This is a genomic window from Glutamicibacter sp. NPDC090743, assembly GCF_044769125.1.
Taxonomy (GTDB): Bacteria; Actinomycetota; Actinomycetes; order Actinomycetales; family Micrococcaceae; genus Glutamicibacter.
The window spans coordinates 1-110,717 of sequence record NZ_JBIVXE010000008.1; the positions used below are offsets into that span (position 1 = coordinate 1).

At 59.0% G+C, this 110,717-nt stretch carries 102 protein-coding genes, 3 tRNA genes, 1 rRNA gene and 3 riboswitches; of the genes, 65 read left to right on the plus strand and 41 right to left on the minus strand.

What is annotated here, in order from left to right:
* Window positions 1–323 precede the first annotated feature (323 nt).
* Window positions 324–1,106 carry an SDR family oxidoreductase gene (locus tag ACIQTS_RS16130; RefSeq protein ID WP_400291515.1) on the plus strand — a complete coding sequence of 261 codons (783 nt, stop codon included), beginning with the start codon at window positions 324–326 and terminating at the stop codon, window positions 1,104–1,106.
* Between the two features lie 144 nt (window positions 1,107–1,250).
* Window positions 1,251–1,367, plus strand: a 5S ribosomal RNA gene (rrf, locus tag ACIQTS_RS16135).
* 128 nt (window positions 1,368–1,495) lie between these two features.
* Here rrf and ACIQTS_RS16140 read toward each other — a convergent pair.
* The 3 genes from ACIQTS_RS16140 to ACIQTS_RS16150 all read right to left on the minus strand — a co-directional run bounded on the left by ACIQTS_RS16140 (window position 1,496) and on the right by ACIQTS_RS16150 (window position 4,913).
* Complete coding sequence (locus tag ACIQTS_RS16140) at window positions 1,496–2,563, minus strand: ABC transporter ATP-binding protein (protein ID WP_105659109.1); 1,068 nt, start codon at window positions 2,561–2,563, stop codon at window positions 1,496–1,498.
* Between the two features lie 65 nt (window positions 2,564–2,628).
* On the minus strand, window positions 2,629–3,408 hold the full coding sequence (gene otsB, locus ACIQTS_RS16145) for a trehalose-phosphatase (protein WP_400291513.1): 780 nt from the start codon (window positions 3,406–3,408) through the stop codon (window positions 2,629–2,631).
* A 41-nt stretch (window positions 3,409–3,449) separates the two neighbouring features.
* The gene (locus tag ACIQTS_RS16150) at window positions 3,450–4,913 is read right to left on the minus strand and encodes a trehalose-6-phosphate synthase (protein ID WP_332503258.1); all 1,464 of its coding nucleotides are present in this window, start codon (window positions 4,911–4,913) and stop codon (window positions 3,450–3,452) included.
* Between the two features lie 400 nt (window positions 4,914–5,313).
* Between ACIQTS_RS16150 and ACIQTS_RS16155 the strand changes: the two genes are divergently transcribed.
* The 5 genes from ACIQTS_RS16155 to ACIQTS_RS16175 all read left to right on the plus strand — a co-directional run bounded on the left by ACIQTS_RS16155 (window position 5,314) and on the right by ACIQTS_RS16175 (window position 10,226).
* Window positions 5,314–6,180: a thioredoxin domain-containing protein gene (locus tag ACIQTS_RS16155; protein ID WP_332728156.1), complete on the plus strand. Its 867-nt coding sequence runs from the start codon at window positions 5,314–5,316 to the stop codon at window positions 6,178–6,180.
* 171 nt (window positions 6,181–6,351) lie between these two features.
* Window positions 6,352–6,425: transfer RNA gene (locus tag ACIQTS_RS16160), tRNA-Thr, on the plus strand.
* 164 nt (window positions 6,426–6,589) lie between these two features.
* Window positions 6,590–7,540 (plus strand): DUF808 domain-containing protein, encoded by a 951-nt coding sequence (locus tag ACIQTS_RS16165; RefSeq protein WP_332487740.1) that lies wholly within the window; start codon window positions 6,590–6,592, stop codon window positions 7,538–7,540.
* Between the two features lie 122 nt (window positions 7,541–7,662).
* Entirely contained in the window at window positions 7,663–9,297 is a 1,635-nt protein-coding gene (locus ACIQTS_RS16170) for a class I SAM-dependent DNA methyltransferase (RefSeq protein WP_402473898.1), read from the plus strand.
* A complete protein-coding gene (locus tag ACIQTS_RS16175; RefSeq protein ID WP_105659115.1) occupies window positions 9,294–10,226 on the plus strand; it encodes a hypothetical protein in 933 nt (310 codons plus the stop codon). Before ACIQTS_RS16170 ends, ACIQTS_RS16175 begins: the two co-directional genes overlap by 4 nt.
* Before the next feature lie 4 nt (window positions 10,227–10,230).
* On the opposite strand, the gene ACIQTS_RS16180 is transcribed toward ACIQTS_RS16175, so the two are convergent.
* Window positions 10,231–10,848, minus strand: a complete 618-nt coding sequence (locus ACIQTS_RS16180; RefSeq protein ID WP_402473899.1) for a GNAT family N-acetyltransferase — start codon at window positions 10,846–10,848, stop codon at window positions 10,231–10,233.
* 410 nt (window positions 10,849–11,258) lie between these two features.
* Here ACIQTS_RS16180 and ACIQTS_RS16185 point away from each other — a divergent pair.
* Window positions 11,259–11,335: transfer RNA gene (locus ACIQTS_RS16185), tRNA-Val, on the plus strand.
* Between the two features lie 56 nt (window positions 11,336–11,391).
* On the opposite strand, the gene ACIQTS_RS16190 is transcribed toward ACIQTS_RS16185, so the two are convergent.
* The gene (locus ACIQTS_RS16190; protein ID WP_402473900.1) at window positions 11,392–12,438 is read right to left on the minus strand and encodes an LLM class flavin-dependent oxidoreductase; all 1,047 of its coding nucleotides are present in this window, start codon (window positions 12,436–12,438) and stop codon (window positions 11,392–11,394) included.
* Between the two features lie 201 nt (window positions 12,439–12,639).
* Between ACIQTS_RS16190 and ACIQTS_RS16195 the strand changes: the two genes are divergently transcribed.
* On the plus strand, window positions 12,640–14,310 hold the full coding sequence (locus ACIQTS_RS16195; protein ID WP_105659118.1) for a threonine/serine exporter ThrE family protein: 1,671 nt from the start codon (window positions 12,640–12,642) through the stop codon (window positions 14,308–14,310).
* On the opposite strand, the gene ACIQTS_RS16200 is transcribed toward ACIQTS_RS16195, so the two are convergent.
* Window positions 14,307–15,080 (minus strand): uracil-DNA glycosylase, encoded by a 774-nt coding sequence (locus ACIQTS_RS16200; RefSeq protein WP_402473901.1) that lies wholly within the window; start codon window positions 15,078–15,080, stop codon window positions 14,307–14,309. The two genes, ACIQTS_RS16195 and ACIQTS_RS16200, sit on opposite strands and share 4 nt — an antisense overlap.
* A gap of 156 nt (window positions 15,081–15,236) precedes the next feature.
* On the opposite strand from ACIQTS_RS16200, the gene ACIQTS_RS16205 reads away from it, so the two are divergent.
* The 3 genes from ACIQTS_RS16205 (at window position 15,237) to groL (ending at window position 18,109) form a co-directional block, all read left to right on the plus strand.
* Entirely contained in the window at window positions 15,237–15,527 is a 291-nt protein-coding gene (locus tag ACIQTS_RS16205; RefSeq protein WP_105659120.1) for a DUF3263 domain-containing protein, read from the plus strand.
* A 42-nt stretch (window positions 15,528–15,569) separates the two neighbouring features.
* Window positions 15,570–16,175 carry a LytR C-terminal domain-containing protein gene (locus ACIQTS_RS16210; protein ID WP_402473902.1) on the plus strand — a complete coding sequence of 202 codons (606 nt, stop codon included), beginning with the start codon at window positions 15,570–15,572 and terminating at the stop codon, window positions 16,173–16,175.
* Between the two features lie 296 nt (window positions 16,176–16,471).
* A complete protein-coding gene (gene groL, locus ACIQTS_RS16215; protein ID WP_105659122.1) occupies window positions 16,472–18,109 on the plus strand; it encodes a chaperonin GroEL in 1,638 nt (545 codons plus the stop codon).
* Window positions 18,110–18,208: 99 nt separating this feature from the next.
* Here the strand turns inward: groL and ACIQTS_RS16220 are convergent, their stop codons facing one another.
* The 5 genes from ACIQTS_RS16220 to ACIQTS_RS16240 form a co-directional block, all read right to left on the minus strand.
* Entirely contained in the window at window positions 18,209–19,099 is an 891-nt protein-coding gene (locus ACIQTS_RS16220) for a DUF4031 domain-containing protein (protein WP_402473903.1), read from the minus strand.
* Window positions 19,100–19,142: 43 nt separating this feature from the next.
* Window positions 19,143–19,433 carry a WXG100 family type VII secretion target gene (locus ACIQTS_RS16225; protein WP_038990044.1) on the minus strand — a complete coding sequence of 97 codons (291 nt, stop codon included), beginning with the start codon at window positions 19,431–19,433 and terminating at the stop codon, window positions 19,143–19,145.
* A 111-nt stretch (window positions 19,434–19,544) separates the two neighbouring features.
* The gene (locus ACIQTS_RS16230; protein ID WP_332498331.1) at window positions 19,545–21,083 is read right to left on the minus strand and encodes a HAMP domain-containing sensor histidine kinase; all 1,539 of its coding nucleotides are present in this window, start codon (window positions 21,081–21,083) and stop codon (window positions 19,545–19,547) included.
* 52 nt (window positions 21,084–21,135) lie between these two features.
* A complete protein-coding gene (locus ACIQTS_RS16235; protein WP_105659125.1) occupies window positions 21,136–21,843 on the minus strand; it encodes a response regulator transcription factor in 708 nt (235 codons plus the stop codon).
* Between the two features lie 58 nt (window positions 21,844–21,901).
* Window positions 21,902–22,120 (minus strand): hypothetical protein, encoded by a 219-nt coding sequence (locus tag ACIQTS_RS16240; RefSeq protein ID WP_105659126.1) that lies wholly within the window; start codon window positions 22,118–22,120, stop codon window positions 21,902–21,904.
* Between the two features lie 254 nt (window positions 22,121–22,374).
* Between ACIQTS_RS16240 and ACIQTS_RS16245 the strand changes: the two genes are divergently transcribed.
* Both ACIQTS_RS16245 and ACIQTS_RS16250 read left to right on the plus strand, forming a co-directional pair.
* Window positions 22,375–22,758, plus strand: a complete 384-nt coding sequence (locus tag ACIQTS_RS16245) for a cold-shock protein (protein ID WP_038990235.1) — start codon at window positions 22,375–22,377, stop codon at window positions 22,756–22,758.
* Between the two features lie 3 nt (window positions 22,759–22,761).
* Window positions 22,762–23,370 (plus strand): DUF3027 domain-containing protein, encoded by a 609-nt coding sequence (locus tag ACIQTS_RS16250; RefSeq protein ID WP_400291498.1) that lies wholly within the window; start codon window positions 22,762–22,764, stop codon window positions 23,368–23,370.
* Window positions 23,371–23,444: 74 nt separating this feature from the next.
* Here ACIQTS_RS16250 and serC read toward each other — a convergent pair whose 3' ends face one another.
* Window positions 23,445–24,566, minus strand: coding sequence for a phosphoserine transaminase (gene serC, locus ACIQTS_RS16255; protein ID WP_105659128.1), 1,122 nt, complete (start codon window positions 24,564–24,566; stop codon window positions 23,445–23,447).
* Window positions 24,567–24,826: 260 nt separating this feature from the next.
* On the opposite strand from serC, the gene ACIQTS_RS16260 reads away from it, so the two are divergent.
* From ACIQTS_RS16260 to ACIQTS_RS16275, 4 genes are all read left to right on the plus strand, one after another.
* Window positions 24,827–25,525 (plus strand): metal-dependent transcriptional regulator, encoded by a 699-nt coding sequence (locus ACIQTS_RS16260; protein ID WP_105659129.1) that lies wholly within the window; start codon window positions 24,827–24,829, stop codon window positions 25,523–25,525.
* 104 nt (window positions 25,526–25,629) lie between these two features.
* Window positions 25,630–25,780: riboswitch (cyclic di-AMP (ydaO/yuaA leader) on the plus strand.
* A 4-nt stretch (window positions 25,781–25,784) separates the two neighbouring features.
* Entirely contained in the window at window positions 25,785–26,831 is a 1,047-nt protein-coding gene (locus ACIQTS_RS16265; protein WP_105661597.1) for a M23 family metallopeptidase, read from the plus strand.
* A gap of 123 nt (window positions 26,832–26,954) precedes the next feature.
* Window positions 26,955–27,125, plus strand: a riboswitch (cyclic di-AMP (ydaO/yuaA leader).
* Window positions 27,126–27,128: 3 nt separating this feature from the next.
* On the plus strand, window positions 27,129–27,956 hold the full coding sequence (locus tag ACIQTS_RS16270) for a C40 family peptidase (RefSeq protein ID WP_105661598.1): 828 nt from the start codon (window positions 27,129–27,131) through the stop codon (window positions 27,954–27,956).
* 429 nt (window positions 27,957–28,385) lie between these two features.
* Complete coding sequence (locus ACIQTS_RS16275; RefSeq protein ID WP_388025145.1) at window positions 28,386–28,682, plus strand: HNH endonuclease; 297 nt, start codon at window positions 28,386–28,388, stop codon at window positions 28,680–28,682.
* A gap of 38 nt (window positions 28,683–28,720) precedes the next feature.
* Here the strand turns inward: ACIQTS_RS16275 and ACIQTS_RS16280 are convergent, their stop codons facing one another.
* On the minus strand, window positions 28,721–29,131 hold the full coding sequence (locus ACIQTS_RS16280; protein WP_105659133.1) for an NUDIX domain-containing protein: 411 nt from the start codon (window positions 29,129–29,131) through the stop codon (window positions 28,721–28,723).
* A gap of 187 nt (window positions 29,132–29,318) precedes the next feature.
* On the opposite strand from ACIQTS_RS16280, the gene ACIQTS_RS16285 reads away from it, so the two are divergent.
* Window positions 29,319–30,548, plus strand: a complete 1,230-nt coding sequence (locus ACIQTS_RS16285; protein ID WP_105661599.1) for an ROK family transcriptional regulator — start codon at window positions 29,319–29,321, stop codon at window positions 30,546–30,548.
* Between the two features lie 121 nt (window positions 30,549–30,669).
* On the opposite strand, the gene ACIQTS_RS16290 is transcribed toward ACIQTS_RS16285, so the two are convergent.
* Both ACIQTS_RS16290 and ACIQTS_RS16295 read right to left on the minus strand, forming a co-directional pair.
* Window positions 30,670–30,743: transfer RNA gene (locus ACIQTS_RS16290), tRNA-Arg, on the minus strand.
* 67 nt (window positions 30,744–30,810) lie between these two features.
* Window positions 30,811–31,473 carry a hypothetical protein gene (locus ACIQTS_RS16295; RefSeq protein ID WP_402473904.1) on the minus strand — a complete coding sequence of 221 codons (663 nt, stop codon included), beginning with the start codon at window positions 31,471–31,473 and terminating at the stop codon, window positions 30,811–30,813.
* Between the two features lie 83 nt (window positions 31,474–31,556).
* Between ACIQTS_RS16295 and pcrA the strand changes: the two genes are divergently transcribed.
* The 4 genes from pcrA (at window position 31,557) to ACIQTS_RS16315 (ending at window position 37,053) form a co-directional block, all read left to right on the plus strand.
* The gene (gene pcrA, locus ACIQTS_RS16300) at window positions 31,557–33,935 is read left to right on the plus strand and encodes a DNA helicase PcrA (RefSeq protein WP_402473905.1); all 2,379 of its coding nucleotides are present in this window, start codon (window positions 31,557–31,559) and stop codon (window positions 33,933–33,935) included.
* 242 nt (window positions 33,936–34,177) lie between these two features.
* Entirely contained in the window at window positions 34,178–35,350 is a 1,173-nt protein-coding gene (sucC, locus tag ACIQTS_RS16305; RefSeq protein ID WP_105659137.1) for an ADP-forming succinate--CoA ligase subunit beta, read from the plus strand.
* Between the two features lie 16 nt (window positions 35,351–35,366).
* Window positions 35,367–36,269, plus strand: coding sequence for a succinate--CoA ligase subunit alpha (sucD, locus tag ACIQTS_RS16310; protein ID WP_133833227.1), 903 nt, complete (start codon window positions 35,367–35,369; stop codon window positions 36,267–36,269).
* Window positions 36,270–36,663: 394 nt separating this feature from the next.
* The gene (locus ACIQTS_RS16315; RefSeq protein ID WP_402473906.1) at window positions 36,664–37,053 is read left to right on the plus strand and encodes a hypothetical protein; all 390 of its coding nucleotides are present in this window, start codon (window positions 36,664–36,666) and stop codon (window positions 37,051–37,053) included.
* 87 nt (window positions 37,054–37,140) lie between these two features.
* Here ACIQTS_RS16315 and ACIQTS_RS16320 read toward each other — a convergent pair whose 3' ends face one another.
* The 3 genes from ACIQTS_RS16320 to ACIQTS_RS16330 form a co-directional block, all read right to left on the minus strand.
* Window positions 37,141–38,673 carry an MFS transporter gene (locus ACIQTS_RS16320; protein ID WP_402473907.1) on the minus strand — a complete coding sequence of 511 codons (1,533 nt, stop codon included), beginning with the start codon at window positions 38,671–38,673 and terminating at the stop codon, window positions 37,141–37,143.
* 575 nt (window positions 38,674–39,248) lie between these two features.
* On the minus strand, window positions 39,249–39,533 hold the full coding sequence (locus tag ACIQTS_RS16325; RefSeq protein WP_146112257.1) for a hypothetical protein: 285 nt from the start codon (window positions 39,531–39,533) through the stop codon (window positions 39,249–39,251).
* A 162-nt stretch (window positions 39,534–39,695) separates the two neighbouring features.
* Window positions 39,696–43,043, minus strand: a complete 3,348-nt coding sequence (locus tag ACIQTS_RS16330) for a DEAD/DEAH box helicase (RefSeq protein ID WP_105657314.1) — start codon at window positions 43,041–43,043, stop codon at window positions 39,696–39,698.
* A gap of 86 nt (window positions 43,044–43,129) precedes the next feature.
* On the opposite strand from ACIQTS_RS16330, the gene ACIQTS_RS16335 reads away from it, so the two are divergent.
* A complete protein-coding gene (locus ACIQTS_RS16335; RefSeq protein ID WP_402473908.1) occupies window positions 43,130–44,320 on the plus strand; it encodes an LOG family protein in 1,191 nt (396 codons plus the stop codon).
* Window positions 44,321–44,383: 63 nt separating this feature from the next.
* Here the strand turns inward: ACIQTS_RS16335 and ACIQTS_RS16340 are convergent, their stop codons facing one another.
* The 3 genes from ACIQTS_RS16340 to ACIQTS_RS16350 form a co-directional block, all read right to left on the minus strand.
* The gene (locus tag ACIQTS_RS16340) at window positions 44,384–45,487 is read right to left on the minus strand and encodes a VIT1/CCC1 transporter family protein (RefSeq protein ID WP_400291481.1); all 1,104 of its coding nucleotides are present in this window, start codon (window positions 45,485–45,487) and stop codon (window positions 44,384–44,386) included.
* 55 nt (window positions 45,488–45,542) lie between these two features.
* Complete coding sequence (locus ACIQTS_RS16345; RefSeq protein ID WP_402473909.1) at window positions 45,543–45,809, minus strand: hypothetical protein; 267 nt, start codon at window positions 45,807–45,809, stop codon at window positions 45,543–45,545.
* A 16-nt stretch (window positions 45,810–45,825) separates the two neighbouring features.
* A riboswitch (SAM riboswitch) is annotated at window positions 45,826–45,939 on the minus strand.
* A 67-nt stretch (window positions 45,940–46,006) separates the two neighbouring features.
* Window positions 46,007–46,594 carry a DinB family protein gene (locus ACIQTS_RS16350; RefSeq protein ID WP_133833222.1) on the minus strand — a complete coding sequence of 196 codons (588 nt, stop codon included), beginning with the start codon at window positions 46,592–46,594 and terminating at the stop codon, window positions 46,007–46,009.
* A 133-nt stretch (window positions 46,595–46,727) separates the two neighbouring features.
* On the opposite strand from ACIQTS_RS16350, the gene ACIQTS_RS16355 reads away from it, so the two are divergent.
* The 3 genes from ACIQTS_RS16355 (at window position 46,728) to ACIQTS_RS16365 (ending at window position 49,483) form a co-directional block, all read left to right on the plus strand.
* The gene (locus tag ACIQTS_RS16355; RefSeq protein WP_105661607.1) at window positions 46,728–47,294 is read left to right on the plus strand and encodes a helix-turn-helix domain-containing protein; all 567 of its coding nucleotides are present in this window, start codon (window positions 46,728–46,730) and stop codon (window positions 47,292–47,294) included.
* A 136-nt stretch (window positions 47,295–47,430) separates the two neighbouring features.
* The gene (locus tag ACIQTS_RS16360; protein ID WP_402473910.1) at window positions 47,431–47,847 is read left to right on the plus strand and encodes a hypothetical protein; all 417 of its coding nucleotides are present in this window, start codon (window positions 47,431–47,433) and stop codon (window positions 47,845–47,847) included.
* 106 nt (window positions 47,848–47,953) lie between these two features.
* Complete coding sequence (locus ACIQTS_RS16365) at window positions 47,954–49,483, plus strand: APC family permease (protein ID WP_402473911.1); 1,530 nt, start codon at window positions 47,954–47,956, stop codon at window positions 49,481–49,483.
* A gap of 55 nt (window positions 49,484–49,538) precedes the next feature.
* Here the strand turns inward: ACIQTS_RS16365 and ACIQTS_RS16370 are convergent, their stop codons facing one another.
* A complete protein-coding gene (locus ACIQTS_RS16370; RefSeq protein ID WP_402473912.1) occupies window positions 49,539–51,074 on the minus strand; it encodes a PucR family transcriptional regulator in 1,536 nt (511 codons plus the stop codon).
* Window positions 51,075–51,155: 81 nt separating this feature from the next.
* Here ACIQTS_RS16370 and ACIQTS_RS16375 point away from each other — a divergent pair, with 81 nt between their 5' ends.
* From ACIQTS_RS16375 to ACIQTS_RS16385, 3 genes are all read left to right on the plus strand, one after another.
* The gene (locus tag ACIQTS_RS16375; RefSeq protein WP_402473913.1) at window positions 51,156–52,514 is read left to right on the plus strand and encodes an aminotransferase class III-fold pyridoxal phosphate-dependent enzyme; all 1,359 of its coding nucleotides are present in this window, start codon (window positions 51,156–51,158) and stop codon (window positions 52,512–52,514) included.
* 197 nt (window positions 52,515–52,711) lie between these two features.
* Window positions 52,712–53,698 carry an agmatinase gene (speB, locus tag ACIQTS_RS16380; RefSeq protein ID WP_332487687.1) on the plus strand — a complete coding sequence of 329 codons (987 nt, stop codon included), beginning with the start codon at window positions 52,712–52,714 and terminating at the stop codon, window positions 53,696–53,698.
* Entirely contained in the window at window positions 53,698–55,341 is a 1,644-nt protein-coding gene (locus tag ACIQTS_RS16385; protein ID WP_400291472.1) for a thiamine pyrophosphate-binding protein, read from the plus strand. Before speB ends, ACIQTS_RS16385 begins: the two co-directional genes overlap by 1 nt.
* A gap of 92 nt (window positions 55,342–55,433) precedes the next feature.
* Here the strand turns inward: ACIQTS_RS16385 and ACIQTS_RS16390 are convergent, their stop codons facing one another.
* Both ACIQTS_RS16390 and ACIQTS_RS16395 read right to left on the minus strand, forming a co-directional pair.
* Window positions 55,434–55,646, minus strand: coding sequence for a hypothetical protein (locus tag ACIQTS_RS16390; RefSeq protein ID WP_133833215.1), 213 nt, complete (start codon window positions 55,644–55,646; stop codon window positions 55,434–55,436).
* 76 nt (window positions 55,647–55,722) lie between these two features.
* Window positions 55,723–56,583 carry an inositol monophosphatase family protein gene (locus tag ACIQTS_RS16395; protein ID WP_332594649.1) on the minus strand — a complete coding sequence of 287 codons (861 nt, stop codon included), beginning with the start codon at window positions 56,581–56,583 and terminating at the stop codon, window positions 55,723–55,725.
* A 184-nt stretch (window positions 56,584–56,767) separates the two neighbouring features.
* Here ACIQTS_RS16395 and ACIQTS_RS16400 point away from each other — a divergent pair, with 184 nt between their 5' ends.
* From ACIQTS_RS16400 to ACIQTS_RS16430, 7 genes are all read left to right on the plus strand, one after another.
* Entirely contained in the window at window positions 56,768–57,190 is a 423-nt protein-coding gene (locus ACIQTS_RS16400) for a MarR family winged helix-turn-helix transcriptional regulator (RefSeq protein ID WP_402473914.1), read from the plus strand.
* Window positions 57,183–58,742, plus strand: coding sequence for an MFS transporter (locus tag ACIQTS_RS16405; protein ID WP_402473915.1), 1,560 nt, complete (start codon window positions 57,183–57,185; stop codon window positions 58,740–58,742). The genes ACIQTS_RS16400 and ACIQTS_RS16405 overlap by 8 nt, the downstream gene beginning before the upstream one ends.
* Before the next feature lie 44 nt (window positions 58,743–58,786).
* Complete coding sequence (locus ACIQTS_RS16410) at window positions 58,787–59,506, plus strand: GntR family transcriptional regulator (RefSeq protein ID WP_105657328.1); 720 nt, start codon at window positions 58,787–58,789, stop codon at window positions 59,504–59,506.
* Window positions 59,507–59,639: 133 nt separating this feature from the next.
* Window positions 59,640–60,785 carry a CaiB/BaiF CoA transferase family protein gene (locus tag ACIQTS_RS16415; protein ID WP_402473916.1) on the plus strand — a complete coding sequence of 382 codons (1,146 nt, stop codon included), beginning with the start codon at window positions 59,640–59,642 and terminating at the stop codon, window positions 60,783–60,785.
* A 27-nt stretch (window positions 60,786–60,812) separates the two neighbouring features.
* Window positions 60,813–61,991, plus strand: a complete 1,179-nt coding sequence (locus tag ACIQTS_RS16420) for an acyl-CoA dehydrogenase family protein (RefSeq protein ID WP_105657330.1) — start codon at window positions 60,813–60,815, stop codon at window positions 61,989–61,991.
* A gap of 35 nt (window positions 61,992–62,026) precedes the next feature.
* The gene (locus ACIQTS_RS16425) at window positions 62,027–63,484 is read left to right on the plus strand and encodes an aldehyde dehydrogenase family protein (protein WP_332727377.1); all 1,458 of its coding nucleotides are present in this window, start codon (window positions 62,027–62,029) and stop codon (window positions 63,482–63,484) included.
* 36 nt (window positions 63,485–63,520) lie between these two features.
* Window positions 63,521–64,390 carry a 3-hydroxyacyl-CoA dehydrogenase family protein gene (locus ACIQTS_RS16430; RefSeq protein WP_402473917.1) on the plus strand — a complete coding sequence of 290 codons (870 nt, stop codon included), beginning with the start codon at window positions 63,521–63,523 and terminating at the stop codon, window positions 64,388–64,390.
* Between the two features lie 72 nt (window positions 64,391–64,462).
* Here the strand turns inward: ACIQTS_RS16430 and ACIQTS_RS16435 are convergent, their stop codons facing one another.
* Entirely contained in the window at window positions 64,463–64,897 is a 435-nt protein-coding gene (locus tag ACIQTS_RS16435) for a pyridoxamine 5'-phosphate oxidase family protein (RefSeq protein ID WP_105657333.1), read from the minus strand.
* A 96-nt stretch (window positions 64,898–64,993) separates the two neighbouring features.
* Here ACIQTS_RS16435 and ACIQTS_RS16440 point away from each other — a divergent pair, with 96 nt between their 5' ends.
* The 3 genes from ACIQTS_RS16440 to ACIQTS_RS16450 all read left to right on the plus strand — a co-directional run bounded on the left by ACIQTS_RS16440 (window position 64,994) and on the right by ACIQTS_RS16450 (window position 67,467).
* Window positions 64,994–66,079 (plus strand): App1 family protein, encoded by a 1,086-nt coding sequence (locus ACIQTS_RS16440; RefSeq protein ID WP_105661617.1) that lies wholly within the window; start codon window positions 64,994–64,996, stop codon window positions 66,077–66,079.
* Between the two features lie 2 nt (window positions 66,080–66,081).
* Window positions 66,082–66,549, plus strand: coding sequence for a thioesterase family protein (locus ACIQTS_RS16445; protein WP_105661618.1), 468 nt, complete (start codon window positions 66,082–66,084; stop codon window positions 66,547–66,549).
* 63 nt (window positions 66,550–66,612) lie between these two features.
* The gene (locus tag ACIQTS_RS16450) at window positions 66,613–67,467 is read left to right on the plus strand and encodes a siderophore-interacting protein (protein WP_105657336.1); all 855 of its coding nucleotides are present in this window, start codon (window positions 66,613–66,615) and stop codon (window positions 67,465–67,467) included.
* A gap of 326 nt (window positions 67,468–67,793) precedes the next feature.
* On the opposite strand, the gene ACIQTS_RS16455 is transcribed toward ACIQTS_RS16450, so the two are convergent.
* Both ACIQTS_RS16455 and ACIQTS_RS16460 read right to left on the minus strand, forming a co-directional pair.
* Window positions 67,794–68,639 (minus strand): DNA-3-methyladenine glycosylase family protein, encoded by an 846-nt coding sequence (locus tag ACIQTS_RS16455; protein WP_402473918.1) that lies wholly within the window; start codon window positions 68,637–68,639, stop codon window positions 67,794–67,796.
* Between the two features lie 4 nt (window positions 68,640–68,643).
* The gene (locus ACIQTS_RS16460) at window positions 68,644–69,237 is read right to left on the minus strand and encodes a DNA-3-methyladenine glycosylase I (RefSeq protein ID WP_105657338.1); all 594 of its coding nucleotides are present in this window, start codon (window positions 69,235–69,237) and stop codon (window positions 68,644–68,646) included.
* A gap of 81 nt (window positions 69,238–69,318) precedes the next feature.
* Here ACIQTS_RS16460 and ACIQTS_RS16465 point away from each other — a divergent pair, with 81 nt between their 5' ends.
* The 5 genes from ACIQTS_RS16465 (at window position 69,319) to ACIQTS_RS16485 (ending at window position 74,429) form a co-directional block, all read left to right on the plus strand.
* The gene (locus ACIQTS_RS16465) at window positions 69,319–69,690 is read left to right on the plus strand and encodes a metalloregulator ArsR/SmtB family transcription factor (RefSeq protein WP_332487663.1); all 372 of its coding nucleotides are present in this window, start codon (window positions 69,319–69,321) and stop codon (window positions 69,688–69,690) included.
* 2 nt (window positions 69,691–69,692) lie between these two features.
* The gene (locus ACIQTS_RS16470; protein WP_332730885.1) at window positions 69,693–70,619 is read left to right on the plus strand and encodes a cation diffusion facilitator family transporter; all 927 of its coding nucleotides are present in this window, start codon (window positions 69,693–69,695) and stop codon (window positions 70,617–70,619) included.
* 122 nt (window positions 70,620–70,741) lie between these two features.
* On the plus strand, window positions 70,742–71,491 hold the full coding sequence (locus ACIQTS_RS16475; protein WP_105657341.1) for an ABC transporter ATP-binding protein: 750 nt from the start codon (window positions 70,742–70,744) through the stop codon (window positions 71,489–71,491).
* A gap of 3 nt (window positions 71,492–71,494) precedes the next feature.
* Complete coding sequence (locus ACIQTS_RS16480; protein ID WP_402473919.1) at window positions 71,495–73,990, plus strand: ABC transporter permease; 2,496 nt, start codon at window positions 71,495–71,497, stop codon at window positions 73,988–73,990.
* Between the two features lie 94 nt (window positions 73,991–74,084).
* Entirely contained in the window at window positions 74,085–74,429 is a 345-nt protein-coding gene (locus tag ACIQTS_RS16485) for a DUF6176 family protein (protein WP_400291457.1), read from the plus strand.
* 73 nt (window positions 74,430–74,502) lie between these two features.
* Here ACIQTS_RS16485 and ACIQTS_RS16490 read toward each other — a convergent pair whose 3' ends face one another.
* Genes ACIQTS_RS16490 through ACIQTS_RS16500 form a run of 3 tightly spaced genes read right to left on the minus strand, consistent with a single transcriptional unit; the run spans window position 74,503 to window position 79,976 of the window.
* The gene (locus ACIQTS_RS16490; protein WP_402473920.1) at window positions 74,503–77,829 is read right to left on the minus strand and encodes an ATP-binding protein; all 3,327 of its coding nucleotides are present in this window, start codon (window positions 77,827–77,829) and stop codon (window positions 74,503–74,505) included.
* Between the two features lie 3 nt (window positions 77,830–77,832).
* Window positions 77,833–78,519 (minus strand): DUF4194 domain-containing protein, encoded by a 687-nt coding sequence (locus ACIQTS_RS16495; protein ID WP_332487651.1) that lies wholly within the window; start codon window positions 78,517–78,519, stop codon window positions 77,833–77,835.
* A complete protein-coding gene (locus ACIQTS_RS16500; RefSeq protein WP_402473921.1) occupies window positions 78,516–79,976 on the minus strand; it encodes a DUF3375 domain-containing protein in 1,461 nt (486 codons plus the stop codon). The genes ACIQTS_RS16495 and ACIQTS_RS16500 overlap by 4 nt, the downstream gene beginning before the upstream one ends.
* 227 nt (window positions 79,977–80,203) lie before the next feature.
* Here ACIQTS_RS16500 and ACIQTS_RS16505 point away from each other — a divergent pair, with 227 nt between their 5' ends.
* Entirely contained in the window at window positions 80,204–81,460 is a 1,257-nt protein-coding gene (locus ACIQTS_RS16505; protein ID WP_402473922.1) for a polysaccharide deacetylase family protein, read from the plus strand.
* Between the two features lie 21 nt (window positions 81,461–81,481).
* Here ACIQTS_RS16505 and ACIQTS_RS16510 read toward each other — a convergent pair whose 3' ends face one another.
* Together ACIQTS_RS16510 and ACIQTS_RS16515 are read right to left on the minus strand one after the other, a co-directional pair.
* Window positions 81,482–84,937, minus strand: a complete 3,456-nt coding sequence (locus ACIQTS_RS16510) for a TM0106 family RecB-like putative nuclease (RefSeq protein ID WP_402473923.1) — start codon at window positions 84,935–84,937, stop codon at window positions 81,482–81,484.
* A gap of 77 nt (window positions 84,938–85,014) precedes the next feature.
* Window positions 85,015–85,335, minus strand: a complete 321-nt coding sequence (locus ACIQTS_RS16515; RefSeq protein WP_400291447.1) for a hypothetical protein — start codon at window positions 85,333–85,335, stop codon at window positions 85,015–85,017.
* A 157-nt stretch (window positions 85,336–85,492) separates the two neighbouring features.
* Here ACIQTS_RS16515 and ACIQTS_RS16520 point away from each other — a divergent pair, with 157 nt between their 5' ends.
* Window positions 85,493–86,212, plus strand: a complete 720-nt coding sequence (locus ACIQTS_RS16520) for a M50 family metallopeptidase (protein ID WP_402473924.1) — start codon at window positions 85,493–85,495, stop codon at window positions 86,210–86,212.
* Here ACIQTS_RS16520 and ACIQTS_RS16525 read toward each other — a convergent pair.
* A complete protein-coding gene (locus ACIQTS_RS16525) occupies window positions 86,204–87,430 on the minus strand; it encodes a YihY/virulence factor BrkB family protein (protein WP_400291444.1) in 1,227 nt (408 codons plus the stop codon). The genes ACIQTS_RS16520 and ACIQTS_RS16525 overlap by 9 nt on opposite strands.
* A gap of 571 nt (window positions 87,431–88,001) precedes the next feature.
* Here ACIQTS_RS16525 and ACIQTS_RS16530 point away from each other — a divergent pair.
* From ACIQTS_RS16530 to ACIQTS_RS16565, 8 genes are all read left to right on the plus strand, one after another.
* Entirely contained in the window at window positions 88,002–88,745 is a 744-nt protein-coding gene (locus tag ACIQTS_RS16530) for a transglycosylase family protein (protein WP_105661631.1), read from the plus strand.
* Between the two features lie 110 nt (window positions 88,746–88,855).
* Complete coding sequence (locus ACIQTS_RS16535) at window positions 88,856–90,511, plus strand: CoA transferase (RefSeq protein ID WP_402473925.1); 1,656 nt, start codon at window positions 88,856–88,858, stop codon at window positions 90,509–90,511.
* A gap of 167 nt (window positions 90,512–90,678) precedes the next feature.
* Window positions 90,679–91,929 carry a hypothetical protein gene (locus ACIQTS_RS16540; protein WP_402473926.1) on the plus strand — a complete coding sequence of 417 codons (1,251 nt, stop codon included), beginning with the start codon at window positions 90,679–90,681 and terminating at the stop codon, window positions 91,927–91,929.
* Window positions 91,926–92,864, plus strand: coding sequence for a ketopantoate reductase family protein (locus ACIQTS_RS16545; RefSeq protein WP_400291438.1), 939 nt, complete (start codon window positions 91,926–91,928; stop codon window positions 92,862–92,864). Before ACIQTS_RS16540 ends, ACIQTS_RS16545 begins: the two co-directional genes overlap by 4 nt.
* Window positions 92,858–93,820: an AEC family transporter gene (locus tag ACIQTS_RS16550; RefSeq protein WP_402473927.1), complete on the plus strand. Its 963-nt coding sequence runs from the start codon at window positions 92,858–92,860 to the stop codon at window positions 93,818–93,820. Before ACIQTS_RS16545 ends, ACIQTS_RS16550 begins: the two co-directional genes overlap by 7 nt.
* Before the next feature lie 498 nt (window positions 93,821–94,318).
* Window positions 94,319–95,071 (plus strand): DNA/RNA non-specific endonuclease, encoded by a 753-nt coding sequence (locus ACIQTS_RS16555; protein WP_402473928.1) that lies wholly within the window; start codon window positions 94,319–94,321, stop codon window positions 95,069–95,071.
* 67 nt (window positions 95,072–95,138) lie between these two features.
* Entirely contained in the window at window positions 95,139–95,456 is a 318-nt protein-coding gene (locus ACIQTS_RS16560; protein ID WP_400291433.1) for a PadR family transcriptional regulator, read from the plus strand.
* Window positions 95,457–96,002: 546 nt separating this feature from the next.
* Window positions 96,003–96,338 carry a hypothetical protein gene (locus ACIQTS_RS16565; protein ID WP_400291432.1) on the plus strand — a complete coding sequence of 112 codons (336 nt, stop codon included), beginning with the start codon at window positions 96,003–96,005 and terminating at the stop codon, window positions 96,336–96,338.
* Window positions 96,339–96,798: 460 nt separating this feature from the next.
* Here the strand turns inward: ACIQTS_RS16565 and ACIQTS_RS16570 are convergent, their stop codons facing one another.
* Entirely contained in the window at window positions 96,799–97,479 is a 681-nt protein-coding gene (locus tag ACIQTS_RS16570) for a hypothetical protein (RefSeq protein ID WP_400291431.1), read from the minus strand.
* 1,008 nt (window positions 97,480–98,487) lie between these two features.
* Here ACIQTS_RS16570 and ACIQTS_RS16575 point away from each other — a divergent pair.
* Together ACIQTS_RS16575 and ACIQTS_RS16580 are read left to right on the plus strand one after the other, a co-directional pair.
* Entirely contained in the window at window positions 98,488–99,111 is a 624-nt protein-coding gene (locus ACIQTS_RS16575; RefSeq protein ID WP_402473929.1) for a nucleotidyltransferase domain-containing protein, read from the plus strand.
* Between the two features lie 711 nt (window positions 99,112–99,822).
* The gene (locus ACIQTS_RS16580; protein ID WP_013350251.1) at window positions 99,823–100,125 is read left to right on the plus strand and encodes a hypothetical protein; all 303 of its coding nucleotides are present in this window, start codon (window positions 99,823–99,825) and stop codon (window positions 100,123–100,125) included.
* A gap of 61 nt (window positions 100,126–100,186) precedes the next feature.
* On the opposite strand, the gene ACIQTS_RS16585 is transcribed toward ACIQTS_RS16580, so the two are convergent.
* Window positions 100,187–100,834 carry a hypothetical protein gene (locus ACIQTS_RS16585; protein WP_096257432.1) on the minus strand — a complete coding sequence of 216 codons (648 nt, stop codon included), beginning with the start codon at window positions 100,832–100,834 and terminating at the stop codon, window positions 100,187–100,189.
* 350 nt (window positions 100,835–101,184) lie between these two features.
* Between ACIQTS_RS16585 and ACIQTS_RS16590 the strand changes: the two genes are divergently transcribed.
* From ACIQTS_RS16590 to ACIQTS_RS16620, 7 genes are all read left to right on the plus strand, one after another.
* Window positions 101,185–101,937, plus strand: a complete 753-nt coding sequence (locus ACIQTS_RS16590; RefSeq protein ID WP_402473930.1) for a phosphotransferase — start codon at window positions 101,185–101,187, stop codon at window positions 101,935–101,937.
* A gap of 333 nt (window positions 101,938–102,270) precedes the next feature.
* The gene (locus tag ACIQTS_RS16595; RefSeq protein WP_400291423.1) at window positions 102,271–102,492 is read left to right on the plus strand and encodes a hypothetical protein; all 222 of its coding nucleotides are present in this window, start codon (window positions 102,271–102,273) and stop codon (window positions 102,490–102,492) included.
* Window positions 102,493–102,750: 258 nt separating this feature from the next.
* Window positions 102,751–103,122 (plus strand): GNAT family N-acetyltransferase, encoded by a 372-nt coding sequence (locus tag ACIQTS_RS16600; protein WP_400291421.1) that lies wholly within the window; start codon window positions 102,751–102,753, stop codon window positions 103,120–103,122.
* Window positions 103,123–103,222: 100 nt separating this feature from the next.
* Window positions 103,223–103,636: a hypothetical protein gene (locus ACIQTS_RS16605; RefSeq protein ID WP_400291419.1), complete on the plus strand. Its 414-nt coding sequence runs from the start codon at window positions 103,223–103,225 to the stop codon at window positions 103,634–103,636.
* Window positions 103,636–103,953: a transcriptional regulator gene (locus ACIQTS_RS16610; protein ID WP_400291417.1), complete on the plus strand. Its 318-nt coding sequence runs from the start codon at window positions 103,636–103,638 to the stop codon at window positions 103,951–103,953. The genes ACIQTS_RS16605 and ACIQTS_RS16610 overlap by 1 nt, the downstream gene beginning before the upstream one ends.
* A 139-nt stretch (window positions 103,954–104,092) precedes the next feature.
* Window positions 104,093–104,389 (plus strand): hypothetical protein, encoded by a 297-nt coding sequence (locus ACIQTS_RS16615; protein ID WP_400291415.1) that lies wholly within the window; start codon window positions 104,093–104,095, stop codon window positions 104,387–104,389.
* 114 nt (window positions 104,390–104,503) lie between these two features.
* Window positions 104,504–104,806: a hypothetical protein gene (locus ACIQTS_RS16620; protein WP_400291413.1), complete on the plus strand. Its 303-nt coding sequence runs from the start codon at window positions 104,504–104,506 to the stop codon at window positions 104,804–104,806.
* A gap of 515 nt (window positions 104,807–105,321) precedes the next feature.
* Here the strand turns inward: ACIQTS_RS16620 and ACIQTS_RS16625 are convergent.
* Window positions 105,322–105,738 (minus strand): hypothetical protein, encoded by a 417-nt coding sequence (locus ACIQTS_RS16625; protein ID WP_402473931.1) that lies wholly within the window; start codon window positions 105,736–105,738, stop codon window positions 105,322–105,324.
* Between the two features lie 393 nt (window positions 105,739–106,131).
* Here ACIQTS_RS16625 and ACIQTS_RS16630 point away from each other — a divergent pair, with 393 nt between their 5' ends.
* Window positions 106,132–107,328 carry an IS110 family transposase gene (locus tag ACIQTS_RS16630; protein WP_402473932.1) on the plus strand — a complete coding sequence of 399 codons (1,197 nt, stop codon included), beginning with the start codon at window positions 106,132–106,134 and terminating at the stop codon, window positions 107,326–107,328.
* A gap of 20 nt (window positions 107,329–107,348) precedes the next feature.
* Here ACIQTS_RS16630 and ACIQTS_RS16635 read toward each other — a convergent pair whose 3' ends face one another.
* The 5 genes from ACIQTS_RS16635 to ACIQTS_RS16655 form a co-directional block, all read right to left on the minus strand.
* Window positions 107,349–107,948: a hypothetical protein gene (locus tag ACIQTS_RS16635; protein WP_400400561.1), complete on the minus strand. Its 600-nt coding sequence runs from the start codon at window positions 107,946–107,948 to the stop codon at window positions 107,349–107,351.
* A gap of 63 nt (window positions 107,949–108,011) precedes the next feature.
* Window positions 108,012–108,380, minus strand: a complete 369-nt coding sequence (locus ACIQTS_RS16640; protein WP_133833155.1) for a hypothetical protein — start codon at window positions 108,378–108,380, stop codon at window positions 108,012–108,014.
* Window positions 108,381–108,685: 305 nt separating this feature from the next.
* Window positions 108,686–108,952 (minus strand): hypothetical protein, encoded by a 267-nt coding sequence (locus tag ACIQTS_RS16645; RefSeq protein ID WP_400291409.1) that lies wholly within the window; start codon window positions 108,950–108,952, stop codon window positions 108,686–108,688.
* Between the two features lie 279 nt (window positions 108,953–109,231).
* On the minus strand, window positions 109,232–109,627 hold the full coding sequence (locus ACIQTS_RS16650; protein ID WP_013350275.1) for a hypothetical protein: 396 nt from the start codon (window positions 109,625–109,627) through the stop codon (window positions 109,232–109,234).
* Complete coding sequence (locus tag ACIQTS_RS16655; protein WP_400291407.1) at window positions 109,588–110,514, minus strand: hypothetical protein; 927 nt, start codon at window positions 110,512–110,514, stop codon at window positions 109,588–109,590. The genes ACIQTS_RS16650 and ACIQTS_RS16655 overlap by 40 nt, the downstream gene beginning before the upstream one ends.
* Window positions 110,515–110,717: the final 203 nt, after the last annotated feature.

The following is a 110,717-nucleotide window of genomic DNA, read 5'->3' on the forward strand; positions in this document are numbered from 1 at the left end:
TGAGGGTGTGGGAGAGTAGGTCACCGCCGGACTTAACTTGAGTAGATGGTTTGAGGCCCTGGTACCGTTTGGTGCCGGGGCCTCACCTGTTTAACGAGAAGGGGAGGGGGAATTGGGCAGCTGGTGCTGCTTGGTTCCCCCTCCCCTCCTGCTTTAACCTCGATAGCTGCTAAGCGACTAAGGCAACCATAAACACTTGACTTAGGCATCATTGTTCAAGGGGTCACTCGAAATGGGCATAGTGTGGGATATGAGCGAGGCTGCGACTGACTCATCGACGGTGACTCGACTCGTCTTCCAATTGCGAAAGAGGGAAACCGAACGTGAGAACTTATGTCGTTACTGGCGCTGCTTCCGGTATTGGCGCGGCCACTGCAGAATTGATTCGAGAACGTGGGCACAAGGTCATTGGAGTTGATCTACGCGATGCTGAGGTAACTGCTGACCTATCGACGCAGGCGGGCCGGCTAAGCGCCATCAGCCAGACCATAGAGCATTCCGAAGGCAAGATTGACGCGGTCATCGCGGCCGCAGGCATCTCGGCTCCTAAGGCGATTACCGTCTCGGTAAACTACTTCGGCGTAACCAGGTATCTGGAAGGCCTGCTGCCTGCATTGGGACTCTCGCAGTCACCACGCGTGGCCGTGGTTTCCTCGATGGCCTCGATCCAGCAGAATTCCGCTGAACTCGTTGATGCGTTGCTTGCAGGCGACGAGGAAGCAGCCCTGGCCATTGGTGCAGCCTTGGAAGCCGCTGGCCCGCGATCCGGTTACCTGAATTACCCGTCCTCCAAGCGTGCGCTGAGCCGCTGGGTTCGCCGCGAGTGCATCTCGGAGAAGTGGGCCGGCGCAGGGATCCCATTGAACGCTGTGGCTCCTGGCACCGTGATCACCAACATGACTCGGGACCTATTGGCGACAGAAGAAGGCAAAACGATGGTTGACCAGAATGTGCCGATGCCATTGAACTACCACTCTGAAGCCGTGGTAATTGCCAAGCTACTGCTGTGGCTAACGAGTGCAGAAAATACTCACGTCACCGGGCAAACGATTTACTGCGATGGCGGTGCCGAGGCTACGCTCCGCGGGGATGATATCTGGAGCTAGCCCAGTTAGCTGGGTATGTCGAAGGACACTATTGGTAACGCGTTCTGAAGTGGCGCATCCACTGCGTGCTTGATATAGTTATGGAGTTGTCGCAATCGCGAATGACACCGTAGTTTTCCCATGGCTAGCCATGAGGTATAGAGTTACGGCGATCATAGCGTGGGGGAAACGCCCAGATCCATACCGAACCTGGAAGCTAAGACCCACAGCGCCGATGGTACTGCACTCGGGAGGGTGTGGGAGAGTAGGTCATCGCCGGGCATAATTTGCCGAAGGCCCCGAACTTTTGTTCGGGGCCTTCGATGTTTAACCGGACTCTCGCGCAGCGGACTTAAAGCCAATGGCGGCTTGGAGTTCAATTTCCAAGCCGCCATTGGCGCTAGCCAGTATTAGGCGTTGTCCAAGCGCAGACCGCTTTCCGTATCAAACAGGTGCGCGTGCTGCAGATTTGGTGCAATATTGATGCGCTGTCCACGTGCGGGCGGCGTACGGCCGTCAACACGAACCACGACTATCTGAGTTTCGCCGCCTAGCTCTGCCGAACCGTAGATGTAGGCATCTGCGCCGAGCTCTTCAACAACGTCGACAACAATCTCCACGCCTTCGCCGGCACCGACAATCTCGATGTCCTCTGGACGGAAGCCCAAGGTGACTCCACCCTGTGCTCCCGGCGCATCGATAACAGCTGAACCGAAAGCAACCTGTCCATTGGCAGACTGCAACTGCACCAGGTTCATGGCAGGGGACCCAATGAAGCCTGCGACGAAGACATTGCGTGGGCGATCGTAGAGCTCACGAGGAGTGCCTACCTGCTGCAATTCGCCGTCCTTGAGTACGGCAACGCGGTCACCCATAGTCAAGGCTTCCACCTGGTCGTGGGTCACGTACACGGTCGTGACACCGAGTCGGCGGGTCAGCGACGCAATCTGGGTACGGGTCTGCACGCGCAGCTTTGCATCGAGGTTGGACAGCGGTTCGTCCATCAAGAACACCTGGGGCGAACGAACGATGGCGCGACCCATGGCCACACGCTGACGCTGGCCGCCAGACAAGGCCTTGGGCTTGCGGTCCAAGTACTTCTCCAGATCGAGAAGCTTGGCTGCCTCCAGCACGCGCTTCTTGCGTTCCTCCTTGTCGACGCCGGCGATCTTCAAGGCAAAGCCCATATTCTCGGCAACGGTCATGTGGGGGTACAGCGCGTAGTTCTGGAAGACCATGGCGATGTCGCGGTCCTTAGGCGGAACGTTGGTCACATCCTTATCGCCAATGAGAATACGACCGGAGTTTACTTCTTCCAAACCCGCGAGCATGCGCAGGGTGGTGGACTTGCCGCAACCGGAGGGGCCGACCAGGACAAGGAATTCTCCATCTTGGATTTCCAAGTCGATAGCGTCGACGGAAGGCACAAGTGCGCCCGGGTAAATACGGGTGGCCTTTTCAAAGGTCACAGTTGCCATGATGACAATCCTTTCACGGGCAGGTACGTGCCCGACGATCCGTAGTGAAAGTGAGTTGGGACACTTCAGTGTCGCATGGAAATCAGACTTTTCAAAAGGTGTGGTAATTCACTTGGCGAAAGGATATTATGCGCGGCCGCAGTTGGTCCAGGTCCCACCTTGATGCCCAGATCCGCTGCGCCAAGAACCTTGAATCCGTTCTCGTCGGTCACGTCATCACCGACAAAAAGGACCGCTTGGACGTCGAGTACTTCACGCAACCACTGCAGGCTCTGGCCCTTATCACCGTGATGCACGGTGGCCTCTAGCACCGCTTTGCCTTCAAGCAGTTTGATGCCATCCAAATCACCTAGCGCCTGCCGCGCCTGTGCCAGGGCCGTGGCAGCAACATCAGGTGTTGCCTGGCGGACGTGCAGGACCGTGGCCGACGGTTTGTACTCCACGCTGGCGTTCGCGTGCATCGCAGCAACTCGTTCCAGGCGCTGGGTAATTTGTCCGAGCAGCTCGGACTGCCCAGCGGTCAGCGGCTCATCGTGCCAGATCGCGCCCAGCTGTGGCGGAACCATGCGCTCGGCGCCGTGCGAACCAATGCGAATCTCTGGACGAGGCTCAGGATAGACCTCGCTCAAGGACTGCAGGTTACGCCCCGACACCACCGCGGTGTATACCCCGGGACTGGAAGCCAGCTGCTCGAAGGCAGCAGCAGACTCTTCCAGCGGCCGGGCCTCTTGCGGCCGGTCAACCAGCGGGGACATCGTTCCATCAAAGTCCAAAGCAACTAGTACCCGCTGATGGGCAGCAAATTCAGCCAGCGCGGCCTGCAGGGCAGGGTCAAGGTCAGGCAATGGTATTCCTCATCGGAGATCAGGATTCCTGTCGGAATCTTCTAGCGAACGATTTCGTGCACGGAGGTGGCCGCGTTGATCTCGGCCAGCTCGGCCAGGAAGTCCTCGGACCACTTCGAGACGTCGTTGAGCGCCAAGTGGCGGTTCATGCGTTTCATCCGGCGTTCCTGCTCTGCCTCATTCATCTGAACCGCTTCAACGATCCTGGCCTTCATCCCGTCGATATCGTGCGGGTTGACCAGGACAGCCTGGGTCAGCTGATCTGCAGCTCCGGTGTACTCCGAGAGCACCAGTACGCCGCGACCATCCTGGTGCGCAGCGACGAACTCCTTGGCCACCAGATTCATCCCATCGCGCAGGGCCGTGACCAGCAGGACATCGGCTGCCAGATACATGGCGATCATTTCGCGCAGCGGATAGGACTGGTGCAGGTAGCGCAGGGTGGTGTGGCTCAGGGTGTCATGCTGGCCGGTGATCTGCCCGACCATGAGCTCCACCTGATCACGCAGCTCGATGTAGCTGTCCACGTTTTCCCGGCTGGGGCTGGCTACCTGGATCAGGCAGACATCACCGGCGCGCAGAGTCTGGTCGGAGAGCAGCTCGCCATAGGCCTTCAGGCGGTGGCGAATGCCCTTGGTGTAGTCCAAGCGGTCCACGCCCAGCATGATGGTTTTCGGATTGCCCAGCTCATGGCGGATCTGGGCGGCACGGGCAATGATTTGCGGATCGCGTGCGAGCTTGGCGATTTGCTCGGTATCGATGGAAATCGGATGCGCATTGGCACGGCAGAGATTCTGCATGTCGTTACCGGCTGGGGGCGAAGCCACATCGCCCTTGGTGGAGTAGTCGGTGAACCGGCGCAAGCAGCGCAGGAAATTGCTCGCATCGGTTTCGCGCTGGAACCCGACCAAGTCCGCGCCGACCAGTCCCTGCAAGATCTGGGTGCGCCAGGGCAGCTGCGAAAACAGGCTGGCCGCCGGGAACGGTATGTGCAGGAAGAAGCCGATTTTCAGATCGGGTCGCGCCAGCCGCAGCATCTGCGGAACCAGCTGTAGCTGGTAGTCGTGGACCCACACGGTAGCGTTCGGAGCAGCGATTTCCAGTACGGCATCGGCGAATCGCTGGTTGATCCTCTTGTAGCGGTCCCACCAGGTGCGGTGGTACTCCGGTGGCACGATGACGTCGTGGTAGAGCGGCCAAAGCGTCGAGTTGGAGAAGCCCTCGTAGTAGAGGGTCAGGTCATCCTCATCCAGGGGGACCGGAACCAGATGGATGTCATCCTTGTCGAAGCTCTCCAGCTTCTCGCCGATACCGCCATGCCAACCCACCCAGGCACCTTCGGACGCAGCCATGACCGGTTCCAAGGCGGTAACCAAACCACCGGGCGAACGCTGGAATCCTTGCGATCCGTCAGGGTTGGTGATGCGGTCCACCGGAAGGCGGTTGGCTACAACCACAAAATCGTAGGAATATTCGGTCTTTGTACTCGGCGCTGGGGTACCCACTGCAAACCTCCTGGTTTGTTCAATCTGGTTCACCGGCGTGGTGCAGATTCGTCGGTTCTGAGTGAATGACTTCTCGTCAAATTTCCTCGCTCTTGCTATTTAGCCTAGTGAAAACTGACTGCTAAGGGAACGAAGAGACGGATTTCTCCGTCATATGGGCTACTTCTGCGCATGTGCCGCGTGGTCAGCAAAGGACGGGCAGCAAAGAAACGATATCCGACGATGGCTTGGTTTAACGCTCAACTTAAGGTTTTCGAAGCACTTTGGGTGCTGTATGCGAAAGATATGTGAGTCCTGTGAAGGTGGGGGAATCTTGAGTTTTCAAGGATATTGGCGCTCGGAGTTGGCTAAGCTTGACTCCAGATGATAGTTGTCCGCTGACCAAGGAACCGCCAAATTTATGTCTACAAATAATCCGCGCCCATCGAAGGCAGAGCGAACCGCGAGTGCCCGAGAGAAGGCGGCGCAGATGCGTGCCGCTCAAGATGCCGCTCAGAAGCGCAAGTCGCTTTTCGTGAAGCTGGGCGTATTGGCCGCAGTCATTGTGGTCATCGCACTGGTAGTTACCTTGATCGTGCAGAACAACAACGCAAAGGTGGCAGACTCCGGCGCCGTGCCGCAGGGCGGTACCGCAGCCGGTGGCATCATGGTCACCTCGCCGGACACTGTCGCAGAGAAGTCCATCGAGAATGTGGATATCAAGACGCTCGAAGCGCCTGCCGAGGCGCCATCGCCTGCTACCCCACGCGACCTGACGGTGGCTGAAAAGGGCGAACCGATCAACATCGCCATGTACGTTGACGCCAACTGCGTTCACTGTGCAGACTTCGAGGCTACCTACGGGGACCAGATCGAGGAATGGCTGGCCAACGGCGACGTCACCGTTGAATACCGCAACGTCGGCTACCTTGACCGTGGTTCAGCAACCAACTTCTCCTCGCGCGGCGCCAACGCATTGGCTTGCGTCGCCGACGAAAGCCCAGAAGCCTACATGGGCTTCGTCAAGGCGCTGTGGGGCCACTACCCGGAGGGCGAGATGAAGAACGCCGAGCTGGCCGATCTGGCGATCCAGAATGGCGCTGCGCAGTCCGTTGAAAGCTGCATCGCAGATGACAAGTTCCGTCCATTCGTCCAGTACACCACTACTGCCGGCCAGTACGATGGCGTGGCTGGCACCCCATCGATCTTCGTCCAGGGCGAGGTAGTCGATCTGGCAAAGGAAGACTTCCCAACCGCAGTGAAGGAAGCAATCGCTGCCAACAAGTAAGTCGAACCGGTAGCCTCTGGACAATTGTTCGGGATCCGGTAGTATCCTTATTGATCTCGCACCCCGACCGATGGGAAGGAAGCCAATGCTGGCTTCCTTCCCATCGGCATTTAACTCGGAGCATCGCCAATTCGCAGTGCCGCAGGGTTTTCGGATATTCTTATTCGGTACGCCCCCTTAGCTCAGCTGGCCAGAGCGTCTGTCTTGTAAACTGAAGGTCACCGGTTCGAATCCGGTAGGGGGCTCTGACCTGGTCCTGACCAGCAACGGGAACCGTGTCCATGAATCTTCATGGCGCGGTTTCTTTTTTTAGCCCCAGATCATGCCCGAGCCAGCGTCGCGCCTATGGCAGGCTCAAAGATCCCGCCGGTAGAATTCTGCGCAGAACCTATATTTGAAGGAGCCGACCATGGCCGGAGGCCTTGCAGCACTATTGGACGACGTGGCGGCGCTGGTGAAAGTCACCGCGGCATCGCTTGATGACATCGCGCTGGGCGCTGGCAAGGCCAGCACCAAATCGCTAGGCGTCGTCATCGATGATGCGGCAGTCACCCCGCAGTACGTGGCCGGGCTCTCGCCCAAGCGCGAGCTTCCAATCATCTGGAAGATCGCCGTTGGGTCTATCCGGAACAAGATGCTGTTCATCCTTCCGGTGGCGCTGGTCCTATCGCAGTTCGCTCCATGGGCGCTGACCCCGATCCTGATGATCGGTGGCGCCTATCTGGTTTTCGAAGGCGCCGAGAAGCTGCTTGAGGCGATGGGCGCGATCAAGCACCACACTCCGGGCGGAAAGGAGGGAGTGCGCGACGAGAAAGCGATCATCGGATCGGCAGTGCGCACAGACCTCGTGCTTTCCGCGGAGATCATGGTCATCTCGCTGAACGAGGTGTCCCACGAGCCGTTCTTGAATCGCGCGCTGATCCTGATTGTGATCGCCATCCTGATGACCGTCGTGGTCTATGGCGCCGTGGGCTTGATCGTCAAAATGGACGACATCGGCCTGCACATGGCCGCCAAGCCGCGCCAGCTGACGCAGAAGATCGGGCGCGGCCTGGTCAAGGCGATGCCCATCGTGATGTCCATCCTGAGCAAGGTCGGCGTGATCGCGATGCTCTGGGTCGGCGGGCACCTGCTGCTGGTCGGCATGGATGAACTGGGCTGGCACGCACCGTACGGCTTCGTGCACCACGTGGAGCTGCTGGTCCACGACGCGACCGGCCAGGCCGGCGCCGTGCTGGGCTGGCTGGTGAACACCGCCTTCTCCTGCCTTGCCGGTTTCATCATGGGTACCGTGATTACCGTCATCATCCTGGGCATCCAGAAGCTGCGCCACAAGGGCAAAGCCGAAGCAGACCACTAGGAACAGGAATCAGCCAGATGCCCGCGCACGTAGAATAGAGAAGTTGCCGCCCGGACTCGGTCTACCGGTCCAGCCCAACTGTCTGGCCTACGTGGAAAGATCGATGCGTGTTGAGTAGAGAATTGACAGATCAGGCCACCGCCCGCCATGCGCGCGGAGCCTACTTCACCCCGGAACCCGTTGCCAGCTTCATGGCGCAGTGGGCGCTGGGGGAGCAAGGATCCAGGGTCCTGGAACCCTCCTGCGGTGAAGCGCAATTCCTTGCCGCTGCCCATCCGGTGCTCGCAGATGGCCGAGACCGGGTCGAGCTGGTGGGCCTGGAACTGCACGAACCATCGGTGCAGGCCGCCCGTGAACGGATGAGCGCCGCCGGGATCGACGCGCGCATCGAGCACGCCAACTTCTTCGAGGTCACCGGCAACGCCGAGTTCGACGCTGTCATCGGCAACCCTCCCTACGTGCGCTACCAGCTGCACCGCGGGGCCGACCGGCGGCTCTCGCGCGCCGCGGCCAAAGCCTCGGGCGTGGAACTGAATGAACTTGCCAGCATCTGGGCCGCTTTCGTCGTGCATGCCACCAGCTTCCTTGCCGTCGGCGGGCGCCTGGCCCTGGTGCTTCCGGCAGAGCTGATGTTCGTGAACTATGCCGGGCCTGTCCGCCAGATGCTGCTTGAACGCTTCGCCAGCGTGCACCTGGCCGTCTTCGAAGAGCGCTTGTTCGCCGACGCGCAGGAAGAAGTGGTGCTGCTGCTGGCCGAGGGCTTCCGCGAAGGGGCTAGCGGTTCCTTCAACCTGCACCAATTCCGCAATGCGCTGGATCTGCAAGCCCTGGGCGAAGGCACCCGCCACACCCCGGTGCGCATGAACGAGCGCTGGACCGGTTCCCTGGTCGGCCTCGAAGCCCAGGGGATCTTGTCGGCGGCACTGGCCGCCGGCCGGATGGCGCCGCTGCAGTCCTGGGGCGAAACCTCGCTGGGCGCGGTCACCGGCAATAATAAGTGGTTCACCCTCTCGGCCCAGCAGATCCAGGACCTGGGGCTGGCCCGCGAGGACCTGATCCGGATCTCGCCTCCGGGCTCGCGCCACCTGCGCGGGCTGGAATTGAGCGAGGACGGCTGGGAAAAGCTCGCCGAGCACGGGGCAGCTGCCTACATGTTCCGCCCCGGCGCGGAACCCAGCGGCGCCGGTGCGCGCTTCGTGGCCAGCGGTGAACTGCAGAACGTCGACCAGGCCTACAAGTGCAAGGTGCGCTCGCCGTGGTGGCGGGTGCCGGTGCTCTCGGTGCCGGACCTGTTCATGACCTACATGAACGCCGACACCCCGCGGTTGACCGCCAACGAGGCCGCGGTGCACCACATCAACTCGATCCATGGGGTGTACCTCGGCGCCGATGCGCGCGAGCTGGGCCGCGAGCTGCTCCCGGTGGCATCGCTCAATACCCTGACCATGCTCGGAGCCGAAATGGTGGGCCGCTCCTACGGCGGCGGCATCCTGAAGCTGGAACCGCGTGAAGCCGACCAGCTGCCGGTCCCGGCGATCGGCATGGTGCAGCGCTATGCCCGGCAATTGCGTGCCATCAAGCCGGCGGTGCGTGAACTGCTGGTGCAGGGGCGCAAGCAAGAGGCCACCGACCTGGTGGACGGCGTGGTGCTCGAGCAGCTGCTCGGCTTGGAGCCGGATGCGCTGGAGGCGGTCCGCACTGCGCGAATGAATATGCTCGAACGCCGCAAGGCCAGAAGCAAAGCCGTGAGGGGATGAACGTGGCCAATCCTGCGATCGAAAAGACCTTGGCCTTTGCCGAATTCGATACCACGTTGATGTCAGCGGCGAAGGATTCGCCCTGGCTGGGCAATGGCGCGGTAACCGAGGAATTCAACCCGTCCTTCCCGGTGCTCGAACGCCTGCTGAGCATCCCGGTCCGCAACAAGGCGGTCACCCGATCGGGCCGCTTTGCCCAGGGCGTGGACGCATGGCTGGCCCATGAATTGCGCCGTGCCGGATTCGATGCGGATCTGGTGTGGCCGCGTCCCGAGGCGCCCCGGGTCTTGTCCAGCGACATCCTGGAACTGCTGCGCAAGCTGCCGGAGCGGCTGGCCGACGAGGTGCACGAGTCCATCATGGCGGGCAAGGCGGGCAGCATCGACGCGCGCATCCTGGGCCGCGCCTACATGAAGCAAACCGACGTGGTGATGACCCATTGGTCCACCGGTCCCGAGCTGCTGCTCAGCACCAAGGCGATGACCTCATCCTTCGGCAAGAACCTGGCCAACCGCTATGAAGAGGCCTATGGGGATGCGGCTAACCTGCGGGCCCGCTACCCGCTGGCAGCCGTCGGGTTCTTCTTCGTGCAGCGTGCCACGATCCTGGAATCCGAGCCTGCCGCCTTCCGCCGCACCGTGGACATGATCCGCAAGCTGCGCGACTTCGGCGACGGCTTCGGGTACACCGCCACCGGCCTGCTGCTGGTGGATTGGGATGAGAGCGCAGAGGATCCAGAAGTGAAATGCGTCCACGCTCCGGTGCCAGCGGATATTGCCGCGCCGCAGTTCCTCAACGCCATGGTCGATGCGGTCCTGAAGGTCACCCCGATTGACCTGCACGAGGCCGCTCGCGCTCGCCGGGCCGGAGAAGTTGCCCCGCTGCCGGGCCACGGCTCCGTGGACGAGCAGCAGGACGCCCTGTTCTAGGCGGTCACATCACCGGCACGGTGGAGGCCGAATCATCGGATCCGAACTGCGCGGCGAATCCCTGGACCGGGGCCGGGCCGGCCATGAGGCTCGGGGCTGGCATCGCACTTTCGGGAAGGTGGATCGCCACGTGGTCCTCGGAGGCCTGCGGCAATTGCGCGGCCCACTGCCATGCGGCCTCGGTGGCCCGGTAGATGAACTTCAGCTGCCCATCGTGCTCGAAGCTGCGCTCGCGCTGCCACAGTTCCGAGCGCTCGTAGAAGGCCCAGGATGCCGGGTTCTGCGAATCGATGACGCTGATCGGGGTTTTGCCCGAACGCAGCGCGTGGGCAAGGCGCAGCGACGTCGCATGCTGGCGGATGCCCAGGCGGCGGTAGTCCGGGCGCACGGCCATGCAACCGAGCTCCACGGCATTCATCGAAGAAGTCGGGGCAATGATGGAATCATGCACGAGGCCTGCGGCAACCAAGGTGCCCTGGTCGCGCACGGTCACAAGCAGCGAGAGCCGGTCGAACTTCTGGTTCCAGCGCTGGTCGACCAAGGGGTAGAGGGTCGCTAATTCGGCGCGCTGGGCCGGCTGAACGCATAGGGATGACAAGGAAAAGTTCAGGTTTTCAAACACTGGGGTACGGTCCTAAATTCTAAGAACGAACGAAAGATGAGGCTTTTGCGCGGTGGAAAAATCCACTGCGCGGTTTCGTTGGCCTTGAGGGGACCGATGCCGGCGGCTTCCGGCAACTTCCTTGTAGGGTCCAGTTTGAGCTCGATGAGCTAGAAAAATTATGGAGTCTAAAGTCCCTTTTTGACAAGTGGAAATAGGTACTTTTAGGTGAATCGCAAATAAACTATTCGGCGTTGTTTTTCTGCTCTACTCATTGCCTGAACCACGACTGTTCGAACCTGCGCTCGTAGCGGCATTTCGGCGTGTTCCGGGGGCGGAATCCGGGCGCTGGAACCGGTGGCCGATTTGGAGTGAGGTCCACGGCCCGGTAGGATTGCTTATGCGCTTGGCTTGCAAGTCAGGGCGCAGATGGATCTTTAGCTCAGTTGGTTAGAGCGTTCGCCTCACACGCGAAAGGTCGCTGGTTCGAGTCCAGTAAGATCCACCAAGAACGAAAGCCACCGCAATGCGGTGGCTTTCGCTGTTTCCGGGACAGCCAGGATCCTAGGCGCCAAGCAGCTGGTGCACCATGGGCTTGACCTCTTCTCCGAGCAACTTGATGCTGTTCATCATCGCCTCGTGCGGCAAGGAACCGGCAGAGTACTTGATGTCAACGCGCGACAAGCCCAGCTGCTGGGCCACCTTGGCCATCTTCCGTGCCACAGTTTCCGGGCTGCCGGACATCATGGCTCCCTCGGGCCCCATGGAAGCCTGCAAGCGCATCTTGCTGGCCGGCGGCCAGCCTCGTTCGGCGCCCAGCCGATTCATGGTGCGCTGGTAATGCGGCCAGAGGGTTTCCAGGGCCTCCTGGTCGGTGGAAGCCACCAAGCCATGGAAGTGCGCCGAGACCGGCAATTCTCCATGGCCGAACTCCTTCAGCGCACGGCGGTAGAGAGTGGCCAAGCCTTCGAAGGCCGAGGGCTGGCCGCCGATAATGGCCAAGCACAACGGCAAGCCATGCCGGGCCGCGCGGGTTACCGACTGCGGGCTGCCACCCACACCCACCCAGGTGGTCAAGGGCTGGTCTTCCAGCAGCGGGTAGATCTGCTGGTTGCGCAAGGCGGCGCGGTGCTTGCCCTGCCAGGAAACCGGCGTGCCGTGGCGGAGCTTGGCCAGCAGATGCAGCTTCTCTTCGAACAGGTCCTCGTAGTCTTCAAGATCCAGGCCGAAGAGCGGGAAGGATTCAATGAAGGAGCCACGGCCTGCGATGATCTCCACTCGCCCGTTGGAGATCGCGTCCAAGGTGGCAAAGCGTTCGTAGACGCGCACCGGGTCGTCGCTGGAGAGCACGGTCACCGCGGTGCCGAGCTTGATGCGCTGGGTAGTGCTGGCCAGGGCGGCCAGAACCATTTCGGGGGAGGAGATGGCATAGTCATCGCGGTGGTGCTCGCCGACACCGAAGAAATCAAGGCCCGAGGCTTCGGCCTGCTGCCCCTCGGCGATGACATTGCGGATCACCTGGGCATGGCTCAGCGGGTTGCCCTGGGCATCCTCGGTGATGTCGCCGAAGGTCTCGGCTCCGATTTGTGGCAAAGGGAACTGCGTATTCATTGGATCCTCCGGATTATATGCAAACACATCTAACTTCTGCATGGTGCAACCAACTGCCGAGCGCCGGTATTCCAGTGGCCGAAAATACCCTTAAATGTGTTCGGCAATACCTCCCGAATTCGCCACGTTCCCGACAACTTTTCATGCACGGGTTGTATGGTGAATCCCATGGGAAAAACTTTGGATGAGGGGGCATGATTCGTGGCGCATCGATCTAGCGAGGAACAGGCCGCCTCGTCGAATGCCGTAGGCGAGGATCCGGCTCCGCTAGCTGGCGTCTTGCCCCGCATTGCCACTAGTGAGATCAACATGGGCTTCCATCCGGCAGAGCCCGCCGAAGAGCCGGCAACGGCATCTGAATTGCCGCTCAATACGGCGGTCAGCGCCAACGTGGCGGCTGCCGATGTCTCGGATATCGAGTGGCGCACCGGCCAGGTTCACACCACCGATGAGGGCATTACCCTCATGCCTACCCGCGCCAACCCGGTGGCCCGTCGGCTGCTGGCGAAAATGTGGATCTCGGATACCCCTCCCACTGAGGCGCTGAACATCGTTGAGCGCCTGCAGGGCACCCCCTACGCCAACCCCAAGGTCAATGTGGACCAGGACGCGTCCAACCGGCGCACCATGGAGTTCGCGCTGGATTTGGGCGAGACCTTGATCCGCTACGGCGCAGGCGCCTTGGAAGTGGAAACCAGCGTGATCGCGGTGACCGCGGCACTGGGCCTGAGCCACTTGGACGTGGACATCACCAACCAGTCCCTGCATTTGAACTACAGCCCGCCGGACGCCGAAAGCTACTCGGTGCTGCGTGTGGTCCGCTCCTACACCTCGAACTACGCCGGCATGGTGCTGGTGCACGAACTCGTCTCGGATATCATTGCCGGCGGCGTATCGCGATCCGTTTCAGCGAAGCGGCTGAAGGACATCACGCGGCAGCCCAAGCCGTTCCCGCGCTGGATCGTCGCCTGCGGCCGGGCCGTGTTCGCGGCCGCGTTCGTGCTCTTCATTGGCGGCTCGTGGGCTGGTGCGCTGGTGGCGATGCTGTCCTCGAGCCTCGTGACGCAGATCGGCCGATACGGCTCGCGCTGGAGAGTGCCCGAGTTCTTCACTATCGCGGCCTCGACATTGGTGGTCACCGGCATCGCCTTGCTGGGGCATCAATTCCACGCTCCGCTGGATCCGGCGCTGGTGGTCTCTGGCGGCATCTTGCTGCTGCTTCCGTCGGGCAGATTCGTTTCGGCATTGCAGGATGCCATCAACGGCTTCCCGGTGACAGCGGTAGGCCGGTTGTTCTCGGCCAGCCTGATCTACGGGGCGATCCTCTGCGGAATTGCTACGGCCCTGGTGATCTCGGATCTGCTCGGGGGAGAGAAGGTCGACGTTCACCAGATCGTCCAAACCGACTATCCGGCCTGGCTGCTGGTGGTCTTGGTGGGCGTGGCCATTGTCGCCGGTGCGGTCACCGAGCAGAGCGCGCTGCGCCTGCTGCTGCCTACCGCCGGCATTGCGGTCGGCGGCTACCTGGTGCAGCTGCTGGCTGAAAGCATTGGACTCGGAGACCGGGCTACCCCGGCGCTGGTCGCCACGGTGATCGGTTTCGCCGCGCGGCTGGCAGCGGACAAACTCCGCTCCCCGCAGCTGGTGCTAGCGGCTCCTGCGGTCATGTTCCTGCTTCCGGGCCTGATGATCTTCCGCGCAATGTACGGCATCGTCATCAACGTCAATGACACCGCCACGGGACTGGTGGAGATGTTCAACGCCATGGCGATCATGCTCTCCATCGCTGGCGGCGTCGTCTTCGGCGATACGCTGTGCCGTCCATTGACCTCCAGCGCCCGGCGTGAGCGCCGGCGGATCCGCCGACGCTAGGCTTTCGGCAACGACCAGTCAATCGGCTTCTGTCCGCTGTCGGACAGGAGCCGATTGATGCTTGAGAAGGGCTTGGAGCCGAAGAACCCGCGCGAGGCTGAGAGCGGCGAAGGATGGGCGCTTTGCAGCTGCACGGCATTGGACAGGGACTCGGAGAGTTTCTGCGCATGCTGGCCCCAGAGCAAAGCCGCCGGAGGCCGCGGACGGTCATTGAGCGCGGTGAGGATGGCATGCAGAATTGGCGCCCAACCCAGCTTCTGATGCGAGCCGGCATTGCCAGCGGCTACGGAGAGCACCTGGTTCAACAGCAAGACGCCTTCTGAGAGCCATGGACTGAGATCCGGATGCGCAACCGGATCCAGCCCCAGATCGGACTGCAATTCCTTGTAGATATTGGCCAAGGAGCGCGGCAGCGGTCGCACCTGCTTGTTGGCCGCGAAGGCCAAACCGTTTGCGTGGCCGGGTGTCGGATATGGGTCTTGGCCAATAATTAGGACCTTGACTTCGGACAATGGCAGGCTCAGTGCGCGGAACATCACCTCCGGTGCCGGCAGGATCTGTTCACCGGCCGCCGAACGGGCCGCCAAATCGGTGGCCAGGGAACGCAGCAACGAGTCCTGCTCGCAGAGTGCCGGTACCCAGTCTGCAGCGATAAACCCGTGGTCGGCCATGGATTGGGCACCATGGTAGAACGGGAAATCAGCCGCTTCGTACACTGGTGTCCGAGCTGGCTGGGGTGCATCGAAAAGTGCTGGCTGCAAATCGTCCATAGGGGTAATTGTGCCGTTTTTCTGGCGTGCCTGTGCTCGGCCACACGGTGTTAGGCAAGCAGATTGGTTAGAATATCGGTGGTATGTCTACCGATGGTGGATTACATGCATAACCGAAACCTGAGAAAACTGGTCCAATGACAGAGGTGAGAACGTATGGCTGAGAATGAATTGCTGGTGGATTTCGTCATGAACCCGGATTCGGAATTGGATGAGCGTTCGCAACAGATCCTCAACCTGGAAAAGTTGTGGTGGAAGTATGCCGGGGCCAAGGAACAAGCCATTACCAAGCAGTTTTCGATGTCGCCGACGAATTATTACCAGCTGCTGAACCAGCTGATTGAAACCGACGCGGCACTGGCCTACGACCCGATGTTGGTCAAGCGCCTGCGCAGAGCACGTTCCACAAAACGTCGCGTGGGCGGTAAGGTCGGCACGGGACGATAACCCTGCCTGCCGTGACCAATCAGACCTCGAGCAAGGACAAGAATGACCAACTACCCGCGTGACGAATTTGATCGCGTTCCGGAGTTCAGCACCCGTGTGGGTTCGCACCACGCCCACGGATGGGCGCAGTCCGCCGCGTCGAAGTCAACCGGTGGGAAATTGCGCTGGGTAGTGCTGACCGCTGTACTCGTGCTGGTGATCGGTGCCTTGTCCTTCATCTTCGGCCCTCAGCTCAAGGAGACCCTCGCGACTTCCACGGGAAGCGACACCTCGCAAACCCAGGAAGTCACCGCCGAGCCCTCCGTGGAACCCACACCTAGTGAATCCGCATCGCCAACGAGCACCATCGATGACGAAGACGTGCTCTACGGCCAGCTGATTGGCGTGTACAACGCGGCAAGTGTTGCCGGTCTGGCTAATGAAGGCGAAGACGCCATGGCCGAAGCCGGGTTCACCAGCATTGTGGCCGACAACTGGACCAGGCCCGCAGAAGTCTCCACGGTTTATTACATGTCCGAGTCCTACCGCACTACCGCTGAAAAAGCTGCAGAAATCCTGAATATCGACGAAGTTCTGCAGACCAGCAACATTCCGAACCGGGTCACCGTGGTTATGGGCTCCGATGACACCCTGGGGCTAAACGAATAATTCGTTCATAATTCCATTCGCTTAGAGCCGATCGGCTTGCACTCGCCATGCGAGAGTGCCAATATTTGTATTAGCACTCATGCGTTGCGACTGCTAACGCCGGTCGGCTTTTGCGTTCTCCAAGAACTCCATGAAGCACCGGACAGCGGACGCAGGGCGTGGGCGTGGAAAATACCTCAGATAGCGAGAGCTGAAACGGTTGCTGGCCCGATGCCGCACCGGTCCACTCGTCCGTCGCGGGCGCTGTCTGTCGGTTGCATTTTCGCAAAATCGTCCCGAAAGGACCGTACGCCACAATGGCTAAGATGATTGCATTTGACGAGGAAGCACGCCGCGGACTTGAGCGCGGCCTGAACACCCTTGCTGACGCGGTGAAGGTCACCCTGGGCCCACGCGGCCGCAACGTTGTTCTGGAAAAGAAGTGGGGCGCTCCTACTATCACCAACGACGGCGTGTCCATCGCTAAGGAAATCGACCTCGAAGAGCCTTACGAGAAGATCGGCGCAGAGCTGGTCAAGGAAGTTGCCAAGAAGACCGACGACGTCGCTGGCGACGGTACCACCACCGCAACCGTGCTGGCACAGGCACTGGTCAAGGAAGGCCTGCGCAACGTTGCTGCAGGTGCTGACCCAATCGCACTGCGCCGCGGTATCGACAAGGCCGTAGAAGCTGTTACCGCTGAACTGTTCGCCGCTGCGAAGAAGGTCGAATCCAAGGAGCAGATCGCTGCTACCGCTTCGATCTCTGCTGGCGATCCGGAAATCGGCGCACTGATCGCTGAAGCTCTCGACAAGGTCGGCGAGCAGGGCGTTATCACCGTTGAAGAATCCAACACCTTCGGCCTGGAGCTGGAGCTGGCAGAGGGCATGCGCTTCGATAAGGGCTACATCTCCGCTTACTTCGTCACCGACGCTGAGCGCCAGGAAACCGTTCTTGAGGACCCTTACGTCCTCATCGTGAACTCGAAGATCTCCTCGGTCAAGGACATGGTGACCTTGCTGGAGAAGGTCATGCAGTCGAACAAGTCGCTGCTGATCATCGCCGAAGATGTCGAGGGCGAAGCCCTGGCTACCCTGATCCTGAACAAGATCCGCGGCCTGTTCAAGTCCGTTGCTGTCAAGGCTCCGGGCTTCGGCGACCGTCGCAAGGCCATGCTGACCGACATCGCTATCCTCACCGGCGGCCAGGTTGTTTCCGAGGAAATCGGCCTGTCCCTGGACAACGTAGGCCTGGAAGTCCTCGGTACCGCCCGCAAGGTCGTTATCACCAAGGACGAGACCACCATCGTTGAAGGTGGCGGCGAAGCCGACGCCATCGAGGGACGCAAGGCCCAGATCGCTGCCGAGATCAAGAACACCGACTCGGACTACGACCGCGAGAAGCTGCAGGAGCGCCACGCAAAGCTCTCCGGCGGTGTCGCTGTGCTGAAGGCCGGCGCTGCTACCGAGGTAGAGCTCAAGGAGCGCAAGCACCGCATCGAAGATGCCGTGCGCAACGCCAAGGCAGCTGTTGAAGAAGGCATCGTCGCCGGTGGTGGCGTTGCACTGATCCAGGCTGGCGCTGCAGCATTCGAGAAGCTGGTTCTGGAAGGCGACGAAGCTACCGGTGCGAACATCGTCCGCGTTGGCATCGAAGCCCCGCTGAAGCAGATTGCCCTGAACGCTGGCATGGAGCCAGGCGTTGTCGCTGACAAGGTCAAGGGCCTGCCAGCAGGTCACGGCCTGAACGCTGCAACCGGCGAATACGTCAACCTGCTTGAAGCTGGTGTCAACGACCCAGTGAAGGTGACCCGTTCGGCACTGCAGAACGCGGCATCGATCGCTGGCCTGTTCCTGACCACCGAAGCTGTTGTCGCAGATAAGCCAGCTCCTGCTGGCGCTGCCCCAGCCGGTGGCGATGACATGGGTGGCATGGGCGGAATGGGCGGCTTCTAAGCTTCCCGCACGCACTAAGCACGCAGTAATCGCGCCGATGGCCCGGATCCTTTCGAGGAATCCGGGCCATCGGCCGTTTAACGTGGGACAAGCGTTGCACTACAGCCAGCTGTGCAACAGCTCCAGCTCGGTGCCCAAATTATTCCGCGCGCGCTGCTCCCAGCGCCGGGATCCGGCTTGGGTGCCGTAGATCAGTTCTTTCTCCAACTGGCCGAAGAGGATCTTGCTGCGCCCGGAAGCAAGCACATGGCGGGGAAGATGCCCGTACTCCTTGTAGATCGCCTCGGCGTAGCGCTGGTAGGCCGGAGCGGGGCGGGCCAGGACCTCCAGATCGGCATCGCAGAGGATATGGCCCAGGCGATCGGTTTCTGCCGGGGCATGCTTGGCGGTGAGCATGACCAGCCCGCTGACCTTCGAGACGGCACCAGGGGAGAGGACTCCCCACAGCCGTTCACGGGCCAAGGTGGCCGACTTGAACTCGTCCTCGCTGGTTCCAGCGTAGACGGCGTCGTGGAACCACGCAGCGAGTTGGAGCAGCATGAGCTCTTCGGGATCGGCCTGGCCTTCAGCCAGCCAGTCGATGGCTTCGAGCACGGAGAGCAGATGCACCCGGTCGTGGTAGTGGCGATGGCTCTCGGACCAATAGCCCAACAGCTCGGTTCCGAGCTGAGGCTCGGTGGGCAAGGTGCGGGACCACCGCCGGGTGAGGACGGTTCCCAGCTTCTCCGGACGGTATTTGGCTGGTATCCGAATCCCGGACTTGACCAGTGCGCGGACCAGCTCGGATCCGGAGACTTCAAGGGCGCCAGCAGCCACGAGCCGATCGTAGCGTTCGCGAGGCACATCGTAGTGATCCCGGTCGAAAGCTCGGCGGGAGATTTCTTGCTGCCCGGCGAACTCATGGAGTTCAGCCAATGAAGTATCCGACACCAAGTGGGCAAAGAGCGTGCCGTGGGCAGGCCAGCGCGGCGGGTCGATCAGAATGCTCATAAGGCTAAGCCTACTGATCAACCGGCCGTCGCGCCTGCGCTTTTCAGTAACGGAACAGCGAGGTGTTGACCTGCTCGACCTCTTCGTACTGCATGGAGGCATGGTTCAGGGCCGTGGCAATGCTGCTCAGCGCCTCTTCGATCTGCACATGGGTTGAGCGCCATTCGGCCACGATCGACTGGAAGGAGGCCGCGGCGGAACCCTGCCAGGTGCTTTGCAACTGGTCCAGGTTCATTTGCATGGTCGAGACCTCATTGCGTAGCCGGTCAATGGTGTTCATGACGGCCTGGGATTTAACCTGCATCTCGCCGGTGTTGGTGGAGAACGTACTCACTGGAATCGTCCTTTCTGGAATGAGCGGTTTGATCACTGATGCACTCACCTTAGAAACACCACACCCCGTGCTGGTCAAAACCGGCACGGGGTGTGGAGAAAGCCAATGGCGCTAGTCTTCCGTATCGTCGACTTCCGGTGCTTTCGGTTCGCGCAGCGGCACGTAGGGCATGGAGATGGACATCGTGGCGCCGCCGCCGGGGGTATCTGCCAACGCCACCGAACCTCCGTGCTGCTGGACGATGGCCGCAACAATGGCCAAGCCCAGGCCGGAACCGCCGGTCTCGCGTTGGCGCGAGCTATCGGAGCGGTAGAAGCGTTCAAAAATGCGCTTGGAATCCTCGGCCGGGATGCCCGGGCCGTGGTCGCGGATTTCAACGACCGCGTCCAGCGTTCCAGCCACCAATGAGCGCACGCCGACGGCAATTTCCAAGGGGGAACCTTCCGGGGTGTAGCGCAGCGCGTTGGTGAGCAGGTTGGCGATGATCTGCCGGATGCGGGCATCATCACCGACGGTGCTCGCTGGGCTGGGGCGTTCGGACACGAGCCCCACAAGTTTGACGGTACGGTCCGGTGCACGGACCTTGGTGTCTTCCACCGCGTCCTGGCCCAGGACCAGCAAATCCACTGGCTGCTTTTCCATGGGGCGCTGCTCGTCCAGGCGGGCGAGCATTAAGAGGTCCTCAACCAGGCGGGCCATGCGCTTGGATTCGCTTTCGATGCGGCCCATCGCCGAGTCCATGGCCTCCGGATCCGCCAGCCCGCCGTAGCGGTAGAACTCCGAATAGCCCTGGATGGTGACCAACGGGGTACGCAGCTCATGCGAGGCGTCCTGGATAAAGCGGCGCATCTTCTGCTCGGAAGCCTCGCGGTCGTTGAACGCCTTTTCAATTTGGGCCAGCATGGCGTTGAGCGAGCGCGAGAGCCTGCCCACTTCGGTCTCTGCGGGATAGTCCTTCACGCGCTGGGACAGATCGCCATCGGCGATCATCGACGCAGTGCGCTCCACATTGATCAGCGGCTTGAGCGAACGCCCGGTGAGCCCGTAGGCGATCATCGACATCAGCAGGGCCGCAAGCGTGCCGGTGGAGAGCACCAGCACCGCAGTTTGGTTAACGGTACGGTTCACATTATCCAGCGGCATGGACAAGAACAGGTTCAGCTCGCTGCTCTTCAACGGGATCATCACCGTACGCCAACCAGCGGAGGTGGGGAAGGCGCCGGGGACCGTGGCGGGGGAGTTCGGGTGGGCTGCCAGCTGCTGGATCTGTTCCATATTAAGCAGCGGCAGGTCCGTGCCGTTGGAAGGACCGACCCGCGAACGCGGCATCACGTAGACGATCTCGCCGTCCTGGTCGCGAATGTCAGCGTAGGCGCTGCTGAGCCCGAGCAGCGTGGCATCGACATCCAAGGCGTCATGGCTGCCGTTGTCCTCGTTCAAGGAGTAGAGGTAGGCCTTGTTCAGCCCGTAGGCCATCGTCGACTTGGACACGTTCAGCTGCTTGTCGATCTGGCTGGTCATCGCGATCCTCAGCGTATGCGCCGAACCGATAGCTGTAGCGAAGATCGCGACGATCATCAGTCCAAACATGACCGCGACCAGTTTGGTCCGCAACGAGGTGCGACGCCACTGGGCTCGAAATGACTTCATATGCTGACTTTACAAGGCCTTCAATTATTGGCGCGGACCGTTACGTGTGCCGTTAGCGGCGGTCTGGGGTGCGCATCAGGTAGCCCACGCCGCGCTTGGTCTGGATCAGTGCAGGCCATTCCGGGCGGTCCACCTTGCGACGCAGGTAGGAAATGTAGGATTCCACGATCGAGGCATCGCCGTTGAAGTCGTATTCCCAGACATGGTCCAAGATCTGCGACTTGGACAGTACGCGGTTCGGGTTCATCATCAGGTAGCGCAGCAGCTTGAACTCGGTGGGGGACAGGTCAATGATCTCCCCGGCACGGCGCACCTCGTGGGCGTCGTCATCCAGCTCAAGGTCGGCCACGATGATGGTCGCGTTCTCGTCCTCGCCATTGGCGGTACGACGCAGGACGGCACGGATGCGGGCTACGACTTCATCCAGGCTGAATGGCTTGGTGACATAGTCGTCGCCGCCGACGGTCAAGCCAGTGACCTTGTCGCTGGTGTCGTCGCGCGCGGTCAGGAACAGCACCGGGAAGTGTCGGCCAGCGGCGCGCAATTTCCGGGTAATGGTGAAACCGTCCATGTCAGGAAGCATGACGTCCAGGACGGCCAGGTCCGGCTCCTCGGCTTCAACGGCGGCGAGGGCTTCGCGTCCGTTGGCAGCAGCGACAACTTCGAAGCCTGCAAAGCGCAGGGAAGTGGAGAGCAGTTCGCGGATATTCGGCTCGTCATCGACAACGAGAAGTTTTGCCTCAGCAGTTTTTGGACTCATGGATTACAGTGTGCCGAAGAAGTCTGGGAGTCAGCTGAGTGAATGCTGAAGCGAGTGGCTAGCTTTTTCGGCGCCTGGCGACGTTTCCGAAGACCACGATGGCGGCCAGGATGAATGCCGTTGGCAAGCCCAAGCGCGCAAAGAGCATCAGCAGCGGCGGGATGGCTATCTCCTGGAAGTAGAAGACGAGGGTTCCGACCAGCGCCAAGGCGGAAAGGATGGCGATGATGATCGCCAATCGGGAAAGTGCAGTCATGGTTTTGGATGAATCGCTCACGCTACCAAGTTTAGCCCCGGAGCCATGGGCGACAGGCGGAATGCGAAGATTGCCGGGCAAAGATGAATTCACCGCACGAGAGATGACATAATCTTAGATAAAGGACTTGAAGCGATCCAGCAGATTGAGCACCCGGCAAGACGCAGAGAAGAATTCCGGCAGTGGCTCCGCTGGATTGCACATATGAATATGCATGGCGCTGAGCAGGCCTCGGCCATGCAGCTTAGCTACAAGAACGAACGAGGTAAATGATCATGCCTAGCGGCAAGGTTAAGTGGTACGAAAAGGCCAAGGGCTTCGGCTTCATCACCGCCGAAGATGGCAAAGAGATCTACGTCAATGCCGCGGCATTGCCCGAAGGCGTGCATGACCTGCGCCCCGGAACCCGCCTGGAATTCGGCGTTGCCGAAGGCCGCCGCGGTCCACAGGCACTGAGCCTGCGCTTGCTCGAAGCCGCTCCATCGGTCGCACGTGCCAAGCGCAAGAAGCCCGAAGACGAGGCAGTGCTGATCGAAGATCTTATTAAGCTGCTCGACAACGTTTCCAATAGCTTGCGCAATGGGCGTTATCCTGAACAGGCATATGGCAAGAAGGTTGCTACCGTACTTCGTGCGGTAGCCGACGATCTGGACGCATAAATAATGGCCCGTAAACCCAAGTTGGACACCATCCTCGCCGAGGCAGTGGATACTGCTCGCGGCGCGCTCGCAGAAATTGCCGGTGCGTCAGAAATCGGCGAACACCTAGGCGTCACGGCGGAAGGTGAGCGACTTGTCACCCATCGTTTTGTCTCCCATAAGTCGGGATATCAAGGATGGACCTGGTTCGCCACGCTTGCGCGGGTCTCACGGGCAAAATCCAAGGACCTGACGGTTTGCGAAGTAGGCATTATTGCAGGGGAGCAGTCATTGCTCGCTCCGGCATGGGTGCCATGGGCCGACCGCCTGGCAAAGGAAGAGATTGAAGCGGCCAAGGCCGCCGAAGCCGCAGAGGACTTGGCCGGGACCGGCGGGGAAGCCGACGGTCCTGAAGCTTCGGAGCCAGCGAAGGAGCCGGATCCATCGGATCCAGGCGCCGAGGCTCAGGATCCGCAGACCGAAGCCGAAGCGGACGGCGCCGAAAATGACGATGACGCTGTGCAGCAGCATAAGTCGCCGGCACGTCGCCAGGTACGCCGCCGTCGCACGGCGCAGCGCACCGCAGCCCGTCGCCGGGCAGCGCAGCGTAATCGCACGCGCAAGGAAAACTAGGCAATAGCGGCAAAGACCTTCGCACAACGATGATGAACCGTTGTGCGAAGGTCTTTGGCTTTAATCGAGGGTTCTTAGAGCTGCTCGATCACGTAGTCGATGCACTTGAGCAGTGCTTCGACGTCGCTTGGCTCGATCGCAACGAAGGTGGCGATCCGCAGCTGGTTGCGGCCCAGCTTGCGGTATGGTTCCACGTCGACAACGCCGTTAGCGCGCAGTGCCTTGGCAATTGCCGAGGCATCGACCGAGTCATCGAAGTCAATGGTGGAGATGACGTTCGAGCGGTGCGCTGGGTCGGCCACATAAGGGGAAGCGATTTCGGAAGCCTCGGCCCAAGCCCGGATCATCCCTGCGGACTGTGCCGTGCGCGCTGCCGCCCACTTCAGGCCGCCGTTGGCATTGATCCACTTGATCTGCGCATCCAGGCCCACAAGAGTGGTCAGCGATGGCGTGTTGTAGGTCTGGTTCTTCAAGGAGTTATCCAGCGCGGTCGCCAGGTTCAAGAAGTCGGGGATCCAGCGGTCGGTTGCTGCAATTTCCTCGATGCGGGCAATCGCGGCGGGAGAAACGAAGGCCAGCCACAGGCCGCCGTCGGAAGCGAAGTTCTTCTGCGGAGCGAAGTAGTACACGTCGGTCTCGGACAGATCCACGTCCAGGCCTCCGGCGGCGCTGGTGGCGTCAATGACTACCAGTGCATCGTCGTTGGCGCCAGCAACGCGCTTGATCGGCGCCGCGGCACCGGTTGAGGTCTCATTGTGCGGCCACGCGTAGAGGTCTACGCCGGCTTCGGCTACGGGTTCAGGTACGGTGCCCGGCTCGCCGACAATGATGGAGGAAGGTTCCAGGAATGGAGCCTTGTCGGTGGCTTTGGCGAACTTCGAGCCGAATTCGCCGAAGGACAGGTGCTGCGCCTTGGAACGGACCAGGCTGAATGCAGCGGCATCCCAGAACGCGGTGGATCCACCCACGCCGAGAAGAACTTCGTAACCCTCTGGTGCGCTGAACATTTCCTTCAGGCCGTCCTGAACCGAAGCTACGAGGTTCTTGACCGGAGCCTGGCGGTGGGAGGTGCCCAGCAGTTCGGCGCCGGCATCGACGATGGCCTGGATCTGTTCTGCGCGAACCTTGGAAGGTCCTGCACCGAATCGACCATCGGCGGGCAGAAGGTTTTCTGGAATGTTGATATCCGTGCTCATCGCGCTCCTCTTGTAGCGATAGATTGAAGTGCCATAACGGCCACCATTACCCATGGTTTGGAATATTGACAGATAGCCTTGGCGTTTCAATAGATATCTTCGCAAATAGCGGGGTGTCGTGAGAAAAGCGCGTCGGTCGGTTACGCCGAGGGCTTGGCGGGTTACAGGGCTTTCTGCAGCTCCGACCAAGTAGAGTGGGATATCGACGCCACGTAAATTTCGAGCGAACTTAATTGTTGTGACTTCCAGGAGCGACTGCCGTGTCTGATCTTATCGATACAACTGAGATGTATCTGCGTACCATTCTTGAGCTTCAAGAAGAGGAAATCGTGGCATTACGCGCCCGAATTGCAGAGCGTCTTGGCCACTCGGGCCCAACCGTGTCGCAGACGGTTGCTCGCATGGAACGAGACGGCCTGGTTATCGTATCGACCGATCGCCACCTTGCTTTGACCGAAAAAGGTCACGAGCTGGCTACGGGCGTGATGCGCAAGCACCGCTTGGCGGAGCGCCTGTTGTCGGACATCATCGGGTTGGACTGGGAGTACGTGCACGATGAAGCGTGCCGCTGGGAACACGTGATGAGCGAACGCGTCGAGCGTCGGCTCTTTGATCTTCTGGGCAAGCCAACAGTGTCGCCCTACGGCAACCCAATTCCGGGCCTGGAAGTCCTCGGTGGCCCCAATGTGGGCGAAATCTCACATGAAGTAGAGAACTTGGATGATGCCCTGCTGTCCGGAAACATCGGCCCGGTGGCAATTGAGCGCCTGGCCGAACCTATCCAAACGGACCCAATCCTGCTCGGACAACTGAACGAAGGTGGAATCCGCCCAGGTGCGATTGTCACCTTGGAGCGCGCCGACGACTACGTTGTAGTGCGCGTGGACGGCATCGAAGGCGCTCTGGAGCTGCCGGTCGAGGTCAGCGCACACGTATTTGTAAAGTCTCAGAAAAGATAACGAAATTGTAACTTTCGGCGTTGACAGGTAGCGTTAAGCCTTGGAGCTAGCGATCTAGTTAGCTCTATCCATTTTTGGTGCGACCGCCTAGTGTTGCCCTGCGCCAGAAACGGTCACCAAATCTTGAGGGCAATAACGGGGGACCCACTTTCCGGCGTGCAAACGCCTTGGGGTGAAGTTCTGCGACAAGCAGGCCGGCTGATTCTCAATAGCCGAACCCGACAGCTAACTTCGTAGGCGCAACAGTGAGAGGAATGTTTTGGTAGAAACCAAGACTGCGGGACGTCGCCGCGCTGCCGGCGTCGAAGTAGATGTGATTGCAGAAGTCACCGCTTCGACTGCTGAGCGTAACGGCGGGCGCCGAGCAGCACGTGCCGCTGCCACCGTCCCGATGATTGCACCGGTCAAGCCGGTACATGAAGATTTCGTTGGTCGACGATTCGACTCCATGCAGCGCTACGGTGTTGCTCCTAACCAGACCCTGCTGGCCGGCAAGGATACCGCGAGCAACGTCGTTGCATTGCCAGGAGCTGTTCAAGCCCCTGCCAGCAAGCCTGCCCCGATCGAAGCAGCAGGCAATGTCGAGTTCATTTCTAGCCTCAAGTCCAAGGTTCAGAAATCCACCCACCGTGGATTCGCCCACAAGGTGGCAGCCGTAGCCGCCGTTTCGGGTTTGGCGCTTGCCGCCGTAACTCCACAGCTCTCCGGCAGCGCGGAGGAGAACAAGGCCGTTGAGGTCGCAGCTCAGCGCACCGCCACTTCCGCAGTTGTAGATGTAACTGCACCTACCGGCAATGCGGAACTGTCCGTGGAGCGTGCAGCTTTGACCTCCGAGCTGAACACCGAAGTTGCCAAGGAAGAGAAGTTCGCCGAGATCATGACCGCTTCGGGCGGTAGCGTCACGGCCATCAAGGACACCTCGGGATTGCTCGGCGCACCGGTCACCACGAAGCGCATCACCTCCACGTTCGGGCACCGCAAGAATCCAACCGGTCCAGGTTTCATGATTCACAGCGGCACCGACTACGGTGTGCCAAGCGGTACCAAGGTCTACGCGGCAGCTGACGGTGTTGTGACTGTCTCGGGTTGGGCTGGGCACTCCGGTAACCGCATCACCCTTGACCACGGCAACGGCCTGGAGACCGGTTACAGCCACAACAGCCAGCTGGTTGTGAAGGTTGGCCAGAAAGTTAAGCGCGGTGACGTTGTTGCGTTGGCCGGCAGCACTGGCAACTCAACCGGTCCTCACGTGCACTTCGAAGTGATCGTTGACGGTCAGTTCAAAGACCCAGCAGGTTGGTTATAACGACGTTCGTCACCATTCCGTGATCAAAACGTGACATTTCAAAAAACTTCCTATAGTCTTGTATGCGTGCCATGGGGATCCCTGGGCATCATTGCGTGAGAACCGAGCACTGCCAACACGCAATGAGTAGTTATACACAACTCGTACGGCAGTGGCGGGGGAACCAATATCGGGTCGTTAGTTTTGGCTAACAACCCTAGGGGTGAAGTGGATAGAGAAGGCAACTTCGAATCCACCGAGGTAACTCCACTTCGAACCCGACAGCTTACCTCGTAGGTATCAAGGAGAGGCAATATTTTGACCAAGAGTCATGCACGCGGACGTCGCCGCGCCGACGTTCCACGCACCAACTCGCTACAGGCGATTTCGCAGGCCGTAGCATCCAACGCTGGCTCGGTAGGCCGCCAGGCCGCCGTTGTAGCTGCAGCATCCGGCTTGATCGTCACTCTGGGCGTGCCTGGCCAGGCAACTGCACCACGTGACGTTTCTGCATCGCCTGTTGACACCATCAATCCAGAGCGTGTTGCAGTCAAGGCAGTAAAGGTAGCTGCTGACAAGAAGGCTGATGTCGCAATCGAGCGCGCCAGCTTCACCGCTGAAGAGAAGCCAGAGCCTGTTGTCATTGCAGTTTCGAATGACATCACCCCAACTACCCGCAGCAGCAACTCGGGTAACTCTGATTCGATGGCCCCGATGACTCGTCAGAGCCGTTCGGGTGGACAGGAATCGGCTCCGCAGCAGAAGGCTCAGCCAAAGGCTGAAACTCCTGTTCAGACCTCCAACCTTTCCGGCATCGCAGGCACCGCTGCCAAGTACGTGGGCGTTCCATACGTATGGGGTGGCAACGGTCCAAGCGGCTGGGATTGCTCCGGCTTCGTCAAGTACGTCTACGCGCAGCACGGCATCAACATTGCTCGCGGCACCTCGGCCATCCTCGGATCCGGCCAGTTCGTCCGCACCAGCAACCCTAAGCCAGGCGACTTGGTATTCCAGAACGGTGGCGGCCACGTCGGCATCTACCTGGGCGGCGGCCAGATGATCGGCGCGCAGAACCCAACCGTGGACACCATGATCCACTCGGTTTCGCGCAACCCGCTGTACGGCTACTACACCCTAGCTGGCTAAGCTTCAAAGCTTTTCATAGGCCATCGGATGAGAAAGACATCCGATGGCCTATGTTCGTTTAACCAGTTGAACTCCGGGCATCAGAACGATGAAAAGAAGACAATTTCTTGGTTAGGTACCCACCAATAATCCGAAGCATCGCATAGGCTAGCGCTTAGAGACACTCCGAGCAGAACGCGAGCTCCATCAATGCCAGATGGTGGCCATCGGTTCATGAAGGTAGTACGAGCAATGCGAACTTTGGTATTAAACGCAGGATACGAACCACTAGCAGTTGTGACGTTCCGTCGAGCACTAGTGCTAGTCATGACCGAAAAAGCGAGCATCGTTCTCCAAGATGATCTCGCCCCCATCCGCAGTTCTCATGGAGATCTACCTCGGCCAACTGTCATCGTTCTGAAACGCTATGTACGACGCCCCTACAGGGACATGCAACATGTCACCCGTAGGGGCGTTCTGCGTAGAGACGCTTTTACCTGCGCGTATTGCGGCAAAGCTGCCAATACGATTGACCACGTGATTCCCCGCAGCAGGGGAGGCCAGAACACCTGGGAGAACCTCGTGGCCGCTTGCCTGCTATGCAATAGCCGCAAAGCGGACAAGATGCTCTCGCAACTGGGCTGGCAACTGCGTATTACACCTCATCGTCCACGCGTTGCTGGCCATCTGGTTTCGGGACTGCAGCACGTTGATGCGGCATGGGACGAATACTTGCACGCAAGCTAGCCGCTGGCCTGATGCTGCTGGGAGGAACCCAGTGGCGCCTATTTCTTGCTGCGTTCAATGGCTAGCGGCAGGACGCGGTCGCGAAGCAACGGAGCTAGATCGTCGCGTTCCAGGGCCACCTGCGGGTCGATCCACAGCAGCTCCTCCAATTCCGCTAACGGGACGAGTTCGCCATCGAAGGCTGCGCTGTATAAAGAGGCGCGGATCATCGTCTCCGCCTCGTTGGCAGCCGGTCCGATCCATTCGCCGTCGTATTGCAGCTCGTCAGCGGTGAAGCTGAGGCCCAATTCTTCACGAATTTCTCGAATGATAGTTTGTAACGCTGTTTCCCCGGCTTCGGGTTTGCCGCCAGGTTGCATGAACTTCGTCGTTCCACGCTTGCGAACCAGGAGAATTTCTCCTTGGTTGTTGATTAAACACGCCGCTGAGATCGTCAAATTTTTCTTCACTAAAACACAATATCGCGTGTTTATAGGAGTTAGAGATGGTAACGTGCTTAATTGGATCTCCAACGGTTTTAGTTCTAGTTCACCATGGTTACTTTACTCGCAGTATCTAACCGAAGTATTGATGACTACCGAAAACGTTGGAATTGAAAGATCGATCCATCAACTTTACAGATCTATGGAGCAATAAATGCGACGGGGTACAAATCTAGGACGCTTGGGAGACTTCAACCAAGCCGTAATTCTTGAGTCAATTCGACGGGCACCAGAGGGAATTAGCCGCGTTGAACTGGCCGGTTCGACTGGTCTGTCGCCACAGACCATTTCCAACGTTGTCCGCCGTTTGCTGGATGACGGAATCGTCCGAGAAGACCGCACGATCGTCTCCGGACCAGGCAAGCCTCGCACCGTTCTGGAGCTCGAAGGCAACCGTCTTGTTTCCATTGGCATCCACCTAGACCCCAGCGTGCTGACCTTCGTCGCAATGAACCTGCGCGGCGAGGTCCTGCGCGAACGCCGCATCGAAGTTCCCAACCTCGAAGTAGCTACCGAAACTGTCCAGCTCATGGCAACTACCGTTAAGGAACTCATTGCCGAGATCCGCGTGCCGAAGAAGCACATCGTCGGTGTCGGCATTGCTGTTCCGGGTCCAGTAAACGTCGAAGAAGGAGTGGTGCTGAACCCGCCACTGCTCGATGGCTGGGCAGATGTTGAACTGGTGAACCCGCTGCGCAAGCTCTTGCGCCTGCAGGTCATTATCGAAAAGGACACCATCGCTTCAGCAGTTGGCGAACTGTGGCAGTCCAAGGAAGAGAAGAACAACGACTTCGTCTTCATTTACTGCGGTCACGGCTTCGGCGCTGGCCTGGTATTCAACGGCGATGTCCACCACGGTGCAAGCAACAACGCTGGCGAAATCGGCCACTACTCAACCGGTTACAAATCTGTGGCCTGCGAACAATGCGGTGCGGAGGATTGCCTCGCTTCCGGCACCTCCTACGAATTCATCGCCGCGCAGGCCAAGGAGCGCGGGCTGGAACTGCCAAGCTACGAAATCGTTGGCCCGGAACAGCGGGCTGCCGGAATGAACCGCCTCTACGAGCTGGCTCACGAAGGAAACAAGGTCGCCAAGGAACTGGTCACCGAAGCCATGATCAAGGTTGGCGAAGTTGCCGGCCAGCTTGCCAACTCGCTGGACGTTCGCGAAGTCGTCTTCGGCGGTCCACAGTGGGAAAAGGTATCCGAACTGGTCGACGATCAAGTCCGCGACGCCATTGGCCGCCGCTTCGCCCTGCGCGGAGTGCATGAAATCGAAACCCGCACCTCCGAGCTCGGCTCCAACGTCGGCGCCATCGGTGGCGCTTGCGTGGTCATGGACGCTTCGCTGTCGCCAAAGGCGACCGCATTGCTGCTGCGTTAAGCGAGACTCATACTAAGCACTGCGGGTACGTTCCAGATGGAACGTACCCGCAGTGCTTAACTCCGTAGTAACGACAAGAGCCTTGTTTCCCGTCCGAGGACTGGAAACAAGGCTCTAGTTGTGCCCCTGGCCGGAATCGAACCGACGGCCTACCCTTTAGGAGAGGGTCGCTCTATCCTACTGAGCTACAGGGGCATGGGCGTGAAAACACCAACAACACTATCTTACTAGGATGTCCCGGGTGTAATTCCCACGCACTGGCTTAGGCAGTACCCTCGCGAATTGCGAGCATCTTTGCCTTGAGCGCACGATTGGCACGGATAGCGCCAAGACCCACAACAAGCCCCGCAGTGATGATCAGCAGTGCCCAGCGGATGGTCGTGAGGATCGATGCCAAAACGACAGCTCCTTCACTGAGGTCTCCAGTGAACAGGGTATCAATTGCGAAGTTCTCCCAAATATCGATTGCTGCGAAGCCCAGAGGGGCAACCCAAGCCAGCCAACGCGTCTGGCGGTGAGGAATCCAGCGGATGAACAACAGCATGGAGAAGACCGCCGTAAACATCGGGAAGAGGAAACCAGCGGTCTTGTGCAAGTAGTTGAGCTGGCCAACAGCATCTCCATCCATGGCGCCACGCAATGCTTCTATGTCGCTTACGGTGTAGCCGAAAATACGCTGATCGGGCATCGCCAGGGAACCGCTGAGGTCCTGCATCTGCACCATCGTGAGCAGATGGTAGTACGCGAATAGCGCAGCGCATATGATCAAGCCCACCGAGATCAGCAGCATCGGGTTCGAACTGTTCTCGTGGGAGGTGCTTTGCACCTTGCCTGGCCCCATGTTCATGCCGCGCGGCGCGTTCGGCGCCTGGGCGAACTGCTGGGGCTTGCGGTATTCCTTGGTTTTCCTGACCTTCTTTGCCATATCTCCTATTATGCCCGGCCAATAGCGTGGGCTTTCCCGCTCACACTGAAAGTGTCCGGCGCTCCACGTAGACTGGCTACATCATGGATTTCCTTTTTGACGATTTCGCCCCGGATACCGCACAGCAGGTCATGCCCACTGCTGAGGAGCTTTTGGTCGGCATGAACCCGCAGCAGGAAGAAGCAGTTCGTTATGCTGGGGGCCCGTTGCTGATCGTGGCCGGCGCTGGTTCAGGAAAGACCCGTGTGCTCACGCACCGCATTGCCTACCTCCTGGCGACCGGCCGTGCTCGGCCGCACGAAATCCTGGCGATCACCTTCACCAACAAGGCCGCTGCCGAAATGCGCGAACGAGCCGCTGAGCTTATTGGCGACGAGCAAGCGAAGAAGATGTGGATCTCTACTTTCCACTCCTCATGCGTGCGTATTTTGCGTCGCGAGGCGGCCACCATTGGAATGAAATCCAACTTCTCAATCTACGACTCCACGGATTCCTTGCGCCTGATCACCTTAGTCGCCAAATCTTTGGAGATCGACCCGAAGCGTTTCACGCCCAAGGCAATTGCCCACAAGATCTCCTCGTTGAAAAATGAGCTGATAGATGATGAAGACTACGCGGCGACGATCAATACCAATGATCCGTTCTCGCGAGCCGTTTCCGATGTCTACCGCGGTTACACCCGCCGCCTGCGCGCTGCCAACGCCATGGACTTCGACGACCTGATTGGACAGGTCGTCTACATGTTCCGTGCGTTCCCGCGAGTGGCCGATAACTACCGCCGCCGGTTCCGCCATGTGCTCATTGACGAATACCAGGATACTAACCACGCCCAGTACTCGCTGGTGCGTGAACTCACCGGTGCCGAAGGTGATACCGTCCCAGGCGAACTGACCGTTGTCGGCGACTCCGACCAGTCGATTTACGCTTTCCGCGGTGCCGATATCCGCAACATCGTCGACTTCGAAAAGGACTATCCGAACGCGGCAACCATCAAGCTGGAACAGAACTATCGTTCCACCCAGACGATTCTGTCCGCGGCCAACGAGGTCATCAAGCGAAACCCCGACCGCAATGACAAGAAGCTGTGGACTGCCAGCGGCGACGGCGAGAAGATCACCGGTTATGTTGGTGAATCAGAATCCGACGAAGCACGCTGGATTGCCGAAGAAATACTGCGCTTGAACGATGACGAGGATGTCCGCCCGGGCGACGTGGCGATCTTCTACCGCACTAACGCCCAATCGCGTGCACTGGAAGAACAGCTGATGCGCGTGGACCTGAAGTACCGCGTAGTCGGCGGCACCCGGTTCTACGACCGCAAGGAAATCAAGGACGCACTGGCCTACCTGCGCGCCTTGGTAAACCCGGATGATGACATCAACGTCCGCCGTATCCTCAACGAGCCCAAGCGCGGCATCGGCGACCGTGCCGAAGGCGCCGTGGCAGCGTTGGCTGAACGGGATCGCGTTTCCTTCATGGACGCATTGCGCCGTTCGGATGAAGCACCAGGCTTGGGAACCCGCGGAATCAAGATGACTGCTGCGTTTGTCTCCATGATGGATGACTTGAAGACCGTGGCAGAAGGCTCAGGCCCGGCAGAGGCCCTTGAAGCAGTGCTGGAGCAGACCGGTTACCTGGAGACCCTTCGGCTCTCCTCGGATCCGCAGGATGAGTCGCGGGTGGAGAACCTTGCCGAATTGGTCGCCGTGGTCCGGGACTACGTGAACGAAGAACCGGAAGGCGGTCTCGAAGGGTTCCTGGAGCGCGTGGCGCTCGTAGCCGATGCCGACCAGATTCCAGAGGCTCCCAGCGATGATGAGGGAGCAGCAATGGCCGTGCAGGAAGGCGTGGTCACCTTGATGACCCTGCATACTGCCAAGGGCTTGGAATTTCCGGTGGTCTTCCTGACGGGCATGGAGCACGGTGTCTTCCCGCACCAGCGTTCCATGACCGACGAAAAGGAGCTCGCCGAAGAACGCCGCTTGGCCTATGTCGGACTGACCCGTGCCCGTGAACGCCTGTACCTCACCCGTGCCGAACAGCGCAGCCTTTGGGGGCAGGCCCAGTACAACCCTGCGAGCCAGTTCCTGGAAGAGGTTCCGGGCGAGCTGATCGACTGGAAGAGCGAGGGCTCTGGCGGTGGAATGGGCTTCGGTTTCGGTAACGCAGCGGTGAATTTCGCCACGAGCAGATATGAACGTGGCAGCCACTGGGGTGCAGGTTCGGCATCGGCGCAACCGGTGCGAGGGCACAACGCCGCCCCTATTTCCAAGACGCGAGTTGTGCAGAATAAGGACATTACCATCCCTGAAGTCGGGCAGAATGTTAAGCATTCCTCGTTTGGCTTGGGCACTGTTATTGCTTTAGAAGGCGCAGGCGACAAGACGGTGGCCAAGGTGCAGTTCCCGGACTCCGAGAAGAGGCTATTGCTGCGCTATGCACCGCTAGAAATCGTGGACTAGCCGACGGGCCCTCCGTGTTTCCTGCGTCACATTCGGCTGCTTTGATGCAGGACCCGCGAGTTTCTCTACGTGTTGTAAAAGTGGGAAGTTTGCGAAAGTCGGGATAGTCTGAGAGGTGCGCACGGGCTACGGCGCCTAACGACGTCCCGGTAGTTGCGGTGCGCTCTCTTTGGCATGGCATGGATTTCGGTCTGTGGCCGTGCCGCGAGTCAGCATGAACTTCGAACGAAGGACACAAACCCGTGGACCTGTATGAGTACCAGGCGCGCGATCTATTCGAGGCACACGGCGTTCCCGTGCTTGCCGGTATCGTCGCTTACACCCCGGAAGAAGCAAAAGCCGCAGCTGAGAAGATCGGCGGCGTTGTTGTAGTAAAGGCACAGGTCAAGGTTGGTGGCCGTGGCAAGGCTGGCGGCGTCAAGGTCGCTAAGACCGCCGACGAAGCTTTCGAGCACGCTTCCAACATCCTCGGTATGGACATCAAGGGCCACACCGTAAACAAGGTCATGATCGCTCAGGGCGCCGACATTGCTGAGGAATTCTACTTCTCCGTACTGCTCGACCGTGCAAACCGCAACTACCTGGCCATGTGCTCGGTAGAAGGTGGCATGGAGATCGAGGTGCTCGCAGTTGAGCGCCCGGATGCTCTGGCGAAGGTTGCCGTTGACCCAATCGTCGGCATTGATGCCGCGAAGGCCGCTGAAATCGTTGAGGCAGCTAACTTCCCTGAAGAGCTGCGCGCAAAGGTTGCAGACACCATCCAGAAGCTCTGGGTTGTATTCAAGGAAGAAGACGCCACCCTCGTAGAGGTAAACCCACTGGTGAAGACCGGTGCCGGTGACATCGTTGCACTGGATGGCAAGGTTTCCCTGGACGACAACGCATCTGAGGTTCGCCACCCGGCTCACGAAGAGCTCGAGGACAAGGGCGCAGCCGATCCGCTGGAAGCCAAGGCAAAGGCCGCTGGCCTGAACTACGTCAAGCTGGACGGCGAAGTAGGCATCATCGGCAACGGTGCTGGCCTGGTCATGTCGACCCTGGACGTTGTTGCCTACGCTGGCGAGAACCACGGTTCGGTCAAGCCTGCTAACTTCCTTGACATTGGCGGTGGCGCATCGGCTGAGGTCATGGCTAACGGCCTTGACGTCATCCTGAATGACCCACAGGTCAAGTCGGTCTTCGTCAACGTCTTCGGTGGCATCACCGCATGTGACGCTGTCGCAAACGGCATCGTTGGCGCGCTGAACACCCTGGGTGACGCAGCGAACAAGCCACTGGTTGTCCGCCTGGACGGCAACAACGTTGAAGAGGGTCGCGCCATCTTGGCCGAGGCCAACCACCCGTTGGTCACCCTGGCAGCAACCATGGATGAGGGCGCCGACAAGGCTGCCGAGCTCGCCAACGCAGCGAAGTAAGAGGGATAAGCGAACAATGAGCATTTACCTGAACAAGGACTCCAAGGTCATCGTCCAGGGCATCACCGGCGGCGAAGGCACCAAGCACACCGCCCTGATGCTCAAGGCTGGCACCAACATTGTTGGCGGCGTTAACGCCCGCAAGGCCGGCACCACCGTGACCCACGGTGACAAGGACATCAAGGTTTTCGGCACCGTGGCTGAGGCCAAGGCCGAGACCGGCGCAGACGTATCGATCGTCTTCGTCCCACCTAAGTTCACCAAGGACGCAGTCGTTGAGGCTATCGAGGCCGAAGTTGGCCTCGTTGTAGTCATCACCGAAGGTGTTCCAGTACAGGACTCCGCTGAGTTCTGGGCTCTGGCACAGTCGAAGGTTGACGCCGACGGCAACCAGATCACCCGCATCATCGGCCCTAACTGCCCAGGCATCATCACCCCAGGTGAAGCACTGGTTGGTATCACCCCGAACAACATCACCGGCAAGGGCCCAATCGGCTTGGTTTCCAAGTCAGGTACCCTGACCTACCAGATGATGTACGAACTGCGCGACTTGGGCTTCTCGACCGCAATCGGCATCGGCGGCGACCCAGTCATCGGCACCACCCACATCGATGCCCTGGCTGCTTTCGAAGCTGATCCAGAAACCAAGGCCATCGTCATGATCGGTGAAATCGGTGGCGACGCTGAAGAGCGCGCTGCTGATTACATCAAGGCCAACGTCACCAAGCCAGTTGTTGGCTACGTGGCTGGCTTCACCGCTCCTGAGGGCAAGACCATGGGCCACGCAGGCGCCATCGTTTCCGGTTCGGCTGGCACCGCCCAGGCGAAGAAGGAAGCACTGGAAGCTGCAGGCGTCAAGGTCGGCAAGACTCCTTCGGAGACTGCTGTGCTGCTGCGCGAAGTTTACGCAGCTCTCTAAGCTGACGCTGAACCAGGGCTGACGCCCTGGAGCATACGCTGGAAACGAACGGTCGCCGTTTCTCCTGAATCTTCAGGAGAAGCGGCGACCGTTTCGCATTTAATTGAAATCTTCTAGTCAAACCGCTGATGCACTCATAAGCTGATTAGAATATATGGTTCCAGGGTCTAATGAAGAAGGATTGCCGATGATGCGGAGAAGCTACTGGGCAACACTAGCGTGCTTATCCCTGGCATTGGCATCATGCACGAGCCCGGAGGTCGGCGAAAGTACGGGGCCGATGCCTTTGAGCCCCGAAACGGCAAGTTCCTGCGATCGACCGTACATTGCCAGTGGCGGTCAGTTGCGTGGTGCACCGCAGCTGATCCGGGTCGACCGGTTCCATGATCAGCAGATGCGCCAAACTCTGATCGACGCACCCACCGGCTCGACTATCAGCTTCAGCCCTCGTCCCAAGTGGGACAACGTCAATGAAGTGCTCATGGCAGCCAGCGCCGTCTCCGAAACCACTGTCGCCGAAGAGCCCTACGATGCCAGTGACGGGCTGGAATCGTTGATCAGAAGCTCCGACCAGTCTGCGGGGCTTCTGGGCTACTGGGCAGCGCGTCCCGTGACCTACACATATAGCGTTCAATGCCTCAACGAGCAGCAGAGCCGCTACACGCTGGTCTTCGATACCTGGACCGACTCCGAATTCGGAATCCTTGACTGCAAGCTGAGGCTGGATGCGATGGCTCAATGGGCTGCGCAAGCAGCCTATGAATCCTACTGCCAATTCTCCTAGCCGTTGAGCCGGATACAACAATGGCGGGGCTGGTTCCGCTTGGAACCGGCTCCGCCATCGCTTAACCCTATTGCGAGGCTATCTAGCCTAGGACTGCTCCGCCTCGGCGTCTGCAATCTCCTGCTGGTAGTTCATTTCCAATTCAGGAACCTGCTCGAAGAGCGCTTCGACATCGAGGTCAGGGTTCTCGTCCTGGGTTTCAACTAGCTCAATGGCTTCCGCTTCCGACGCGACCGAAGGCAGCGAGCCGGGCAATGGCTTGCGAGCGGATTCGCTCAGGTAGCAGACCGCAATGAAACCCGCGACCGAGGTGCCCATAACCCAGAAGGCCGGAGCCAGGGAGGATTTGGTCAGGGTCACTAACGCCTGCATGATGAACGGCGCGAAGCCACCAAAGATGGCTACGGCGAAGTTGTACGAGATGCCCATGCCACCGTAACGCGAGGCGGTTGGGAACAGCGCTGGCAACGACGAAGCCAGATTGGCAACGTAGAAGACTACCGGGACAGCCAGCAGCGCAAGGCCAAGCAGGGTGGACCAGATCTGGCCATGCATCATGAACAGGAAGGCAGGGATAGCCAGGACGATGGCCGAAACCGAACCAATGAACAGGACCTTGCGACGGCCCACGCTATCGGAAAGCTTGCCCGCCAACGGGATGCACAAGGACATGCCCACCAGGATCGGCAGGGTCAGCAGATTGCCGTGCACCGGATCGTATTCCAGCGTCTCGGTGAGGTACGTAGGCATGTAGCTGGTCAGTGCGTAACCGGCGGTGTTGGCCGCCGATACCAGTACGAAGCCGGTGAGCAATTCGCGCCAGTAGGCCTTCACCAGGTCGATGACGCCCTTCGGGGCATCGGCAGCGCTCCGTGCGTCCTCGCTCGCGCGGTTAGCGGCTTCCTGGGCTTCCTTGAAGGCTGGAGTGTCTTCGATCTTGGCGCGGAACCACAGTGCGATAACACCCAGTGGAAGGGCCACCAGGAATGGAATGCGCCATGCGAAGCCTTCCATGACATCGTCGCTCAGGGTCAGCTGGAGGATGGAGACGAAGGCGGCACCCAGGGCGAAGCCCATGTAGGAACCTAGATCCAGCAGCGAGGCGAAGAATCCGCGACGCTTGTCCGGGGCGTATTCGGTAATGAACGTAGTAGCACCGGCGTACTCGCCGCCAGTGGAGAAGCCCTGGGCAAGCTTCAACACGACCAGGAGAATTGGTGCTGCTACACCCCATACCGAGTAATCCGGGAGGATTCCGATGCCAAACGTGGCCGCTGCCATCATGAGCAGGGTGAAGACCAGAATCTTCTGGCGTCCTACTCGGTCACCCAGCTGGCCCAAAATCACGCCACCAAGCGGGCGCGCGACGAAGGTGACAGCGAATACGCCTAGGCTGAACAGGGTTTGGATTGCAGGCTCGACGGTGTCGGGCATGAAGAGCTTGCCGATAATTACTGCAAGATAGCCGTAGACACCTACGTCGTACCATTCCATCAAATTGCCAACGACGGTACCGCCGATGGCTTTCTTGAGCATCGAATTATCGACGACGTTGACGTCTTCTACCTTCAGGCGGCGTTTCCTCAGGAATCGCTGCTTCCGTGTGTTTTTTGCTTCCATAGTTTCACTCCTCATATCTTTCTTGATCTTGTCCCGGTGCCGGCGACCATATTCATCCACAAGAATGAGGAGCGAAATAGCTGCTCCTTGAGCTGGTTGCGGTCGCCGTGTGACTCGTCGAAATCGATAGATTTCTACTCAAAAATCCGGCGAAAAACCGGCATTGAGCGATGAAACGCTTAAGCGGACAATCATTAAGTTTACCAAAAATTGGATTAATTCCCTGATCGAGGGGCTCTCCAGGGGCGTATGCGTGCCCATGGGAGCAGTCGAATCCTGCGTGGACCTACCGCCGAATACCCACGGAAGCATGGGGCAAACGAGCCATTGGCCAAGTTGTGGATCGAGGTGCGCGAAAAGCCGAAATTGTGTCGAAGGACTCGGAGCGCCAGGGGTTGGAAATCAGCGAAACAACGCGAAAACGGTGCACTTGAAGGTCCTGAATCCGGTGGCGAATGGGGGCTTCCGACGGTAAAAAACGCACGCTGTTCAGCAGCGGTTGGCGCTCAGTCCACAGGGCACAAAAATGCCCCAAGATTGCTGGTGGGCAGCTTGGGGCATGTAGTCGAAGCAGGCTAGCCGCGGAGGCCGGCAGCAGCTTCAGTATCAACTCTCAGGAATGAAGAGCCGATGGCAGCGAACGCGCCCGGAATCAGGAGCATCCGGTGCTTCGGGTTATAGAAAATCTCTTCGAGCGGAGACGCCAGAACTCTGCGAATCTTTTCCAGAAGCCGGTCGTTTTCCAGGGATAGGCGTTCTTGTTCGGTTTCAATCACCACACGATCGTTGTTGATACTCACCGATGCACTCATCCAGTCATCATCGGGGGTACTGAGAGTCTCCGATTTAATCAGGGACACGGTTATTACCGCCTTTGTCGTTCGTATCGCCCGGACGAGGATCCGTCTGGGCGCTTGCCCGATGAACGCACTATGTGTGGCGTAGCGCACATCATCGGTCACTTCGAATATACAGGGTTTTACTGAGCGCCGCCTGCTAATACGGCGGATTTAATCAACCTGTTACTCAAGCAGTCCTCGGATATCTTGGGCGGTCAAGGCCTTGGAGAATCCATCGGCTTCATCCATCACTGTCGAGATCAGCTTGCGTTTGCTTTCCTGCAGCGCCACAACCTTCTCTTCGATGGTGCCCTGCGAAATCATTCGGTACACCATCACCTGTCGCGTCTGGCCGATGCGGTGCGTACGGTCGATAGCCTGGGCTTCCACGGCTGGGTTCCACCATGGATCCAGCAAGAAGCAGTAGTCCGCTTCGGTCAGGTTCAAGCCGAATCCGCCGGCCTTCAAGGAGATCAAGAACAGCGGAGCTTCGCCTTCCTTGAACTGCTCGATGACCTTGGCGCGGTTGCGGGTATTGCCGTCCAGGTAAACGAACTTCACGCCACGCTCGGTCAGCTTGTCGGCCAGCACCTTCAGATACGAGGTGAACTGGCTGAAGATCAGCGCACGGTGGCCTTCGCCCACCACATCATCGAGCTGGTCGAAGAGTGCTTCCAGCTTTGAACCGGGTACGTCCGACAGCGCTGGATCCACCAATGAAGGTTCCAGAGCCAGCATGCGCAGATGGGTCAGCGACTGGAAAATGGTGAAGCGGTTGCGATCCAGATCTTCAACCAGGTGCAAGATTTTCTGGCGTTCGCGGTTCAGATGGGTGTCGTAGACATGCTGGTGTTCTTCGGAAAGGCGCACCAGAAGCTGTTGCTCCTGCTTGGCCGGAAGATCCAGCACCACGGATTCCTTGGTGCGGCGCAGCATGAATGGCTTGATGCGACGCTGCAGCAATGCAAGGGTGTCCTTGTCGCCCAGCACTTCGATAGGGCGGGCGAATTGGCGATTAAAGCGTGTTGTGTTCAGGAACAATGCCGGAGCAACCAGCGACAGCAAAGCACCGAGCTCGGAAAGGTTGTTTTCCATCGGGGTACCAGTGACGGCCAATTTGAAATTGGTCTGCAGGTTCACCGCGGTGCGATGGGCCTTGGTGGATTTGTTCTTCACGAACTGCGCCTCATCGAGGATCAAGCCGGCAAAGCGCTGCGCCTCGTAAATCTCGTCGTTCAGACGCAACAGGGTATAGGTCGTGAGAATGACATCGTAATTCTCGGCCAGTTCCCTCAGCTGCCGTGGCGAAGGCAAGGTGCCCTCGACGCTGACTACCCGCAGGGATGGGGCGAACTTGTTGATTTCCATTTCCCAGTTGGAAACCACCGAGCTCGGGGCGACGACCAAGAACGGCAGACGGGTGCGCTGGGTTGCGGGCAGCTGAGCACATGCCTGCGGATCGGCCCAGAGCTTGTGGGCATGGAGAATCAGGGCAATCGTTTGCAAGGTCTTGCCCAAGCCCATGTCATCGGCGAGGATTCCGCCGAATCCGCCTTCATACAGGCGAGAGAGCCAGTGGAACCCTTCAACCTGGTAAGGGCGCAATTGGGCGTTCAGCGTGTTCGGCACCTGCGCGTGGTGGGCTTCAGCGACCTTGAGCAGTGAACGCATGCGTGCGATAAACAAGTCCGCGCCGTCAATGCCTTCAGCCATCTCATCAAGTTCTTCGAACAATGAGATTTGGAAGACCGTAAGCTTCAGGTCTCCCTCCTTCGGCTTGTCATTCATTGCCTGCGCCTCGTCAACGAGCGCCTTGAGCTTGGCGAACATGGGGTGGTTCAACGAGAACCAAGTGTTATCCGGCAGGCGCAGCTTCATCTGGCCATTGCTCATGGCCTCGACGATCTGCGAGAAAGGAACCTCGTGGTTGCCCACGGTGATCAGCAAGCCAAGGTCCAGCCAGTCGGTCCGTTCATGATTCACGGCATTGATCTTCAGCTGAGGAAGTTCACGCAGCTGACGGAATTTCGGCCGGGTACCCTTCTCAACCAGCTTGACTTCAGGAATGCGTTCCAGCGCGGGGAGGATCTCGGTGACGAAATCGATGGTGTCATCGCGGGCGTAGAACTTCGGCGACAAGTTGGGATTGCCGCTTTCTTCATGGACCAGGAAAACTTCATGCACTGCGGCCTGAAGCAGTTCCTCGGCCTCAAGGTCATACACTTCCTGGTCGCCAGGGATCCCCGGGTAGAGGATCTGGAAGTCCAGCGCGGCGGTGTCGTTCGGTTCGTTATTCTCGTTGAATTCGCGCTTGTAGACCACGGTCGCCTGCACATAGGGCGGTTTCAAAGCAGGCAATTCCAGCTCGTCGCTAACGCTACGCAGCTCGAAACGGCGGGCCAAACGCGGGTAGGAGGATTCAAAGAAATCGTTGATCTCCGGCCTAGGCACGGTGACCGGACGGCGGTCAACATACCAGCGGCGGTGCGCGTCAGGAATCGGCTCAACACTTGGCGCGAGCCAAATCTCATCAGGCTGAGCCAACTGGGCATAGAAACCATGCTCGGCGATGACACCGCTTGGTGCCTCCGGATCGAGAATGAGATCCTGGTTTGCAATGTGCAGGACACCGTCCAATTGCAACCGTTGCTCATCCAGGGAGGCCTGCATGCTGAAGCTGGCTGGAGCAACGATGCGCACGCGCTGCTCGGATCGGGTCGTGATCAGTGGAATTCCCAGCTCATCAGCTTGGTCAAGCAGTGGCCAGAGCAGCTCGGAAGCGTACTCGTCCAGGAACAGCCAGTCTTCATCCACCTTGAACTGCAGCTGGCTATCGCTGCGCGCCATGGAGGCAAAGCGGGTAAACCAGTGGTGCTGCGCCCGCAACAGGTTCCAGCCGTAGGTCTTGAAGCCCAGGGTGGTCCAGCGAAGCTGGCCACGAACCCAACGGCCTTCGGTGTTGCGAACCATTGGGCGCACTCCCAAGCGGAAGCGCTTATTGCGGGTCGGGTGCGGGATGGTTCCGGTCGGCATCCATTGTTGCTGCTGGGTGGCGTCCTTCGAATCGAAGAGCAGGAACTGAAGCGCCATCGGCACTACCGGATCGTGCTGCGAACCAAGCAGGCCATCGGCCGGGCCCGGCTCGGACTCTTCAAACCATGAATCGATTTGCTGCGACCAAACTGTGTTCGGCTTCTCTTCCCGGGCAGGCACGGGGCGTGGCTGGGAAGCGATCTTGTTGGAGACAATAGCCAGTGCCGCGATGTGCGAGCAGATGCCCGGTGCGTCGCAGGTGCACTCGCACGATTCGATCTTCCACTCTCCACCGTCCATGAGGACCTGGATCATCGGAGAATATTCTTCGCCAGAATCGGTGACGGTGCCTTCGATCTGGTGGGTGCTTTCGTCGAATTCCACGTCAACCACGGAATTTGCTTCTGCAGCCAGGTTCTTTCCATAGAAGAAAGGAACGTTGCCCAGAAAAGCCAATAAGTGGCGGGCATCAATGGTTGGTGGAACAGATTCAATCATCCTCTCATCGTTTCACGTTCCGGGCCTTCGCGAAAGTTGAAGGGCCTTTCTGTGAATAATCACTATCTATGACGTAGCGTTGACGCATGTCCCAAGTGTGGCCCTACCTTCCAGCACGCGCAGTGAACATAACGACGCTCGTTGAATTCGACCGTCTCGCAGCCGAAGCGCTGGCTTCCCACCGCGCACGCGGAAAAGGCTGGCGAGTGCACCGTGTTGATCTGCGCGAACGGGATACCGTGCTGGAATCCTTGGATCTTTCCGAAGCGCTATTCATCGATTGCCAGTATTCCGCGCAAGGAGCGCAGATCGTGCAAGCCACTGGCGGGCTGTGCATGAGCTCGGGGGAGGAGCTTCCCTTCGAGACGGTGGCTCGCGGCTTGTATTCGCCGCATGAGTTGTACTCGGGGATCCGGACGCAGACCTACGAGCATGTGCCTGATGCGAAGATCTACGCGTACTCCCAGCAGCATGCAGCGGTGAATTCCGATAGCGATAGCAATGCGCTGGCAAGAACCCTGCATGATCACCACATTGGCCAGGCGCTGGTCTCGGCAGTGTACGAGGGCACGTTCAAGGAAACCCCGATTATCGGGGTGATGGGCGGGCATGCGATGAGCCGGGGCACTGCGCAGTATGCGCAAGCTTTGGAGCTTGGGCGCATGATTACCCGGGCCGGCTACGCGGTCGCCACCGGTGGAGGCCCCGGCGCAATGGAAGCTGCCAATGCCGGTGCGTGGCTGGCCGATTACGGACCAGAAGATGTCGCTACGGCATTGCAGATGCTGGCCGAAGTGCCAGATGCGATCCATCAGCGCACCGGCTGGGCGAGAACTGCGTTGATGGTCAAGGAGCGTTTCCCGAGCCAGCGGCAGTCCCTGGGCGTGCCAACCTGGTTCTACGGCCATGAGCCGCCGAATCTGTTTGCCACCCAGATTGCCAAGTTCTTCACCAATTCCATTCGTGAAGCGATTCTGCTGGAGCAGTCCAACGGCGGGCTGGTAGTTCTGCCCGGGGCCGCTGGCACGGTGCAGGAAATCTTCCAGGATGCCTGCGAAAACTACTACGCTACCGGTGCTCGCGTGGTGCCGATGGTGCTGATCGGCAAGGACTATTGGACGAGGGATCTGCCTGCTTGGCCGCTGCTTCAGGCCCTGGCCAAGGACCGTGTCATGGAACAGAAGATTGCTCTGGTGGAAACCGCCGAAGAAGCGATGGAGTTCATCCAGAGCATGCAAACCCTGCGCCGGCGTACCCGGAGGCCGGAGAACAGCTAGAGCACGGCATGGAAAATGCCGGTACAGACAGTGCCGTACCGGCAGTCGCAACGTAGCGGGCTACTAGCTGATGCTGACGTCGAAGATCAGGCCCAAGCAGTAGGTGATGGCCGCTGCGCCCCAGCCGATGGCTAGCTGGCGCAGGCCGCGCTTGAGTGGCGAGGCACCGGAGAGCAGGCCTACGATCCCGCCGGTGATCATCAGGGCCAATCCCACCAGGACTACCGAGACGATGATCGCGGTCATGCCGGACAGGCCAAGGATATACGGCAGGATCGGCACCACAGCACCGGAAGCAAAGAGGAAGAACGAGGTGGCCGCCGCACCGGTGGCCGAACCCAGCTCCTGGTGCTCCTTCTCGAGTTCTTCGCCGCGACCCTCTGGGTTCAGCGAGAAGTCGGGGTTGCAATCGCAGGTGAACAGGCCCATGCGTTCGGCGGCCCGGTGCTCGGCATCTTCATCGCTCATGCCGCGGGCCTTATAGATTAGCAGCAGCTCGTTGGCGTCCAGATCAAGGTTCGGGGCCGCTGTCAGCGTGACCTGGGTTGGGCGTGAAGCTGTCAGCAGCTCGCGCTGGGAACGCACCGAAACGTATTCGCCAGCTGCCATGGACAGTGCACCGGCCAGCAAGCCGGCAATGCCGGAGAACAGCACGAAGGTCGCTGAAACACCGGTCGCACCGATGCCCATGATCAACGCGAGATTGGAAACCAGCCCGTCGTTGGCGCCGAAGACCGCAGCACGGAAGTTGCCCGAAAGGCGCGCACGGCCTGCTGTAGCAAGCGCGCGAACGACTTCTTCGTGGACCTGTTCGTCGGCCGCCATCTGCGCGGTGGCGTCCTTGTCATCGCGGTAGGGCGAACTGCTCTCGGAGCGCTGGGCCATGGCCAGGACGAAGACCGAACCGAAATGCAATGCCAGGAAACGCAGCATGGTGCGGCGCAGCGACGGGCGGACTTCCTTGACATGTTCGCCGAGCAGGACGCGCCAGTGGGATTCGTGGCGTGCTTCCGCCTCTGCCAGGCCCAGCAGGATTTGCCGTTCCTGCCCGGTTTTCTTTTCCGCGAGGGCCCGGTAGATGGAGCCTTCTGCGACTTCATCAGCGAGATACTTGCGCCATCGCTGGATCTGCGCTTTGGTAGGTTCGGTTGCTGAGTGCTGTGACATCGCGAAGATGACTCTCCTGGAACATGGAGTTTCCCAATGAAACCCGTGGATCGGATCAACTACCCAGTTTAGTCAGGGCTCCTGCACTTGGGAATTTGGCAAGACTAAAAGCAAATCGCTTGCCCGCAGGATCTCCGGCGACTGGCACCACCAGCAGCAATTCAGATGTGGCCGGGTCGAAGGTCGGCCGGCGGGCACAACGAGCAATGAGCTGTTCAAGCCTGAGCGGATCTGCAACGTAGCAGGTGCGCCAGCGGCCTTCGGCCTTGAACTGCACTTGGCCGGTCTGGCGGTCGATGACGGGCAGAATCGGATATGCCATGGGACGTCAACTCTCTTGCGCGCTCTTGCCCGTGCACCTGTTGATGCGCGGACCGCTTCCTCATCCGAACCACCCATGAACTTGGGGTTGGTGCGCGGCCAGTCGGAGCTTGGCGCCGCGTCTCGTGAAGCAACATTTCCGATGGTACCGCCGGTGGCAGGGCGCGGTGAAGTCCGAATGCGTAATATGACTGCGGCTCAGCTGCCCGGGGCAAAGGCATTGGCCAGTTGCTGCAGCTTCTCGCGTTGTTCGGCCCATTGCCCCGCGGTGTAGCCGGGCAGCAGATCCAGTTGCGCGGTCCAGCCAGCACGGCCATCGAGCTGCTCGCGGATAATATCCAGATGCCCTGCATGCCGGGAGGTCTCGGCGAGCGCATGGATGAGCAGGTGATCCAAGGTGGTTTTGCCAGCTGGCCCCCACCACGGTACCTCTACGGGACAGTCCAGGGGCAGGTCGCTGATGGCTTCATCGGCGAAGGCGATGGCTTTCCGATACAGGCCGATCAGCTGTTGCGCATCCATATCTGCTGGCGGGAGGAAATCCGCGTCGGGATCATGCGGCGCAATGAATTCGCGAACGTAGCGGTCATCGGCCCTGCGCTTGAGGCAGGTGCCGAAATATTCGTATTCATTGATCGCCAAATGGTGCAGTACTCCCAGGATATGGGTGCCTGTGGGGGTGAGCGGAGTGCGTGCCAGGTGTTCGGCGAGGCCTTCTGCCTTGTAGATCGCATTCTCGCGCGCGTCGTTCAGGTACCCGCAGAGCTTGTCCTTGGTGCTGTCCATGGACAGAGTCTAGTGAGCGCTGCAGCCTCGCGGTAGAGGGCGCGGTGTGTTTACCATTGGTAAACTTGCCCCGCAGGCCTTGAAGCCAAAGTGGTTGCGGTTGTTGCTGCAGAAAACGTCGAGGAGCCAAACGATGAAAACCTTGCCAGTTGAACCAACCGGTGCTGCGATCAATATCGGTGCGAGGCTGCGCGGGGTGCGCCAGACCCAGCGTATGACCATTGACCAGGTCGCCGAGCTATCCGGACTGACCAAGGGTTTCCTCTCGCGTGTGGAGCGCGACCTGACCAGCCCTTCGGTTTCCACTCTTTTGCGGTTGTGCGAAGTGCTGGGCATGGAGGTCGGTACCCTCTTCGAGGTTCCTGAAACGAAACTGGTCCGACTGGAGCAGGCGCCCCGTGTTTCCCTGGGCGGTGACGGCATCACGGAGCAGCTGGTCACGCCGCGCAGCGAGAAGCGGGTGCAGATGATTCGCGCCGAGATTGCGCCCAAGGGCACCGGTGAAGCGGAACTGTATTCGGTGGATTGCGAGCTGGAAGTGCTGCACGTGATCGCTGGAAAATTCATCCTGGTATTGCCTGATCAGCGCGTAGAACTCGAAGCAGGCGATACGATCACCTTCCCCGGGCGTGAACCGCATAGCTGGGAAAACGATTCTGATGAGGTCGCTGTGGTTACCTGGACGCTGATCCTCTCATGACGCCAAGCCACGGCACTTGCTGCCATGGCACGGCATGCGCAGTGCGGCTGCGCGTTCGTCTGCGGGGAGATGAACCGCGTATTCTAGGAACGATGCGTTGTTCCGGGCGCTCGGGACAATCAGTGATGGGAGAGGCGTGAGGACAGGCGAACCAACCGCTGCGCAAGATCAACTGCGCAGTATCAGCTGGTGGGCTTCGATACTTTTCGGCGTTCTTATTGGCACCACCTTGACCTGGATCCGCACCCAACGCAATTTCTTCTTCATTGGCGCCGCGATTCTGGCCGTCGTCATTGTCACCATTGGCGTGCGGACGATTCGCCGACGGGCACGCTTCCCGGTGATGGCGCAGGCACGCACCTCGTGGGCGTATGTGCTGTGGACCGGTGTCCTGCTGGTCCTGGCCGGACCGATCCAGCTGGTGTACGTAGCTGATGACCTTTCCGAACTGACGATCAAATCGCTGGTCATGTCCGCAGGCTTCTGCCTGGGCATTCACGAGGTCGACCGCGCGCTGGTGAAAGCCAGCAAGAAGCGCTCCGGCAAGGCCTAGCCTCCTGATTTGGGCAAAATAGCCTGAAATGTAGTCAAAACATCCAATACCCTTTGGCGCGATTTTGCATAGTGTGATCCTGATCAACTTTCCAGAAGGGGTTGCCATGTCAGGAAAAACCGCGAAGAACCACACCGCAGAACCAGGCCTCAAGAAGGTCCTCGGCCGCTGGGATGCCTTGGCCATAGGCGTTGGCGCGATGATCGGTTTTGGCTGGGTCGTGCTCACCGGCGACTGGATTACCACCGCCGGTCCGCTGGGAGCCACGCTGGCCATGCTGGTTGGCGGTGGCATCATGGCGGTAGTCGGCCTGACCTATGCCGAACTCGTTGCGGCCATGCCGAAAGCAGGCGGTGAGCACAACTACTTGCTGCGCGCCATGGGCGCCCGCTGGTCTTTTGCCGGTTCGTGGGCCATCGTCGGCGGCTACATTGCGATCGTGGCCTTTGAAGCAGTGGCACTGCCCAAATCCGTGCTCTATCTCTTCCCGGAGCTTTCGCAGATCAGATTATGGGAGATCGCTGGCTCAGAGGTCTACTTGACTTGGGCGCTGGTCGGTGTCGCCGGTGCGATAGCGATCACCTGGATTAACATCCGGGGCATCAAGACCGCCGGTGTAGTGCAGACCTTCGTGGTGCTCTTCCTCTTCGTCATCGGCGCAATGCTGCTTGCTGGCGCATTCACCGGAGGCGAGAGCAGGAATATGGAACCATTCTTCGAAAACGGGGTGGCCGGCTTCTTCGGCGTGATGATCGTGGTGCCGTTCATGTTCGTCGGCTTCGACGTGATCCCGCAGTCCGCCGAGGAATGCGACATCGCCCCGCGAAAAATTGGCAAGTACGTGGTGATTTCGGTGCTGATCGCCACCGCCTGGTATGTGGGGATCATCCTGGCCACCGCCTCGGGAATGGGCGCTTCGGCGCTCGCCGGATCCGAACTTGCCACTGCCGACGCGATGGGGGCACTGTTCAATTCCGAAATCATGTCAAAGGTGCTGATCGCCGGCGGCATTGCCGGCATCCTCACCTCGTGGAATTCGTTGCTGATGGGTGCTTCGCGGCTGATGTACGCGATGGCCAGTTCCGGGATGCTGCCACGCTGGTTTGCCTACCTGCATCCGAAGCACCGCACACCGAGCCATGCACTGCTGTTCATTGGCGGCCTCTCCATTCTGGCTCCATTCTTCGGCACCGCCATGCTCGGATGGTTGGTGGATTCCGGTTCGCCGTCGATCGTGATCGCCTACCTGCTGGTGGGCGTGGCGTTCTTGATTCTGCGCCAGCGCGAACCGCAGATGCAACGCCCGCTGCGCGTGGGCGGTGCGGGAAACGGCGGCAAGGTCATCGGCGTACTGTCGGTGGTCTTCTGCGCCGGCCTGATTTCGCTGTATCTTCCGGGAATGCCGGCGGCCATCGGGTGGCAGCCGTGGCTGCTCTTCGCCGCTTGGTGGATCCTGGGCATGGCCTTCTTGCTGCGGGTGCCACGCGGGATTGCGCCGGGCGAATTCGCGGAAGAGGAATTGCTGCAGAAGCTGAGCATCCGCCAGCAAGCCAAGCTCGGTGCCACCGGCCCGGACGCCACAGCAACGCGACGCGCCAGTGCGCCGCACGATAGCCGGACTCGGCTCAAGGGCTGACGGCTGTACCTAGGGCACGCCGCGGGATCTGGCTATTGCAGAGACTGCGGCGTGCCTATTTCTGTGCCCGGCGCAGGGCCAGCCAGAGCGAGGCGGCGGCATCCGGATCATCGAGATTGGCGCCAAGCAATTCCTGGGCCACGGTGATGCGGTGGCGCAAGGAATTTCGGTGGATGCCCAATTCGCGGGAGGCTTCTTCCCAATGGCCGCGATGGCGCAGGTAGGAGGTGACCGCGGAGAGCAGATCGGCGCGCGCGTACGCTGCGAGGGCCTTGACCCAGGTCTCTGCGCTGGCATCGAAGCCCGGGGCGCCGCAGGCCATGGTCCCGAACGGGACAGCGTCCAGCGTTTGGCGCAGGGCAGGCAAATTGGCAGGGATCTCGGCCAAGTTCAATGGTTGGGAGAGTACGGCGTGGACTTCGGGTGCGGGGGAATCAAATCGCCCGCACGCCATCGGGCCCGTTGCGGTTGCAGCCTGCGGTGCCACTGCCTCGCCATTGCCGGAACTGTCTGCGGGTTCGGGAAGTATCAAATAATGTTCGGCGCCGTCCTCATAGTGAAGCTGGCACTCGCGTACCGCTGCGGCGACATCGGGCAAGGCGGCGGGGCGCGCCAGCGAGGGCAGCGCATGAAGTGCGGTTGCTGCATCGGTATCGGCACCTGCCCGGTACAGCAGGATTCGCACACGAACAGGTATTCTGCCCAATCCGGCTTCTTCCCCGACCAGGCGTGCCGCCTCGGGCTGGCCATGCAGCAACAATTTTGCGGTGGCCGAGCTGAGCGCGTTATTCGTGCTGGCAGCCAATTCCCGTTGCCTGGCGCGCAAGGAGAGCAACGTGCAGGCCGTCATGATGATCTGCCGGTCGGCCTTGGTCGGCCTGCGCCCGGCGGCAACTCCGAGATATCCGTGGATCGTGGTTCCGGACAGGATGGGATAGAGCGCTACTTCGTGGCCATGGACCTCGAAGGTGGACGCCGAGGGCATGCCATTGCGCCGAAAGCGCATGGACTCGTGGCGGAGTTCACCCAGGAACGCTTCGGCGGATGCCGGGTAGCAGGCCGCCGGCCGGGAACCGACGGAAAGATAGGCGGCCCAGCCGTTCACTGCCTCAGCCAAGCCCCGCACGACTGCATTGATGGCATCCGGGCGTACGGCGGCACGCGCCAAGGCAGTCTGCGTGCCCAAGGAACCCATCAGGTTCGAAGCCTGATCACGTGAGGCCAGGCGCCAGTATGCCCGTGAAATGTTCTGGAAGGGCACTTGGTCCGGGACGATCCCCAGCTCTATGCCGGCAGCGTCGCAGGCGGCGATGACGTGCTCAGGCACCGTGCGAAGCCATGGACCCAGCCCCAGTCCCAGGGCGCAGACCTTTTTGTCCTGCAGCCGGCGCATGTATGCGCGGGAAGCTTCCTCGCTCGCGGCGAATGGCATGCCGGTGGTCAGCAGCAGCTCGCCGCCATCCAGATAGGTGGTGGGATCTTCCAGCTCAGAGACGTGCACCCCGCTGACCGGCTGGGCACGGAAGGTTCCGGTGCTGGCAGGGAAGAACTCGGTGCCCAACTCCGCGCCCAGCTGCAAAAGCGTAATCATTGGGTAAATTATCCAAGAAAGATGCTGGACTTGGATGCAATGACCAATGACGCGTGTCACGGGGATTTCTAGGCTTGAGCCATGACTGAAACCCTTGCTTCCACCGACGCCCCAACCTTGTCCCAGACCAGGCACCTTGCCACCAGCATCCCCGGCCCGCGCTCTGCGGCCCTCCATGAGCAGCGGGTGCAACAGGTCAGTAGCGGTTTTGGCGTCACCTTGCCGGTCTTCGTCAGCCGCGCCGATGGCGGGATTATCGAAGACGTCGACGGAAATCGCCTGATCGACTTCGCCTCGGGGATTGCCGTGACTTCACTGGGTGCCGCGAACCGCCGCGTGGCCGAACGCGTGGCCAAGCAGCTGGCGGACTTCACCCATACCTGCTTCATGGTCACCGAGTACGAATCCTTCACCCAGGTGTGCAGCTGGTTGAACCAGCACACCCCCGGCGAGTTCGAGAAGCGCACAGCGCTGTTCTCCACCGGGGCCGAGGCCGTGGAGAACGCGGTCAAGATCGCCCGTGCTGCCACCGGACGCGCTAACGTGCTGGTCTTCGACGAGGCCTACCACGGCCGTTCGCTGCTGACCATGGGCATGACTGCCAAGATCAATCCGTACAAGATGAATTTCGGCCCGATGCCCGAGCATATCGTGCGCGCCGCCTCGGCCAACCCGTTGCGGCCCTCTGGGGGAGCGGCCACCGTCGACGCGGTCCTGGCGTCCGTCGAGCAGACCTTGATGGACTATGGCCCCCAGACTTTCGCCGCGATGGTGATCGAGCCGATTCAGGGCGAAGGAGGTTTCGTTGTCCCGATGGCCGGGTTCATCCCGGGGCTGCGCAAGCTGGCCGACAAGCACGGTATTGTGCTGGTCATCGACGAGATCCAGGCCGGCATGGGGCGCACCGGAAAGCTATTCGCTTCGGAGCACGAGGGCGTGGCAGGTGACCTGATCCTCACGGCCAAGGCCCTGGCCAACGGAGTTCCGCTGTCCGCGGTGACTGGGCGCGCCGAGCTGATGAATGCCCCGCACGCTGGCGGCCTGGGCGGCACCTATGCTGGCAACCCGCTGGCTTGCGAAGCGGCGCTGGCTGTATTCGAGCAGTTCGAGGATGGGACGCTTCTGGATAACGCCCAGCTCATCGAGCGGGTGTCCCGCGAGGTTCTTGAACCACTGATGCAGCAGAGCCCGGTGGTTGCCGAAGTCCGCGGCCGCGGAGCCATGCTGGCTATCGAGTTCGCCGACCGGGGCAGCTTGGCGCCGCGCGCCGATGCGGCCGCCGCGGTTTCCAAGGCCTGCCATCGAGCCGGGGTGCTGACCCTGACCTGCGGTACGCACGGCAATGTGCTGCGCCTGCTGCCGCCGCTGGTGATCGGAGAAGCGCTGCTGCGCGATGGATTAGAGGTGCTTGCCCAGCAGATTCGCAGCGTCGCCAGCTGAGCGCCCTGCTGCAGTTTCGGCCCATGCCGCAGCCCGTTCGCGGGCTGCGGCATGGGCTATTTCTGCCTGGAGTCCCGGGCTGTGCGATAACTGAATCTTGACGTGACCCAGCAGACAAAATAGCATAATGGAAAACTGAAGTTTCATATTAGACAACTTGGACTTTCGTTCTTGGATGTCTGGGGGAGGAAGTTGCGATGAAGGAAATCCGCATCGAGGAAAACGGGCATCTGGGACCCATTAATGCCGCGGTGATTCCACGCTATGCAGGCGGCGGCACCTATGCCCGGCTGCCGCGACTGGATCAGGTGGAGAAGGCCGACATCAAGATTGTTGGCGTGCCTTTCGACACCGGTGTCTCCTACCGGCCCGGCGCCCGCTTCGGCGCCAACCACGTGCGTGAATCCTCGCGCCTGATCCGCCCCTACAACCCCGCCACCGACACCTCGCCGTTTGCGCAGAGCCAGGTGGCCGACGCGGGGGACATGGCGGTCAACCCGTTCAACATCAACGAGGCTATCGAGACCATCGAGCACAACGCACTGGAACTGACCAGTGACGGCTCCACCCTGGTCACCGTGGGCGGAGACCATACCATCGCGCTGCCGTTGCTGCGTGCCGCCTCGCAACGAGCCGGTGCTCCGGTAGCGATGCTGCACTTCGACGCGCACCTGGACACCTGGGACACCTACTTCGGTGCCGAATACACCCACGGCACCCCGTTCCGCCGTGCGGTCGAGGAGGGAATCCTGGATACCGAGGCGATCTGCCACGTCGGCACCCGCGGTCCGCTCTATGGCAAGAAGGACCTGGAAGACGACCAGCGCTTCGGCTTCGGCATCGTCACCAGCTCGGATGTCTACTACCAGGGCGTCCGCGAAATCGTGCACAAGCTGCGCGACCGCATCGGCAACCGCCCGCTGTACATCTCGGTGGACATCGACGTGCTGGACCCAGCCCACGCCCCGGGTACCGGAACCCCGGAGGCCGGCGGCATCACCAGCCGTGAACTGCTTGAAATCCTGCGCGGTTTGCGCGGGTTGAACATCATCGGCGCGGATATTGTCGAAGTCGCCCCCGCCTACGACCATGCGGAGCTGACCGGCGTGGCCGCCTCGCATGTCACCTATGATTTGATCAGCCTGATCAGCGACTTCCGCGCCAGCAAGGGGATGAATAGCTAATGAACGAGCAACCGCAACGCAACGGCGGCGATCTGGTCATCGAGACCCTCACCGCGCTCGGTGCCAAGACCGTATTCGGGATCCCCGGGCAGCACGCCCTGGGACTCTTCGACGCCCTCTCGCGCTCAAGCTTGGAGTTCATCTCCTCACGCGTGGAGAACAACTCCGCCTTCGCCGCCGATGGCTACTCCCGCGCTACCGGGGAAGTGGGCGTGCTGTTCCTCTCCACCGGCCCGGGCGCGCTGACCTCGCTAGCAGGTCTGCAGGAGGCCTACGCCACCGGCGTGCCCATGGTCGTGGTGGCCAGCCAGATTCCGCTGGACGGCCTGGGAGCCCGCCGCAAGGGCATGCTGCATCAGCTCGATGACCAGAAGGCCTCGGCCGCCAACGTCACCAAGTTCCAGCAGACCGTGCATCATGCATCGGGCATCCCCTCGGCGATCCAGGACGCGTGGGCCCGGGCCATTACCGTGCCGATGGGGCCGGTGTGGGTTGAGGTGCCGCAGGATGTCCTGCTCGCCCCGGTGATGGTGCCACCGGTACAGGATGCCCTGGCCGAAGCCTACGAGCATCCCCCGCGCGAAGAGCTGATTCGCGAAGCCATGCGCTGGCTGGCCGACGCCAAGCGCCCGGCCATCATCGCCGGCGGCGGTGTGCGCCGGGCCGGGGCGCAGGCTGAATTGCTGGCCGTAGCCGAAAAACTGCAGGCCCCGGTGCTGTGCAGCCCCGGCGGCAACGGAGCCTTTGGCTGGAACCATGAGCTGTCCTTGCAGTCGTGGGCGGAAGACCGCTATGTCTCGGACGTCATGGAAGATGCCGACGTGCTGGTGGTGATCGGTTCGGCCCTGGGCGAGGTCACCAGCAACTACTTCACGCTCGAACCCCGCGGCAAGATGATCCAGATTGATGCCGAGCCGCGCGTGCTCGAGTCCAACACCCCGGCCCTGGGTATCCGCGCCGATGCTCGTGAAGCCTTGAAATTCCTGGACGAAGAAATGCGCGAGACAGGCTTCAAGGCCCAGGCATCATGGCACGGAAGCACCCCGCAACAGGTGGTGGCCCAGACCCTGGCAAAGGTGCAGGCGCGCCTGGATGCCCAGGACCTTGGCAAGGAACGGAAGTTCATGGCGGATATCCGCGCCGCAGTCCCGGCAGGCATGCAGACCTTCTGGGATATGACCATCGCTGCCTACTGGGGCTGGAGCTGCTGGGACGCCAAGGATGGCGAATTCCATTCCGCGCAGGGTGCAGGCGGCCTCGGCTTCGGCTTCCCCGCCGCGATCGGTGGCGCCATCGGCTCCAAGCAGCGCGTGCTGGCAGTCAGCGGCGACGGTTCATCGATGTACTCCATTGCCGAACTGGCCACCGCCAAGCAGCATCATGCACCGGTCACCTGGTTGATCGTCGACGACGGGGGATATGGCATCCTGCGCGAGTACATGGAGGGAGCCTTCGGAAAAGCCACCGCCACCGAACTGGCCCGGCCGGACTTCGTGGCCCTTGCGCATTCCTTTGGCATCCCCGCCCAAGCGGTCGATCCCGAGGGCATCGGTTCGGCGCTCGCCGACGCCTTGGAAGCAGATGGCCCCAATGTCATTGTGGTCCGCACCCTGCTGAAGATGTTTGCGCCTACCCACCTGTAAAGCACCCGAACCCACGGACGGCCTCGGACCTGTTGCGCCCACGAGCGATGGATCCGGGGCCGTTGCGATTAGTGGATGAGGAAAAGTGCGGGTCAGTGGGTGAAATGGAACACCACACCGAATAGCACTGTCGAGATGCCCAAGCTAATGCCGATGAGCAGTGGCTCCCAATCCAGGGATTGAGCTGCCAACATCACTGCGAAGGAAGCGAAAAGCAGAATTGCTCCGATTCCTCCCAGGATCACACCTCCGCCTCCATGGTGCCGCGCGGCGGAGTGCGCGGTCCGTTGAAATCGTGGTTCCATGCCGCCATCGTACGTCCGAAAGCGACCAAAGCCGAGTGGCAGGGCCAACTACTTCGATATTGTCAGATTTGTTGGCTCAGCGGCCCGTGCGCAGCTGATGGATCCGCTCGGCAGCGGTTGCCAAGGAAGGATAATCGGCGCCGGGCCCTTGCGCGATGAAACCGGGGCAGTAGTGGTCGGCGAGTCCTGCCTGTCCGTAGGACAAGCCGCGGAACGTGCCCTGGGCCATGCGCACCAGATGCGCTCCGGCAGCCACATCCCACACCTTGGTATCGAACCCGATGGTGGCGTCGCACCAGCCTGCGGCAACATGGGCCAGGGCCAGCGCCGCGCAGACCTTGCGGCGTACCGTGGCGAAGTCCTGGATCCACTGGCCAAAGAGTTCCAAGGACAGATCCCCGTCCTTGAGCATGGATTCTGCTCCCGGGTAATCCGTCATCAGGTTGGCGCGGGACTGCTCGGGACGGGCACCGGGCTCAAGAACCTGCCCGTTGAGGAACGCGGCAGTCGAATTGGCGCTGAATTCGTCACCAGAAACCGGATCGAGGATTGCGGCGGCCACCAGTTCTCCATCGATGGCTGCGGCAATCGAGATGCAGAAGAATGCCACGCCGTGGACGAAGTTGCTGGTGCCGTCAATCGGATCGACAATCCACTGCACCTTCCCGGCGGCCTGCCGTCCTTGATCGCCAGAGACCTGCTCTTCGCCGAGAACCCAGGAATCCGGGTGGGCCGATAGCAGTGAGGCAGTGATGAGCCGCTGGCTCTGCCGGTCGATGTCGGTGACCAGGTCATGGGTGTTGGTTTTATGCTCGGCTACCACGTTGCCGCGGAAGGAAGCGCGCAGCAGCTCGGCGGACTGGCGAGCTGCCTTCAGCGCGGAAAGACGTAATTCTTCGGCGTATTGCGTGCTGGCTTGGACTCGCTGATCATTCACAACACCAGCTTACCGCCGTGGCAACAGGCAAAAACGTTGACTGGAGCAACGATTCGAACTTACATTGGTGGAAACACAATAGATAGGCAGCCGATAGATCGTGGACAAGTCTCCAGATAGCCCTTCGGATTCTGAACTCAAAATCCTGCTCGACGAGTTGGCCCGCAGTTCCAGGATCCTTCGCGTGTTTTCGCATATGGATCAGACTGACCCCGAGGTATCAAACGCCTCCCATCACGTGCTCAAGACGTTGAAAACCCGTGAACCCACGCATGCTGCCGACCTTGCGCAGTCCTTGGGGATCGGCACCGCGGCGATGAGCCGGCATTTGGCGGAACTGGAGCAAATGGGCCTGGTAGCCAAGCAGCCCAGCAAGATCGACGCCCGTCGCCACGTGCTCTGGGTGACCGCGGCGGGTTGCGAGCGGCTTGGATTCCGCGACCGCTTGCGCCTGGAGCGAATGCGGGATGTCCTTCCGGACTGGGATGCCGAGCGCTTGGCCAGCGTCGCGCACGCGCTGAGCGAATTGAACGCGACGATGATCCGCGGCATCCAATCCCAACGGACCGAGCAGTTCGGCAACGTGGAGAATTCCGACCTTGGATAAGAGCATGCCGGAAAAGGAACGTCCCACTGACCTCACCGAGACAGCGGCAGACCAGCCGCAGATGAATCAACGCGAGGTGCTCAAATCCATCGCTGGCGTCCTGGCATCCTTCTTCGCTGCCATGCTGGCGGCGACCATTGTGTCTATTGCGCTGCCGACCATCATGGATGTCCTGGGCGGCTCGCAAACCGACTTCAACTGGGTTTTGAGCACCACGCTGCTGGCTAATGCCGCCACCACTCCCATCTGGGGGAAAATGGCGGATCTCTTCGACAAGAAGAAGCTGCTGCAAGCCGGAATTCTGGTGTTCGTGCTCGGCTCGTTGCTGGCCGGACTCGCCTGGTCCATACCCGTTCTGCTGTTCGCCCGGGTCATCCAGGGCATCGGCATGGGCGGGCTGACCGCCATGGGCATGGCAGTCATCGGCACGGTCATCCCGCCACGGGAACGTGGACGCTATTCGGGATATTTCGGTGCCGTCATGGCTGTATCTACCGCAGCAGGACCGCTGCTCGGCGGATTCATCGTGGACTCGCCCCTGGGCTGGCGCTGGTGCTTCTTCTTCGGCATCCCGATCAGCCTGCTCTCCATGCTCTTGATCCACCGGACCCTGCACCTGAAGCACCTCAAGCGTCCGGTGCATATCGATTGGGTCGGCGCGGTCCTGTTGACCACCGCCGTCTCGATCCTGCTGATCTGGGTCTCCTATGTAGGCAAAGCCGACTATTTCGGCTGGAATTCGTGGCAGACCTACACGATGGTCTCGATGTTCCTATTGCTGGTTGCCGCGTTGCTGCTTGTTGAATCACGGGTTCGTGAGCCGATCATTCCGCTGAAGATCATTTGCACCCGAACAACCTCGCTGGCGATTCTCGCCTCGATCTCGATTGGCGTGGGGATGTTCGGCACCGGCGCATTCATCGGCCAGTACTTCCAGATCGCCCGCGAAGCGACACCGACCATGGCCGGCCTCATGACCTTGCCAATGATCGCGGGCAACTACTTCGGGTCCGTCTTCTCCGGGCAGATGATTACCCGCTTCGGCCGTTGGAAGATCTACCTGCTCATCGGTTCGGTCCTGAACATCGCCGGACTCGGCCTGCTCGGGCTGATGCGCCAGGATACCGAATACTGGCTCTTGGCCTGCGGCATGTTCCTCAACGGCGTGGGCATGGGATTCATGCTGCAGAACTTGGTGCTCTCGGTGCAGAACACGGTGAAAGTTACCGATATCGGGGCGGCAAGTTCTTCGGTGGCGTTTTTCCGTTCTGTAGGCGGCTCAGCAGGTGTGGCGGTGCTCGGCGCGCTGCTTTCGCGCAATGTGGCAGATCTTATTACCGAATCATTAGCGGCCAAGGGGCAGCTGTCCTCAGCCCCGGCCACCGGGGATTCCTTGAATCTTTCCGGGATGCCAGATGCGTTACGGCAGGTGGTGGAATCGGCGTATGGCGAGGCGACAGGGATCGTCTTCATCGTCTCGGCGGCCGTAGCCGTGGTTGCCTTCTTCTGCGTATTGCTCATCAAGGAAGTGCCATTGCGCAATAGGATCTAGTACCTGGCCTTGCCGCCGGGTCGAATCAGGATAAGCTTCAGACCATGAGTAGCATGCAACCGATTAAGCCGAAGGTATCTCTTACCGAGCAGGTGACCACGATGATCCGTGCCGCCATCGTTGCCGGTGAGATGGCTCCGGGGGAGCACTACTCGGCCATTGGCATCTCGGAAAAGCTCGGCGTCTCGCGAACTCCGGTGCGCGAGGCCTTGCAGCTGCTGGAAAAAGAGGGAATCGTTACCGTGGCGAAAAACCGCGGGGTGCGCGTCAACCAGATTTCATTGGAGGACATTGTCGAAGTCTTCCAGCTGCGTTTGGCTATCGAGCCTCCAGCTGCCGCACGTGGCGTGCGGAACGCGACCGAGGCTGATATCAACCAGCTGAAGTCGTTGCACCAGCGAATGCTCGCAATCGGCGAAACCGGTGATGGCCGGGCGACGCTGGAAGCGGACAAGGAATTCCACCTGTGCCTTCTGGGGCTGGCCGGAAATGCGAAACTCGACAGCGTGGTGGGGGAGCTGCGCAACCTTGTCCTGGCCCACGGGCAGACCACCGTGCCCTTCGCCCGCTCCAGCCAGGACCTGGCCGGGGACCGCGAGGAGATCATGGAGGCGATTCTGGCTAAAGACCCCGACGCCGCCGCGCTGGCCGTTCGGGGCCACGTCATGCGCACCGCGCAGATGCTGATCCGCTCGGTGTGTTCGCGGACCCCGGGACTGGACGCAGAACCGTTCCTGGAGCGGCTGGACGCCTTGATTTCCTAGGGCATTCCGCGCCCCCTGCAGACCCGAGCAGCGAAACATCCTGAAAATCCTTGCCAAGGGTGATCCGGGCAACATAGAGTTGCATGCAACATGTAACTAAGCAATTCTGTGCGGATTGAAGGTGTGGAAGCAAATGAGCCAACCGCTTGAAGGGGTCAAGGTCATCGACCTCTCGCGCATCTTGGCCGGGCCGCTGTGCTCCATGACCCTGGCCGACTTCGGAGCCGAAGTTCTCAAGGTGGAGAACGCTGCTGGCGATGAGACCCGCAGCTGGACGCCTCCGGTCAATGCCCAAGGCATCAGCACCTACTACTGGTCGGTGAACCGCAACAAGCAGGCAGTAGTCGCCGACTTCGCGGACGCGACCCAGTTGCAGGCCCTGCGCGGATTGATCCGCGACGCTGACGTGCTGGTGGAGAATTTCCGCCCCGGCGTCCTGGCCAAATTCGGGCTGGACTACGAGAGCCTGCACGAGCTGAACCCGGCACTGGTCTATTGCTCCATCTCGGGCTTCGGCGAAAAGCAGGGTGCAACCTTGCCCGGCTTCGACCTGCTGGTGCAGGCAGTGGGCGGACTGATGAGCATCACTGGAGAACCAGACGGGCCTCCGAGCAAGGCCGGCGTTGCCCTGGTGGACGTATTGGCGGCGCAGAATGCGGTTGCCGGCATCCTGCTGGCCATGCGCGAACGCGATGCCAGCGGTATCGGCCAGCGGGTGACCGTCAACTTGCTCGGCTCGCTGCTGGCCGGACTGACCAACCAGTCCAGCAGCACGCTGGCTACCGGAAAATCCCCGGCACGCATGGGCAACGCGCACCCGAGCATTGCCCCCTATGAAACCTTCGCGGCCAACGACGGCGTGGTGGCCATCGCCGTGGGCAATGACCGCCAGTTCGCTGCCTTGGCCAAGCATCTTGGCCAGCCGGACCTAGCCCAGGATCCGCGCTTCAGCAGCAATAGCGCACGGGTGGCCCACCGCGAAGAACTCAAGGCAATCATCGAAGCGGCCACCGCCTCAGCCACTGCCGCGCACTGGGCGAATGCGCTGATGTCCGCGGGAGTGCCCGCCGGAAAAGTCAACTCCATCGCCGAGGCCATCGACTTCGCCAAGGAACTTGGCCTGGATCCCGTCGCGCTGATCACCGATCCGGACACCGGGGAAGCGACCGAGCAGATCGCCAGCCCCATCGGGCTCTCGCGCACCGGTGCCCAATACCGCACCATCCCGCCGGCCCACGGGGAGCACCAAGCGCTTCTGGGCACCCTGGCAAATAGCTAATCGCAAGAACTTTCAAGGAGACTTAATATGAGCACCGCAGAACGCCTTCTGGATCCGGCCGACCTGATCAATTTCGATTCGCTGCTCTCGGCGGAGGAACTGGCCCTGCGCGATACCGTGCGCGGTTTCGTCAACGAGAACATCAAGCCGAATATCGCCAAGTGGTACAACGACGCAGTCTTCCCGCTGGAGATCGTTCCGGAGATGGCCAAGCTGGGCCTGCTGGGCATGCACCTGGAAGGCTACGGCTGCGCCGGCCGCTCGGCCGTGGAATACGGCATTGCCGGCGCCGAGCTGGAAGCCGGCGATTCGGGGCTGCGCACCTTCGTTTCGGTCCAGGGATCGTTGGCCATGAGCGCCATCTACAAGCACGGCTCCGAAGAGCAGAAGCAGCAATGGCTGCCCAAGATGGCCGCCGGCGAAGCCATTGGCTGCTTTGGCCTGACCGAACCAACGGCAGGTTCCGACCCGTCGAGCATGAAGACCTTCGCCCGCCGCGACGGCGATGACTGGGTGATCAACGGTTCCAAGCGCTGGATCGGGCTGGCCAATGTGGCGCAAGTGGCGGTGATCTGGGCACAGACCGATGAGGGCATCCGCGGCTTCGTCGTGCCAACCAGCACCCCGGGCTTCACCGCCACCCCCATCGAGCAGAAGCTGTCCATGCGCGCCTCCATCCAGTGCGAAATCGATCTGGTCGATGTGCGCCTGCCTGGTTCGGCGGTATTGCCGAATGCCAAGGGCCTGAAGGGGCCGTTCTCCTGCCTGAACGAAGCCCGCTACGGCATCTTGTGGGGTTCCATGGGGGCCGCCCGCGATTCATTCGAGGTGGCATTGGCCTACTCGCAGGAACGCCTGCAGTTCGACAAGCCGCTGGCCGGATACCAGATGACCCAGCAGAAGCTGGTGGACATGGCCCTGGAAATCAACAAGGGCTTCCTGCTGGCCCTGCACATCGGCCGGTTGAAGGATGCCGGGAATTTGGACCTGCACATGATCTCGGTAGGGAAGCTGAACAACTGCCGTGAAGCCATCGCGATCTGCCGCGAAGCACGCACCATCCTGGGAGGCAACGGCATCACGCTGGATTACTCGCCATTGCGCCACGCCAACAACCTGGAATCGGTGCGCACCTACGAGGGCACCGACGAGGTGCACACGCTGATCCTGGGCAACAAGCTCACCGGCGTGCCGGCCTTCCGCTAAGCCGCGAAGCCAAGGAAGACGGGAGAACCAAGCAAATGAACCTTTCCACAACACTTGCCACCCTGGAGCACTGCATCAATGGCGCATGGGTGCCTGGCGAAGGCCGCCGCATCGATTCGAAGGCGGCCGCCGACGAATCCATCGTGCTCGCGGAGGGCACCGCGGCCAGCGTGGACCAGGTGGACGCCGCTTTCGGCGCCGCCCACCGGGCCAAGAAATCCTGGGCGTCCACTCCGATGGCCGCCCGCGGGGCGATTCTGGCCAAGGCCGCCGGATACCTGAAGGAGCATGCGGAGGACTTCGGAGCGGAACTGGCCGCCGAAGAGGGCAAGACCAGAGCCGAGGGAATCGGCGAGGTGCTGCGGGCCGCACAGATCCTGGCCTACTATTCCGGCGAAGCGGAGCGCGCTGCCGGCACCGTCTTCCAATCCCCGCGTGCCGGGGAACAGATTCTGGTTACCCACAAGCCGCTGGGGGTGATCGGGGTGATCACCCCGTTCAACTTCCCGATCGGGATTCCGGCTTGGAAGATCGCCCCGGCGCTGGTTTTCGGCAATACCGTGGTGTTCAAGCCGGCCAGCCTGGTGCCGTTGCTGGCCATGCGCTTTGTGCAGGCCCTGGAGCACGGAGGGCTGCCCGCTGGTGTACTGAACCTGGTCATCGGCCCGGGCGCGCTGGGTGATGCCTTCATCGCCAATGAGCATTTGGACGGGCTGACTTTCACCGGTTCCACCGGAGTCGGGCGCAAACTCTGCGCGGCAGGTGCGGCCCGGGGGATTCCGGTGCAGGCCGAAATGGGCGGCAAGAATGCTTCGGTAGTGCTGGCCGACGCAAACCTGGACCTGGCCAGCGAGCAGGTGCTTTTCGGGGCCTTCCGCTCCACCGGCCAGAAGTGCACGGCCACCAGCCGGCTGATTCTCGACGAGTCCATCGCCGACGCATTCTTGGCCAAGCTCACCGAAAGGCTGGAGCAGTGGGTGACCGGGGACCCGCTGGACCCGTCAGTGCATATGGGACCGCTGGTGGATGCCAAAGCGGCGAACTCGGCGGCACAGGGGATCGACCGGTCGCTGGCACAGGGCGCAACACTGCGCTATCGCGGGTTGGCCCCGGGAACCGGCAGCTTCCTGGCACCAACCATTCTGGAACTTCCGGAGGGGGAAGCAGGGCGAGCCAACTGCGCCTGGCAGGAAGAATTCTTCGCGCCCATCGTGTCCGTCCGCCGAGTCAACGGGTGGAAGGAAGCTTTCGAGGCTGCAGAAGACTCGGAATACGGTTTGAGCCTGGCATTGTTCACCTCGAATCTTGCGCTGGCCCTGGAGGCGCAACAAACTCTCGACGTGGGTATTCTGCATGTAAATTCGGAGTCAGCCGGAGCTGACCCGCACGTGCCTTTCGGCGGTGCGAAAGCTTCGGGCTACGGACCGAAGGAACAAGGGGCAGCAGCTCGCGAGTTCTACACGCACACCACGACGACCTACCTGCGCGGCTAAAAGGCGCAGGCCAGGACTGCAAAGAAAGAATGGTCAATGAAGATTGAACGTATTTTGGTGATCGGTGCCGGCACCATGGGCCGCCAGATCGCGATGAGCTGCGCGCTGGGCGGCTACGCCACCGTGCTGCAGGATATCTCTGCCGACGCGTTGGGCGCAGCACGCACCGATCTGGAGTCCTGGGCTGCCGGCCGCGTGGCCAAAGGCAAACTAGACCAGCCCACGGCAGCTGCGGCGCTGGGGCGCTTGAGCCAGAACACCGACTTGAACCAGGCTGCTTCCACAGCCGACTTGGTGATCGAGGCTGCTGTGGAGCGCCTGGACATCAAGGAGCAGATCTTCGCCCAACTGGGCGAGCATGCACCGGCCCACGCCATCTTGGCGACGAACTCATCGACGCTGCCCTCCTCGAAGCTGGCCCAGGCCAGCGGCCGTCCAGCGCAGGTGTGCAATATGCACTTCTTCAACCCTGCATTGGTCATGAAGTGCGTTGAAATAGTCCGCCATGGGCAGACCAGCGATGCCACGATTCAGGCTGTTACCGAGGTAGCCAACCAGCTGGGGAAGAACCCGGTGCTGGTGAACAAGGAGATTCCGGGTTTCATTGCCAACCGCATGATGGGTGCGATCAACGCCGAGGCGCTGAACCTGGCTCACCAGGGAATCGCCAGCATCGAGGATATCGATACCACTGCGAAGACCGCTTTGGGCCACCCCATGGGTCCGTTCGAGCTGATGGACTTGGTGGGCCTTGATGTTATCGATTTCATCGCCCAGGCGACCTACGCCGAGACCGGTGACGAGGCCGACCAGCCGCACCCGATGATCACCGAAAAGGTGGCTGCGGGCAAGCTCGGACGCAAGAGCGGAGAAGGGTTCTACCCTTATTCCCAGGCATCGGCTTAAAGCTGGAAACGCCGCTGCCAGCCCGATGGCCATTGGGCGGGCGGCGGCGTTTGCCGTGCAGATCGGAGAGAACTATTCAGCGACCTCTGGTTGCTCGCCAAGCTCGAAGTGGCGCCCGGAGACCGAATCAATGTTGACCCGAATCCAGAAATCCTTCTGGGTGGGGATCCAGGGAGTGACGCCGCTTTCGCGGGCCTCCTTGATATCGGCCTCATGCTCCAATACTTCGGCGCTGCCGTGCACTACAACGGACCAAGCTTCATCGGAAAGGATGCCGTCGACCTCGAAAGCGATCTTTTCATTGATCGCCATGGCCGCAAGCTTATTACCGGGCGAGGTGCGCAAGAACAGCTTCCCGTTGTGCACCGCGTAGTTCACCGGAACAATATCGATCAACCCTGCAACCGAAGTTGCTACGCGTCCGTGGGAGCTGTGCGAGAGCAGCTGCCACGATTGGTCCTCATCCAATACCAGGACCGGACTATTGAGCTCGTGTTCGAATTTCATAGCACCAGCTTTCTACTCTTTGTAGAAAAAGGCAAGGGCTCGAGACACAAGTTGTCGTTTTCCCGTGCTTGGCGGTCGACATGAAAGACTGGGGCTATGAGTCATATTTCGGCTGATGGCGATGCCCGGCATGTAGCTTCGCGAATGGAAGACGGAGTGCATCGTTGGCGTGCACGGCGCGCCCTGGCCAACGGCCACCAAGCGGTAATCCTTCCCTATGTGGGATATGGCTCTACCGGACCGAGCGGCGGCTGGATTCGCGTCTTCGCCCGCGTTGTGCTGGCCAAGCCCGGCGCCTTTGAAGACGGGCAGCACCAAGCCCAGGTCATTGCCGATGGCATTCGCGGTTTCCGCAATTTCATTTCCCCGATCCTTCCCGGCGGCAAGGTCAGCATTGACGTTGGCGACCAGCGCTTCGAGGTCCAGGCTGACCGTGGCGGCGTGATTGATGTGAAGCTGGTAGTCGACCTGCCCGCGGGCTGGAATGAGATCCGGCTTCATGCCCACAACGGCGATGCCGCGCAGGCGAAGATTCTCGTTATCGACCAGGCGCAGAAGTTCGGGGTGATCAGCGACGTGGATGACACCGTCGTGGTCACCGCACTGCCGCGCCCCATGCTGGCGGCGTGGAACTCCTTTGTGCTCTCCGAGCATGCCCGCGTGGCGACCCCCGGGATGGCGGTGATGCTCCAGAAGGTGCTGCTTGAGCATCCGGGAGCTCCGACCATCTACCTTTCCACCGGCGCATGGAATGTCGCGCAGACCCTGCAGCGCTTCATCTCGCGCAACCTGTACCCGAAGGGGCCGTTGCTGCTCACCGACTGGGGGCCAACAGACCGTTCCTGGTTCCGCAGCGGAATGCAGCACAAGGTTGACCAGCTGCGCCGCCTGGCCGAAGAATTCCCGCACATTTCATGGGTGCTCATCGGCGATGACGGCCAGCATGATCCGGCCATTTATGCGGAGTTCGCGCGCCGCTACCCCGAATTGGTACGGGCTATTGTGATCCGCCAGCTGACCCCTTCGGAAGCGGTGCTAGCCGGCGGACGTTCGCATGAGCTGCGCCGAACCACCCCCGGGGTGCGTTGGGTCTACGAGCCGGACGGAGCCCGGATCCTTCGGGAGCTGGCCAAGTTGGGGATCGTGGGCAATGACGGCGCAAACCTGCTGAAGGAAGATTAGCCATGGAAGAAAGCATCCTGCGGGTGCAGGTCCCTATGCGCTGGGGCGACATGGATGCTTACGGCCATGTCAATAATGTCAATCTGATCCGGTTAATGGAAGAAGCGCGAATCGCCGGCTTCGGCGTGCCCGGTGGCACCGGCGCGCCAGGCTCGCAGCCGCAGGCCGATATCTTCTCTGCAGTGCCTGCCGGAACCCAGATCCTCGTTGTCGAGCATCGGGTGCGGTATTCCCGCCCGTTGGAATACCGCAACGTGCCGGTCAATGTCGATCTCTGGGTTGCCAATGTCAAGCCTGCCAGCTTTGATATCTGCTACGAGTTCCGTGACCCGGTGGAGGACTATTTGTGCGTCAAGGCCTCCACTACGTTGGCTTATTTCGACCCGGTGTCCTCGCGGGTGCAGCGTTTGAGTCCCGGAGAACGCGCGGCGCTCAGTGCATATGAAGGTCCTCCGACCTTCCCGAAGTAACCACTTGCGCTCCCGTCAATTAGGATTGATCTATCTACCCTTATTAAGACAGGAAGTGATTTTGTGTCCCAGCCGGCTGGTGATCGCCCGCAAACTGGAGGCCGACCTGCGCGCCCCCAGGTCCTCCTGCAGGTCCTCAAGCGCGAGAATATCGCACCTCATCTGGTGCGGCTCACCCTTGGCGGTCCAGGCATCTGCGATTTCGCAGACAAGCCGGTGACCGACCGCTACGTGAAGTTCCTGTTCGCGAAGCCGGAACTGGGCCTTGAATTGCCTTATGACATGGAAGCGCTGCGTGAGCGGCTGGCTCCCGAGGATCTGCCGGTTCGCCGTACCTATACCGTGCGCCGCAGCGATATGCAGGCGGGAACCATCGAGGTCGATTTCGTGGTTCATGGCGATGAGGGCCTAGCAGGTCCTTGGGCGCGTGACGCGCAGATCGGCTCATCGATCTGCTTCTCGGGCCCGGGCGGAATGTTTGTCCCCAAGGATGAATTCGATTTCCACTTCTTTGCCGGAGATGAAACTGCCATTCCCGCCATTGCGGCCTCCTTGGAGTCCATGGCCCCGCAGATGCGGGGCCTGGTGGTCATCGAAGTTGCCGACGAGGCTGACGAAATGCAATTGCAGGCGCCGGCCGGCGTGGAAATTCGCTGGATTCACCGCGGTGCCGAATTCTCCCCTGAAACCACGATCCTGGAGTCCGTGGTCCGGGGGATTCCATGGCCCGAGGGCCGGGTGCAGGTCTTTGCCCACGGTGAGCGCGAAGTCATGAAGAAGCTGCGCGCATACTTCTATGACGAGCATGGCGTGGACCGCCGCGACATGTCGCTATCTGCCTACTGGGCCTTTGGCCGTGCAGAAGATGCATTCCAGGCCGAGAAGCGTACGGAAGTTGGCAAGATCTTCGCCGACTAGTCTTTTGGCGCGGACAAAATCGAGCAAGTTAGAGCGACCTAAGAAATAAATTGAAAAATTACGCAAACAGGGCTTGACGTTATTACTGGTTCTTAGGATATGCTTATTCCAGAGCTTCTCCCGTGTGTGGTCGGGAGAAGCGTCAAGCTTGACCGATATTTATCGGCTAGTTCGCTGCTTGCCGGGGCTGCTCACCTCGAAGCAGCGAGCGGCGTAGCCGGCTTGAATAAGGGGAATGGAGAATCGGCTGACTTGCTCAGTCGGCCGATTCGTCGAAAAGGGAGCTTATCAGGATTGCACACCTTGATAAGCTCCCTTTCTCGTTGCTACAGCTTGGCGGCGTCGAAGGACCACAGCAGCAACGTGGCCAGGTAGCCCGCACCCTTCGGTGGAGGCGCCACAGCGACACCGCGATCATGAAGCTTGCTCATGGCTCGGCGAACTACCAGATCCGACTCCAGGAAGATCTCTGGATCCCGCAAACCCCGCAGGGCAAGGTAATTGCGCGTCCATGGCCCCACGCCGCGCAGCCCTTGGAGCTGCTCCAGGAATGCCGGCACGTCTCTGAGCAGGAACTTTCCACTGTGCTCGAACCATTCGGCTACCGCGTGCAGCGCCGTTGCCCGCGGCAACGGGCAGCGAATGATTGCGCGCAATTCCCCAGGCGTGCAGGCGGCCGTTGAGGCCGCTGTGGGGAAAGCCCGAAGGCCCGAGCCATGCTGCTGGCCCAATGCGCCGACGTAGCGCCCGCCGAGGGTCCGTGCCGCCGCCAAGGACACCTGCTGTCCAATGATCGTGGTGGCCAGGGCCTCGAAAATATCCGGGTAGCTGATGAGCCGCAAGGAGGGGTAAGCCATCGCGAGCGGCTGGTAGCAAGGAAGGGCCTGGAGCGCTTCATAAGCAGCTGTGGTGTCTTGCTGCAGTCCAAGCCAATGGTTGATGATCTCCGTGAGGCGCGCAATGGATTCAGCCGGGGCGTCGTGGGTGAGCGATACGCCTGCAGGATCCAGGCTCAATGAAACTTCAACCAGGTTCCCGTCCAGCTGCAGGACGCGGTGCACCTGGGCCGCAGCGGCATCCAGCCGCTCCTGGGCAGGCAGCGAATGCAATTCCAGGACTGCCAGTGCGTGGCCGACGTCCAGAATTCCCGTTGCCGGTAGGCGCAGTTCCATGACCTCAGGCCCAAATGCCGGAAGTGCCGCGGCGGTGCGATCCGACCAGATGGGTATCGACCATGCCGATGGCTTCCATCAACGCGTACATGGTGGTCGGGCCCACGAACTTAAAACCCCGCTTCTTCAGCGCCTTGGCCAGTTCCTTGGACTCGGGGCTTTGCGTGGGTACTTCAGTGAAATTACGCGGAGCCGGGGTCTGTTCCGGCTTGAAGGACCACACGAAATCCGAGAGGCCGCCCTCTTCGCGCAGCATCAGGGTCGCTTCTGCGTTGGCGATCGTTGCGCGGATCTTGAGCCTATTGCGCACGATCCCGGCGTCTTCCATCAGGCGATTGAAATCGTCCTCGGTAAATAATGCGACCTTCTCGGGATTGAAGTGCTCGAAAGCGCGGCGGAACGACTCACGCTTGGAAAGGATGATGGCCCAGGACAGGCCTGACTGGAAGCACTCAAGGCTCAGCCGCTCGAAAAGTCCCTCTTCGGAGGTGATCGGCATGCCCCATTCGGCGTCGTAGTACGTGCGGAGCATGTCATTCGAGGCGGCCCAGCGAGGGCGCGCCAATCCGTCTTCGCCAACGATGAGATCTTCAGTCATATTTTCATCTTGCCATCCATCGCGCTGCGCAGTTGGCCATGCAACGTTCCGTTTCGCGGCAAAGTCACCTATCATCGTTATATGGCGATAATAGAGTCAGATATCGATGCATCGGAAATCCGCAGCGGCAAGCTCCAGTTCGCTGCGCTCTTCCACGCGCTCGCTGACCCGGCGCGGCTGCTGATTCTGGACCATCTGCGCACCGGGGAGCATAAGGTCAGGGAACTGACCGAGCATTTGGGCCTTGCCCAAAGCACGGTCAGCGCGCATCTGTCCTGCCTGAAGGACACCGGCCTGGTGCACGTCCGAAGCCAGGGCCGGGCCAGCATCTACTCGCTGGGCCAGAGCGAAGCACTTGACGCATTGACCGCTGCCGCCTCGGCGCTTCTGCCGCAAGAGGCATCCCATCACCATTGGGAAGAAGCGCACAGCATGGATCCGAAGAAAGGCTGAACTTGGGACACGATCACTCTCACGGGCACTCCCATGATCATTCCGGAGCAAACCGAACCCGCCTGGCCTGGGCCTTCGCCATCACCGCTACAATCCTCGTCGCCGAGGTTGTTGGCGCTATCGTCACCAACTCGCTGGCCTTGCTGGTCGACGCAGCGCATATGCTGACCGATACCCTGGGGCTATTGCTGGCTCTGACCGCTGCCAACCTGATCATGCGCAAGCCAACGACCAAGCGCACCTGGGGATTCCGCCGCGCAGAAGTCCTCTCCGCCACCTTCCAATCGGCGTTGCTGCTGGCTGTGGGCATCTATGCGGCCATCGACGCCGTGCGGCGGCTCTTCACCCCTGCAGAGGTCCAACCGGAGGGACTGCTGGCCTTCGGCATCATCGGCCTATTGGGCAACGTCATCTCCATGTGGATCATTTCCGCCGGACGCAATAGCAACCTCAATATGCGTGCGGCTTTCCTGGAAGTAGTCAACGACGCGCTGGGCTCGGTTGCCGTTATCATCGCCGCGCTGGTTATCACCTACACCGGATGGATGCGCGCCGACTCCGTGGCAGCCCTGGTGATCAGCGCCCTGATCGTTCCCCGGGCCATGAAACTGCTGGGGGAAACCACCCACATCCTGCTCGAATCCACGCCTAGGGGCCTGGACCTGCTCGGGGTCAAAGCGCATTTGGAGGCATTGCCCGGGGTGATTGCGGTGCACGATCTGCACGCCAGCCAGATTGCCTCCAACCTTCCGGTGCTCACCGCCCATGTGGTGGTCGAGGACTCGATGTTCTCCGCTGGGGTAGCCGGTGGGCTGCTGCGGGATTTGCAGCAGTGCGTGGCAGATCATTTCACCGTGAGCGTTGAGCACTCGACCTTCCAGATTGAGCCGGCATCGCACCAGAAAACCGAACGCGAACATGGCTGCTAATCGGTAACCTGCGGGGGCAGAGCGTCCACGGATATGCTCATACCTTGGTATGACGCACCCCCGGCAAACTAGGTCCTGATGATGGATGCGGGTTTGGCTAGGCGCTTTGTAGTATTTCTAATATGACTTCTGAGACTCTGCCAAAAACCGAAAATGCGGTCGCTGCCCGCGGCTTGACCAAGACCTACGGGCATGACAGCACCCGGGTTGAGGCCCTTCGCGACGTAAACGTTTCCTTCGAACGATCCCGCTTCACCGCCATCATGGGCCCATCGGGCTCCGGAAAATCCACGCTGATGCACTGCCTGGCTGGACTTGATACCGCCGACTCCGGCGAAATCATCATCGGCGGCAAGAACCTGCTGGAGCTGAGCGATGACCAGCTGACCGAGATGCGCCGCGAGCAGATCGGCTTTGTCTTCCAGTCTTTCAACCTCGTGCCAACCATCACCGCCAAGGACAACATCCTGCTGCCATTGTCGCTGGCCGGCAAGAAGCACGATCGCGACTGGTTCAACACCGTCATCCAGGCGCTCGGCCTGGGCGACCGCCTGAACCACAAGCCGCATGAACTTTCCGGCGGCCAGCAGCAACGTGTCGCGGTAGCCCGAGCACTGCTCACCCGGCCGGAAGTGGTCTTCGGCGACGAGCCGACCGGCAACCTCGATTCGCGTACCGGCGCCGAAGTGCTGTCCTTGATGCGCACGTCCACCCGTGAAATGGGCCAGACCATCATCATGGTCACCCACGACCCGGTGGCCGCGTCCTATGCAGACAATGTCTTGCTGATGAAGGACGGCACGATTGTCGGATCCATCCAGGAGCCAACCGTGGCTACCGTAACCGAGGCCCTGGCCTCCTTGGCGGAGTAAGCAATGCTGCACGTAGCACTTTCGAATATCAAGACCTATGCACGGCGATATATCGCCGTCATCCTGGCTGTGGCCATCGGCACCGCCTTTCTTGCCGCAACGCTTTCGGTGAACTCATCCACCCAGGCGACACTGAAGAATTCGCTCGGAGACGCCTACAAGAACGCCGATCTGGTCGCCTACCCCGATTGGGACCTGGTTCCCGGCGCCGAGGAGTTGACCGAGCTGAGCCTCAAGGACATCGCAGATGTCCGGAACCTGCCTGAAGTTTCCACCGCCTATGGCCTGGCCTACGCCGATGGCCTGCTGCGCACGGCGGACAACAGCTACGGCGTGTCCGCACAGCCAGTAGATCCCGACCAGGGGCTGGGCGGCATGGAATTAATTGAGGGCCGGGCGCCCCAAGGTTCCAACGAAATCATTATCGATGCTTCCCACGCCAAGGAAATGGGCGTGTCCATCGGGGACGTCGTGGCTCTGGAAAATGGCGCGATCTCGCCGGCGAACTACAACATCGTGGGCATCCAGCGCTCGACCACCAACCCGCGGACCTCGGCCTACGCCTTGGCCGGCATGAGCGAGAAAGCGTGGCAGCACTTTTCCGGCGGCCAAGCGCTGATCACCGAAATCGTGGTCAATGGCGACGGCTCCGACGAGTCATTGAAGGCAGAGCTGGAGAAGCTGTTTACCGGCAAGAAGATGGCTGACATGGCGGTGGTGACCGCCGATGAGAAGGTCTTGAACGAAGTCGCCCAGTTCACCGGAGGCACCGACCAACTCAGCGTGATCCTGCTGGTCTTCGCACTGATTGCACTGGTGGTCACCGGGCTGGTTGTGGTCAATACCTTTGCCGTAGTCATTGCCCAGCGCACCCGCGAACTGGCACTGCTGCGCATCCTGGGCGCCAAGCGCAAGCAGATTCGAAGCTCGGTGCTCATCGAAGCACTGCTCATTGGCATTCTTGCCTCGATTCTCGGTGTCTTGCTAGCCGTCGCACTGATGGCGGGCCTGATCCAGCTGCTGCACGTGATGGTGCCGGAGATGTCCTATGCGGCGTTGGCCCTGACCCCGCAGGGATTGGCCATCCCAATTCTCGTCGGCGTGCTGATGACTGTGTTCGCAGCGAGCCTGCCGGCTCGACGGGCGATGAAACTCGCACCGCTGGCGGCCTTGCGCCCCTTCGACGCTGCCAGCGTGAAGAACCGTGCCGGCAAAGCCCGGATCATCTTCGGATCGCTGTTCGTCGTGGCCGGCGCCAGCTTGCTGGCCTACGGCGCGATCCAGGGGGATCTGGTAGTCGCCTTCCTGGGTGGCCTGGTTTCCTTCCCGGGGATCCTGATGCTGGCTTCGCTGTTCGTGCCGAGCAGCGTTTCCGGGATCGGCAAGGCCGTGGCTGGCAAATCGACGGCGGGAAAGCTCGCGGCCCTGAACGCCGTGCGCAATCCGGGCCGAACCACCGCGACGGCAACGGCACTGCTGATCGGGGTGACCTTGGTGTCCATGATCATGGTCGGCGGCCAGACCGCCAAGGCCAGCTTGAACAACGCTGTGGCCGCAGAATTCCCGGTCGACATGATGGTCTCCTTCTATGACCGCCAAGTTTCAGGCGCCGAGACCAAGAACATGCTTGAGCAAATCAATGGCGTGGACGGGATTACCGCCAGCTCCAGCTTCACCTCCGGATATGCGGATGTGGACATGGGGACCGATGAAATGTTCAACGCCGAGATCATGTCCGTTGATCCCACGAGCTTCGCTGACGTTGCACTGGACCCGAATATCGTGCCGGCAGATGGCGAAATCGTCTATGTGCTGGGTAGTCCCGAAAATCCGACGATGGAAGTTGGCGGGCAAACGCTGGCAGTGAAGAATTCCGAGGCAATGCTCTCAGGAAATATCGTCACCGAGCAGACTTTCAGCAAGCTGGAAATCGATGAAGCCAATCAGTACTCGGGGATCCTGATCAAAGTGGATTCCGACGTCAACGCAGCGAGCGTCAACGAACTGGTCACCAAGGTTTCTGCCATCACCGGCGTTGAATCATCAATGATCAATGGCGGTGTGGTGATGAAGTCGATGTTCTCCCAGATCATTGACGTGCTGCTGATGATTGTCTCTGCCTTGCTGGCAGTGGCCGTGCTGATCGCCCTGATCGGCGTAGCCAACACGCTCAGCCTCTCGATCCTGGAACGCACCCGGGAGAATTCCCTGCTTCGTGCCCTAGGCCTGAAGAAGAAGCAGCTGCGCGGCATGCTGGCAACCGAAGCGGTACTGATTGGCGGCGTCGCAGCCCTGCTCGGCTTGGTGCTGGGCGTGGCCTATGGCCTGCTTGGAGCCCGCTCGGCACTCGCGTCCATGGGAACGATGACCTACGAGATCCCATGGTGGCAGCTCGCACTGGTCCTGCTGATCAGCATCGTGGCAGCGCTCTTGGCATCGGTGACTCCGGGCCGCCGCGCCGCAAAGTTGTCGCCGGTTGAAGGATTGGCCGTCGAATAGCCGGTAGCCAGCCAAAGACAGTGGTCCTGAAAGCCAAGGCTTTCAGGACCACTGTCTTTTCCGCAGGTGCGGCTCAAGCCCATAGGCTGTAGACATGAAAATTGAACTCACTCGATTCCGAGTTCTGCCAGGCAAATCAGCGCTAGCTGATGAATGGCTGGAATTCCTGAACAGCAATATGCCCGCGGTGCTTGAAACCCTGGAAGGCGAAAAGATATACGTGGAGACGATCTTCAGCGAAACCCTGGATGGCGTCGACTACCTCTACTGGTACAGCATCCAAGGCGAGGGCGGTGCCGCGGTGCAGGACTCTGCACATGAAATCGACAAGGTGCACCTCAGGTATTGGAAGCAGTGCATCGATCCAGGCTTCGCACCCCAAGAGCTGTCCCCGCGGGTGGTCATGATCCCTGAACGCGTGCAGCGCAGCATGGTCTAGAGGCGAAGCACCAAAGCACGAGGTCCAGAACTCGCTATGGCGAATTCTGGACCTCGTGCCTTGTTCTGGATGTTCAGCTGCGTAGGGTAATCGTTGTGGCCATGGCCGGGGAACGGCCGGTGGTCACGAAGCCTGAGATATTGGAGCCAGGGTGCTTGATGATATCCGTGATGGATCCCAGATGGCGGCTCAAATCGATCTTGTCCTCGGGGGCCGCGAGCACCAGATGGAAACCGAACTCCTGCAACGCGCGTATGCCTGCCGCTGCATATTCGGAGTTGGCTTGAATGAACGCCTCGTCGATCATTACCGTGCCGTAGGAAGTGAACCCGGCTGAAGCGAAGCCCAGCTGGTAGGCCAGAGCAGCACCCATGATGAAGGATGTGAAGCGCTGGCCTTCGCCGCCGGAGAGCGTCCCGGGTTCCAAGCCGGTCTCAATCTCCCCATTGGGCTTGTGCTCATTGCAGCTGATCATCACATGCTGGCGGACATCGAGCACGGTCGAACGCCATGAAGCCATCGCCGGGTCGCTGAGTGCGGTAACCAGTGCCTCCAGCGCTTGGTAGGAGCTGGCCAAGGTGGATTCGTCCTTGGTGGTGTAAGCCTCCTGCAATGCGTCCTTCAGGTCCTTGCGGAAGGTACCGGCCTCAACTGGAATCGCATTTACTGCTTCCAAGCGAAGGACCGACCCATGCTCGAAAGTCACCTCTGCCAGAATCTGGTTCAGCGGCTTGATGCGTTCGGAGATCATCCGGCGCTCTTCATCCAGCAACTGCAAGAGGTCGCTGAAGCGTTCATAGGAACGGTTCGCGAAGTATTCGCGGAACTGCGCCTCATGGTGCGGCAGGCCGTCGGCCACGATCTGGTCGTGCAGCTGCGCGTAGTGCTCAGCTGCTTCAGCGGTGGTGCCATGGGTCTGCGCGTGCGAGGTGCCGAATTCTCGGGCAAAACGACGGAAGGTTTCGCTCAGCGCGCCACCGATTTCCTGGCGCTGCGACTGCAAGGAGTTGACCTGGCTGCCCAACTGGAGCTTGACCTCGGCAAAGGCTTCGCTGATTTGTTCACTGGCAGGGCAGTTCCCTGCAATCACTTGCTGGAGAACCGGGCCAAGCAGCTGATGCTGGCGCAGCGCGGACGGGATGCTCTGCTCCCATCCGGTCCCCAAGTCATCGCTGGTGGACAGGATCTGCTGCGCACGCTGCACCTGCAAGCCAAGATCTGCAATGCGTGAACGAACCAGTGCGAGGTCCCCGACCAGGGTTTCTGCCTCGGCCTTCGCCGTTTCGATTTGCTGGCGAACCCGGGAGGAATCCCCGGACAATGCCAAGGCATCGCCGAGCTTCTGCTCGCTGCGGCGCAACGCTTCCAGTGCCTCGGACGCGTCGAACTGGCCAAAAGTCCGCTCATCGGCAATGAGGGCCTGCAAGAGCTGGGTTTTGGCCACGATCTTGTTCTTCGCCGCACTGCGTTCATCGGCAGCCTGGTGGGCCTGGACGATTTTCTCATCCAACCGTGCCGCTTTGGACTGCAACTCGGCAATCTTCGACTCGTTGGTGAAGCCCAGCAGGTACTCGGAAGCAGGCAACGTGCGGGTATCGCGCTCGAAGCTTCCGGTTCCTGATTTGATGGTGCCGGCCGGGGTTATCGCCTTGGGGTGCACCTGCATGGCTGCATCGTTCTCAACACAGGCCAATGGGTAGTCGGCGGTGATCTTCGCCTTCAGCCAGGCCCCGGCTTCGCCGGGCGCGAAGTCCAGCTTGGCCACCAGGTCTGCCGGGCCGGCTTCAGCGGTGCGCGGCGGCTGGGAAATGTCGCTCCACCGCACGCGGCCCAAGCCGTCGAGTTGATCAATGGCGTGGGTGACTTGGGTGAGCAGCTCCCCGGGAACCAGCAGGGTGCGGGCCAAGGAGTGCAAGGCCTTTTCAGCGGCCAAACGCCAGGTACCGGCATCGGCCGAGACATCCATGAGCTCGCCAGCGAACGGAAGCTGTTCTTCCTTGAGCGAGCAGGCCGAAGCGATGGCTCGGCGGGCGGCTATCGAACGGTCATCGATATTGCTGGCCCGGCGCTGGTAGGAGCGGATCTGGTCAGCCAACGTTTCTGCGCGCTTGCGCAGGTTGACCAAGGTGGCCATGGCCTCGTACTCAACGGTCTGGGCATCATGCGTAATCGAGCTGAGCTGCTGCAAGGTACGTGCCGCGTTGGCCCGCAGCTCATCCAGGCCGGTGGCTGAGAATTCGAAGGCCAAGCCAGCATCCGAGGCCTGCTGCTGCAGGGTCCGGATGACGTTCTCCTTCTCGCTCAACGCCTTGCGAGCCACATCGGCCTCGCGCTCCAGCAGCATCAGGGAAGCAGAGCCTGCAGAGTCGTGGGCAGCCTCCAGCGACGCCAGCTGGTCATCGAGCTTTTCCTTGCGCTGCCGCAGCTCGGCCTCTTCGGCCTTGAGCTTGGCTAGCTCCGATTCGTGGGAGTTCAGGTCATTGCGCAGCACCAGCTGGCGGACCTGGGTTTCCAGGGTGTGCACGTCGCTTTCCAGCAATTGCCGGGCGGTGGCGATCTGTCCAGCCAAGGAACGGTAGGCCTGATCCTGCTCCGGCACCTGCGCGAGCACGTCACGCTGGGCGCGGGCGGTATCCAGCTGGCGGTAGATGCCACGCAAATGGGCAAAGTCTTCCACTGCTGCGGACGCGGCCTTCAACGTGGCTGGTTCTTCCAGCACTTCGTGGCGGAAGAACTGGTTGACGCCCTTGGCCAGGCCCTTGCCATTTTGCAAGGTGCGCAACAGGGCAAAGGCCTTATCGCTTTCGACGCCTAAACGGCGGCGCAATCGCTCAATGAACGCCTTGTGGGTATCGAATGCCTCGCTCGGTGCCAGGGCCTTGGACAGCGAGGACACGGTGAAGCGGCGCGGGCCGTGGTTTTCCAGCTCCGCAATATTGACCTTGCCTTCGCACAACAGATAGTGCTTGGAGACCTGTCCTTCCAGGCCGGCATCGGGCAGATCGAAGACCGCGCCGGCTGTAACGGTGTTGCCCATGCCATCGTCGTAGCTGAGCACGATGGCGCTCCACGTCGCGCCGGGGCGCTGGTAGACAGTGCCGGCGCTGGTTTTGAACTTGCGCCCGCGCATGTAGGAGAACGTGGTGCGGCGGTCCTCGCGGGTGGCCGCGTCATTGGCCGATTCGTTCAGGCGGGGCGTTGCGAAGAAGACGTGGCCCATCGCATCGAACAAGGTGGATTTGCCCACGCCCGGATGGCCGGTGACCAAGGTGCCGGCGCGGTCCACGGCCAGATCATGCAAGCCGTGGAAGGTTCCCCAGTTAACTATTTGTACCCGGCTCAGACGATGCTGGCCTGGGTTGAGTGCCCCGCCCAGCGGGAGAGTCATTTCAATGCTCATCGGTTACTCCTGCACCAACTCGGGGGTCTGCTCTGCGAGGTCATCAGCTTCTTCGGCTCCCAGGCTGAAAGCTGGATCATTAGCGTCGATTGCCGCGATGTAGCGTGGTATGTCCTGGATATTGGTGATCGGCAGCGACATCGCCAGGGCCGGGGAAATGCGGAACTCGTTCTCCAGCTCGGTGCCGGTCAGCAGGCGCAGAGCCTGCAGGCGGGTGACCGCAGCATCGCAGGATTCGGCAAAGCGCTTGTCATCGCGGTCTGAGGTCTGGCGGTGCTCGGCCAGGATCTCGTGCATGCCCGCACGCGAAATCACGGCATCGCTGCCGCTGCCCGAATGCTGTTCGAGCAACAGCCGCAGCCGCAGTGCGAGCAGGGTTTCATCACGCTTCAGCGGACGGCGCGGAGCGATAGGGGAAGTGTGGACCTGTTCAATCTGGACGGGGGCAAGCATGGCGATCTTGCGGTCCATGTCCAGCTGCAGTGCCAAGAAGATCTCGGAGAAGTAATCGCTGATGCTCTGCTGCTGGTCCAGCAGCAGCTGCCAAGCCGAGGCATCGATGGACCCATCAAGGTACGGGCCGCGCAACAACCGGACCAGCAGCTGGCGCAGCGGCAGCGGGAACTTCCCGGTATCGCCCTCGAACAAGGGTTCGGTGATCGGTGCGGCGTATGAATCGCTCTTGGTCATAGCGGCTCCTTCGTAAAGCTTAACGCGGGCAGGATTGCGGTTCGCATCGAACCATCGAGTTGCTGGAAATAGATGCTGAGCAGATCGCTCTCGTTCAGCGATTCGCCATTGGTGCGCCCGATTTCCACGAGGGCACGAATGGAATTCAAGTGCCGCTGCTCGGCATCCAAGGATTCGAAGACTTCATCCAACCGAATCGAACCGGAACTGGACTGGCCCAGATGCCGGGTGATCGATGCACGCAGCAATTGCATGTCCGCCTGGGGCGTCGAGGGATTTCGTACAATGTCGGCTTCGCTGAATTCTGGCGCTTGAGCCAGCGGAGGCGGAGCCACATGCTCGGATGGGTCGTAGATTCCAAGACCGGAAAGGGTGACGAACTGCGGAGCGAAGAGCTCCATCGGGGCCAAGCCGCTGCGGGGTTTCAGGCTCGTGGACTTGCTGATCGCCAGTTCAGCTTCGCGGACCGCTTGGCGCAATAGCTCGGCCTGCTTGTAGTCCTCGGACTGCACGAATGCGTGCAGGGATTCAGAGAGCTTGCCATAGGAGGCATGGACTTCAGCTGCCTGGCGGCGCAATTCACGCAACAGGTTAGTGAGGATCTGGCGTTCGGGCGTTTCCAGGTCATCTACGAAGTCGCGGTCCAGGACTTCGGCCAATGCGGCGCGGAAACGCTGCTGCGCTTCCGGGGAGTTCAGGAATTCAGTGAATCCGCTGAAGGTTTCGCCTTCGGCAGTGGAACGCAACTGACGGTCAGCTTCAAGAACCTGGCCCACAGCTACGCCCTTGGCTGTGGAGGCATCCAGAATGCCTTCACGCAATGAATGGAGCATATCCTGGACGCCGTCGCGCATGCGTCGGAAATCTGCTGGCAAACTCGATGCCAGATCGAGTACGGAACGTGTTGCCGACAAGGCGGTCGTGCGAGAAAGCACCGCCGGGTCATCCCCGCTGCGCAGCTGGTCGATTTGGGCTTGACGCAGCGCGATCTGGGATTCGAGGGCACGGATACGTGCTTCGGGATCCGGATCGGTTTCGTGGGCCAGCGATTCCAGGGAAGTAAGCAACGTGTTCAGGCGAGACGAGTTCAAATGCGAATCGTCGGTGGAAAAATCCGCCAGGTAGCGCAGGGTGCGCAGGGTCTGCGCACTGGGTTCATACACGAAGCGCCCATCAATCAGCGGACGAGCCAGAATTCCCTGTTTGACCCATGTTTCGGCGAAATCCTGGGCCGAATACGAGGCGGGAATCTGGTCATCGCTTTTGCGCGCTTGCTTCAGGAAGGAATCCAAGGAGGCATGGAAAAGTTCCAATGCGATCCGTGAACGGTCTGCGGTGAACTCTGCGCGGATGAAGGCCACAGCCCACGGCTGGGCGGTCAGAAGCCGATACGCTGCCGAGCTTTTGAACTGCTGGGACTGAAGCCACAAACTATTCGCGCGGTGCGAGGGCTGCATGTACTTCCTTGATCTTTGGGACGCCTAACCAATCAATTCTAAATCATTGGACTCCTTCCAAAATGTGAGCTCCCTAAAAGCTGAATGTTAGACATCGCTCAAGTTCGGTAATTCATCCTGAAAGGGTGTTGCCTCCAGCGCTACCTGTGTAGGGTCGAAATAACCAGATGACAACTCGTTTTCTTCCGGCCTGGCGGGCACGGTGGAGGTCACGGAGGTCGCAGCCATTGAAGAACCCACGATTGGTGATTTCGCTCGGGTTGGCGCTGGGCCTTGCCGGGTGCAGTGCTGCACAGGAGCCGCCAACGCCGGCCCCGGATCCTGCTGCCGTTGAAAGGGCTGAGCAGGAAGAAGCACGAGTGGACGGCGTGAGAGCCGAGATCAACCGGCTAGCTGACGGATACGACTATGACGCGGCGATTAAACTTGCCAAGAAAGACAGCGCCGAACAACTGAACCAGATGGCCAGCGGCCTAGAGGAAGAGAAAGGGCAGGTTTCAGCTTGGGAAGAGCCGAACAACATACCTCACCTGTTCTTCCATTCGCTGATTGTCGATCCCGGCAGGGCCTTTGACGAAGGCAGCAGTTCTCAGGGGTACGCCGACTACATGGTGACCCAGAAGGAATTTGCAGCCATCCTCGACGAGCTGTATGCGCGTGATTATGTCCTGGTCAACCCGGAAGATTTCGCCTCGCTCGACGAACAGGGGCAGATGGAGTATCGGGATATCATGCTGCCCCAGGGCAAGAAGCCAGTGGTGCTGTCCATCGATTACCTGAGCTATTACGAATACATGGAAGGTGATGGCTTCGCCAGCAAGCTGGTGCTGGATAAGGACGGCAAGGTCCGCAACGAATACGTCGATGCGGAGGGAAAAACGCAGGTTGGCGCTTTTGACGTGACCACGATGGTCGATGACTTCATAGCGGAACATCCCGATTTCACGTATCGGGACGCTCGCGGCCTGATCGCAATGACCGGATACAACGGGGCATTCGGCTACCGCACCTCTGCCAGCCAGTATCCCCAGAGCAAGACTCTGGAAGCTGACCAGAAGAAGGCTGCGGAGATCGCAGAAGCGATGAAGAACAGCGGTTGGGTTTTCGCGTCCCATTCGTGGGGGCACATTGCCACTGGGACGGTCAGCATGGATCGGATCAAGCGGGACACCAAACTGTGGAAAGCCGAAGTTGAACCGATCGTGGGAAAAACCGGGCACTACATCTATCCTTTTGGATCGGATATTGCCCGGACCCAGCGCTACGCGGGGGAACGGTACCAGTTCTTCAAGGACCAGGGGTTCGATTACTTCTACGGCGTTGACGGTACGACTCGCACATGGATGCAGCAGGGTGATGAGTACCAGCGGCAGATGCGCATCAATGTGGATGGGTTGCAGTTCGCCAAGGAACTGCGCGGTGACCGGCCAGTCCTGGGAAGTTTCTTCAAAGTCGAGGATGTGATTGACCCGGCGCGCGAATGACCGGGCCAATCCAACATCAAGCTACAAAGCCATGAATGCACCGAGCTGCGAGAGCGCCGATGGGTTGGAAGGCAGATAATCGGTGAGCCTTTCGCTGCGCACGATGATGGCCTTCCATTGGCCACGGGAAATCGCAACGTTGATGCGATTGCGGTTAAGCAGGAATTCGATGCCACGCGATGCATCGGTGGCGCTGGAACATGCCATGGTCATCAGCACAACTGGTGCTTCCTGTCCCTGGAACTTGTCAACCGTTCCCACCTTGACCGCCGATAGGCCTTCAGCTTCGAGGACATCGCGCACCAGATTTACCTGGGCATTGTAGGCAGCAACCACCAGGATGTCAGCGGCGCCCAATGGACGGGCAGGCATGCCTGCCCCCGGACTCCACATCATTCCCAGATGCTCGCGGACCAATCGGACAATAGCCCCGGCTTCTTCGGCGCTGCTGACCGTGTTGCCTCGATGTTCAACGAACACCGTCTCGACCCCGGCCGGTGTGCCCTCGAGCTGCCGCAACCCGGCGGCGTCTGCCGAGAACAGCTGGTGGTCATAGCTCAATGCCGAAACCTTGGCGCAAAGCGCTGGATGCATTCGCCATGACGCTGCCAGGAAGTACCCCAATTCGGCTGGCAGCACTGGTTCGCCGCCGGAAAGCCAGCCGAGCGCCGATTCGTCCACCGGCTGAGGATGAGTGCCCTGGGTGACCTGGGGCAACTGCTGGGGATCACCGAGCAGCAGCAAATTGCGGCCTGCTCGTGAAACCGCCAAGGTATTGGCCAGTGAGAACTGCCCGGCCTCATCGATCACCAGCAAATCCAGGCTATCCGCGGGGACTTTCGAACCGGTCAGCGTCCAGGCAGTACCTCCAATGAGCCCGCCGCCCGATGCGTGGAGAACTTCAGTCAAGGAATCCTTGGACGTGCCGGCCCAGGGGACCGGATCATCGTGCTTGACTTCCTTGGCTACTGCCTCGGGATCGACCCCGGCCTCCACCGCTTTGCGCAGGACGTTTTCAACCACTGCATGGGACTGGGCAACCACGCCAATCTTCCATCCGTAATCAACGAGTTCACGGATCACATGCGAAGCGACGAAGGTCTTGCCGGTCCCCGGAGGGCCTTGTACCGCAAGATAGGAATTATCAAGATCCTTCAACGTCTCGACCACGGCAGGATAGATCTGCGCCTGTCCATCAACCAGGGCTGGAACCACCGGTGCCGCAAGGGTTTTCAGGCGTGGCGGAATCCGCCGCAGGATGTCGATGCCCGGCCGTTCCGGAAGCACCGGTACGGTGGAGCCCACCCGCTGGGCGATCTCCTTGAGCGCTGCATCGATGCTCATCGTCGCCAACGGCTTATCCGGAGCCAATGCGCATGGATGGGCACCGTAGGCAGGGATCTTGCCGCTGGTTTTCTCCGCAATGGTAATCCAGCCCGGACCGAGCTCGACTACGGTGGCGTTGAATGCGCCGCCGCGCACGGAGTCGTCAACGGCCATGCCTTCAGGCAACGGAGCATCAAACATGGCGAACACTGATGAGCCGGGGGAGAGCAGGGATCCTTCCGCCAAGGTTCCCTGCAATCTCGTCACGCGCGTAGAGGTGCGCGCCCGAGGGGTGGCCTTATGCCAATCCTCGAGTACTTCCGCAGTGTCCACAATGAACACTCCCCGGGCGTCGCTCCAATCATCCATTGGTGCGGACAAGCGGTCGTAGTGTTCCCACCAGAATTGCTTCTTTTCACGACGGTTGTAACCGGTCGCAGCGGCGACCATCGCGATCGCGCGGTCATCGTTGCTCAGCGCGTGGGCGTGGGGAAGCTGCGCAAGGTAGTTTTGCAGCCGAAGCTCTTCGGCGGTGGGCTCGTATTCGTCTGCGGCCGGGCCTGGCTCAGGCATATCCGGCAGGGTGCCAGGCGCCTCATCGCTGAGCGAAAGCAGCCAATCCCGCAAGCGCAAAGTGGAAAGGCAGTCGTACTCGTTGTAATCGGCAATCGACTCGAGGATCGCTTCAGCGGCCCCGTCGTTCTTCGAATCCCGCGCCTGCATGTACTGGGCATAGGCGACCACCGATGCTCCGGCATCGGTGACATCCCCGGAGCGAAGGTGCTCTCCCATGTACAACGGTTCAAGCTTCTTGATGGAGTATGAGCGGGTGGAAACCACCAGGGCGTTACGCACGGTCTCGTAGAGATCGACAAGCAGGTTCTCACGCAGCCACTGGTCGACTTCGTCCTCACCGGCAATATGCACCTGCGAGAGCTTGCGCAGGGCAGTTTTCTCATAGGGCGCATAGTGGTAGACCTTCATGCGCGGGAACCGCTGGCGGCGTTCTTCGACATAGGCAATGAAGTCCAGGAAGGCTTGGCGTTCTTCGGCGCGGCTATGGGCCCAGAAGGGTTTGAACACCGGCACCCCGGTGTCATATTCGATGACGCCGAAGAGGTATTCCAGGCCCCAGGAGCCGTCGGAAGGTTCCTGGTAGAGCGGGTCGCCCTCGAAATCGAAGAAGATGTCGCCTTGATCAGGCCGCGGCAGCGAAGAGATCGGGCCTTCGTTCTTCACCCGGTAGGAGACGCCGTGGACCATGCCATCGCTCTGGGCCAGCCCCAGCTGCATTCTGGCCTGCTCCGCGGCACGGTGCAGCGAGGTGCCTGGTTCAGCTTCTAGCTCGGCGAGCTGGTCAATGGTGGAAATGCCGCGGGCGCGAAGTTTTTCTCGCTGCACCATGGACATGCCAGCGACCAATAGCAGGTCGCGGGTTTCCTGGGCCTGCTCTTCGCAATAATCGCAACGGCCGCATAAGCGCAGTTCATCGGAGTTCCACCGAACTGGCTGGTTGGCCGCACGGTGTTCCTGCACCATCGTCACGAATCGTTCACGCTGGGCCCGGAAGACTGGCAGCACTTCATCAACCCGATGCACCGAATGCGTCCCGTCGCCGAGGACCAGCGTTGCCGAGGTGGACACGGGGAGCCCCTCTGCCAGCATCTGATCCGCGTAGGCTGCGATCTGGAGCAGTGCACTGACCCTCGTATGGCGGGCGAGCTTGGTATCCCATACGGCCCAGGTTCCGTCCTCCTGGCGGACCAGGAAGTCGGCAAAGCCAATGAAAGCCCCATCGAAGAAGGTTGCCTGGAAAATGACATCGGCGCCGTTGCGAAGCACGTGCATGGTCGCCTCGTGGGCTGCCCGAAGACCGGCCGCAGACATCTGCGGGCGATCAGTGAATTGCTTGACGCCGGTTCCCGTCGCCGGGTCGTATTCGCCATAGGCAGCTATCAGGTCTTTGAGGACGTTCTGCTCATGGGCGTCGCCGAGCACCGCTGTTCGTTCCAGCATCTCGTCTCGTGCCTTGCCAGGCTTGGGACGCAGGCCGAGTTTCACGTCCAGCAGGTACAGGGACTGGTAATTGCAGTCAACGGAGACTGACAGGTCACTCGCTGAGAAGATGAACTGATCATCTAGAAAGAACACGGGGCCTGGGCCTTTCGTTGACTTGTTTCCTACCTAGTCAACGTAGCACCAGACCCCGACAGATTCGCTGATGCCGCTTAGGACAGCTCGTCCTTGTTCTTCTTGGAGCCGCCAAGAACGAGCGAGAGAATGGCAACGCCGGCAGTCACCGAGTTCACCGCTGGCCACGCACCGATTTTCTTGGCCAGCGGATGCGAAGCGCCGAAGCCTCCGAGATAGGCGCTGATCAAGGCAATGGCTTTAGCCGTTCCAGCATCTTTCTTCCAAAGCAGGAAGGCGCCGGCACCTGCAGCACCGAGCACAACGGCAGCCAGCGGGCGCTTCTTGGTGGCACGACCGGTAGCGTAACCGCCCACTAAACCGGTGGTGGCCAAGGCGGTTGAAACGATGCGAGACATGAGACTCCTCCAGATATACGGCACAGTGTTCTGCTTTGCAGACTATGCCCGTCACCTGTGATGTTTCCCAGAAAGTCGGGAAATGCACTCGCCGGTCACTTTGTGGCCGGTGGGGCTTGCAAGAATGAGTAATACCGAACGCCGATGAGGAGCAGGAATGAATCTAGATATTGCCCAGGCCTGGGAGCGGCTCTCGCAGCCGGTGAACGTGGCCCTGAACCAGTGGCAGTGGCTGATCGTTGCGTTCTTGATCCTGCTATTGGTGGTCCCTCGTCCGGTCTGGCGGATCACCGGCTTGTACTCCACGCTGATTCATGAGCTCGGCCATATCATCGCGGCCTTATTCACGGGCAGATACGTGGCTGGCTTGCGGCTGGGCTGGGATCATTCCGGAGAAGTGCGGAGCATTGGACGGGGCAAGATTTCTGTCATCATCTCCGGGATTTTCGGGTACCCCGCACCGATATGGGTTTCAGCTTTGATGCTGTGGGGCATATCCACGGACTATTCCGGGCGGGCGCTCGGCATCTACGCGTTGCTGTTCCTGCTGGCGCTGATCTTTGTCCGAAATTGGCCGGCCTTTATTGTGTGCACTATTAGTGCACTCGTGGCATTGGCAGTAGTCTTCTTTGCGCCGGTCGAAGCGTACCTGTACCTGGCTTTGCTTATCGCCGGGTTCTTGCTGCTGGCTGGCCTAAAAGACTTCGTCAAGCTTCTTTCGGTACATGTTTGGAGACGCCACGATATCGCCCAGTCCGATGCGTACCTGATCGCCGAGGCTACCCGAACCTTCGCCTCATTGTGGGTTGTGGTGATTCTTGTTCTGGGTTCCGGCGGCCTGTGGTGGGCACTGCAGAGCTTATCGGGACTATTCTGAGCCCCTGCGCAGATCGCGTTTGGTTTTCATGCGGCTAGCGGTCCAGGCCGCCACGGCAACCAGCCCCATGGGGAGCAACTTCGTCTTGCGCTTCGGCTTCGTGGATGGATCCCTCTCCATATCTTGCAGCGGGTCGCCACCGTGCTTGATACGGATTTCCTGGGCCTGGACGAGATCCTTGTATGTTGCCAATTCCTGCTTGGCTACCAAAGTGTCATCACGCAGTGGAAGAAGTACGTCATCTATGGCAGGAATGCCCGTGCGAAGCTGGCGGAGGCGGATGAATTCGATGTCCACCAAGGCTCCGAGGAGCAAAGCGATGTTGCTGATCCAGCAAGCAAGAATCAAGATGATCACGCCGCCAATGGTTCCGTAGGTGGCGGAGTAGCTGGCGAACTGCGAAACATAAATACTGAAACCGAATACCGACAGTCCCAGGATCACCAGAGCTGTCAGTGTGCCGGGCGAGAACCAGCGGAATTTCGTTGGCTTGACGTTGGGGGTGAAGTAGTAAAGCAAGGCTAGAACCAGGAGCAGCATAATGAGCATCAATGGCGGCTTGGCGATATTCAGCACGAGTACAAAGCTGTCGCCCATGCCAATAATATTGCCGATTCCGCGGGCGACGGAGCCAGAAGCGAGCAGCAGCACCAGGGTCACGACGGCAACCAGCATGATCAGCACCGTAATCAGGAACATCTGAGGACGGCGCTTCCACTGGGGGCGGCCTTCCGGTGCCCCGTACAGCCGGTTCAACGCGCGGCTGAATGCCGTGACATATCCAGAAGTACTCCACAGTGCGCCGAGTGAACCGGCCAGGATTGCCCAGAACGTTCCGCTAGCTTGGGATGCCAAGCCAGCGAGCAACTGTTCGGCCGTGTCGAGTAATTGCTGGGAGTCGCTACTTGCAGATTGTCCGTTCGGGGCGAGGCTCTGCTCTAGCAGCTCCATGATCCATTTGGTGCCGCTTTCGCTGGCGCCGGCCAAAGACAGGAGCGAGATCAATGCCAGTAATCCGGGGAACATGGCAAGAACCATGAAATAGGACAGGGAAGCTGCAACGTCTAGTCCATCGTTGCGAAAGAATTCCCGCAGGGCTCGGGGGTAGCAGGTCAAGGATTCCATGAATCGGTCTTTGCTTGTGCTGCCTTGTACTGGCATTGAGTTCCCCTGTCTGACTGATGAAATCAAACCTACAGCGCTGGCTTCTTGAAACAAATTACCTCAGGGCAATTCAGCTGTCCTGTCGCTTGAACGTCGCGGTGTGTCCATCGCCCGGGAGGCCTTGCAGGTGGCAGCGAGGAAAAGGCCGTCTGCCGGAGAAATATTGCCCCTTCGGATTGCCCGACGCCTTGGGTTTAGGATGCAGCTATTCCAGCTTTGGCGAAAACGGAATGCAACCTTGAAGGGAGCTGGGCACGACCCAGAAGCGAATTGCAAGCTATATCACAGCGAGCTGGATAATCTCCACTTTTGGAAAGTAACATTTTCGTTGCTTGATATGGGGATCATGGTGATTTTCCGACCCGATTCAAATTTTTTTTCTGACCAATTGACCTGTATTTACGGGGTTTCTGACCGTTTCCTGAGTTGCGAGGGTGGTGGGTTGGTGCGTTATGGTCATTCATAACGTTTCGATAACACTCGCAGTGTTATGGGGAAACAGGTACTGCCGGGACTTCCAAACCACTCACCAGGGCAGTATTTAATCAAAGTCGAAATGCGACGCTGAGTGGTGCACGAGGATGGTCTAGGAAGACCTGAGCGCGGGAAGAGCAACTGGAGAATCATGATCCAGCAGAAGACCAAGAACTTGATCCGCCGCGGTGGAGCCTCGCTGGCCGCCGTTGCAGTTGCCGGCACCGCAATCGTTGCAGCTTCCGCACCAGCTAATGCCGCAGGCACCTGGGACAAGCTGGCTCAGTGCGAGTCCGGTGGCAACTGGTCCATCAACACCGGCAATGGCTACTACGGTGGCCTGCAGTTCTCGCTGTCCACTTGGAAGGCCTTTGGCGGTTCGGGCATGCCTCACCAGGCTTCGAAGGCCGAGCAGATTCGCGTTGCAACCAAGGTCCAGGCATCCCAGGGTTGGGGCGCATGGCCAGCATGTACCGCAAAGCTGGGCATTAGCGGTTCCCCTTCGGGTTCCGCGACTCCGCAGAAGCAGGCTCCTCAGCAGCAGGCAGCACCAAAGCAGCAGGCCGCTCCTAAGCAGCAGGCCGCTCCTAAGCAGCAGGCGGCCCCAAAGCAGCAGGCAGCACCTAAGCAGCAGGCAGCTCCGGTCCAGAAGCAGGCTCCCAAGCAGCAGGCAGCTCCAAAGCACGCTGCTCCAGCTCCAAAGGCACCAGTGTTCAACATTGACGTGACCGATTCGGGCAAGGACTACACCGTCAAGTCCGGCGACACCTTGGCTAAGGTTGCCGACCAGCTTGGCGTCAAGGACTGGCGTGGCCTGTTCGTCTTGAATGACGACCAGTTGAGCAACCCAGACCTGATCATGGTCGGGCAGACCCTGAACGTTCCAGCGAACTAATTCCGCAGAGCTTCAGATAACCCGCGTCGTGTATTTTTACGCGACGCGGGTTTTCCGTTTACCGACTGCCTGGATCGAAGTGGTGATTTTCCGCGTATAGGCTGAGGTTCATGCTGCATTCCGAAGATGAGCGCGTGGCCGAGGGCCATATCCTGGGTTCGGGGTTTACCGCGCACCGATTGCTCGAGACGGCAGGTGATTGCCCTGTTACTGGGCCCGCGGTTTGGTGGGCTGGTCTTTTGAACGCGGAGAAGCTCGCAGCTCGATCCGTTGGATTGGTGTGCTCCGCCCTTGATGATCTTGCCGCTGCCTCACCATGGCTCGCCACGGCGACGCCGGATATCGCAGCGGCCTTCGCGTCCTCTGCCCACTTGCGCATCGCGGGGCAGAAACCACAAGGTTTTGCTCGATATTCGGGATTCTACCGAACGGCCGACGGCTGGATCAGAACCCACGCGAATTACCCTCACCATGAACGCGCGCTCCACTCTGCATTGGGAACATCTTCGGGGATTGACATCGCTGACGCAGTGGCAAGCCTTTGTGCCCACGATGCCCAAGAACGCATCGTCGCCGCTGGTGGAATAGCCGCGCAGGTGCGATCCCGTCAACAGTGGCTCAGCTCGGCAGAGGGCCAAGCGGCCGGCAGCGGGCACTGGGCTCAATTCCGCATGCGCCCAACAGGTTCGGCTCCGGTCTGGAAATTTGACCCGCGTGCAGCAATGCCCCTTCGAGGGTTGAAGGTTCTGGATCTCACACGGGTTATCGCTGGCCCCACCGCAACCAGGACGCTGGCAGCCCTTGGCGCACAGGTCTTGCGCGTGTATGGGCCGCTGCTCCCCGAATTGCCTTGGCAATATGTTGATACCGGATTCGGCAAGCGCAGCACGCTGCTGGATTTGAAAAACGCAGCAGGGCAGGCGCGGATCCACGAACTGCTGCAGGATGCTGATGCCGTCCTCTTGGGCTATCGCCCCGGGGCTTTGGCCAAGGCAGGGCTTGGCGGGGATGAATTAGCCCAGCGGTACCCGCAGCTCGTTGTTGCTGAATTAGGTGCGTGGGGCTTCGAAGGACCCTGGGCCCAACGGCGCGGGTTCGACAGTATCGTGCAAGCTGCCACCGGCATCTCGGAGGCTTACCGTGGTAACGGGCAATCACCGGGCGCATTGCCGGTGCAGGCTTTGGACCACGCCACTGGCTACGGGCTCGCTGCTGCCGTCATCGCTTTGGTTCGGGCGCGCAGTGTCCAAGGGCGTACCGGGTCGGTGCGATTCTCCTTGGCTCGGACCGCTCATGCGCTGTTCGCCTTCGACGCCCCGCAACGCCCCGCTCAATTCGACGGTGGCGTGCGGCTGAAGCGGGTGGAAAGTACTTTCGGCACCCTTGAGTACCACGCTGCCATCCCAATCTCGGTGGCAAGGGACCTACCGTCGGCGTTCCTATTTGCTTCCATTGTCCTGGCGAGGTGGCTCCGAGCTGGACGGGTGCAGTGTGTCTTCATCCTCCTGGACTACCAGGAACCCTTGTTCATCCAGTGGGCTTTTCACTATTTGATCCCTTGTAGCTGCATCTCATGGGCGGAGACATGCCATCACGGTGTTGGCCAGGTGATTTTCCGGCAGTACTTCCCCAGGTGTCCAAAATTTTTTGTCCAACCCGCAACGGGGGGGGCTTGCACTCACCGTCTATACAATCCTGATTCTACGCTTGCAGATGGAAATCATTGTCTGACAGAGCACTTATGCAAAGAGAATGTTCTGAAGTGAATCATCTGTACATCTACTGGGTCCTTTGTGGCCGATTATGAAGAGAAGCAGCACAAATCAAAATTTCACACTCTGGTTATTTGCTTCCACCATTTGAAATTTAATGTTGTGATGGTGGAGACCCCTACTAGGGGCATCATCAAACTTCATTCCAGGAGACTCACACTATGGCACTAAAGCTGCCTGCGGGGCATACCCCTAGATACGAAAATTTTGAAATCGCCGGAGTTTCGGATGAAACGATCCGTGAGGGCCTTGAACGAGCCCTCTTCGGCGCAACTGATGAGCGAAAACTACAGCTCGTCGAAGCCTTGTCGGATGCTGGTATCCGCGACATCGACATGGGCTCAGGCATCCAGGAACCAAAGTTCCTGCTGCGCTGCCTAGACGCACAGCAGTACTTTGGCCGCATCCATCCGGACACGAAATTTGTTTTCAACCTGACACTGAAGTCTTGGGAACCAATTTCTCACATTCTGGCCAAGCTTCCCACGGATTACCTCTCGCAGATCCAAGTTTCATTGGGAATGGTCGAGTTCCACGAAGAAGAAGACCTCCTCACCAAAGTCCACGGCCGCTTGAGCGAAATCGGAGTAGGATCATTCCGATCGAGCATTTTGAACGCCTTCTCGACTCACATCGAAGAAGAACGGTACGAGTTCATCAGCCGCCAAATCCGACGAGTCAGCGAACTCGGTATTGATCTCGTCCGTGTGAATGATTCCATCGGTTCCTTGATTCCCGACGCAACCGCCATTCTGGCAGCAAATCTGACCCGTGATTTCCCTGCCACCAACTTCTACCTTCACTCTCATGATGATCGCGGTCTGGGGCTAGCAAATTCTCTGGCATCAATTTTCAACGGTTTCCAGATTGTCGAAGGCGGTGTCGCAGGCTTCGGTAACCGTGCTGGACTGGCAAACCTCGAAGTTTTGAGCAAGATCTTCGAAGAACGCGGCATCACAGTCAAGGGAACTCCCCTCGATACCCAGAAACTAATTAAGGTCGCTTCCCTGGCAGAAGAAACTTTCTTGGTTGCGCCATCGGTTTACCGCCCTGTGAGCGGCATTTTGACTGAGGAAGAAAACGCGGGAATTGTCAATGTGCCCGACTTCTTGGACATCGAACGCTCGGTTCGTTACTTCCTCAATCCAGTCGGTCTATTCCCCGACACGATCGAACAGATCCTCATTAATGCCGGGTTCCCACAGGAACAACTTACTGATCCTGGATTCGTTCAAGCCATCATTGATCGCCTGAACGATAAACTGCAGAACCACCTCTACCCCCAGAAAGAGGCGCAGTACGCGAAGGTCATGCAGACTATCCATGACCTACATAGCGATGTTGTCCGCCTCGACGAGGTCCAGAGCGTGGCAATGGAACTGCTTCAGGAACGAGTTGAGGTCAAAGCATGAAAATCGGTGTTGTAGGAGCCGGGGGCGTCGGCGCATACTTTGCAGCAGTGCTGACGCGCGCCGGGCATGAGGTACATATTGTCGCCACTGAACGCCACATCGAACCTGTTCGTCTCAAGGGTTTGCAGGTAACGACAGGGGACGGCATTTCGGGGTTTACTGTGCAACCAGCAAGCATCACCACAGACGCTGCTCAGATTGGTGAATGCGATGCTGTGATCATGGCTAGCAAAGCGGGGCAAGTAAAAGATGTCCTGAGCACAGCATCGGCACTTATCGGTCAAGACACTGCTGTATTACCCCTTCAGAATGGTGTGACTGCCTCCCAGCAAATCACGGAGGCAGTAGGTGAAGGTCATGCTTTGGGCGGTGTTTGCATGATCATCTCGTACCTAGTCGAGCCAGGTATCGTGCACCATGTCGGAGGTCAACCAGCGATTACTCTCGGAGAATTGGACGGCAGCGTAACCAACCGAGTGCGCGACCTTGAAATTGCCCTGATCGAAGCACACGTTCAAGCCATAATTTCGACGGATATCGTGACAGACATGTGGCGAAAATTCATGCTGATCACATCATATGGCGGCGTTGGCGCGCTGTCACGTGAACCAGTCGGCCGCACCCGAACCAACGAGCTTAGCCGAAGCCTTGTCCAGGATGCGATGAGGGAGGTCGCCCGGCTTTCAACTGTTGCCGGCGCCACACTTGACGAATCAGATGTAGCCAAGATGATGGATCAGTACGATGCTTTCAAGCCGGATAGCACTGCCTCGATGCAGCGTGACTTGGCCGCGGGCCGACCTTCAGAAATCGAAGAGCAAAGCGGCGCTGTAGTCCGTATCGCAGCTGCGCACGCAGTAGAGGTGCCAATACACAACACCATCTATCGTGCATTGAAACTACTTGATGGAGCTAACGAACTCATCTCATGCTAGTTAATGTTCTTCTCAGTGTTCTGCCGCTGTTCCTTATTATGCTCATTGGCTTCTTCGCTAGTCGTTCAGCAAAGTTCGGGACAGGGGCAGAACCTGCCATCAGCGCCTTTGTTTTCTATATCGCGCTTCCTGCACTACTTTTCAAAGTCGTCGCTGAAGCACCACTGGACGATGGCATCCCACCGGCATTTCCAATAATTGTCATTGTTTCCTGCACGATATTCGCTGTCTTCAACATCTTGATCAGCAGGTTATTACTACGGCAAAACAAGCCCAAAGCGCTTCAGTATGCGCTGAGTTCCGGTTACGGAAACGTCGCCTACCTAGGTGTGCCAGTTGTTATCGGACTCGTGGGATCACAAGCGGGACTGGCCGCCGGAATCGGCCAATTGACCCACAACCTATACTTCATGCTGCTCTACCCGGTGCTGTTCCCACTGCTAGCCGGGGGACAATCCCGCGGATCCAATGGCGCAAAAATAAAAGCAGCAGTCGATAAAGCGATTCTCAAGAATCCTGTGGTTTGGGGAATTGTTGCTGGCCTACTAGTAGCTTTGGCGAAAATCGAACTTCCAGCTCCGGTTGTGCAGACAACTGACTTACTCGCCGGGGCAGCAGCGCCAGGTGCACTCTTTGCCATCGGTCTCACGCTGAGTCGAACTGTTAAATCGTTGAATGAAGGACGAATTTCAGTCCTACCGCTGATCACGGGCACGGCCAGTAAACTGTTAGCACTTCCGCTCATCACGGTCGCTATCGCAGCGCTTCTTCCCCCAATGTCAGGAGATTGGTATCAGGCTCTGATTTTGATGGCCGCCATGCCGACCTCCGCCACCGCCTTCATATTGGCGCAAGCAGAGGATGAGAACTCGGAAGCTACGGCCACGACTATAGTTCTTACTTCAGGATTAGCGATCATTACTATCCCGGTGATTTCAATGCTTTTCTTGGCGTAGTTCGAACGGTAGCTGCTGGTAGATGATGACCACCTATGCAGGCAAGTTTCGGTGTTATGGAAGCACCACAAGTTGTTGTTCAGGCTGTATCAATATGTGGTGTCCGTTATTTGCCGCCTGATGGGGACATACCGTGTGCTGTGCCTGAAGCCGGCCGGTAGCTGCTGCGTGCTGTTTGGGTTTCTGGCGGGATAAGAATCAGGGGTGCGGAAATTGTCACGCGCGTCTATCTGGCCAAGGCTGATAACGGTTGATCTGTTTTTATGTATTTCATGCTCGAGGATTGCTTAGCGTTGAACATACTATGACGTTTACAAGTTCCTTAAATGCGGGCACTGGCAGGCCATAGGCTGAACTCAAGGCACCTTGAACGTACTCTCACGAGCATTAACGAAAGGGGTAATCACCTTGTCAGCCAGTAGCCATCAGATCCTTGTTTCGGTTCATCGCACTGGGTATGCCCCGGACTTCCTGGGAACTAGCGTAGCGTTGCCGCTCTTGGACACTGAGGCTTCACAAGACGCGGTGCTGTGGGACGGGTCAAACGTCATTCCTTATACCCACTTTTCCCTGTCACTGAGCAAGTCCCGCCGGTTGGCGCGCTGGGTTGCCTGGAACATCGACGGTGCTTCAACCAAACGATTGAGCCGTTCGGGCATTGATTTCGCCAAGGGCCCTAGGCTGCCTGAAGGGTTTCAATCAGGCAATGAGCTGTATCAAGGCAATCGGCTGGATCGTGGACATATTGCTCGTCGTGCGGATCTGGTGTGGGGTGAGGTCACGGATGCGCAGCAAGCTAATGAGGATTCCTTTTTCTACACGAACATCGCGCCGCAAATGGATGACTTCAACCAGAGCAGCCAAGAGGGGATTTGGGGTCAGCTAGAAAATGAGCTCTACGAGCAAGTTGATGTTGAAGAGCTCAAGGTGAGTGTCTTTGGCGGGCCGGTCTTCCAGCATGGCGACCAGGTGTATCGCGGCGTTGGTCTGCCTTCGGAGTACTGGAAACTCATTGCTTTCAAGGAGGGCGGCGTGCTGAAAGCACGAGCTTTTCTCTTAACCCAAGATCTTGATCAGTTGCGGGCTGCACTTGCCTTTGATGAGTTCAGGGTCTATCAGGTCTCGGTGGGGGAGTTAGAGCGGCACACACGGTTGGCATTCGCAGAGACGCTGCATCTTACTGATAATCGTGTTGTTGTGCGGGCCGAGGAAATGGTTCCGCTGAACTCGACCGTCGATATTACTTGGTGATGGTAATTCTGAAGTTTGATGAGAGGTCCAGGTTGACCATCTAAATCTACATAGGTAGCATGAGGGTATGGAACGTTTGACGAGGCGCACCCCTGCAACAGCTGCTGTTGTTGGTGCGCTCATGGAATCACCTGAGGCGATCTGGGGTCTTCAGATTGTGAAGATGACCGGGTTGAAGACGGGAACGGTTTACCCGATTCTGGAACGCTTGGAGGATGCTGGCTGGATTACGAGCGAGTGGGATACGGATCTGTCTCGCAAGGGGCCCCGCCGGCGGTACTTTAAGTTGGAAGCGGAGGCTGTTGCGTATGCCCAGGAGTACGTCTCTACCCAGAGACCGAAGCCCGTTGTGGGTGCTGGTTTTCAATCCAGGAAACTCGCATGAGTCAGACGTTGCTAGTACGAGCGCTTTTTCGACTGTCGCTTTTCGTGACCCCTGCGCATCTGCGGCAGGCGCGTTCTGAGCAATGGAGGGCGGATCTTCGGGATTGCAGCGAGTTGGATATCCCGTCGGCTGACGTCGTCACCGGAGCTCTTGTGGCCGGCACTCGTTTGAGAATTGCGCATGGATTCGCTTCACTGTCCGTCCCCACCCCACTCAAAGAGGAAAAGCAATGAAAATTCTGTTACCGACTGCCCTTGTTGCTGCCGTACTGGTACTCGGAGGAGTTGCGGGAGCTTCAGCAATCTCGAATCACGAGGTTACGCAGATCACTGTCCCCGCCGGAATGATTCAAGAGAATGCTCGAACCACCCCATCTGATCCGATGATTATTGATGGCGTAGAGGTTTTAGGAGGGGGCGAAGTAGCGCCTACGTACCAGGGCGAATAATTGACTTGGCAACAACTTGCCTCACACCTTAAATCTACATAGCATGAGATCGACGTATGTTGTATGCGTTGACCTCTCGCTATTTTCAAAGACCTTTCATGAAACGAGCCACATTAGCTGCGAAGGCCGATCGAGGAGCATTCAAGGGTCAAGCGTACAGCGAACTGGACAAGCTCATGATGCTGATCGGTGCACTGACCCGACGCGCGGTACTCGTCTCCAACGTAGAAATAATGGACTTCAACGGCGACGGAACCGACGCAGTAGCCTACTCAGAGGTTGAAGCGGAACCGCTCACCCTCGAAGGTCGGCTAAACGGCAAGAACCCGTGGCGCGCCAAGGACATTGAGCACTGCGAAGAATCCAGCATCGAAGTGCAGAGCATCGCGGTCTGGTGGTCAGGCGTCGCAATTGCGACACCTGACCGCCAGTGAAGTAAATTTCTGCGCGTTCCATATTGATCATTTAATATCCGAAGAAACAGCTCTACTGTAAACATGCTTGCTCGATGTCTTCGGAAATTTCTGCGAAGACGCATCGACGGTGCGTCATGCTGATCTTCGGGAAGAAACAGCACCCTCAACAAGAACCAAGATGCGTTCGTCAGAGTCGGCCATTTCGATAGCCTCTTCAATGTGAACTGAGAACAACCTCCATCGCCCGTCATCCTCAGAATCAGCTCTTGGATCCCATAGTGGAGGGTGGGCAAAAGTTGAGACGTGTCTAATAATTGCAGACGGACTGTCCGCAAATTCAAAGCTCCGACTGCCATTATCAACTGTGATGAGCACATGTGGCTTGTCTGATCGGTTAGTGCTAGATACAACCGCATAGCCCTCTAGTACCTGAGCCAACCTTTCAAGTACAACTACGAGACTGTCAGTCATCACAATCTCACTTTGTACTCTTAGGGATGACGGTAATTACACGACCATCGCGCGCGTCAGCGGCAATATCTGGATAATTGGTGTAGATAGTTTTGCCATCGTATTTCTTAAGCTGAACGATTCCACGAATATTGATAGTTCCGTTGGAAGGTCTCGGCGAGACACGGTAAGGGTTTTTTACCGTAGTTTCCATGGTGAAATCTACGAAATCTCTCCAGTTCGCTCCTACCATTGCAGCTAGAGGGGCCCATCGCTTCTGCTGATCCGCACCCAGCATGTGTCGGTATCCCCAGCCGCTCGTGCCACATCTCAGGACAACATTGTTCCGAATCGGTGTAGTAGGAACAAACACCCGAACCGTCTTTTGGACGTCTTTAGACCAGTTGGAGTGGCAGGCCGCCCAGGTTTTAGCCTGGTAGCCTCTTGCCGCAGTATTGAACTGATACGGTTCAACCTTCTCACCGTTCACCCAGAGACTCAAAGAGCCTTTTTCGACTTCTTCATGGAGTACTTCGGCTTGTTTGATCGTGAGATCGCCCTCTTTGGAAACCGCTTGAAGAATTTCAGAATTCTTCGAAGTAGCTGAGTCCTCTAACGACGTCACCGCTTGAGCCGGCAACGCCGAAAATAGCAGCACACCGGTGGTGGCAATCGCGATGTTTGCCCGTGTTTTCCAGCTCTTCTTCATTGTCCTCCATCGAAGGTAACCAATCGAGTTTGCCGACGAAAATACGGTATTACATAAATTGATCAAAGACTACCCATTCGAGAAATAAAAATATCTTCTGTCAACTCAAATGAACAAGCCAACTGTCGTTCCATTCCTTCATCTCGGCCAGGCTGGTTCTGCGTGAAAGGACGCGCCACAGGCACGATCCCCTTTGATGACCCACGGGTCGTGGATGGGTTCGGGAAACTCGCCCGCTGCAGCTTCAGATGTTTTTCCACGCGTTTTCCATCTCACCGCAAGCGTAAGCAACGCGGGTTGGGAAACTGACCCCTGTTCAGTTCGAGGCTAGAATGATCGAGCCTGTCGCTCTGGCAGCATAAACCTTGGTGTCAACTAAACCTTCAGCAGACCCCTTCCCTATCGATTCGGTACGCATTCCGGGTGGCTTGAGGCGGCTTTGGATACCGGTGCTGCTGTCGTTGTTCCCGACTGCGGGTAGTACATGGGCCAGCATCCGTCGGTAACCCCATACTGATGGGATGGCGACGACATTGACTAGACGTCGCTGGAAAACGCGGTGAAGGACCAATTAGCGTTGTCCTGCGTACCAGGAATGAACTCAGGGGAGCGCAAGGGACAGCGAATGGCCTTGGCGGAAGCGCATCAGCGAATCTACTCGAATTTGCTAGCGAGATAACAACCTGCTCCCTAGCCCAACGACTACCGTTCTGGTGCCTAATGGGGGTAGATGCTATGTTTTCGGCAAGCAATTCGGTGCTTAACCAGAATTGCTCAAAGGGAGTCCTTGTCGTCGATGCTCCTTCATCCCTCTGCGTCTTTACCGCGGAATCTGGCTCGGGTTTGGGTCTCGGCGCTATTTGGGAAGATCAGAATAAGTCCCTAACGTTCAGGATGTGTTCATACCTGAGCGTGCACTCTCGTGCGCATAGGTATTTTTATGTCAATACAAGTACACTTTCGTGTAATAGTGCAAAAGAGTATTTTATGCCGACGAAGGAGGCCTCTATGCGGTTGCAGAACCCGTTCTCCGCCTTGAGCTCAACGGGAATGGACTCTCAAGTCCTCACGGTCCTGGCTCGGAGCGAGCAATACCTGACGATTCCCGCTATCCATCGATTGCTACCCGAGGAGGGTTCCTCAACAGGGGTGCGCAAGGCCCTCTCCCGATTGGTGGAACAGGGGGTCATTCTCGAGCAGGTGACGGGCAGGACCCACGCATATGCACTGAATCGGGAGCACCTACTGGCAGATGTCATCTTGAAAATCGCCAATTCCAGAAGGGAGCTGACCTCACGAATCCAAGATGCCATCAAGCGTTGGCCGGTCAAACCTGTAACAGCGAAGATCTTCGGTTCGGCAGCCCGAGGAGAGATGCGGTCGGGCAGCGACATCGACATTCTTATTGTGATGCCCGATGAAACACCAGACGCTCTGGATGACGAGTTGGCCGGAACCCTGGCTGGTCAAGTCACACGTTGGACGGGCAATGACGTGCGGCCGTTGCTCTATCGCGCCGCCGAGGTGAAGGCAGCCCCGATATTTGACTCCATTATCAAGGAAGGCGTGGATATTGCGGGGGACCCGGGGTGGCTGCGGCGGGCGGCGCGTAGGCATAAAATTTCTTCATGACTCCTAAGCGCGACAGCATTAAGACAGTGGATGCCGGGAAAGCTGAGAGGCAGGGCCGACTGAACAAGGCTCAGCAATTCCTTCAGTCTGCGGATGACCTACGTGGGTTTTACGAGGACGACTCGGTCGTGGCTGACACCGCAGTGACCTTGTACGTGCATGCGGGGATTGCAAGCCGTCGCCCAAGCCCTGGCAACGCTACAGGTCGCGATCAACGCGACCTGCTGGATGGAAACCCTACCCGAAGCCGAATCAACCGCGACGAAACCAGGGCATCGCGGTTAAGCCTCCTGCCCACCTGTGCACAGCAAAAGCCCAATCGCTGCGCTGCTTTTCCTGCACCCACGTGGACAGCAGGAACCAAACGACCTCCCGCACACAAGCCACAAGCTGCGGTACCTGAGTTCTCCTTCGACGGCGGATCGTGGCCCGTGCATGGCCTCTGATAAGCGAATATCACTTGCCAGGCCACGAGGAACACCTATCATGGGCACATCATCTTAAAGGAGTAAGACCACGTGGAGGTATCAGAGTTAACCCTTGGCGCTGCTGGGGTTCGTATGATGCTAACTGTGAGAAAGCTCTAACAATGACAGTTCGTGGAGAAAAAAGATCCTTGGGTCCATCGCAATCGTAACCTGTCGGAATTCATTATCAGAGATCTTCGCTACCGTAACTAGATTGTTTGCTTGGAGGACTTAGGATTATTCTATGGAGACATTTAAGCGTCAAAGGTATGTTGATTACCTAGTGAACGAACGTGGGTATGAAGCTCGCCTAACTCCGTGGGGAATCTATATCGAATATCCCAATTTTGACGATAATGGCACGGCGGTCGTCAAATGGAGGGTTACGGAAAATGAACTTGCCGGTTTGAACGGGATTAGAATGCCGCGAGGCTTTACCGGCGGCGAACAGTATGCGTTCTCGGAGTTGATAGCAGCTCTTCATACTTTCACTGGTTCACGGGGAACCATGTACGGGGCAAGTATGAGAATAGAAGCAGAAGACTGAGAAGGGCTATGGCGCACATGCGCCATAGCCCTTCTTGTTAGAACTTACCAGCGAAGCTTGATTATTTACCGCAAGCTCGGTTCACACTGTCGGGATGAGATGTGATGAGACGGGAATTTGTGGCTGAAACTGATGCCGTGACGCCGACTTTTTTTATGATCCGCCCACGGGAATCTCGAAGTTCATAAACCCCACCGTACCGAATAGTTTTATTGCCGCTTTGGTATTTCTTTAGGCATGACCATTTTAAGGCTTCGTTTGTTGCCCAATCCGCGAAGTCCCTCCAGTTCGCACCTAAGGATTCCGCCTGGTTGTTCCAGTCGTTCATGTGGCCAGCTTTGATATGCCGATAGCCCCAACCGATATTTTTACCTTTGACGACTTTGTTTGTGCCACAACGTAGATAGGCTGTACGTCCCGAGACCCCTTTAACCGTTTGCCTACTGAAAGTTCTGACGAGCTTTTCGTTCTTATCGAAAACGCCACAGGGTGACCAGTATGCTGCGGGTTGCGCGACCCCTAACTTCTGTTCAATGTTGTCAAAGTAGAACCGTTCTCCACTTTCCCCGACAGCATAGGCTGGGACTGCCTGTGTTTCTACGAAATTTTCTGGCTCCATCTGGGCTGCATTAGCTGGCGCGCTCAGCAACGAGCTACCTAGCAGAAGAGCGCCGAGAGCAATTGAAGTGATTTTTTTCAAAAGTTTCACCCATCGATCTGTTGGTTGCCTTAGTCAATCATATTGATCAGCTTATACTGAGCTTTAACATTTAATCCGTATTTGACGAGGTATTGAGCGCAATTAAAAAATTTTGAACAGTCGATGCTTTGAGTAGTGTAGATGATTCAAAAACGATCGTTTTTGGCGTCCGTTTAAGGCCCCTTCACCGGGCATTTTCTCGGGCGGGGTATATGGGAATCTGAAATCGTTGAAAACTCGGAGTTTCGAAAAATTAACAAGTCAACGGATCGAGTGTCCCGTATGGCGACCGGCTTGCGGGACGTCCCCGTGGAGCTTCCCTCTGCGGAGCGGCAAGGCGTGAGCGCTAGGCTTGTGGGATGGAAGAGGTTCACCTGGCTGGAGGCAACGCCACCGATGGCGTGGTGCGCGTCGGCTCCACGGTACGTAAACCGTGGTCGGCAGCCACTCCGAGTGTGCTCGCATATATGAGGGCTGTGCGCAACGCAGGCGTCGATGTGCCCGCGGTATATGGGCAAGACGCCCAGGGACGACAAGTGACAGAGTTTGTCCCCGGTTGCCTTGCCATGGACTCGGGGCCATTATCGCTCTCAGAGCTTTCCCGGGTAGGTCGCCTGGTGCGCACTATCCATGATGCCAGTGCGGCCTATGAGCCGGACTTCGGATCAACTTGGATCACACACATTCCGGCGCCCGGGGCCGACCTGATCTGCCACAACGATCTGGCCCCGTGGAATCTCCTCATCGGAGACCGATGGGTGTTCATCGATTGGGACGCGGCCGCACCTAGTACACGCCTATGGGATCTCGCATACGCCGCGCAGTCCTTCACGCTAAACGACGCATCGGCCGACCCTCATATGGCCGCACAAGCACTGGCAGCCTTCATTGACGGCTACGACGCCGACGAAGAGCTCCGGGCAGCGCTGCCCTCTACGATGTGGCAACGGACAACAGCTATGCACGAACTGCTCAAAAATTCCCATGCCAGGGGAATCGAACCGTGGGGGACGATGTTCACGACTGGCCACGGTGACCACTGGAACACCGTGACCCAGTTCGTGAGGAACAACGAGTCCCTTTGGCTCGAAGCGATCCGGACTGTTCGATAGACCTTCGTCTTATGGGAATGGAACAGCAGTTCCCGAAGGAAATCTAGTGGGTGGCGCTAAGGTGATCACATGATGACAGTTATTTCAGCCCCCGGTGATCTCGTTGTCGCAACCAATGATGGCGTGGGCGTACGGTTTGCCGGCATCGAGTCGATTGCAGATGTTCCGATCGTTTCCGCCGAATGACTGGGAAGAGAGGGCCTAAGGATCTACTTTCAAGGGATTCGCAGCCATGAGACGTGGCAACGCGACGTTCGCTACGAAGAACAACTGGTGCAATGGGCAGACCTGAGGAATCGTGATGGGGCGGAAGCTGCGGGAGACGCGCCTTCAATGCCCGGCCAGCTCGTTCTTGGACCGGTTGGAGCGGTCATCTCGGACGACGTGGGAACCACATATCGATTGAGTGCCGGACAGGTCGCCGGTAGCGCGACGGGGTGGGAGTCCACCTGGGTATATCTTCCCGAGCCTCCGAAGGCGGCGCAGATCCTCACCCTTGAATTCACCCTCGATGATGAACTAACCGGCAAGACATGCCAAGTACGACTGGACTGACTCCGAAATTGCCCGTTTAGGGTTCCTCAACGGGCGGTTCAGAGTGCGCGATCTCGCCTTGCCGCAGGGCCGAGAGGACAAATAGAAGCGCTTATTTTTGAAGATACTCTCCATCAACATCCGAAGCTCCGATAGGTTTGTGGCATGAATAACCTTTCGATTCGCATAGCCACCCTTGATGATGTTCGGGCTATCCGGTCTATTGGGATTCTTACATGGCCAGCAACATACCTTAGTTTCACGAGCCCGGATTTCGTCATGGATAATCTCAATACATGGTGGTCACACGACTCGGTCAGTGCTTCAATCACTGATGATACGACGTACGTTGCTCTGCAGAATGGCGAAGCCGTTGGCACTCTAACGGTCGGGCAGTTTGAGGGCGAACCTGTTATATGGAAAATTTATGTGTTGCCGGAATCCCATGGCCACGGCATCGGCACCAAACTGATGAACACAGCATTGGATGCTTTCGGCCGCACGCACGATCTAAGGATCGAGTTCGTGAAAGGCAACTCGCCGGCTCAGGCATTCTATGAACGGCGTGGCTTCAGATTCGATTTCGAAGAAAAAATGGCGGAGGGGGTGGCTACAGTCTGGCTTCGGCGACCAACTGGCCGGGTCATCTGAGGACTTGAAACGTTCCCACAGAGGGTTTCTCTTACGAGATCTCTCGCGGGGCATTCGATTTACGTCTATGAATTCACTTTACAAGATGTAAACTGTCTTTATGGCCGATCCAACAAATGCAACTAATTCACTCGACGCAGCCGACAGTGCACAGCAACGCGCCCTTGCCGACGTAAGTTGGTTCCCATGGGCATGTCTTCTCTTGGGGTTGGTAGTTATTCCCGGTGGAATCGTCGTTCCGTGGGGTCTGCCTGCTCGGCTCTACGTCGTCGGTTTTTCTTTGGCCTTGATACTCGGCTTTACTTGGTTTATCGGAAGAATGCGGGCCACGCCACGTGGCGGCAGGAACGCCCTGAACATATCGGTCGGTTGCTGGTTCGTTCTCAATGCGGTTATCGGTGCACTCGGTAGCACCGTTCAAAGCTTCTGGCTAGGCATGGCGCTTTCTGTTGTTGCCTCGACACCATTCTTCATGGCAGCGGCGAAGTTCCGCTCAGGCGCAAAGGCCACCTGATGACCCATGCGAGATTTGAGTTGGATGTTCTCATCCACTCACCCGTTCGTTTTTCTATCATGGGTTATCTGCGGTCCGTCGATGAATGTGAGTTCAACATCCTGCGTGATGCCGTGGATCTCTCCGACTCCAGTCTTTCCCAGAACCTCACACGTCTTGCAGATGCGGGTTTCATAACTATTGACAAACGCCAATCAGGCCGCAGGGTTAAGACTTGGATTGCCAGCACAGACGAAGGCGATCAAGCACTCAAACACAACTTGGAAGTGCTCCGAAACATAGCGGGCGCTGCACACAAGAAACGCACAAACACATAATCCCCGCTACAAAAAGTGGACGTGCCCCAACGTCCACCATCGATTGATGCCCCTGACCCGTTTAGGGTTCCGTATATGAGAGCCAATTGGGTTCGCTACCGTTGTCGATTAAATCCTTCGCTTTCATAGAGAATGAAGTATGAAAGATGGATTCTATTTCGATCTCGTGGATTACTCTGACGTCACAAATGACTCCGCAGGGATATATGCAGTTGTTTGCCACCTGTGGGAGATCACGGACAGCATGCCGGAGGTGAGAGAGCCCAATATTCTCGATGAAGCAACAACACGCGTGCAAGCGTTGGGAATGATACCAACTGTTATCGGTCTCCCAGGGTGGCAGGGAAGATTAGATAATCCAGCAACGTCTCTCGCCTGGTTTTTCAACAGCGGGTTTTACGTATTCGAACTAGATAACGGCGTGATGCAGTCTTGACGGTTGGCCGTTCTTTTTTCCTTGCTGCGATGCAAGTGTCCCAGTCAAGGTTCGTCTTAAGGGACAGGTCGAGAATTCCTGCATGATTACCCTCGAACGGGATAGATTGTGAGCATGAGTGAAGAAAAAATCAAGGCAACTCTCGTGGATCCTCGATACGTCAGTCAGGAAAATACAGATCCCGTGTATCGGGTAGATTTCTGGGACGAAAATTGCGCCAGCTATGAGAACCGCATTGAAAATGCAGAAAGCATCGTCGATGTCCTCGCATGGGCAGAAGCAAACCGCCACGGCCGCTATGCCGTGGTCTGGGTCGAATACATCTATGAAGGTGGAACTGGCATGGTTCGGCTTCACGGGTGGGAACCAACAGGGCCGGGCTCGCCTTCTGCCAGTGACCCTTATTTTCGGCAGTAATCAGGCACGGACTGCAGAATGTGGCGGACAAAACGCATTCCATGCCATTAAGATGGCCGCTAAGCATTCCTCTGCTGGAAGCGCACGTAGCGTTTTTTAGCGCTGCGATCCGAACGTCAATTGTTCATAGCCCTCGCAGGTTTAACCGGCATTGGGGTTGCTTCCAAGGAGACGTACAAGAGATGCTTTTCGCGGAGCACCGAACGGCTTCTCGGGCTCGGAGTCCATTTCTGCGAACAGTTCGAAGGACCGCCCATTTGCGTGTTCCTCCACCCAACCGAGCGCCTCAGATACGTCCTGCACCTCAACCAGTACAAAAGCATCTAAGTTCCAGCCGTACCCAGGACGAGGTTGTTCCCAAAAATTGACTCGATAACGGGGTGAATCATCCGAGTCACGTGGTTCCGCGTGAACTGTTTCTATGGCGCGCATGGGACCAATATACAAGCATGCACCAGTACGCTACTGGGAAATCCTGTCACTCTAGTTGCCTGCCATCGACCATGGATACTTTTCTACAGATAGGGAACCACACAGTGGTTTCTACCTAGTCGCCATTCCAGGCCATCCACATCGATTATGACGAGAGGAATAAGATCCTTTCGAGACATGCGTTTGCGCTGTTCGACGTGAGCTCCTCCTTCAAGATAGACGCGGGTAGCAATGCACAGTCTTCGAAGGTCATCTTCTTTATCCTCTTGCACGTCCCCATAGTCGAACATAGTTGCGCCTACCCTCAACTCGGGAATCCAGACATCCACCCACTCATAAGTGGCCCGGAAAATGGCTGCGCGTTCAGTTCCTAACGTGGACTTCACTTGGATAACGTGCAGATACCCGTCGTCTAGAGAATCCTCGGGTTTTACGATGAAATTCTGGTCAAAGGTTTGAGCAGTAATTCGGTAGAGCATGGTTTCGATGTCAATGGTCACGCTCAAAGCCTCTCACGCAATGCGTAGGATTCCTTACCTTGCAAAAACAGGATTCCATACTTTCCAGAACTGATCGTATTTGGTGTCCCAGTCAAGGTTACTGCTGCGGGCGCTTTCCCTCCGTCTCGTTGGTTCGCCGCCCGTTATCTTTTTGATAGTCCCTAAAAAGAGGATCATAGGGACTGTCGGCCGACCAATCTCGGCATGGTGTCTTGCCCCTGTCTAACCAATGATCCGGGGGGTGTTGCCACCGAGATTGGGATGGCAGCGTGGTGATTGCTAATTAGGGGCGCGGCGCCAAGACACTGGACGCCTGTCATAACGTGGATGTAAGACTTCGCTACCGACGGTTGGTCGACCTTGAACAAGAACTAGTTCAAAGGAGCACTAGCCATGATCACCGCGGATATCGATATTTTCCTCGGGCTGGACGTAGGGAAAACCGACCACTGGGCCTGCGCCGTCACCAAGGACGGCACCAAAATATGGAACAAGACCCTGCCCCACGACGAAACCAAACTCGTCTCGGTCTACCAGAATCTCAGTGCCAAAGGCACCGTCCTGATCGTCGTGGATCAGCCAGCTACCATCGGAGCCCTCGCTGTTGCGGTCGCCCAGAACCTCGGTATTCCGGTGGCCTACCTGCCCGGATTATCGATGCGGCGCATCGCAGATATGTATCCTGGAACGGCGAAAACCGACGAAAAAGACGCATTCATCATCGCGGACGCGGCCCGCACCATGCCGCACACGCTGCGCAGCATCCAGGTCTCTGATGAGGATGAAGCCACCTTGTCCATGCTCACCGGATTTGATCTGGATCTAGCCAGGCAGATCACCCAAACCAGCAACAGGATCCGTAGTCTGTTCACCCAAATCCACCCGCCACTAGAACGAACCCTCGGCCCATGGCTGGAACACGATGCGGTACTTGAAGTCCTCGCAGCCTGGCCCACACCAGCCGCACTGAAGCATGCCGGCAAAGCCAGGATCGATGCGAAGCTGAAGAAATACGGTGCCCGCCGGCACGCGGCGTGGGCTTCAACCATCATTGACGCCTTGGATGAACAGAGCGTCATCGTGGTCGGCACTGAGGCCGCGGGACTGGTGATCCCTCACCTCGCCCGGCAGCTGGTCTCGTTGCATGCCCAACGCGTAGACGTGGCCACGCACTTGGAAACCATGGTGGAGGCCCACACTCTTTACCCGGTCCTGACATCCATGCCAGGGATCGCTGTCAGGACCGCTGCGATCATCATCGCCGAGATCTCCGGCAAGACCTTCACCAGCGCCGCAGCGTTGTCTTCCTACGCTGGTTTGGCACCGACCACGCGCCAGTCAGGGACTTCGATCAAGTCCGAGCGAGTCAGCCATTCAGGCAATAAACGATTGAAACGTGCGCTCTTCCTTTCGGCGTTCGCGTCCATCCGTTTCGATCCAGCCAGCCGGGAATATTACGACCGGAAACGAGCTCAAGGTAAACGCCATAACCAGGCGCTCATCGCGTTGGCGCACCGTCGACTGACGGTCCTGTTTGCGATGCTCCGGGATGGCTCACTTTATGATGTTCCGGAACTGAAAATCGCTTGACTTTATACATAGGGGCCCCCCTAGTGGTAGAAGGGCACTTTTTGATTCGGCTCGACACGGACGATGTCAAGACGTGGTTCGGTCAGTAGCGGGTCGATCAGCGCCTTTTCAGCCCCGATGCCAGCCCAATGGGGATCAACGTCTGAGGTGATGCACCAAGACTGGTCCGAAGGCCAGATGAACGCAGGGTGCGGCATGGTGTGACCCGTTTCAGTCTGCCACGAGTCTTCGATCGCACCGGATACGAAGTCCTGCAGCGAGACCCTGCACAGGTAGTACTCACGGTTCGGGACCACCACATGGGACGTGCGCAGTACCCGATCGGGGAACGAGTCACCACCCCAACCGTCCCATATCAGCAGGTATCCCTCGGTGGACGAGCTGGTGGGCTGCAGTAACGTCCCCACCGTGATGCGGAGCTGATCATTGTCTGAGAGGGTGTCATTCCAGCGCGCAGCATCATTTTCGGGCTGACCCTCGTAGGTTGGATCGGGGATGAATCGCAGCCGCGCATACGCCGGGAATCCCGGCGGGCCCAGCGTCACCAGATTCCACCAGTGCTCAACGCCGGTCGTGATCCATTTTGCGGCCTCTTGGTCGCTGCAAGGAAATAACATCACCCCTCCATTCTCCTGCCCGACAGTCTAACGACTAGGGGATGCCCATTCCCGTTAGCCGTTCGGTTACCGGGACTGCTCGTCTCTGGCTTTCTGCCCTTCAGGCAGGATATCGAGCATGATGTACATCAGATTGCACTCGTGGCCTTCCCCGGGAGGCGGATTCTTCAGCTCGTGCTCCAACCGAGTGCGGAGCGCATCACCGGTCTCGGGCCACGGCACAAAACTTGTAGGTCCGGTGTATCTCCCGAGCTGGGCATACCCCTTGGCGCACAGGGCCAAGGCAGATCCTGTGGCCTCTGCAATGGCCTCGTCCTCCGTCAGGACGCTTCCCTTGGCTTCGTTGATGATCCCCATGATGTGGAGGAAAAGGACCCAGTCGTCTTCACCGTTTTCGATGATCTCAAGTTCGATGTCGTTCAGCGGATCAGCCATGGAGCCTCATCGACTCGCGGCTAAATGGAAGGACCCTTCTCATTCGCGTTCCCCTTTGCCTGGTCATTTCGATCACCGCAACCTGCACCGAGCCGTCCTGGATCAGTTGAAGGAGAGTCTACCCATCCCGGAGGACCGTCTTAGAAGAAGATCCTCCGAATCCCGTTCTCGGTGCGGATGGCCGGCCAACGAAATGTCCGGTGAAGGTTCCTCATACGGACGGCACGACGCAGATTGGGGGACTTCGGAAAGGTATGGATGACTCTGGGGGCCGACACCCGTCATTGGTATTTTAGCTAAATTTCTTAAGTTTCCACTCGGGTCCGTAGCTGCTCTTTGGTGAAGTTGATACCGGCACGGGAGAGCAACTGCATGCGTAATCCGTCGATGTTCCAGCTCACCCATCGGGCGAACTTGCGTGATCGGCTCAACGCGAGGGAGAAGTGGGTGTAGTCGATGACGGGAGAGTCGTCGAGCTGCACTAGATCTTCGGCAATCTCGGAGTTGGCGGTGGGGAGGTCAAAGGCCGTGGTGAGGAAGTGCAGGTGAAATCCCGCGGACTCACTGGACAATTCTTTCTACCGACTCATGGATGGCACGTGCGATTTTCTGGATTCGGCATTAAACATGGAAGCATCCTGCAAAGACCGCGGGATGCTTCCATGCGAAAGAGTCTGTTGAGACATGAACAATCATAGCCCCTGTCGTTGCAGATGAGGTCTCTCCCTCATGGGGATTCAGCAATCCTGGACGGCTCCGACGATATCAACCATCACCAGCACCGCGACAGAAACCTCAGCCGTGTGATGCAGACGATCAGAATAATCAGGGGTTTGACCTCAGACTTTTCTCTATAGTTCGGTTACTCTCGCTATTTCATCAAACTTGATGGTGACTGACTCCGCTGATCCATCACTTATCATCAGATCGGCTGTCTTCTCAAACGAATTCCAGCGTGCCGTCACTTGGACAGCACCGACAGATTCCAAAGCCACTGTCCCAGACCCGTTGGAAGATGGAATGCTCACTTCATGGCCGTTGACCGTTACTGAAAGGTTCGCAGGAACTTTTACGGTAAAACAATCATTTTTTGCACAAACATCCATGACGGCATCCACAGATAGTGACTGGGATGTATCTGAAGTTGAGCAACCAGCTGCGATCAGAGCAAATGATGCAAGGGCTAATCCCTTTGCCCAGGTGCGTCCTAGCATCGGTAAGACCCGGCTTGGCTTGATTTCTGCCATAGATTTGAGCTCGTATTCCATGAGATTCCGATTGAAGACTTACCTATACTAAAACCGGTCAGCTTTGTAGAGTTCCAAGAATGCCCATATTTCGCAAAAGCTTGAAGGCATTTAGTTGAACTCGTGGTTAGCGTATAGGTCAAAGTTCCTTTATATGTAGGACTGTGTCCGTAAAGCGCGCCGTAGCCCCAATCCTGGAACGCCCAACCCGCACCATATTGATTGTTGGTTTCCAGCCATCCAGTTTTCTCACACTTGTTATAGCTGTTGCACCCCACAAAGGAAACACCCTTGTTGGTGACGGCGCGGTTGAACGTAATTGCTAGCCCGTCGGGTCCACCGATCTGAGATTTGCCGCGTGGACACTCGGAAAAGGGTGCATTCTTCCAATTGTATCGAGCATACGCATAAATCTTTGTCCCAGATTTTACAATCTGGGGGCGAGAAATATTTATGTCACCTGCACTCGACGAAGGCTTGGTAACACGGCACCCGAGCTTGGCCGGTTCAGCTACCCCAAGAAGAAAATCGCTGGGTTTTACTGTCACTGGGATTGTCGCCAGAGTTTCTGCCGGCTCCGAAAGGCCCAGCTCATTCATCTTGGCTGACGTTAGCTGATCGAGAGTTACCAACAATGACACTTCACTGCGGAATGCCTCCTCTTCAGCACTCGTACGGTCGTCTGCACTGAAAGGTACAATCACCCCGTTTGATAAAGTGATCGTCTTCGGTGACGGATTGTCTTTCAGAAGAGACGCAGATTCGGCTGCTGGAATAGGCGAAGCGCTCTTGACATCGCTTAGGTTTAGATCCGTATCTTGTGATGCGTAAGAAGGCATCGCAGCCATGGTCAGCGCCAATGTCAGCCCAGAGACAAGCATCGTCATTAGTCCCTTCAAAGGGTCCTCTTTCAATTAATAGCCAATTCCAAGTAGGGACCACGTCCGCTAGTGCAAGTTCTGACTGCAGGTGGCGCCTCGGAATACGAACGTATTTGAACCGTCCCGGAAATCATGCCGCCGTCTTATGTGCGGCTGCGTCGGGTAACGAGCCTGTCATTTCATCATAGTAGACTCGCTCAAATTCCTCT

Excerpts from the sequence above, each read along its gene's own strand:
- ACIQTS_RS16140 (WP_105659109.1), bottom strand. The coding sequence starts at position 2,563 with ATGGCAACTGTGACCTTTGAAAAGGCCACCCGTATTTACCCGGGCGCA.
- ACIQTS_RS16155 (WP_332728156.1), top strand. The coding sequence starts at position 5,314 with ATGTCTACAAATAATCCGCGCCCATCGAAGGCAGAGCGAACCGCGAGT.
- ACIQTS_RS16165 (WP_332487740.1), top strand. The coding sequence starts at position 6,590 with ATGGCCGGAGGCCTTGCAGCACTATTGGACGACGTGGCGGCGCTGGTG.
- ACIQTS_RS16175 (WP_105659115.1), top strand. The coding sequence starts at position 9,294 with ATGAACGTGGCCAATCCTGCGATCGAAAAGACCTTGGCCTTTGCCGAA.
- ACIQTS_RS16190 (WP_402473900.1), bottom strand. The coding sequence starts at position 12,438 with ATGAATACGCAGTTCCCTTTGCCACAAATCGGAGCCGAGACCTTCGGC.
- ACIQTS_RS16200 (WP_402473901.1), bottom strand. The coding sequence starts at position 15,080 with ATGGACGATTTGCAGCCAGCACTTTTCGATGCACCCCAGCCAGCTCGG.
- ACIQTS_RS16205 (WP_105659120.1), top strand. The coding sequence starts at position 15,237 with ATGGCTGAGAATGAATTGCTGGTGGATTTCGTCATGAACCCGGATTCG.
- ACIQTS_RS16210 (WP_402473902.1), top strand. The coding sequence starts at position 15,570 with ATGACCAACTACCCGCGTGACGAATTTGATCGCGTTCCGGAGTTCAGC.
- groL (WP_105659122.1), top strand. The coding sequence starts at position 16,472 with ATGGCTAAGATGATTGCATTTGACGAGGAAGCACGCCGCGGACTTGAG.
- ACIQTS_RS16220 (WP_402473903.1), bottom strand. The coding sequence starts at position 19,099 with ATGAGCATTCTGATCGACCCGCCGCGCTGGCCTGCCCACGGCACGCTC.
- ACIQTS_RS16230 (WP_332498331.1), bottom strand. The coding sequence starts at position 21,083 with ATGAAGTCATTTCGAGCCCAGTGGCGTCGCACCTCGTTGCGGACCAAA.
- ACIQTS_RS16235 (WP_105659125.1), bottom strand. The coding sequence starts at position 21,843 with ATGAGTCCAAAAACTGCTGAGGCAAAACTTCTCGTTGTCGATGACGAG.
- ACIQTS_RS16245 (WP_038990235.1), top strand. The coding sequence starts at position 22,375 with ATGCCTAGCGGCAAGGTTAAGTGGTACGAAAAGGCCAAGGGCTTCGGC.
- ACIQTS_RS16250 (WP_400291498.1), top strand. The coding sequence starts at position 22,762 with ATGGCCCGTAAACCCAAGTTGGACACCATCCTCGCCGAGGCAGTGGAT.
- serC (WP_105659128.1), bottom strand. The coding sequence starts at position 24,566 with ATGAGCACGGATATCAACATTCCAGAAAACCTTCTGCCCGCCGATGGT.
- ACIQTS_RS16275 (WP_388025145.1), top strand. The coding sequence starts at position 28,386 with ATGCAACATGTCACCCGTAGGGGCGTTCTGCGTAGAGACGCTTTTACC.
- ACIQTS_RS16285 (WP_105661599.1), top strand. The coding sequence starts at position 29,319 with ATGCGACGGGGTACAAATCTAGGACGCTTGGGAGACTTCAACCAAGCC.
- ACIQTS_RS16295 (WP_402473904.1), bottom strand. The coding sequence starts at position 31,473 with ATGGCAAAGAAGGTCAGGAAAACCAAGGAATACCGCAAGCCCCAGCAG.
- pcrA (WP_402473905.1), top strand. The coding sequence starts at position 31,557 with ATGGATTTCCTTTTTGACGATTTCGCCCCGGATACCGCACAGCAGGTC.
- sucD (WP_133833227.1), top strand. The coding sequence starts at position 35,367 with ATGAGCATTTACCTGAACAAGGACTCCAAGGTCATCGTCCAGGGCATC.
- ACIQTS_RS16315 (WP_402473906.1), top strand. The coding sequence starts at position 36,664 with ATGCGCCAAACTCTGATCGACGCACCCACCGGCTCGACTATCAGCTTC.
- ACIQTS_RS16320 (WP_402473907.1), bottom strand. The coding sequence starts at position 38,673 with ATGGAAGCAAAAAACACACGGAAGCAGCGATTCCTGAGGAAACGCCGC.
- ACIQTS_RS16330 (WP_105657314.1), bottom strand. The coding sequence starts at position 43,043 with ATGATTGAATCTGTTCCACCAACCATTGATGCCCGCCACTTATTGGCT.
- ACIQTS_RS16335 (WP_402473908.1), top strand. The coding sequence starts at position 43,130 with ATGTCCCAAGTGTGGCCCTACCTTCCAGCACGCGCAGTGAACATAACG.
- ACIQTS_RS16340 (WP_400291481.1), bottom strand. The coding sequence starts at position 45,487 with ATGTCACAGCACTCAGCAACCGAACCTACCAAAGCGCAGATCCAGCGA.
- ACIQTS_RS16345 (WP_402473909.1), bottom strand. The coding sequence starts at position 45,809 with ATGGCATATCCGATTCTGCCCGTCATCGACCGCCAGACCGGCCAAGTG.
- ACIQTS_RS16350 (WP_133833222.1), bottom strand. The coding sequence starts at position 46,594 with ATGGACAGCACCAAGGACAAGCTCTGCGGGTACCTGAACGACGCGCGC.
- ACIQTS_RS16355 (WP_105661607.1), top strand. The coding sequence starts at position 46,728 with ATGAAAACCTTGCCAGTTGAACCAACCGGTGCTGCGATCAATATCGGT.
- ACIQTS_RS16365 (WP_402473911.1), top strand. The coding sequence starts at position 47,954 with ATGTCAGGAAAAACCGCGAAGAACCACACCGCAGAACCAGGCCTCAAG.
- ACIQTS_RS16370 (WP_402473912.1), bottom strand. The coding sequence starts at position 51,074 with ATGATTACGCTTTTGCAGCTGGGCGCGGAGTTGGGCACCGAGTTCTTC.
- ACIQTS_RS16375 (WP_402473913.1), top strand. The coding sequence starts at position 51,156 with ATGACTGAAACCCTTGCTTCCACCGACGCCCCAACCTTGTCCCAGACC.
- speB (WP_332487687.1), top strand. The coding sequence starts at position 52,712 with ATGAAGGAAATCCGCATCGAGGAAAACGGGCATCTGGGACCCATTAAT.
- ACIQTS_RS16385 (WP_400291472.1), top strand. The coding sequence starts at position 53,698 with ATGAACGAGCAACCGCAACGCAACGGCGGCGATCTGGTCATCGAGACC.
- ACIQTS_RS16390 (WP_133833215.1), bottom strand. The coding sequence starts at position 55,646 with ATGGAACCACGATTTCAACGGACCGCGCACTCCGCCGCGCGGCACCAT.
- ACIQTS_RS16410 (WP_105657328.1), top strand. The coding sequence starts at position 58,787 with ATGAGTAGCATGCAACCGATTAAGCCGAAGGTATCTCTTACCGAGCAG.
- ACIQTS_RS16415 (WP_402473916.1), top strand. The coding sequence starts at position 59,640 with ATGAGCCAACCGCTTGAAGGGGTCAAGGTCATCGACCTCTCGCGCATC.
- ACIQTS_RS16420 (WP_105657330.1), top strand. The coding sequence starts at position 60,813 with ATGAGCACCGCAGAACGCCTTCTGGATCCGGCCGACCTGATCAATTTC.
- ACIQTS_RS16425 (WP_332727377.1), top strand. The coding sequence starts at position 62,027 with ATGAACCTTTCCACAACACTTGCCACCCTGGAGCACTGCATCAATGGC.
- ACIQTS_RS16430 (WP_402473917.1), top strand. The coding sequence starts at position 63,521 with ATGAAGATTGAACGTATTTTGGTGATCGGTGCCGGCACCATGGGCCGC.
- ACIQTS_RS16435 (WP_105657333.1), bottom strand. The coding sequence starts at position 64,897 with ATGAAATTCGAACACGAGCTCAATAGTCCGGTCCTGGTATTGGATGAG.
- ACIQTS_RS16440 (WP_105661617.1), top strand. The coding sequence starts at position 64,994 with ATGAGTCATATTTCGGCTGATGGCGATGCCCGGCATGTAGCTTCGCGA.
- ACIQTS_RS16445 (WP_105661618.1), top strand. The coding sequence starts at position 66,082 with ATGGAAGAAAGCATCCTGCGGGTGCAGGTCCCTATGCGCTGGGGCGAC.
- ACIQTS_RS16455 (WP_402473918.1), bottom strand. The coding sequence starts at position 68,639 with ATGGAACTGCGCCTACCGGCAACGGGAATTCTGGACGTCGGCCACGCA.
- ACIQTS_RS16460 (WP_105657338.1), bottom strand. The coding sequence starts at position 69,237 with ATGACTGAAGATCTCATCGTTGGCGAAGACGGATTGGCGCGCCCTCGC.
- ACIQTS_RS16465 (WP_332487663.1), top strand. The coding sequence starts at position 69,319 with ATGGCGATAATAGAGTCAGATATCGATGCATCGGAAATCCGCAGCGGC.
- ACIQTS_RS16475 (WP_105657341.1), top strand. The coding sequence starts at position 70,742 with ATGACTTCTGAGACTCTGCCAAAAACCGAAAATGCGGTCGCTGCCCGC.
- ACIQTS_RS16480 (WP_402473919.1), top strand. The coding sequence starts at position 71,495 with ATGCTGCACGTAGCACTTTCGAATATCAAGACCTATGCACGGCGATAT.
- ACIQTS_RS16485 (WP_400291457.1), top strand. The coding sequence starts at position 74,085 with ATGAAAATTGAACTCACTCGATTCCGAGTTCTGCCAGGCAAATCAGCG.
- ACIQTS_RS16490 (WP_402473920.1), bottom strand. The coding sequence starts at position 77,829 with ATGAGCATTGAAATGACTCTCCCGCTGGGCGGGGCACTCAACCCAGGC.
- ACIQTS_RS16495 (WP_332487651.1), bottom strand. The coding sequence starts at position 78,519 with ATGACCAAGAGCGATTCATACGCCGCACCGATCACCGAACCCTTGTTC.
- ACIQTS_RS16500 (WP_402473921.1), bottom strand. The coding sequence starts at position 79,976 with ATGCAGCCCTCGCACCGCGCGAATAGTTTGTGGCTTCAGTCCCAGCAG.
- ACIQTS_RS16515 (WP_400291447.1), bottom strand. The coding sequence starts at position 85,335 with ATGTCTCGCATCGTTTCAACCGCCTTGGCCACCACCGGTTTAGTGGGC.
- ACIQTS_RS16520 (WP_402473924.1), top strand. The coding sequence starts at position 85,493 with ATGAATCTAGATATTGCCCAGGCCTGGGAGCGGCTCTCGCAGCCGGTG.
- ACIQTS_RS16530 (WP_105661631.1), top strand. The coding sequence starts at position 88,002 with ATGATCCAGCAGAAGACCAAGAACTTGATCCGCCGCGGTGGAGCCTCG.
- ACIQTS_RS16535 (WP_402473925.1), top strand. The coding sequence starts at position 88,856 with ATGCTGCATTCCGAAGATGAGCGCGTGGCCGAGGGCCATATCCTGGGT.
- ACIQTS_RS16540 (WP_402473926.1), top strand. The coding sequence starts at position 90,679 with ATGGCACTAAAGCTGCCTGCGGGGCATACCCCTAGATACGAAAATTTT.
- ACIQTS_RS16545 (WP_400291438.1), top strand. The coding sequence starts at position 91,926 with ATGAAAATCGGTGTTGTAGGAGCCGGGGGCGTCGGCGCATACTTTGCA.
- ACIQTS_RS16550 (WP_402473927.1), top strand. The coding sequence starts at position 92,858 with ATGCTAGTTAATGTTCTTCTCAGTGTTCTGCCGCTGTTCCTTATTATG.
- ACIQTS_RS16560 (WP_400291433.1), top strand. The coding sequence starts at position 95,139 with ATGGAACGTTTGACGAGGCGCACCCCTGCAACAGCTGCTGTTGTTGGT.
- ACIQTS_RS16565 (WP_400291432.1), top strand. The coding sequence starts at position 96,003 with ATGAAACGAGCCACATTAGCTGCGAAGGCCGATCGAGGAGCATTCAAG.
- ACIQTS_RS16570 (WP_400291431.1), bottom strand. The coding sequence starts at position 97,479 with ATGAAGAAGAGCTGGAAAACACGGGCAAACATCGCGATTGCCACCACC.
- ACIQTS_RS16575 (WP_402473929.1), top strand. The coding sequence starts at position 98,488 with ATGCGGTTGCAGAACCCGTTCTCCGCCTTGAGCTCAACGGGAATGGAC.
- ACIQTS_RS16580 (WP_013350251.1), top strand. The coding sequence starts at position 99,823 with ATGGAGACATTTAAGCGTCAAAGGTATGTTGATTACCTAGTGAACGAA.
- ACIQTS_RS16590 (WP_402473930.1), top strand. The coding sequence starts at position 101,185 with ATGGAAGAGGTTCACCTGGCTGGAGGCAACGCCACCGATGGCGTGGTG.
- ACIQTS_RS16595 (WP_400291423.1), top strand. The coding sequence starts at position 102,271 with ATGCCCGGCCAGCTCGTTCTTGGACCGGTTGGAGCGGTCATCTCGGAC.
- ACIQTS_RS16600 (WP_400291421.1), top strand. The coding sequence starts at position 102,751 with ATGGATAATCTCAATACATGGTGGTCACACGACTCGGTCAGTGCTTCA.
- ACIQTS_RS16605 (WP_400291419.1), top strand. The coding sequence starts at position 103,223 with ATGGCCGATCCAACAAATGCAACTAATTCACTCGACGCAGCCGACAGT.
- ACIQTS_RS16610 (WP_400291417.1), top strand. The coding sequence starts at position 103,636 with ATGACCCATGCGAGATTTGAGTTGGATGTTCTCATCCACTCACCCGTT.
- ACIQTS_RS16615 (WP_400291415.1), top strand. The coding sequence starts at position 104,093 with ATGAAAGATGGATTCTATTTCGATCTCGTGGATTACTCTGACGTCACA.
- ACIQTS_RS16620 (WP_400291413.1), top strand. The coding sequence starts at position 104,504 with ATGAGTGAAGAAAAAATCAAGGCAACTCTCGTGGATCCTCGATACGTC.
- ACIQTS_RS16630 (WP_402473932.1), top strand. The coding sequence starts at position 106,132 with ATGATCACCGCGGATATCGATATTTTCCTCGGGCTGGACGTAGGGAAA.
- ACIQTS_RS16640 (WP_133833155.1), bottom strand. The coding sequence starts at position 108,380 with ATGGCTGATCCGCTGAACGACATCGAACTTGAGATCATCGAAAACGGT.
- ACIQTS_RS16650 (WP_013350275.1), bottom strand. The coding sequence starts at position 109,627 with ATGGCAGAAATCAAGCCAAGCCGGGTCTTACCGATGCTAGGACGCACC.
- ACIQTS_RS16655 (WP_400291407.1), bottom strand. The coding sequence starts at position 110,514 with ATGACGATGCTTGTCTCTGGGCTGACATTGGCGCTGACCATGGCTGCG.